The following is a 111458-nucleotide window of genomic DNA, read 5'->3' as shown; positions in this document are numbered from 1 at the left end:
GGAGCAAAGCAGGCCCTTGGCGGGCAGGGCAACCGTAAGCTGCTCGGTGACCAGATGATCGGCGGCGGCAGGCGAAGTGCCAAGCGTCCAGACGGAACCGCTCGGTTGATTGTAGGCAGCACGGCGCCGTCGCAGCTCTTCGCGAACGACGGGCGCGTCTGCGAGTGCCTGATGGGTGGAGAAGCCGCCTGAAAGGGCGATGGCCTTGCGGGCGCCGTCGCGTTCGTTGGCGTAGGCGGCCTTGATGGCGCTGGTTTCGAGCATCGTGCCGTCCGCGTCGACCAGGAACAGCCGGCAATCTCCCAGGCCATGCGTGAACAACGCTTCGCCCTCGACCCGCGCCATCTGGAAGCTGGCGATTGGCAGGTTCCACGGCTTGATCGGCAAGGCGTTGGCCGCTTCATGCACAACATTGGCGACACGCTGGTTGAGTTCGCGCACGACATCGGCAACCGCGCGGCCGTTGCGGACCAGCTCTTCGAACGTGCTTTGGGCAAAACGCGCGAGCCAGGCGGCATCCGAGCCGTGCAGGCCAACGATGCTGGTTCCGCCGAGGCCGGTGGCACCGTCGATGACGAAGGCGCAACTGGCATTGCCGCCGGCGCTGTCTTCATTCGGGCGCGAGGGAGAGCCGGGGGCGGTGATCGAATCGATAATGCGGATATTGGGCATGATTGCAGCTGTCTGGCGCGGGCCGGTGACTGGAGTATGACCGCATGTGCCGCGGCGAAGTGATGGGTTGGTTGAAGTTTGCATAGTCCGTGGCTGATTGGCAGGTCAGGCAACGGAACCTTTGTTGGTCCATGACAGCATCTGTCTGCGTTCCAGATCAAGATGCCGCTTGCGGCCGGCACGGCTGAGCAAATGCGCCGCCTGTGCAAGAATCTTCGTTACTTGAAACCGCGCTCCAGGACGGCCTAGCCTGCGTCGGACGGCTTGGAGCCCAGCCATTCCCACGCCTTTGCCTCGTCGGCGTCGGCGAAGTGCCTGGTTTCGATCGAGGTGAGCGGCGCAAATAGGCCGACCACCGGTCCCATCCAGGCGGGGCCGCCGACAAGCGCGTAGCGCCTGATATGATGCAACGCCTTCATCTTGCCCTTGAACGTCATTGGATCGAACAGGGCCGACCAGTCGAAGCCGTCATAGCCTGTGGCGCGCAGCAGGACGTCGATCTTGTCGTGACCTTCATAGGCGGCGTCGAGCAGGCCGTAGGCGTTTTCGATATCGGCCTGGGTGAAATGGCCGACAATCTCAAAGGCAAAGACCTCTGGGTTGTCGGTGTCGATGCGCCGGAAGGGCGGCGGGGCATCCATGGATTTCATTGGCGTGTCCTCGTTGGTGCGGCAAGTCGCGGCGTCGACACTGGAACACATAAAAGCGCTCTCTGTTCCCGCCCGAGCCGTGATAGGTGGCATGTGTCGCTTTCGATGTGAGTTGCCGATGCCTGCCAAGCTGTCCGTAAACGTCAATGCCATCGCTATGCTGCGCAACCGGCGCGATCTGCCGTGGCCGAGCGTCACCGGCCTGGGCCGCATCGCACTTGCCGCCGGCGCGCACGGGCTGACCGTGCATCCGCGCCCGGACCAGCGCCATATCCGCTTCTCCGACGTGCCTGAAATCAGGGCACTGATCGACGACGAGTTTCCCAAGGCCGAATTCAACATCGAGGGTTATCCGAGCGAGGATTTCCTCCAGTTGGTGGAAAAGCACCAGCCGGAACAGGTGACGCTGGTGCCGGACGATCCGTCGCAGGCAACCTCCGACCACGGCTGGGACTTCGCCGGACAGGCCAGCCTGCTCAAGCCGGTGGTAGCGCGTCTCAAGAAGGGTGGCTTCCGCGTCTCGCTGTTTTCGGATGCCGACCCCGCGGCAATGAGTGCCGCCCGCGATACCGGCGCTGACCGGATCGAGCTGTTCACCGGTCCCTATGGTGCCTGCTTCGATGATTCGGCAAAGGCTGCCAAGGAATTGGAAAAGCTGGCAAAAACCGCTGAGGCGGCACTGGCCGCAGGCCTTGCCGTCAATGCCGGGCATGACCTGGTCGTCGACAATTTGCCGCTGTTGATGAAGCGCATTCCGAAACTGGCGGAAGTGTCGATCGGCCACGGGCTGACGGCCGATGCGCTCGAGCATGGCATGGCCGGCACGATTAGGCGCTATCTCAAGGCCTGCGGGTGGTAACATCTGCGCGCCATGCGTTGCCTGCATGGCCTGAACATTAGCTGCCGCAAAACAGCTGTTGCTTTTGCGACACCGTAAGCGTAGAGCCCCGCGGCTTCACGGAGAGTTGTCCATGGCCGATGCCGGCGCTGACAAGGCGGGAACAAGCGGCCAGGTGGTCCAGACGGACGGCCATTCCCACGACATCAGGATTCTCGTTCTGGGAGCGCTCGGAGTCGTCTTCGGCGACATCGGTACGAGCCCGATCTACGCATTCCGCGAGGCGCTGGTGGCGTCGGCGGGAGGTCAGGTCGCATCACGCGAGGATATTCTCGGCGTGCTCTCGCTCATCATCTGGGCGCTGACCATCATCGTCACCGTCAAATACGTCATGTTCGTGCTTCGGGCACACAACAGGGGCGAGGGCGGTACGCTGTCGCTGATGGCGCTGGCGCGGCGCAGCTTGCCCAAGCGCTCTGGCATCATCCTGGCGCTTGGCATGGTCGGTGCCGCGCTGTTTTATGGCGACGCGGTGATCACGCCGGCAATTTCCGTGCTCTCGGCGGTCGAGGGCATGAATGTCGTCACGCCTGCGTTCCAGCCCTACGTGGTGCCGCTGACACTGGTGATCCTAGCCATACTGTTTTCGGTGCAGCGCTTCGGCACCGGCAGCGTGGCGGTCGTGTTCGGCCCAATCACGCTCGTCTGGTTCCTGGCCATCGGCTACTCCGGCATCGTCCACATCGCAGATGACCCGGAAATCCTGCTGGCGGTGAACCCGATCTACATCGTCCAGTTCCTCGTCAACCAGCCGGAAGTGTCGTTCGTCACCATTGGCGCCATCTTCCTTGCCGTGACCGGCGCCGAGGCGCTTTATGCCGACCTTGGCCATTTCGGCCGCCGGCCGATCGTGCTGGCCTGGCTGTGCATCGTCTTCCCGTGCCTGCTGCTCAATTATGTCGGCCAGGGCGCGTTCGTGCTCAGCCACAACGGCACCGTCGGCCATCCGTTCTTCGAGATGAACGAAGGCTGGATGCTGATCCCGATGGTGGTGCTGGCAACGGCCGCCACCGTCATTGCCAGCCAGGCAGTGATCACCGGCGCCTATTCGCTGACGCGCCAGGCCGTGCAGCTCAACATGCTGCCGCGCCTTGTCATCCAGCACACCTCGGAGACGACGCTGGGCCAGATCTACATGCCGCGCGTCAACATGCTGCTCGCCCTGGTGGTGATGCTTTTGGTCGTCGGCTTCGGCGAGTCGAGCAGCCTGGCTGCTGCCTATGGCATCTCGGTCACCGGCAACATGCTGGTGACGACGTTGCTGCTGTCGGTCGTGATGATGCGCATCTGGCGCTGGCGGGTTGCCGCCGTCGTGGTGGCGACCTTTGTCTTCGGCCTGATCGACATCGGCTTCTTTGCTTCCAACATCGTCAAGGTGTTCGAGGGCGGCTGGGCGTCGCTCGCGGTCGCCTTCACGATCGTGCTGATCATGTGGACCTGGGTGCGCGGCAGCCGCTACCTGTTCGACAAGACGCGCAAGAACGAAATCCCGCTCGACTTTCTTGCCGGCAACCTGATCAAGAAGAAGCCGCATCTGGTGCCTGGCACGGCGGTGTTCCTGACCAGCGACCCCGATAGCGCGCCAACGGCGCTGATGCACAGCCTCAAGCACTACAAGGTGCTGCATGAGCAGAATGTCATCCTGTCGGTGGTGACGGCGCAGCAGCCGATCGTGCCCGACAGCGAGCGCGTCAAGATGGAGCAGGTCAACGAGCTGTTCATGCGGGTGAAGCTGAAGTTCGGCTACATGGAGCAGCCCAACATCCCCAAGGCGCTGGCCATATGCCGCAAGCAGGGCTGGAAGTTCGACATCATGACGACGTCGTTCTTTCTGTCGCGTCGCTCGCTGAAGGCGTCGCCCAATTCCGGCATGCCGGTGTGGCAGGACAGGCTGTTCATTGGCCTGGCGCGCACCGCGGCGGATGCGACCGAATACTTCCAGATCCCGACTGGACGTGTCGTCGAGGTCGGCACGCAGGTTTCGATCTGAGGCCTGCGGCTGTTTCGGCGGGACGAAGTGAAGCGTTGCCAATGCGCCGCCCATTCGTGAACTTCTGTCGCGGATGGATGGGCAGATGACCGGTCGAAAACGTCATGTCGCAATCGCCGGTGCCGGGCCCGCGGGGCTGGCGGCTGCGCTGTATATCGCGCGCGACGGGCACCGGGTCACCGTCTATGAACGCTTCGCCGAGCCTAAGCCGGTGGGTTCGGGGCTGATCCTGCAGCCGACGGGACTCTCGGTGCTCGCCGATCTCGGTCTGTTTGGCGAAATCTCGAAACTTGGCAGCCGGATCGACCGGCTGCACGGCACCGATGCTGAAAGCGGCCGCACGGTGCTCGACGTGCGTTACGACGCGCGGCCGGGCGGGCGCTACGGCGTCGCGGTGCATCGCGCCGCCTTGTTTGGCGTGCTCTATCGGGCAGCTCTGAGCGAAGGCATCGAAATCGTCACCGGAGCCGAACTTGATGCGGTCGAAACCGGCGAGCAAACGCAGCTTGTCGATGCCACTGGGCGGCGCCATGGGGCGTTCGATCTCGTCATCGATGCCAGCGGCGCGCGCTCGACACTGCGCCGCAGCGCCGGCTTCACCGCAGGTTCAAAACAACTCGTCTATGGCGCGTTCTGGGCCTCGCTCGACTGGCGTGGGGCAGGCTTCGACGAGCGAGCACTGACGCAGCGCTATCGCCGCGCCAGCGTGATGATCGGGGTGCTGCCGATCGGCCGTGTCGAACCGAACGGGCGCAAGATGGCGGCGTTCTTCTGGAGCCTGAAGCCGGCCGATGCTGAACGCGTCCAGGGGAAAGGGCTGGCCGCCTGGAAGGCCGAGGTGGCGGCGCTTTGGCCTGAATGCCAGGCCTATCTCGACCAGATCGAGGATTTCGACCAACTGACGCTGGCGCGCTATGGCCATCACACGCTGCCAAATCCGGCGGCGCGGGGCTTCGCCGTCATCGGCGACGCCGCGCATTCGACAAGCCCGCAGCTGGGGCAGGGCGCCAACATGGCTTTGCTCGATGCGGCAGCGCTCGCCCATGCGCTGAGGCAGGCAAGCGATATCGATGAGGCGCTTGCGGCTTACGTCCGCACGCGACGTTGGCACATCAGGCTGTTTCAGATGCTCTCTTTGGCATTCACGCCGTTCTACCAGTCGGACTCGGTGCTGCTGCCGTTGCTGCGCGACCGGCTGGTGGCGACCGTCGCCAAGCTGTCGCCGGCGCCGCAGCTTCTGGCTTCGATCGTTGCCGGCACGCTGATCGATCCTTTCGCGCCGGCCGGCCTCAAGGAGGTCGATTGGACGGAACGTGGCGAAGAAAGGCCTGTCCGGATCCCTGCTTGAGCGGTGCGGCGGTTGTGGCTACGTTGCGTCATCTTCAACCAAGGGGCGTGCGATGCCGGGACTTGTGCTGCGTGGAATTCGAAAGGCGATGGCTGCAATGGCCCTGCTTGCGCTGGGCTGCATGCCGGCGCTGGCGGATGCGACGGTTCCCACCGCCGACATCGAAGGTGCCGCCGACAATGCGCTCGCCAAACGCTACGAAGGCTCGTTCATCGTCTACCACCAGAAGCTCGACTACACTGACTTTACCGTGCCGCTGGCGCCGCTGAAGGCTGATCCCGATGCGGAAAAGCGCGACAAGATGAACAACCGGGTGTTCAAGCCGGAGACGTCGGAAGAGGTCGAGGGCACGCTCACCCGCCTCTTTTACGTATTGCCCGACGGCCGTTCGCCGCTCGAGGTGCTGCGCAACTACCAGGATTTGGTGCAGGCTGCCGGCGGCGAGGTGGTGTTCGAATGCAAGAAGGAAGAATGCGGCGGTGATGCCTCGCGCTCGGCCTCGAGCGGCGGCGGCGAGATGAGCCTGATGATGAACTTCTTCTACGACAGCGACCTTGGCGTGGAGGCATTTTCGAATGGTGCCTGCGTGGCGTCGTCGGGAGTTGCCGACCAGCGCTATTTTACCGCCAAGGTGCCACGTGACGGCGGCGACGCCTTCGTGACGGTGCAGACCTTCCAGTTGCTCGACGATCTCTATTGCAAGGAGCTGAATGCGCGCACCATCGCCATCGTGCATGTGCTGGAGCCCAAGGCGCGCGACAAGAAGATGGTGCTGGTGGAAGCGGCCAAGATGGCTGACTCGCTGTCGACCAGCGGCGGAATTTCGCTCTACGGCATCTTTTTCGACACCGACAAGGCCGACATAAAGCCCGAGTCCGAGCCAACGCTGAAAGAGATCGCCAAGCTGTTGGGCGACAATCCGGCGCTTGCGGTGGCAGTGGTCGGGCACACCGACAACCAGGGCAAGTTCGACTACAATATCGACCTGTCCAATCGCCGCGCGGCCGCGGTGAAAGCAGCACTTGTTTCGCAGTTCGGCGTCGACGGCGGACGTCTGACGGCGGCGGGTGCCGGCATGATGGCGCCGGTCGCCAGCAACGACAATGACGAAGGCCGGGCCAAGAACCGGCGCGTGGCTCTGGTCAAGCTGAATTGATCTTTTTAGGGCAGGGTCGCCGAGGCCGCATGGGCGGCGGCCGATTGAGGGGGATGAATGGGGACCGATGACCAACCGGCGCGCCCAGTGCTGCGTGGCCTGCACCGCGCGTCGGCGCTCTTTGTCGCGCTGTTCGTGCTGTTGCACATGACCAACCATCTCGCCGGCCTAAGAGGGCAGGACACCCACATCGCCTTCATGGCTGAAGCACGGCAGTTCTATCGCCAGCCATTCGTTGAAGTCGTTCTGGTTTGCCTGATATTGTGGCAGGTCGGCAGCGGGCTGGTCATGCTGGTGCGTGGATGGGCCGGACGCAAGGGCGCGGTTGCCTGGCTGCAGGCCGCGACAGGCGCCTATCTCGCGTTTTTCCTGGTCAACCACGTCGGAGCCGTCATCGCCGGACGAACGGTCCTCAGCCTCGATACCGATTTTCGATTTGCCGCTGCTGGCTTCCTTGCACCACCCTGGCACTGGTTCTTCGCGCCATACTATTTTCTCGGCGTGCTGGCGCTTTTCGTGCACGTCGGCTGTGCCGCCTACTGGGGCTTTCTGGCAAGTCGCCCCGTACTGGGGGCGACTTTGCTTGGCGGCTTTGCCGGTGTGGGCGCGCTGTTTGCGACGCTGATTGTGCTGGCGCTGTCCGGCGTGCTGTATCCGGTCGCCATTCCGTCGCACTATCTCGCGACCTATGGGCAATAGGCCGCCGTTTGGCCGGATCAGGGGATGATCCGGCGCTGGCGCAGCTCGCTGAAGGTGCGCATGAACATCTCTTCGGTATCGACGAATTCGTGGAAGCCGAAGCGGCGCGCCTTGCTGCCGTCGGCGAAGAAGTCATAGTCCCAGCCAAAGACGAAGTCGGCGAAACGCCATGACGAGACGTCGCTGTATGGCGTGTCGGCGAGGCCGTGCCGGGCCTTCATCTTGTCCCACAGCGGCTGCTTGTCGGCCATGATCGTATCGAGCGACATCGGCAGGGGCGGGGCTGTGTCGAGGCCGAAGCTCGAGGCGATCTTGGGCCACATCTCGTTCCAGCGGAACAGGTCGCCATTGGTGATGTTGAATGCCTGGTTGGAGCAGCGCTCGTCAGTTGCGGCCCAAACCGTTGCCCGTGCCAGCAAGCCGGCGTCGGTCATCTCGATGATCTTGTCGTAGGCGCCTGGCTTGCCGGGAAAGCGCAGCGGCAGGCCAAGCTCCCTTGATATCGAGGCATAGGCGGCGATCGCGATCGCCAGGTTCATTGGATTGCCCAGGGCCTGGCCGATGACCACCGAAGGACGCAGCGCCGACCAGCTCCAGCTCTTGCCCTTCTGCCTGTCTTCCAGCAGCTCCTGCTGGTCGATGTTGAATTCCGGCGGCATGTGGTTGGCGTCGGTCTCGCGAGCCGGCGTCTTGAACGGCCCGAGATGGGCGCCATAGACCTTGTAGCCCTGCATCAGGCTAATGTGGCGCAGGTTTTGGGCGACCGGCTCGACCGTGTCGACGACGTTGCGCAGCATGGCGACATTAGGCTCGACGAGTTCTGCCCAGCTCGACCGGTCCTGATAGGCGGCATAAAAGATGTGGGTGACGTCAGTCAGGCCGCCGAGCTTTTCCCTGCTGTCCTTGTGATCCAGCAGGTCGACCGCGATGTGGCGGATCTGGCCCTGGTTCGGGTCACCGCGCCGCGACAGTCCGATGATGTTCCAGTTTCCGAGCGTCGCCAGGTGGCTGGCCAGATTGCTGCCGATGACGCCATGGGCGCCGACGATAAGGGCTGTGTTGTGTTTCATGATCCAGATCTCCGTGTGACTGGTGATATGGACGCGGGAGACAGGATGAAATAGATGTCGCATAGGACAATTATTTATGACGTGAAGTCACAATGATGCGGGTGGACGTCAATCGCTTCGGCGAAATGGAAGTGTTTGCCCGGGCGGTGGAGTGCGGCGGGTTTTCGGCGGCGGCACGTGCGCTGTCGATGTCGCCTTCGGCAGTCAGCAAGCTGGTTTCACGGTTGGAAAGCCGGCTTGGCGCACGACTGGTCAATCGCTCGACGCGCCGCCTGCAGCTGACACCGGAAGGCTGCGCCTTTTACGAGCGCAGCGTCGTGATCCTTGCCGATCTCAGGGAAGCGGAGCAGTGCGCGGCAGCCGGCGAAGCGCCACGCGGACGCTTGCGAATCAATGCCAATGTGCCGTTCGGCACGCATTTCCTGTTGCCGCTGCTGCCGCGCTTCCTGGCCCGATATCCTGATATTTCGGTCGACGTTGCCTTGTCCGACACGGTTGTCGACCTGTTGGAGGCGCGAGCCGACGTGGCGATCCGGGCCGGACCGATGAAGAGCTCCAGCCTCGTCGCGCGCAAGCTTGGCGCGACCCGCATGACGATCGTCGGCACGCCAGCCTATTTCGCTGCGCGACCAGTGCCGAGCAACGCCGAAGAGCTGAAAGAGCACAACCTGCTTGGGCCTTCCTATGTCCGCAGCATGCCGGGATGGCCGCTCCTGCAGCACGGCCTCATTGTAGAGGTCATGCCAACCGGCAACGCGCAGGCCAGTGACGGCGAGGCATTGCGCGCGCTGGCGCTGGCCGGGCTCGGCCTTGCGCGGATGGCGGCGTTCCAGGTGCGCGACGACCTGGCGGCCGGCAGACTTGTCGCCGTGCTCGAAGACGCCAATCCCGGCGACCTCGAAGACGTCCACGCCGTCTTTTTGGGCAGCGGCGGCCCAGTGCCGGCACGGGTCAGGGCGCTGCTCGATTTCCTGGTCGAGGCAGTCGACCTCGGTGGTTCCGGGCGTGGCTGAGCGGGCTGTTGACCAGATCCGCGGGGGCTGTGTGCGGCAAGGTTTGAGTTAACGGCATCCGCGCAAAAGAATCTGATTGCAATGGCACCGCCGGTTGCGCTATGAGCCGAACCGTAACGTACGGTACGGTGACTTCAACTTGAGAAGTTCACCGCGCAAACGGACTAGAATGATGCTGCAGGCTGTGACCGAGATGATGGAAGGCGATGGGCCGACGGCGCGTCAGCAGGACGTGCTCGACGCGGTGCTGCGCCTGCTCGTCGAGGAAGGCGACCGCCTGACCATGACCGCCGTTGCGCGCCGCGCCAGCTGCTCCAAGGAAACGCTGTACAAGTGGTTTGGCGACCGAGACGGCCTGTTGACCGCAACCGTGCAGTGGCAGGCCTCGAAGGTGCGGGTGCCGCCGGTCGACCGCAACGGTCTCGACCTTGCCTCGCTGACGTCGAGCCTCGAGCGTTTCGCGTCGGACTGGCTGCGGGTGATCTCGAGCGACACCTCGATCGCGCTCAACCGGGTTGGGGTGGTGCATGCCGGTTCCGAAAAGCGCGATCTTGGCGCCATCGTGCTCGAGCGCGGCCGCTTTGCGCTTGGCCGCAGGCTGAAGCCGGTGCTGGAAGCCGGCCGCGAGGCGGAGCTTCTCGAATTCGACGACGCCGAAACGGCGTTCCGGACCTTTTTCGGGCTGGTTGCCCGGGACGTGCAGATCCGTCTGCTGCTCGGCGACCGGCTGGAATTGACTGAGGCGGGGATCGACGGCGACGCCGTGCGCGCTACGCAGCAGTTTCTTGCTCTTCATGGAGCGAAAACCGGGCCCATGGCCCTCTGAATTACAAACCGGGAAGGAACCTACCAATGCGTGTCTATTACGATCGTGATGCCGATCTCAACCTGATCAAGGGCAAGAAGGTCGCCATCATCGGCTATGGCAGCCAGGGCCGCGCGCACGCGCTGAACCTCAAGGATTCGGGCGCCAAGGAACTGGTCATTGGCCTCAAGGCCGGCTCGGCAACAGCCAAGAAGGTCGAGGCCGACGGCCTCAAGGTGATGACGGTCGCTGAAGCCGCCAAATGGGCCGACCTGATGATGATGGCGACGCCTGACGAACTACAGGCCGACATCTACCGCGACGAGATCGCTCCGCACATCCGTGACGGTGCTGCGATCGCCTTCGCGCACGGCCTCAACGTGCATTTCGGCCTGATCGAGCCGAAGGCAACCGTCGACGTGCTGATGGTCGCGCCGAAGGGCCCGGGCCACACCGTGCGCGGCGAATACCAGAAGGGCGGCGGCGTGCCGTGCCTGGTCGCCGTTCACCAGGACGCATCGGGCAACGCGCTCGACCTCGGCCTGTCTTATGCATGCGGCGTCGGTGGCGGCCGTTCGGGCATCATCGAGACCAACTTCAAGGAAGAGTGCGAAACCGATCTGTTCGGCGAGCAGGTCGTTCTTTGCGGCGGCCTGGTCGAGCTGATTCGCGCCGGCTTCGAGACGCTGGTCGAAGGCGGCTATGCCCCTGAGATGGCCTATTTCGAGTGCCTGCATGAAGTGAAGCTGATCGTCGACCTGATCTATGAAGGCGGCATTGCCAACATGAACTACTCGATCTCGAACACCGCCGAGTGGGGCGAATACGTCTCGGGTCCGCGCATCATCACCGCCGAGACCAAGGCCGAGATGAAGCGCGTGCTGAAGGACATCCAGACCGGCAAGTTCACCTCCGACTGGATGCAGGAATACCGTTCGGGCGCTGCCCGATTCAAGGGTATCCGCCGCATGAACGACGCCCACCAGATCGAAGAAGTCGGCGCCAAGCTGCGTGCGATGATGCCGTGGATCGCCAAGAACCAGCTGGTCGACAAGACCAAGAACTAAGAGCGATCCACAGTGCTTCTTTTGCGCGCCCTCGGGCTCTGCCCTGCTGGCGCGCGGGAGATCGCCAAGAACCATCTGGTCGACAAGACCAAGAACTAAGAAGTCCGTCCCAATTCTACCCTGCCGGCTGCCTGCCGCAGCCTCCTCCGCTTCCGGTGCTCACGGACTTGATGTCCGCTCCGCTCCGGTTCTCGAAGGCCACGCCATCCAGCGCGGCAGGGCGAATTGCCCCGGACTTCTAGGGCGCTCGACGCCAGACCAAAAGGCCGGCGGAGCGATCCGTCGGCTTTTTCATGCAGGGGGTCAGCCGTAATGCCAGTGTGGCTTGGGCTCGGTGCCTTCGAACTGGACGCCGATGCGGTCGGTCTTGCGCCAGCGCACGATGCAGCGATAGGCGATGCCGTCGACGGGCACATAGAGCAAGAACTGGTCGGGAACGCGGCTTTCGAGCGGGATTTTGATCTCAGCGCCGTTCAGATGCATGTTGCGGATGGTGCAGCGGATCTCCGAGTTGGTGATCCCAGTCAGGATCGCCGCGCCCTTGAGGACGCGGTTGCGGCGCTCGCGGCGCAGTTCGTTTTCGGCGATCTCGGCGTTGTCGATCGTCATGCATTCTCAACCCAGAATAGAAAATCCTCCCGGTATTCTTTGTTCTACACATCATGTGTAAACAACAGCTTGTTGCGGCGGAAAGCCGTTGTTTAGCTGTTCATCACATTTGATAGAAAAACGGCGCCACTTGCGTGGCGCCGCTCGCTTCATCTCGGTCCGTCTCAACTGTAGGGCGACCAGCACTGACGGCGCGGGCCGTTGTAGGGCTGGAAGGTGTTGTCCCGGGCCCGGTAGGAGCGGTAGCGGTCGTAGCACCACTGGACGTGCGCCGACCCGCCGCCGCGATAGGCGCGGCGCGGCTGGACATAGCGTGGCTGGTAGTAGCGCGGCTCGTCGTAGCGGTAGGCCGGAATGCCGAAGTTCAGATAGATGCCGCTCCTGAAATGGCGGCGGTGCGGGCGATGGCGCCAGCGCCAGTCGTCACGCCAGCGCTCGCCGCGCCAGTTTTCGCGACGCCAGCCGTCACCGCGCCAGCCATCTCGCCGGCCATCGCGCCGGCCAAAGCATCCGCTTCCTGGTGGACAGAAATGGCTCTGAGCAAGGATGATGTTCTGCGTCGCCTGCGGAGCAATCGACGGCATCTGGCCGATGCCGGCTGGCGAAGCTGAGGCAGCCAGCGGCAGGCCGGTGACAAGACCGAGCGCGACGAGCCCGGAACGTGCAAGGGATGAGAGGTTCATGATCGTCTCCTGATGTCCGAATCCCAAAGGCTCCATGCCCCCAAATTTCGATGGAGATGAGGCATATTCCGCCTTTCAGCCTGAACGGAAAATGAACGCACGCGGTTCCCCGCGGAGTTGTATCTGGGCTCTTGTGTTTGACCCGACATGAAGGCAATGCTCGCGGCATGTCGCTGCGCCTTGCCACCTTCAATGTCGAGAACCTGATGAACAGGTTCGATTATTCCGGCTATCGCAACCAGCTCAACGAGGATCGAACGCTTGCGCTGTTCGAGATCCACAGTGAGGCCGAATACCGGTTGCTTGAGCAGGCGCGCGCCATCGCGCATGCCGACGACATGCGCCAGCTGACAGCACTGGCGATCGCCGAGACCCGCGCCGACATCATCTGCCTGCAGGAAGTCGACAATATCGAGGCGCTGAAGGCGTTCGAATACGGCTATCTGTTCAAGATGGTGGGGCAGGGCTACCAGCACAAATACACAACCTCGGGCAATGATTCGCGCGGCATCGACGTCGCGGTCATGATGCGGGCGGAAACTTCGCATGGCGAACCGATCGAGTTCGTGCGCATGACCAGCCATGCCCATGTCACCTTCGAGGAGTTCGGGCTGCACACGCCCGAGCTTGCGGGGCTTGGCCAGGAGCCGTTCGAGCGCATCTTCCGCCGCGATTGCCTGGAGATCGACGTCAAGATCGGCGGCAAGCCGCTGACCATCTATTCGGTCCACTTCAAGTCGATGGGCTCGCCGCGCAACGGGTTGAATGGCCGCGATGCGACGATGCCGGTCCGTGTCGCCGAGGCCAAGGCTGTCAGGCGCATCATCGAGGACCGCTTCGGCAAGGACCATACCGGCGAGAAGCGCTGGGTGATCTGCGGCGACATGAATGACTACCGCGAGCGGCTGGTGATTTCAGGCGATGCCTACCAGGGACACAGCTTCACCCCGGTCAAGGAGACTGCCTCCTGCCTCGACGTGTTCCTCGCCGACGGCTTTGCCGAAAATGTCGTCGAACGGCGGCCCGAGATGGACCGCTGGACGCTTTACCACACGCGCGGGCCGCTGGAGCGGCATCTGTGCCAGCTCGACTACATCCTGCTGTCGCCGGCACTGGCGCGGACAAACGAGCAGGCGGTGCCCGATATCGTGCGCCGTGGCCAGCCCTGGCGCACCATCTTCCCGCCCGGCCAAGAGGTGGACCGTTATCCGCGCGCCGGCTGGGACCGGCCCAAGGCATCCGACCACTGCCCGGTGGCGGTGACCCTAAGCGTTACCTGAGAGATTTCATTGGCATTCGACATTCCGCGCAACCAGATCCTGCCGGTCGACGTCGTCGACGTGCGCCTCGATCCCGCCCCGCATCCGTTCGAGCGTGACAATGCCGAGGCGATCGCGGCCAACTGGGACGCTGAAAAGGCGCTGAAGCCGGCCATGTTCGACGGCAAGGTGGTGCTGCTGTCGGAGCTTGCCTATGCCGAGAACCGCCTGACGGGTCGCTGCCATGCCGTGCGCTTCTCGACCTTCATGCTGTGGCGCAAGCTCAAGCCCATCACCAGCGCCGAACATTCTTTCGCCCATGCCATGCTGATCTCCAGCGACAATGCCTTGGTGGCGATCCGTATGGGCGCGCATACGGTCAATGCCGGCAAGGTCTATTTCGCCGCCGGCTCGTTCGAGCCGGAGGACTTTCGCGATGGCCTCGTCGACCTCGACTACAACATGGCGCGCGAGGTGCGCGAGGAGACCGGGCTCGAACTTGGCGAGGCGCGCCGCGAAGAACGCTGCTATGCGCTGTCGGGCGAAACCGGCACGGCGATCGTGCGCTGCTACCATCTGGCCGAGACAGCCGACGAGGTGGCGGCACGCATCGAGCGCTTCGTGGCGGCCGAACCGGAGCCTGAGATCGAAGGGCCTGTCATCATCCGCGGCCTGTACGATCTGCCTGACAACCTGATGCCGCATATGCGCCCGCTGGCGGAATGGCATTTTTCAGGCAGCTGAAGTCTCCGGCCCTCGCTGTCCAAACGCCCAGTCGATGCCCTTGCCAGCTGCATGACGCTAGGTCACAAGTTGGCGCAGTATCTTGCGGCACATCTCTGGGGGATTCGATGGCCAGCTTTCGTTCGCGTGCACGCATTTTATCCGGCGCGGTCGCGCTGGCTCTGTTCCAGAGCAGCGCTGCCGGCGCGCTCGACAGCACGCCTGCCGCCAAGGTTGTCGTGACGCCGCTGGCGTCGACGACGGTGACGGCGAACGGGCAGCCGATCGTCTTGCCGCAGAACAACGTGCAGGTGCTGGTGTCGTCATTCGAGATTCCACCTGGGGCGTCTCTGCCGGTGCACATGCACCCGTTGGCGCGCTACGCCTATGTGCTCGAGGGCCAGTTGCAGGTGACCAACGCCGAGACCGGCAAGAGCACCAGCTACAACAAGGGCGATTTCATCGTCGAGATGATCGGCGCGTGGCATCAGGGAGCAAATGTCGGTGCCGAGCCGGTCAAGCTGCTGGTTATCGATCAGGTCGAGGAAGGCACGGCAAACACGCTGCTGAAGAAGTAGCTTCGGTTATTCGTGCCTGAGCGCCTCGATCGGGTCGAGGCGCGCCCCGCGCAGGGCCGGGAAGAAGCCGAACACCATGCCGATCAGCGCCGAGAAGCCGACGGCAAGCAGCACCACCGCGAGGCTTGGCGCAAACGGGATCGACAGCGCCAGCGAGGCGGCACCGGCGAGCGCAAGGCCGATGGCGATGCCGATCAGCCCGCCAAGCAGCGACAGCACCGTTGCCTCGACCAGGAACTGGATGAGGATGTGCTTCTCATGCGCGCCGATGGCAAGGCGGATGCCGATCTCGCGCGTGCGCTCGGTGACCGAGACCAGCATGATGTTCATGATGCCGATGCCGCCGACGAGCAGGCTGACGCCAGCGACCGCACCCAGCATGCCGGTCATCGTGGCCGTGGCGCTGGCCATCGCGTCGGCGATCTGGGTCATGTCGCGGACCGAAAAATCGTCCTCGCGGTCGGCGGTCACTCTGCGTGTGTCGCGCATGATGTCTTCGATACGTGTCTGGACGACCTGGGTGGGCGTGGCATCGTCGGCGGCGACATAGATCGTTTCGATGTCGCGGCTGCCGGCGATACGCCGCTGGAAGGCCGAAAGCGGCATCAAGACGACATTGTCCTGGTCCTGGCCGAAGCCGGAGTAACCCTTGGCCTCCAGCAAGCCGACGACCTTGCAGCTGACGCGGCCGATGCGGACGGCAGCTCCGTCGGGATCGCCCGAGCCGAAGAACTGCTGGCGCACCGTTTCGCCGATCAGGCAGACATTGATGCCGCCGCGCACCTCGGACTCGCTGAACGGCCGGCCCGAGGCGAGCTTCCAGTCGCGGGCGTCGAGATAGGCGTTGTCGGTGCCGGTGATCGACGAGGTCAGGCTTTCGGTACCGAAGACGACACGAACCTGTTTCTGCGAGGCAGGGGAGACGGCGCGCACGCCTTCGAGATGTGCTGTCAGGGCGGCGACTTCCTTTTCGCCAAGCTGCCGGATCGTCTGCTGTGGCCCTGAGCCGGGCGCGGCGGGGCGGCCGGCGCGGACGATCAACAGATTGCTGCCGAGCTGCGAGATGTCGGCCTTGACCTTCTCGGTGGTGCCGCTGCCGATCGTCAGCATGGCAATGACGGCGGCAACGCCGATGACGATGCCGAGCAACGTCAGGAACGAACGCAGCGCATTGCGGCGAACGGAACGAAGCGCGAGGCGGACGGTTTCCCAGATCATCGCTATGCCGCCTCCAGTTTCTTGGTGTCGGAAGCGATGTGCCCGTCGCGAAAGGCGATGGTGCGGCCGGCATAGGCGGCGATGTCGGCTTCGTGGGTGACCATGACGATGGTGAGACCCGCATCCTGATTGAGGCTGGTCAGCAATTGCATGATCTCGTGGCTGCGGGCGGTGTCGAGATTGCCGGTCGGCTCGTCGGCGACAAGAAGGGTGGGACGGGTGACGATGGCGCGCGCAATCGCCACGCGCTGCTGCTGGCCGCCGGACAGTTCGGCGGGCGTATGGTGCTCGCGGCCTTCGAGGCCAACCTCGGCGAGCGCCTTCATGGCAAGCGTACGCCGCTCATGGGCTGCGACACCGCGATAGATCAGCGGCAGCTCGACATTCTCCGCTGCCGTGGTGCGCGGCAGCAAATTGTAGCCCTGGAAGACGAAGCCGATATAGAGATTGCGCAGCACCGCGCGCCGGTTGCGGTCGAGCCGGCCGGCGTCGGTGCCCATGAAGCCGTAGTGGCCCGAAGTCGGCGTATCGAGGCAGCCGACGATGTTCATCGCCGTCGACTTGCCGGAGCCCGATGGGCCCATGATGGCGACGAATTCGCCCTCGTCGATCGCAAGGTCGATACCGGCCAGTGCGCGCACCTCGGCCTCGCCATGGCCATAGGTCTTCCAGACCTTGTCGAAGGCGATGAGCGGGGCGAGGCTCATGACCGCGCTCAATTGCTCTTGGCCGGGGATGCGGCAATGACGACCGCGTCGCCTGCCGCAAGCCCGGAGACGATCTCCGTGCGGTCGCCGTCGGTGGAGCCGGTCTTGACCCTGACAGTAACCGGCGCGCCGTTCTTGAGCACGTAGAGCGTGCGCAAGCCGTCAGTCGGTGTGGAGGCCGGGCGGCTGCGGTCGGTCTGGCCGCGGTTGGGGCGGCCAAGGAACAGATTCTGCAGGCTGAAACCACTGCTGCGGGCGACAGGCACTGGGCGGTAGCGGAAGGCGGTGGCTGGCACGGTGAGCACGCCCTTGGCCTCGCGGGTGACGATCGACACCGTCGCCGTCATGCCCGGACGCAGCAGCAGCTCGTCATTGGCGACTTCGAGCCAGGCATTATAGGTGACCACCCCGTCCGTCGTGACCGAGGCATAGGCGATGTCACGGATGGTGGCGTCGAAACTGCGGTCGGGAAAGGCATCGACCGTGAAGCGGGCGTTCTGGCCCCTCGCCACCGAACCAATGTCGGCTTCGTCGACCGCCGCCTTGAGCTCCATCTGGGACAAGTCAGCGGCGAGCACGAAGAGCACGGGTGCCTGCATGGAGGACGCCACCGTCTGGCCCGGATTGACCGAGCGTGTCAGCACGACGCCGTCGATGGGGGCATAGATGGTGCTCTTGGCAAGGTCGGCCTGCTGCAGCTTGAGGTCGGCCTGAGATATGGCGAGGTTGGCTTCGGCCATGTCGAGTGCGCTCTGGGCGCGGTCGCGCTCGGCGGTAGCGGCTTCGAATGCCTGGGTGGTGGCCATGCCGCGCTTCGCCAGCTCCTGGGCGCGGGCGAGTGCCTGGGCATTCTGCGACAGCGTGGTGCGTGTATCCTCGACCTTGGCGGCGGCGGCCTTAGCCGACGCCTGGGCGCGCTCGATCTGGGCCGAAAGCCGCGTCGTATCGAGCGAGGCGAGCACGTCGCCCTTCTTGACCTGCTGGTTCTCGACCACCGCGACCGAGCGGACGACGCCCGACAGTTCGCTCGAAATGTCGACCTGGGTGAGGGGCTGCAGATTGCCTGTCGCCGACACTTCGACGGTCAGGTCGCCGATCTCGGCCGCTTGCGTGGTGTAGACCAGCTTCTCGGAAGGAGTTGCGAACCAGGAGTAGCCCGCATAGGCGCCAGCCGCAGCGACCAGCGCGACCAGCAGCCAGCGCCAGCCACGGCGGCGCGTGGCGCGGCCGTTGCCGTCAAGGCCAAGGGCTGCCTCTATCGATGGCGTGCTCGCCTGTTGCGGGCGATTTGTCAGCTGGTCCAAGCCAGACCCTTTCGATGGTCCCAGAAAATCCGCCTAGAGCCTGCTCTAAGCTGGTTCGATCGAGCATGATCTTGTCTGAAACCGGGATGCCAGTTTGACGATCATGCTCTAAAATCACAGATCGGCTGAGTGGTCCCGAAATTCAAATTAAATTTCGCTCATGTTGCCGGCGCAGAAGGAGCAAACATGACGAGCGGACGCAAGTTTTTTGTCTATGACGTCTTCACCGAAAACAGGCTTGCTGGCAACCCACTCGCCGTGGTCGTCGACGCCAAGGGGCTTGATACGGCGCAGATGCAGGCCATCGCCAGGGAGTTCAACCTGTCGGAGACCTCCTTCGTGCTGCCGCCGGAAAGCCCGAAGCACAAGGCGCGGGTGCGCATATTCACGCCTGACTACGAGATGCCGTTTGCCGGCCACCCGACTGTCGGCACGGCGATTGCGCTGACCGAGATGGCACAAGGCAATGATCTTGCCGGCATTTTTGTCCTCGAAGAAAATATCGGCCTGGTACGCTGCGCCGTGAACAAAGTCGGCGACAGCCTGTTTGCCGAATTCGACCTGCCGAAACTGCCCGAACCGATGCCGCTGGCCGCCAGCACCGATGCGGTTGCCGCAGCCCTTGGACTTGCGCCACACGAGATCGGCTTTGAAAACCATCATGTGTCGCTGTGGTCTGCGGGCGTGCCCTACATCACCGTGCCGGTGGCCGACACAAAGGTTGCGGCGAGGATTCGGTTCGACAACGAGGCCTGGTTCACCTTTTCGCCGCGCAAGAACGATTCGGCGGTTGCCAGCGCCTATGTCTATTGCCGCGAGACGGTGGGGCACGAAAACGCTTTCCACGCGAGGATGATCGTTCCCGGCAGCCCATCCTACGAAGATCCGGCGACAGGTTCGGCGGCAGCCGCTTTTGCGGGGGCGATCATGGAGTTCGACAGGCCGACCGATGGGGCGCAGCGATTCTGGATCGAACAGGGCATCGAGATGGGCCGACCTTCCAGGATCAGGCTTGAGCTTGAGATCTCGGGCGGCAAGCTGGCTTCGGCTCGTATCGGCGGACACGCGGTGAGGGTGGCCGAGGGCGTTCTGCTGGTTTGACCCAGCTATTTTTGCCGACTGAAAGAAAAAGCGGCCGGTGGGGTGGACAGGCGAAAATGCCTTGGCTATATGCCGGCCACGGTCGGTTTACCGGTCGCGAGTGGGTGCGTAGCTCAGTTGGTAGAGCAGCTGACTCTTAATCAGCGGGTCACAGGTTCGATCCCTGTCGCACCCACCACTTCTTTCCCCTAACCGACGAATACTGAACGCTGCGAATGTCGTTGCGCGGGCGGATGGTCGATCTCCTTGCCCGGATACAACGCCGCCAGGCTTTGCACAGGCAATCGCGTACCACTGCCGATTGCCGCATCTTTCTTGGCGATCATGGGTGGACAGCAACGGATGGTGTGGCTATATGCGGCCACGGTCGGTTCACCGGTCGCGAGTGGGTGCGTAGCTCAGTTGGTAGAGCAGCTGACTCTTAATCAGCGGGTCACAGGTTCGATCCCTGTCGCACCCACCATTCTTCGCCAAGATTTCAGACCGCTGTGACTGTTGCTTCAACTGGGTTGAAGCCGCTTGGAGTCCGATTTTCGGTCGGCCCTGCACTGCCTCAGATCCGGAACGACCAGAACAGGCAGGCAAGCGTGGCCAGGCCGAAGAGGGCGAAGAACAGGCTGCGCAGGAGCACGTTGCGGCGAAGTTCGTTCATCGCCAGGTGGCAGCCGACGATGGCGGCGACAAACAGGAAGCGCCAGTCGAGCAGCACCCAGGGGGCGCTTGCCTGACCGAAAGCCCATCGGGCAGCCAAGCAGCCGACGATGGTGGCGAACAGGGCGATGACGACCCAATGGATCGTATCGGCGGCATTGAGCAGGACGACGCTCGCCGCCTTGAGCGGCAGGATCATCATCAGCATGGCGGCGAAGAAGTAGATCGCCGCCAGGGGCATGAAGGTGTCGGCGCTGGCGATGCCGTCGAGGCGCTTCACGCCGATGACGCCGAAGGGATAGCCATGGCGCGCGACAGCAAGGCTGAGCGCCATCAGCGCGGCGGCCAGTACGGCAACGAGGGCAAATGAGGCGGCGGCCTTGTTCATGGCGGTCCCTGAAGGAAGCGAATCGGACAGTGTTTGGCCTAGCCTGCCAAATCTGGCGTTACCAATGCGCAAACGCCTGCCCGAATGCTGCCCGATTGCCTTGGCATTCCATGGGTTGAAGGGACTCTATGGTCCACGCGCTGGAGAGGCGCGATGGATCGTTTTTCGCCGCCGCGCATTGTAGGGGCGGTGGGGACACATATTCGGGAGTTATTGGTGATGATGAAACTCATCTTGAGTCTTGCACTATTGGTGCCGCTGGCAGCCTGCTCGCAGACCGAACAGGGTGCCGCCATTGGCGGTCTTGGCGGCGCGGCGATCGGCAGTGCCGTTGCCGCACCCGGAAACCGGGCGGAAGGTGCGCTCGTCGGTGGCGCCGTCGGTGCCGTTGCCGGCGCCCTGATCGGCCGGGCGAACGAGCCCAACCGCTGCCGCTATCGCGACCGCTACGGCCGGACCTATCTCGCCGAGTGCCCGCGCGGATATTACTAAGCCGGCTACAACAATTCATGCTGTCCCGAAGGCGCCTAGGGCACCTTCGGGACATTTTTTGTTGGGTAGCAAAAGCGCCGCGCCGAGCTTGATAGCAGGCGGCGGCGGGCTGAGTTCGCCAATTATCTTATTGTAATTTCTAGGTATTTTCTCGGTCGTACGCTGCGGCGATGTTCTTGATGGGGTGTCTGTGGATGCTCTGACGGACATCGGGACTGCGCCCCCAAGAGGGAAAAAATGCTCAGCTCCGCAAGCCTCGGGCAAAGCCGTTCCACAATCTCGCCAAAATTAGCAATCGACAAAGTCTATTAATTTTATAGACTAACGGCATGATGGAGATTGCGATGGCACAGACCCAGTATCTCTCGAACAGCCGCGTCGGCGAGACGGCAGCTGCGGCAGGCAAGCCTGCCAGCATAGCGCAGATCGCGTCCTACCTGTTCTTCACGGTGTCGTTCGGCTTCACTGCGGCCGTCGTTGTCGGCCTGGTCCACTAGGCTGTCTCTAAAATGGCGCCCGGAGGCGGGCGCGCAATGCCTTCTCAACCCAACTGAAGAAGGTTTTCCCAAGTAGCGCGTGAACCGGCGCGGGCGGCGCCAATAACTGTTCCTGACAAGATGAAGGAGTTTGCGATGCAGACCGACTTCACCCATTGCCCGGGCGGCGTTGCCGACAAGGACGAACTTCACTCTTCCTTCTTTTCTGATACGGCAATCGCCGTGCAGAGGCTGCGCCAGCTCGAAAGTGCGGGCTTCAGCCGCGTGCTCATCGACGACATGGGCGGCCTGCTTGCCAATATGGATTTGGCGTCGCTTGCGCTGCGCAGCACGCAGTCGATCGGTGTCCTGGTGTCCCATTGGCCTGGAATCGTGGCCCCCGTGGTCGCGGCAAGGCAGTTTGCGGCGTTCGACCAGATCGGTTCCGGCCGGCTGGCGTTGCGGGTGCCACCAAGTCGCGACCTGCGCGAGACCAATGACGACTGCGGCCTGGTTGCCACGCTGGGGCGCACGGACGAATATCTGATGCTGCTCAAGCGGCTGTGGAGCAATACGCAGCCCTTCGATTATGAAGGCCTGTTCTACCGCATCCATGGCGGTTTCGTGCCGATGAAGGCGACTGAGGGGGCTGCCATTCCGTTGCAGCTTGGCGGATTGTCGGGCAGCGCACTCAAGATCGCGGGCCGCCACGCCGACCGGTTCGAGCTGCCGGTGGGCGGTTTTGATGACACGCTGCGGCTGATCGAGCGGGTGAGGGTGGCGGCCGAGCCGTTCGGCCGGGCCGAGCGCATCCGCTTCTCGTTGCCGGTACATGTCGGCGCATGCGGACAGCAGGCATGGCAGCTCACTGGCGAGCCGCAGCATGTCGTTTCGGTGCTGGCAGGCTTTGTCGAACTCGGCGTGAGCGATTTCATCGTTCACGGCCTCGACGATGCCGATGCGGTCGAAACCTTCGGGCGTCAGGTCATACCGTCACTGCGCAAGGCATTTCGCCGCCATGAGCCGACGCTGGCGCGGCAACGCAACCGGCCGGTGGTGCTGCGTCGAGTCGTCTGATCGATACGCTCAGGCGTGATGCAAGGCATCGGTCAGGACGTCGTCATTGGCGGCGTCGCGGACCTGGGCAAGGCTGCGGTTGTCGAGCACGCCGGCGATGGCCTGGCGGACCTCGAGCATCATGTGCCTGATCTGGCAGGTGGCCTCGTCGCAGTCGTCGCAGGGCTGGTACTGAGTGCGGCTGGCGCAAGGAATGGGCGCTAGCGGCCCATCGAGCACACGTACGACATGACCAATCTTGATCTCCGCGGCAGGCTTGGCCAGGCGGTAGCCGCCGTCCTTGCCCTTGCGGCTCTGGACGAAACCGGCATTGCGGAGCTCGCCTAGGATCGCGTCGAGGAACTTCTTCGGAATCTTGTTGGCGGTCGCGATGTCGCCGACGAAGGCGAGCTGGCCGGCGGGCAGTTGGGATAGGTGGACGAGGGCCTTGAGGCCGTATTTGCCTTTTTTAGTCAGCATGGTGAACGCGTGTCATCGGCTTCGGCTGCTTGTCGCAGCGTGAGGTTGCTTGCCGAGGATAACGATTCGTCCCCATCGCATTCCGGCCTTCACCAGAGATAAATTCCGCAGACTTGATATACAAGCCGAAACGCGTTGATTTTCCGTAAGTTTTGCGGGTTTTGACCCCAAACGGGGCAGAATCAGCCCGCTGCGTAGACCCTGGCACGTTCGATGGTGATGACGCCCTGTTCGCGGGCGTTGACCCGGGTCTCGGGCGCGACATCGAGTTCGACGGCGTCGCCCGTTGCCGTCATGGCCAGAATGCGCCGTCCGGCCGGCCGGTCGATGACCCGGGCGACGGTTGCGGGAATGCCGGCACCGCTGCTGCTCCAACCGAGATCGCTCGGGCGCAGGAAGATTTCGACCGGGCCGTCGGCGAAGCCGGGGGCAGGGATCTCTGCTTCGCCGAGGCGTGCGACACCGTCGGAAACGGCAGCAGAAATGCGGTTTGTGTCGCCGAGAAAGTTCATGACGAAGGCGGAAGCCGGGTTGCGGCAGACCTCTTCGGGCGTGCCCTGCTGGACGATCTGGCCCTTGTCGAGGATGACGACACGATCAGCGAGGTCGAGGGCTTCTTCCTGGTCGTGGGTGACGAACAAGGTGGTGATGCCGAGCTCCTGGTGGATCTCGCGCAGCCAGCGGCGCAGGTCGCGGCGCACATTGGCGTCAAGCGCGCCGAACGGTTCGTCGAGCAGCAGCACCTTGGGATCGACGGCGAGCGCACGCGCAAGGGCAACGCGCTGGCGTTGGCCGCCGGAGATCTGGCCCGGGAAACGCTCTGCCAGGCCGTCGAGCTGGACGAGGCGCAAAAGATCGGCGACGCGGGCATCGATGGTGGCCTTGTCACGACGGGTCTTCGATACCTTCATGCCAAAGGCGATGTTTTCGGCGACCGTCATGTGCGGGAACAGTGCGTAGTGCTGGAAGACGAAGCCGACGCCGCGGTCACGCACCGGAATGTCGGTGGCATCCTCTTCGCCGAAATAGATATGGCCGGCATCGGCATATTCGAGGCCGGCGACCATGCGCAGGATGGTGGTCTTGCCCGAGCCGGAGGGCCCGAGCAGGGCGACCAACTCACCGCTTTCGATCTCGAGCGAGACGCCGTGGACGGCGCGGAAGGTCTCGAAGGTCTTCACGACATTGTCGAGGCGGATTTTCATGACGAAACCTCAGCGGAAGCGGTTTTGGCAGCAGCCACGGGCGCTGCAAGTGCGGGGCGGCGACGGGCGCGGCCGGCGCCATGGCGCTCGAGCAGCACCTTGGCGACAAGGGTGACGACGGCGAGCAGCGCCAGGATGGAGGCGGCGGCGAAGGCACCTGATGTCTGATAGTCGTGGTAGAGCAGTTCGATATGCAGCGGCAGCGTGTTGGTCTGGCCGCGGATGTTACCCGAGACCACGGAGACGGCGCCGAATTCGCCCATAACGCGCGCGTTGCACAGCACCACACCGTAGAGCAGCGCCCAGCGGATGTTGGGCAATGTGACGAAGAAGAAGGTGCGCCATCCGGAGGCGCCGAGCGATGTCGCGGCCTCCTCCAGATCGCGGCCTTGCGCCTGCATCAGCGGGATCAGTTCGCGGGCGACGAAGGGGGCGGTGACGAACATCGAGGCGAGCACGATGCCGGGCAGGGCGAACAGGATCTTGATGTCGGCGGATTCGAGCGCCGGGCCAAACAGGCCCTGCAGGCCATAGACGAAGAGATAGGCGACGCCGGCGACGATGGGCGAGATCGAGAACGGGATTTCGATGACGACCAGCAGGAAGCGACGGCCCCAGAAGTCGAATTTGGTGATCGCCCAGGCGGCGGCAACACCGAAGGCGGTGTTGATGGGGACGGCGATCAGCGCGGTGATGACCGTCAGCCCAATAGCATGCAGGGTATCGGGGTGGGCAATCGCTTCGGCATAGACCTTGAGGCCTTGCGAGAACGCCTGGTAGCCGATGATAACAAGTGGCGCGATGATGACGATGGCGACCAGGGTCAGCACGACGCCGATCAGGGCGCGGCGGAAGGCGGGAGCGTCGCCGACGCGGGGCGGGCGGCCTTTGACGGGAGCACTCATCTCAGCCCCTCGCCGTGTAGCGCAGGGCACGGGCCTGCAAGATGTTGGTGACGGCGAGCATCAGGAAGGCGGTGATCAGCAGCACCGAGGCGATCGCCGCGGCGGCCTGGTAGTCGTATTCCTCGAGCCGTATGAAGGCGAGGAGTGCCGTGATCTCAGTCGACATCGGCTGGTTGCCGGCGATGAAGATGATGGCGCCGAATTCGCCGAGGCTGCGGGCGAAGGAAAGCGAAAGGCCGGCTAGAAGGGCAGGCGTCAGCAACGGCAGGATGACGCGCAGGAAGATCGAGCGGTCGCTGCCGCCAAGCGTCTGCGCTGCCTCCTCAAGTGCGGGGTCGAGGTCTTCGAGCACGGGTTGGACGGTGCGAACGATGAAGGGCAGGCTGGTGAAGGCCATGGCGACCATGATGCCGAGCGGGGTGTAGGCGACCTTGATGCCGGCATGGGCCAGCACCGAGCCGAACCAGCCGTTCTCGGCAAACAGCGTCGTCAGCGCGATGCCGGCGACGGCCGTCGGCAAGGCGAAGGGCAGGTCGACGAGCGCGTCGATGAAGCGGCGGCCGGGGAAGCGATAGCGCACCAGAACCCAGGCCAACGCCATGCCGAAGACGAGATTGAAGACAGTGGCTCCGAGTGCGGAAAGCGCTGTCACGCGGTAGCTGGCGACTGCACGCGGCGAAGAGACGATGCGCCAATAATCCTCGAAACCGAGGCTGGCCGCCTTGAAGACAAGCGCGCCGAGCGGCAGCACGACGATGATCGAGACGTAGACGAGGGTTATCCCCAGTGCCAGGGGAAACCCCGGCAGAATGCGGCGCGCCACTGAAATGCCTTCCCGGATACAACAATGCGGAAAGCCGGCATGGCCGGCTTTCCGATTCTCAACAGCAATGGCTACAGCGCCGCGCGTCCCCTTTGGACGCGCAAAGGACGCTGTAAGATTTTGAGTTGTGCATGATCCTTTTCCGAAAATCGATACCGATTTTCGGGGTTACGCACTGAGGTCAACGCTCGCCGTAAATCTCTTCAAGCAGGCCGCCGGAACCGAAGTGCTCCTTCTGGACCTTGTCCCAACCGCCGAAGACGTCTTCCACGGTGACAAGGCGAACCTCGGGGAACTGGTCCTTGAACTCGGCGGCGATCGCAGGCTCATGGACGCGATTGCCGTGCTGGGCGGCGATGCGCTGGCCTTCAGCCGTGTAGAGGAAGTCGAGATAGGATTTTGCCAGATCGCGCGAGCCGCGCTTGTCGACGACCTTGTCGACGATGGCGACCGGGAATTCGGCGAGCAGGCTGACCGAGGGGATGACGCTCTCGACCTTGTCGGAACCGTATTCCTTGGCGATCGAACGGGTCTCGGCCTCGAAGGTGATCAGCACGTCGCCGATGTTGCGCTCGACGAAGGTGGTGGTGGCAGCGCGGCCACCGGTGTCGAACACCGGCACGTTGTCAAAGAGCTTGGTGACGAACTCCTTCACCTTGGCCTCGTCGCCCTTGAACGCCTCTTTGGCGTAGGCGGTTGCAGCAAGATAGGTGTAGCGGGCATTGCCCGAGGTTTTGGGGTTTGGGAAGATTACCTTGACGTCGTCGCGGACCAGATCGGACCAGTCCTTGATGCCCTTGGGGTTGCCGGCGCGGACGAGGAAGGACGGCAGCGAGTAGAAGGGCGAAGCCTGGTTGGCGAAATCCTTCTTCCAGTCGTCTGATACAAAGCCGTTCTTGACCAGGAATTCGATGTCGGTGACCTGGTTGAAGGTGACGACGTCGGCCTCGAGGCCCTCGACGATGGCGCGCGCCTGCTTGGAGGTGCCGGCATGCGACTGGTCGACCGATAGGCCCGGGTTCTTGGCAAGGAAGGCGGCGTTTTCAGCGGCGAATAACTCACGAGCAACGTCGTAGGACGCGTTGAGCAGCTTGTCGGCGGCGGACGCCTGCAACGGACCGGCGAGGAGCGCGGCGAGGGCGACGCCAACGAGAAGGAAACGTTTCATGGGGGCATTCTCCTGAGACAAGCGGCAAATGGCTAAACTTTGCCGCAAGATAGCCGGGGGCCTGTCTCAGGTGGAGGCAGTGGCGGGTTGCCTCTGCGCTTGTGTGAAGAATTTTCTTCTTTCCTGCAGTCAATTGAAGAAATCGAATTCCTAATTCTAGATTCTAGAAAGGCTGCAGGCGGAATGGCCGACTATTTGTCGGTGACTCCGGCCTCGGCGAAGCTTGCCATCCTGGCGTGGCATTCCAGCGCCGAACGCACAAGATTGACGGCCAGGCAGGCGCCGGATCCTTCACCCAACCGCATGCCCATGTCGAGCAGCGGCGCAAGCTGCAGCGCTTCGAGCAGCTGCCGGTGGCCGGCTTCGGCGGAGACATGGGCCGAGAGCGTGTGCGCCAGGCCTTCGGGGTGGAGTTTCGCCAGTGGCGCTGCTGCTGCCGTGACGACGAAGCCATCGAGCAGGACGGGCACGTTGTGGTGGCGCGCGGCGAGGGTGGCGCCGAGGATGGCGGCGAGTTCGCGGCCGCCAAGATTGGCGGCGACGGCCAGCGGGTCGGCGAGCGTCGCCTGATGACGGGCAAGGCCAGCGTCGATGGCGGCGAACTTGCGGGCAAGCCCGGAATCGTCGACGCCAGTGCCACGCCCGGCCCACTGGCGGCCGTTGCCGCCGAACAGGCCTGCGGCGATGGCAGCAGCCGGGGTGGTGTTGCCGATGCCCATTTCGCCGAAGCAGACGAGGTCGAGATCCGGCGTTACCGCGTCATAACCAGTCGAGACGGCGGCGAGGAAATCGGCCTTATCCATGGCAGCTGTCTGGGTGAAGTCGCCAGTGGGGCGGTCAAGTTCGAGCGGGATGACGGCGAGTTCTGCGCCGGCAAGGCGGGCGAGCTGGTTGATGGCAGCGCCGCCGCCGGCGAAATTGGCGACCATCTGCACCGTCACTTCGGACGGGTAGGCCGACACGCCCTGGGCCGTGACGCCATGGTTGCCGGCAAAGACGACGACCTTGACCTTGTCGAGCCTGGGCATGTCGCGGCCCTGCCAGCGCGCCAGCCAGGCGGCGATGGTTTCGAGCTTACCGAGGCTGCCGCGCGGCTTGGTCAGCGTGTCCTGGCGGCGGGCGACGGCGTCGGCGGCGGCATCGCTTCCGGCCGAAAGATCGAGACAGGCGGCGCGCAATTCATCGAGCGATTTGAAGGCCATGGCTGCGAAAACTCCAAGATTGAATCAAGTCAGGATGGCGGAAGCGGCGAAAAGCAAAATGATTTCGGCGAGCTGCTGGATGGCGCCTATGGTGTCGCCGCTCTGGCCGCCGATCTGGGCGAGGCAGAGTTTTCGAAAGGCGACAAACAGCAGGGCAAGGCAGATGGCGGCGACCACCGCGCCCTTGAGGCCGAGCAGCAACAGGGCCAGCGCGCCGATGGCAAGGGCCGTCAGGACAACGCTGTCGGACAAGGTGCCGACGCCAACCGACAGACCGTCGAGCCGCGCCTGCGGCAGCATCTGCATGAAGATGGGGATCAGTGCGCGCGAGGCTGCGTGGGCGACGACGAGGCCGACAAAAACGGGGCCGGGCGTGGCAAGTGCGTCAATGGCGCCCCAACGCGCAAGGATCGACAGTGCCAACGCACAGGCGCCGTAGGTGCCGATGCGGCTGTCGCGCATGATCTCGAGCTTGCGTTCGCGCGTGCGGCCGCCACCAAAGCCGTCCGCCGTGTCCGACAGGCCGTCTTCATGCAGGCAGCCCGACACCAGCATGCCTGCCGTCAAGGTGAGGGCTGCAGCAAGGCTGGGCGCAAGGCCGAGCAGCGTGGCCACGGCGTAGGCGAGCCATGCCAAGAGCGCCACGACGAGGCCGATCAGCGGAGCCGTCCAGATCGCGTCGGCGAGTGAACGGCCCTTGACCTCGAAATGTGGCAAAGGCAGGCGGGTAAAGAACACCAGGCCGATGCGCAGGTCGTCGAAGATGGTTGCCGGCGTGGTCATCTCAGGCCCTGGCGATCGCGTGGAAGAACGTGCCGGTGACATGGCCGCGCCGGCCGCCGAACGTGCCAAGCGGATTGCCTTGGCCATCGGCGATGTCGCCGAGGGGGGTATCCTCGCCCTTCGTGACGGTCTGGGCGTAATGGAATTCGTGGCCACGGATGGCACTGCCGGCTTCACCCAGCGGGCAAGCAGCAGCAAGGCGCGCCTGACGGTAGCCGAGGTTCATCTTGCGTTTGGCGAAACTGGTGGCGTGGCCAAGCAGGCCGAGCATGGCGTGCGTGACGCCCTCGGCATCCTCGATGGTCTCGCCCAGCACCATGAAGCCACCGCACTCGCCGTGGACCGGCCTGGTTTCGGCGAAACGGCGAGTGCCCGACAGGAAGTTGGAAGCGGCGGCAAGGCGAGCGGGATGCAGCTCGGGATAGCCGCCCGGCAGCCAGCAGACGTCGCAGGAAGCATCGGGGGCCTGGTCGGCGAGCGGCGAGAACGGCACGAGCTCCGCACCCATGGTGCGCCAACGAGCGGCGACATGCGGGTAGAGGAAGGTGAAGGCGGCGTCCCGGGCGAGCGCTATGCGCTGGCCGGGTGGCGGCAGGGCGAAAGACTGGTCGCCCGCCTCGGGCGCCAGCGGTGTCGCAAGCGCGATGATCGCGTCGAGGTCGAGCGAGCGTTCGACCATGTCGGCGAGCCTGTCGATATGGGCGATCAGGTCGGCGTGCTCTTCGGCCTGGACGAGGCCGAGATGGCGTTCGGGGATCGACAAGGTCGGGTCGCGCAGGATGCCGCCGACGACTGGCAGGCCGAGCGCCTCGATGGCGTCACCGGCGAGCTTGCGGTGGCGGTCGCTGCCGAGGCGGTTGAGCACGGCGCCGGCGATGCGGACATCGGCATCGTAGGTGGCGAAACCCTTGGCGATGGCGGCAGCCGTCTGCGACTGGCCGGAAACGTCGAGCACGAGCAATACCGGCAGGCCGTAGAGCCGGGCCAGATCGGCGGCTGCGCCCGAGCGGCCATGCGGCGCCGGGATGCCGTCGAACAGGCCCATCGCGCTTTCGATGATGACAATGTCGGTGTCGGCTGCGGCATCGGCCGCGAGTTGGTTGAGCAGCGAGGGAGCCATCGCCCAGCTGTCTAGATTGACGCCGGGCAGGCCGGTAGCGGCCTTGTGGAAGCCGGGATCGATGTAGTCGGGGCCGGATTTCGCGCCGCGAACGTTCAGGCCACGGCGGGCAAGTGCGCGCAACAGGCCGATGGTGACGCTGGTCTTGCCCGAACCGGAGCGCGGTGCGCCGATAATCAGCCCACGCGCCGTCATTTTTGCCCCAGAAGGTCGGCGCGCAGCGCAACGATGCCGCCGACGACGATGAGGGAAGGCGAAACGACCTTTTCGCGCTCCGCTGTAGTGACCAGCGTGCCGAGGGTGGCGGTGACCGTACGCTCCTCGGGTGTCGAGGCGTTTTCGACGAAGGCGGCCGGCGTATCAGCCGACAGGCCGCCTGCCATCAGTTCGGCCACTGTCTCAGTCATGTGGGTCAGGCCCATATAGATGACGATGGGCTGGCCGGTGCGGGCAAGCGCTGCCCAGTCGGGGCGGTCGTCGCTGACAGCGGCAAAGCCTGTCGCCAGGATGATCGCGCCGTTGACGCCGCGCATGGTGGCCGGAATCCCAGCCGAAGACAGGCCACCGAAGGCCGAGGTGATGCCCGACAGCACACGCCAGGGGATGTTCTCGCGCGTCAGCACCAGCGCTTCCTCGGCCCCGCGGCCGAAGACGAAGGGATGGCCGCCCTTGAGGCGCACGACCTTGCGGCCCTCGCGCGCCAGCTTGACCAGGAGCGCATTGATGTCGCCCTGCGGGATCGACAGCCGGCCGCCGCGCTTGCCGACGAAGAACTTTTCCGCCTGCTCGGCAACGGCAACGATTTCGGGCGAAACCAGTGCGTCATGTACCAGCGCATCGGCCTGGGAAAGCGCTGACAGCACGTCGAGCGTCAGCAGGCCGGGATCGCCGGGGCCGGCGCCGGCCAGCCAGACATGGCCGGGTTGGAGCTCGTGCTGCCTGTAGTTCAGGCGCGAGATGGCCTTTTCGAGACTCATGCGTGTCGCTTTCGCCGATGACGCACTGGCTTTGCCAGCCTATAGATCGCGTCATGAATGAAGAAGATCGTCCGCTCAAGCGCGGCTGGACCACCGGTGCCTGCGCCACCGCCGCCACCAAGGCGGCGAGCTTGGCATTGAAGACGGGAGCGTTTCCCGACCCAGTGGAAATCACCTTGCCGGGCGGTCAGAACGTGGCCTTTGCGCTGGCAAGGAACGAGCGCGACGACGGCTGGGCGATGGCCGGCATCGTCAAGGATGCCGGCGATGATCCAGATGTCACGCATGGCGCGCTGGTGATGAGTACGGTGCGGCCGGGCGCTGCCGGCAGCGGTCTTGTGTTCAAGGCGGGCAAGGGCGTGGGCACGGTGACGCGGCCAGGCCTGCCGATCCCACCGGGGGAAGCTTCGATCAACCCGGTGCCGCGCAAGATGATCGCTGGCGTGGTGGCCGAGGTGCTCGGCGAGGGCGCCGATGTCGAGGTCGAGATTTCCGTCGCAGGCGGCGAGGAGATGGCGCTCAAGACGCTCAACCCGCGTCTCGGCATCCTCGGTGGCGTCTCCATCCTGGGCACGACGGGCATCGTCATTCCCTATTCCTGCTCGGCCTGGATTCACTCGATCCATCGCGGCGTCGACGTGGCGCGGGCGATGGGCTTCGACCATGTCGCGGGCTCGACCGGCAACGCTTCCGAGATGGCTGTGCAGAAACTCCATGGCTTGCACGAGGTGCAGTTGATCGACATGGGCGACTTCGTCGGTGGCATGCTGAAATACATCCGCGCCCACCCGGTGCCCAAGGTGACGATCGCCGGCGGCGTCGCCAAGATGACCAAACTCGCCCAAGGCCTGCTCGACCTGCATTCGAGCCGCGGTTCGGCCGATCTCGACGGCCTGGCTGCGGTTGCGGTCGAGGCTGGGGCGGACGCCGGGCTCGAAGCCCGCATCAAGGGCGCCAACACGGTGGCCGAAGCCTTCATCGAGGCCAACAAGGCCGGCATCGCTATTGGTGACGCTGTCGCAAGCGCTGCCTGGCGCCAGGCGGCCGCGGTGTTCGATAGCCCCGACATCGCGATCGAGATCATCGTCTTCAACCGCGACGGAGCGCTGATGGGGCACGCGCCCTTCGCGCCAAGTCATAGCCCGTCGCGGCCCCTGAAGCGGCGCTGATAATAGGCGTCGTAGAGCGAGCTTTCGCGGAAATCCTCTGCCGCCAGCGACTGGCCGACGAAGACGATGGCGGTGCGCTCGATCGGGTCCTTCGCCAGCTCTGCCGCGATGGTCGACAGCGTGCCCCTGACGATGCGCTCGTCCGGCCAAGAGGCGCGGAACACCACCGCGACCGGGCACTCCGGGCCGTAATGCGGGGTAAGCTCTGCTACAACCTGGTCGATGGCGTGGATGGACAGGTGGACGGCAAGCGTTGCGCCGGTGCGGCCGAAGCCGGCGAGGGTTTCGCCCGGCGGCATCTTCGATGCGCGGCCGGAGGTGCGGGTCAGCACCAGGCTCTGGGCGACTTCGGGAATCGTCAGCTCGCGCTTCAGTGCGGCTGCGGCTGCGGCAAAGGAAGGGACGCCGGGGGTCAGCGTATAGGGGATGCCGTGCTTGTCCAGCCGTCGCATCTGCTCGGCAACGGCGCTCCATATAGACAGATCGCCCGAATGCAGGCGCGCGACGTCGTGGCCAGCCTTGTGGGCAGCGACATATTCGGCCTCGATCTCGTCGAGCGACATCGGGGCGGTGTCGACCAGCCGGGCATCCGAGGGGCAGTACGTCAGGAGTTCCGGCGCGACGATGGAACCGGCATAAAGGCAGACCGGGCAGGAGCCGAGCAGGCGGCTGCCGCGCACGGTGATGAGGTCTGCCGCGCCTGGGCCGGCGCCGATGAAATGAACGGTCAAGCTGTGGCTCCAGAAGTGGCGATGGCGCAGGTGGCGGGGCCGACGATCGTGCGCGGACCGAGCAGGGTGGCATTGGTGCCGGCGGCGGCAAGAGCGGCGGCTTCGGACACCGAGGGTGTGCCGGCGGCTTGCTGCGAGGCCTGCGAATGGCTGAGCGTGCGGGACGCAACGGCGGCCAGTGCCGCATCGTCGACGACGAGCAAGGGCAGGTCGAGCTGGCGGGCGGCGGACAGGATGCCGGGCTCGTCGCGCTTCAACGTTGCGGTGGCCAGCGCCGTCAGTGCGGTGACCGCGAGGCCGTGCGCTTCGAGCGCGGTTTCGATTGCCGAAAGAATGTCTTCGTGCGCCGCGCCTTTGCGGCAGCCAATGCCTGCGACCATCATGGCTTGGCCCAGCTCCACTGCGTGACCGGCATCGCCGGCCGCCAGCCGGTCATCGAGCCAACAGAGGCGGCGCGGGAGACTTGAAGGCGCAGCATTTCGCCGCCGAGCGCTGCATGGCGGGCGAGCAGCAGCGCTTCCATTTCAAGCGTGACGGCGTTGGCGACGAGGCGCCCGCCGGGACGGAGTGCTGCGATCGCCGCGTCGAAAACGCCTGTTTCCGAACCGCCGCCGCCGACGAAGATCACGTCGGGCGTCGGCAGGCCGGCGAGCGCATCAGGTGCCGCGCCGCTGACAACCGTCAAGCCGGGCACGCCGCAGGCATTGGCGTTGCGCGCGATGCGCTCGGCTCGATCGGCATTGTGCTCGATGGCTATGGCGCGCAAAGAGTGGTGGCACAGCATCCATTCTATCGAGATCGAGCCGGAGCCGGCGCCGATGTCCCACAATAGCTCGCCTCGGCGCGGGGCGAGGGTGGACAGTGTGACCGCGCGGATCTCGCGCTTGGTGATCTGGCCGTCATGCTCGAACAGGTCATCGGCGAGACCGGAGACCAGCGGCAGGACCCGAGCCTGCGGACTTGATTCAAGCTCGAGCGCCAGGACGTTGAGCGGATTGATGTTTTCGAGGTCGAAGCTTTCGGCAGTGGCGGTGCGGAGGCGCTCGGATGCGCCGCCGAGCGCTTCGAGTACCGTCAGGCACGAGGCGCCGAAACCGCTGTCGACAACGAGCCTGGCGATGCTGGCGGGAGCCTCGCCATCCGACGTCAGCGCGATGATGCGCGCGCCGGGCTGCAGCAGCGGGCGGATCAGGTCGATGGCGTGGCCGTGTAGCGACACCGTCTCGACGTCTTGCAACGCCCAGCCCAACCGCGAGGCGGCAAGGGAGAAAGCGGACGGGACCGGAAGAACGCGCATTTCCGCCGGCGGCACGACCCGGGCGAGGGTGACGCCGACGCCATGCAAGAAAGGATCGCCCGAGGCGAGTACGCAGACATTTTCGCCACGCAAGGCAACCACCTCGCGCATCTCGCTGTCGAAGGGCGTGGGCCAGGGGCGGGCTGCGCCCCGGACAAGTTCAGCCGCCAGCGCCAGATGACGCTTGCCGCCGAAGACGTGGGCAGCGGCCGATATCGCGCGCTTGGCCTCGTCGCCGAGACCCGCTACACCGTCCTCGCCGATGCCGACGACGGTCAGCCATTTTTGCGTCGGTGCGTTGAACTCAGCAGGCATGATGACCCACCGCATTCTGATTTTGGGCGGCACCACCGAAGCGCGGCAGCTGGCGGCAAAGCTTGCCGCGCGCGGCGATCTCGACATCACGCTGTCGTTGGCCGGCCGAACCGAAAACCCGGTCGAGCAGCCTGTGCCGGTGCGAACTGGTGGCTTCGGTGGCGCGCAGGGGCTGGCCGATTGGCTGGCCGGGCACAAGAGCGACCTTCTGATCGACGCCACACATCCTTATGCGGCGCGCATATCTGCCAATGCGGCGGAGGCGGCGCGGATTTCCGGCGTTCCGATCCTTGCCTTGCGCCGACCCGGCTGGGAGCCGGTCGAAGGCGATCGTTGGACGCTGGTGGACGATGCCGAAGACGCGGTCGCCGCGCTGGGCACTGAGCCGCGCCGCGTGTTCCTGGCACTTGGCCGGCAGGAGGTGGCGGTGTTTGCGGCCGCACCCCATCATGCCTATGTCATCCGCAGCGTCGACCCGATCGAACCGCCGCTCAGTGTGCCCGATGCATCTTATGTCCTGGCGCGCGGGCCGTTTGCCGAAGCGGACGAGCGGGCGCTGCTCGAGGCGCAAAGGATCGACGTCATCGTCGCCAAGAACAGCGGCGGGCAAGCGACCTATGGCAAGATCGCTGCGGCGCGGGAGCTCGGCATCGAGATGATCCTGTTTCGCCGGCCGCAGCTGCCCGACGTGCCGTCCGCACCGAGCGTTGCTGCGCTGGCCGAGATGGTCGATCATTTCGCCGCTCCGCTGGAAAAGCGCGGCGTGTAGACCAGCGGCGGCTTGCCGTCGCGCTCGATCAGGCGCGTTTCCGGCGAGCCGATGACGACGCAGGTCGCCATGTCGGCTTTCTGCGCATCGGCATCACCAAGCAAGACGATTTCGATGCGTTCGTCGGGCCGGCCGGCGGCGCGGCCGAAGATGACCGGCGTTGTCGCTGGCAGCTGGGCACGCAGTGTCTCCAAAGCGCTGCCCAGCTGCCAGGGCCGCGCCTTGCTGATCGGGTTATAGAGCGAGATGACGAAGCCTGCCTGGGCGGCTGCCAAGAGCCGACGCTCGACAAGATCCCACGGCTTCAGATTGTCCGACAGGTTGATGGCGCAGAAATCGTGGCCAAGCGGGGCGCCGACGCGGGCCGCGACGGCGAGCATGGCGGTGACGCCTGGAATGACAGCAAGATCGATGTCGCGCCATTCTTTCGGGCCGGCTTCGATGGCTTCGCAGACGGCAGCAGCCATGGCGAACACGCCGGGATCGCCGCCGGAGACCATGGCGACGCGATGGCCGCTTGCCGCCATTTCAAGGGCCGCGTTGGAGCGCGAGATTTCCTCGCGGTTGTCGGAAGCGACGCGGGTCTGGTCGGGGCGTAGCTCGAGCCTGTCGAGATAAGGCTTGTAGCCGTAGAAGTGGCTCGCCTCTGATACAGCGCGGCTGGCCTCGGGCGTGACCTGGTCAGGATTGCCGGGCCCAAGGCCGATGACGACGAGGCGGCCGCTCACGTTTCCGCTCCCGGCTTGCCGGCCCAGCCGGGCACCAGCACGATGGCGAAATAGGGGGCGATGTCGTCTGATTTGTCGACGAGCTGCATATGCCGCGTCGTCGGCATGGTGCCGCGCTCGACATAGATGGCGCGGCCGAGCTTGCCGGTAGCTTCCAGCGCCTTGCGGATCTTGGGCAGGTTGCGGCCGACCTTCATGATGACCGCAGCATCGGTGTCAGCGAGGCGGCGGGTGAGCTCGAATTCGCTCATCGTGCCCGGCAGCACCGACAGCACATCATCACCCTGGACGATCGGCACGCCCGTTTGCGACCAGCAGCCTGACATGGCGGTAACGCCGGGGATGACCTCGGTCGGGTAAAGATGCGACAGGCGCACATGCAGATGCATGTAGGAGCCGTAGAACAGCGGGTCGCCCTCCGACAGGATCGCAACCGTACGGCCCTGGTCGAGATGGGCGGCCACTGCTTGCGCTGAATCCTCGTAGAAGCCTGTGATGGCAGCTCGGTAGTCGTCGTGATCCTTGTCGATTTCGATCGTGACGGGATAGACGAGCGGCAGCTCGATGACGCCGTCGTGGAAATGCGCGTCGGTGATGGTGCGGGCGTTGCCGTTGGCGCCGCGCTTGGAGAAATGCGCGATCACGTCGGCCTCGGCCAGCGCGCGCACGGCCTTGACGGTCAACAGCTCGGGGTCACCCGGGCCAGTGCCGACACCGATCAAGCGGCCCTTTGCAGCAGCGCTCATACGCCCGGCCTCGCCAGCGAATTGAGGGCTGCCGCCGTCATGGCGCTACCGCCGAGACGGCCACGCACGATGGCATAGGGCACGCCATAGGAGTTTTCGGCCAGCGCATCCTTGGATTCGGCCGCACCGACGAAGCCGACCGGCATGCCTATGATGGCGGCGGGTTTTGGCGCGCCGTCACGCAGCTTTTCCAGCAGGTAGAACAATGCCGTCGGGGCGTTGCCGATGGCGACGACCGAGCCGGCGAGCTTGTCGGCCCATAGGTCGATCGCAGCGGCGGAGCGGGTGTTGCCGATCTCCCTGGCGATCTCTGCCGTGCGCGGGTCGCGCAGCGTGCAGATTACCTCGTTGTCAGCGGGCAGGCGGGCGCGGGTGACGCCGCGCGACACCATCTCCGCATCGCAGAAGATCGGCGCGCCGGCCTGCAGTGCTGTGCGCGCGGCGGAGACGAAATCTTCGGAGAAGACGAAATTCTGTGCAGCCTCGACCAGGCCGCAGGCGTGGATCATGCGCACGGCGACATCGGCCTCATCCTCGGAAAAGCGCGAAAGGTCCGCTTCCGAGCGGATGATGGCGAAGGAGCGCTCGTAGATGGCCGTGCCATCATGGATGTAGTCGTAGGCGGCCATGTTCATTCCTGTGCCAGAGCTTGCGCGAGGCGTTTTGTACCCAGCCTTGCGAGGCAAGCGGCGGCATTTTCGTCCGGCTTGCGCTCTTGGGCGAGCAATTTCGTCAGGCGGCCCATGCCGCGCGCGGCTTCATATCCTGCGGTGTAGGCGGCCGGAAGGCCCTTCGCCGTTCCGCCGACGACAAATACAGCACCCTTTTCGTCACCGACGATGGTCAGCGTCGACGGGCCGGGATGGGCGCAGCCCTTGGCGCAGCCGGAGACGTGGAGCGTGAGCTCCGGGTCGAGGCTTTCGCCGAGGTCTGTCGCGATGTCGGTGGCGACGTCCCGCGCAGCGATCATCCCCGAAGAGCAGGCCGGCGCGCCGGGGCAGGCGGCGATGCGGATGCGGGGATCGGCGGGCGAGGTGATCAGGCTGAGGGACTTGGCGGTGGCGGTGAGCGTGGCGGCGGAGGCGCGGTCGAGCCCAATGACAAGAAGGCTGCGGACGGGCGCAGGGCGGATACCGGTGGCGCCGGCGGCTGTCGCTGCCTGGCAGAAGGCGATCAGGGTTACGGCGTCGAGGCTGCCGAAGGGAAGAGCGATGCCGAGTGCGATTCGGGAATCGGTGAGCGGGAGGATTCCGACGAGGGATGAATCGGTTGGGGTGGAGTGCTCAGACGTCGATTCATCTGCATTGCCGGGACTTTCAACGGCTAATTCGCGATCCTTCGCGCCCCACTCTGTCCTGCCGGACATCTCTGCCGCAAGGGGGGAGATCAGGCTGTCATCGCTGCCTCCGCCCATAGGAGACGCTGCATGATCAGCGCTACCGCCGGAGCTGCCAATCTCGCTACCTGTGGGGGAGATGTCCGGCAGGACAGAGGGGGGCGTGCCGGAGCGAGACGTTTCATATGCTTCAACGACAGCTCTTGTGACCTGCGGGCCAAGGTCACGCGCGCGACCTTGCCGGCCGAGTGCCGCAATTGCCTGGAGAATGTCAAGCGTGACCGCGCATGCGGCGTCGGTATCGAATTCACCGACCAAACGCGCCGAGCTCTCGTCTCCGGCCACCGACAAGCGCCAGCGCTCGGCATCCTTTGCCACCATTCGGACATCGCCGATGATCGCGCCGAGTCCGATCTGGCCACGCCCATCGACGACAACGGACACCTTCGGCCCCAACCGAGGCGCGAGCCCAGCCCGCTCGATCGCTGTCCGGATCGCTGCGGCCAGTGGCGAGGGGTCGGCAATCTCCGTCGGGTCGATGCCGGCGAGCGGGCTCGTGTCGACGGGTACGCCCGTACGCGCCGCGATGCCGAGCGCGTCGATTTCCTCGGCCAGCAGGCAGGCGCTTTCCGCCGTCAGGCCTCTGATCTGGATGCTGCCGCGTGCGGTGACCTCGACAATGCCGTTGCCGTGTCTAGCTGCGGATTCGCAGAGTCCGATCAAGGTGTTGGGCGCGATTTCTCCAGCGAGCGGATTGAGCCGCACCAACAGGCCGTCGCCGGTTTGCATGGGTGCCGACAGCGCCGGGCAGGCGCCGCGGCGGGAGAAGCCGCTCATGCCGGGACCTCCTTCGCCGATGCCTCGTCGATGAGGGCGGCGAGATCGTCGTCGATGGAGTTGCGCAGGGGATGCCACAGCCCACGCCGGCGCGCGGTGGCAAAGCGCTCGGCGATGAATCTTGCCGCCGCAGGGTTCTCGCGCAGCATGAAGGCGCGTACGTCGTCATTGCCGACATAGGCGTCGTGAACGGCCTCGATGAGGGCGCCCGGAATGGCGTTGGTGGTTTCGGCGAAGCCGATCAGGCGGTCGACAGTCTCGGCGAACTCGGATGCGCCGCGCGGGCCGTGGCGCATCTGGCCGGCGATGAAGCGGGCGTTGGTGGCGCGCGCCCGGACGACGCGGCCGACAGCCTCGGTGACCGAGCGCGGGCGCGGCTTGTGCGGGTCCGACGTGTCGAGGACGATGACGTCGGCATTCTTGCCCAGTGTCGCGAGTGCGGCCGTGAAACCGCCGATGAAGGCGACGTCGGCGGAGCCTTCGAGGATGTCGCGGCCGGGGTCGTCGCCGGTGTGGACCAGCAGGTCGGCCTCGGCGATGCGGTCGGCAAAGGCACCGGGCGCGGAGACGCCTTCGCCTTCCGCGCCGCCATAGGCGTGGGAGGCGGCGTCGATATAGGCGCGGCCCAGTTCCTCGCGGGCCTGCCAGTCGCCAGTGGAAAGCAGGTCCTCGAGGCCGGCACCATAGGTGCCGGGCGAGGAACCGAAGATGCGTGGCTCGACCTTGCCGGAAGCACGGGTGGTCGCGGCGAGGGGATTTTCGTGATCGTCCTCGTCGCGGGTGGCGACGGCACGCGCTGCGGCGTCGATCAGCGCGATCTGGGTCGGGAACATGTCGCGGAACAGGCCCGAAATGCGCCAGGTAACGTCGACGCGCGGACGGCCGAGTGCCGCTGGCGGCAGAACTTCGATGCCGGTGACGCGGCCAGTAGCGGCATCCCATTGCGGCCGGCAGCCCATCAGCGCCAGCCCCTGCGCGATCTCCTCGCCGCCGGTACGTAGCGAGGCGCTGCCCCAGAGGTCGATGACCAGCGCACGTGGCCAGTCGCCATGGCCTTGCAGATAGGTGCGCATGATTTCGTCGGATGCTGCCTTGCCGAGGTCGAACGCCGTCGGCGTCGGCATGGTGCGGGGATCTGAGGTGAACAGGTTGCGCCCGGTTGGCAGGACATCGGTGCGGCCACGCGCAGGGGCGCCCGAAGGGCCGGCCTTGACGTGGCGGCCGTCGAGGGCGGCGATCAGGTTTTTACGCTCGGCCTCGGCGCTGGCGCGGCGGGCATCGTCAGGCTCATCGGCCTCGGCGCGGCCATAGACATGCAGGCCGTCCTTGATGGCGAAATCCTTGAGGTCGCAGAGCCAGGCGTCGATGCGGCGAAGAGCCTCGTCTGGAGCGTCAGTTTTGGCAACGCCGGCCTCGGTGGCAAGGCCGGTCTGGGCAGCGGTCTCGACGATGAGCTTTGCCAGCCGGTCACGACGACGGCGGTCGAGCCCGTCGGCCTGGGCGTACTCGTCGACCAGCCGCTCGAGCTTGTGATGGTTCTCGTCCAGGCCTGCGGCGGCGAGCGGCGGCGGCAGATGGCCGAGCGTGACAGCGGAGATCCGGCGTTTGGCCTGGGCCGCCTCGCCGGGATTGGAGACGATGAAGGGATAGACCACCGGCAGCGAACCGGTGACGATTTCGGGGAAGCAGGTCTGGCTCAGCGCAACCGTCTTGCCCGGCAGCCATTCGAGCGTGCCATGCGCCCCGACATGGACGATGGCATGGACGCCGAGCGATTTCTGCAGCCACAGGCCGAAGGCCAGCAGCGCGTGGCGCGGCGGCAGCGTCGGGTCGTGATAGTCGGCGCGGCGATCGGCAGATCGGCCTCGGTCGGGAGCAAGGGCGACGGTGATGTTGCCGAAGGTTGCGGCGCGGAAAGGGAAGGATTGCGTGCCGCGAGCAGCATCGGGCGCTCCCCACGCTGCCTGGACCGCGTTCCTTGCCTCCGTCGGTAGGGTTGTGGCAAGCGCGACATAGTCCTCAAGCGCCAGCCCGTGCCCGCCTGTCTCGATCAGGTCGAGCAGCGCGCGCGGCGATTCGGGAATCGATTCAACGCCGTAGCCGGCGCCCTTGAGGTCGTGCAGCATGGCGAGCACGCTGTTGGGCACGTCGAGGCCGACGGCGTAGCCGGTGCGGCCGGGCGCGCTGGGGTAGTCGGGAATGAGGATAACGAGCTTGCGGGCTTTGGGCGGCGTCTGGCGCAGCCTGAGATGGGCGGCGATGCGACGGGCGACCTGCTCGACGCGATCGGGCTCGGGCCGGTTGGCAAAGGCGCGGAAACCGAGGGCCGGATCGACCTCGCTTTCGGCCTTGAAGGAGATGGCGCCGGCGAGGATGCGGCCGTCGAGCTCTGGCATCACCACGTGCATGGCGAGGTCGGCGGGTGCCAGGCCACGCGGGCTGCCTTCCCAGGCTTCGCGGCGGGTGGTGGCGACGATGACCTGGAAGACGGGAACGCCAGCGCGGTCGAACAGCGTTTCCGCGCCCGGTTCGGCGCCTGCGGCGAAGGCGGTGGCGGTGACGATGGCTGCGGGATTCATCTGGGCCAGGGCTGCCTCAACGAGGGCAAGCGAGTCCTTGTCCTTGAGGCTGGAGACGAAGATGGGGGCAGGGCACAGGCCTTGTGCCTTCAGCGCTTCGACCAGCGCGTCGATGGGCGCGACGTCGGCGGCGAGAAGCATCGAGCGGTAGAAGAGGATGGGGACCAGCGGGATATTTTCAGGGGGGTGTGAAGGATCGCAGTCCCCTGACTGCTCACAAAAGGCCCTTACGTCGCTGAGAATGCCCCGCTCAGGATCATAAAACCCCGCCTTCGGCACCACCACCGGCGCGATGGCCGCCGCATTGGCACCGGCTAGTCCAGCCAGCCGGGCGACCAGCGCCTTCATGTTCTCGGGGCCGCCCTCGCGGAAGTAGCCGAGCAGGGCGTCGAGTTCAACGCGGGGCAGCGTCGAGGCTTCGATCAGCCGCAAATCCTCATCATGGCTTTCGCCCGGCAGCAACGCCAGAGCGATACCCTTTTCGCGCGCCGCCGACGCCAGTTGGTCGCAGCCATAGCGCCACCAGTCGTAGCCGCCGAGGATGCGAACGAGAATGACCTTGGCGTGGGTCGCGACGCTGTCGATCCACAGATCGACCGACATCGGATGGCGGAGGTCGCGCAGGCTGGCTAGCCGCATCGATGGCAGGTTTTCCGCGTCCGCCTTCCAGGCGTTGGCAAGGCCGGCAAGGTCGCTGTCGGTGAAGGACAGCGCCACCACATCCGCAGGCTTCTGCCTGAGGTCGACGGGCTCGATCAGGTCATCGAGCGAGGCGGATGTGGTGGTGAGGATGTGCATCCAGGCTGTCCGGTTCAGCCAACCAGTATGCGCTCGATTGCCGGGCGGTCGAGACCCTTGAGGCCGATGACGACGAGGCGCGAACGGCGGTCGTCCGCAGCGGTCCATGCGCGGTCGTAATAGTGGTTGACGCGAGGGCCGACAGCCTGGACGAGCAGACGCATTGGCTTGCCACCGACGTCGACGAAGCCTTTCACGCGCAACACGTTTTCTTCCTCGGCGGCCGTTGCGACGCGCTTTGCCAGTTCGTCCGGATTGGCGATCGACGGGATCTCGATGACGAAGGTGTCGAAGTCGTCGTGCTCGTGGTCGAATGCGCCGTCATGGTGGGTCTTGCGGTTTTCGATGTCGTCCTCGACAGCGAGGCCGAGGCCGAGCAGCACCGACGGGTCGACCTTGCCGTGCGCCGACGGCACGATCTTGACGGCGCGCGCCAGGTGTTCGCGGACAATGGCGGTGGCGCGGGCATGGCCGGCCTCATCAAGCAGGTCGGACTTGGACAGGATGATGAGGTCGGCGCAGGCGACCTGATCCTCGAACACTTCCTCGACCGGGTCGTCATGGTCGAGCGAATCATCTGCGCTGCGCTGGGCGGCAAGCGCCTCCATGTCGGAAGCGACCTTGCCGGCGGCAAGGGCGGGGCCGTCGACCACGGCGATCACGCCGTCGACAGTCACGCGGCTCTTGACGCTCGGCCATTGGAACGCCTGGACCAGCGGCTTCGGTAGAGCGAGCCCGGAAGTCTCGATCAGGATGTGGTCGACCTTGGGCGTGAGCGACAGAATCTGATCGAGGGCTGGGACAAAATCGTCGGCAACGGTGCAGCAGATGCAGCCATTGGCCAGTTCGACGATGTTTTCTTCCGGGCAGGCGTCAACGCCGCAGCCCTTGAGGATCTCGCCGTCGATGCCGACATCGCCGAACTCGTTGACGATGATGGCAAGGCGCTTGCCCTTGGAATTTTCGAGAATGTTGCGGAGCAAGGTGGTCTTGCCGGCGCCGAGAAAGCCGGTGACGACGGTGCAGGGAACGCGTTCGACGGAGGCGGTCATTTGTCTTCCTTGATGAGTGCAAGTGGTGGGATGCGCGCGACGAGGCCGCGCTTGAGACTGTCGGGGCGGCCTCGCCAGGGGACGAGGCCGTCAGTCGAGGTGGCGAAGAGCCTGGCGCCGGTGACGAGGTCTTCGCCCGACGACGTGTTGAGATCGCCGAATACATAACTCCACGAACCGTCGCGGATCAGCGCGGCACTCAGGCGGCGCTTGCAGTTGCCGAGGCACTCGACGCTGTGCACGGCGATATCGCCGTTGGCGGCGAGGCGGGTGTTCTCGGCAAGCTGGGCGCCGGCGCGCGGATGGGCGTCCGAACCGGTTTCGTCGCGGCAGGAAGAGCAAACGAGGATTGTCACGTCGCAGGCAAGCACGCCCGAGGCATCGCAGGATGCGTCGGATGATGCGACCGTAAGGTTGTCGTCGAAGTCCAAATCCAGGCTCCTTGCCCGGGGCACCCGCCAGGCGATCGGATCAATGTCTGCGACGGTAGGTCTCCTGGCTTGCGGATCGTCGCCTTCGCCCGCCTTCCCGGGGAAATCCCCAGTGGTCTTCGGGCTTGGCTCTTCGCTCACAGTTGCGGGGACAGCCGCGGATTTGACGCCAACGGCGCGCACCGCATTCCCTCTTAGCCTCCGCCATTGCGGGCGGAGGACCGTCTGTGGGCGATTTAGGCTTTCGCGAGGGGTGGAGTCAACGTGATGGAGCGACCCGCAATGTCGCTCAGATCAGGCCCGAGGTCGCCGGCAGGCGTCACCTCTATGCGTTCGAGGCCGAGCCAGTCGCGCATCTGCTTCAACTCTTCATAGAGTTCGGCTGCGGTTTCAGGCGGCGCGCAAGGCTCGGCATAGGCGGCGTGGACACGCAATACACCCGCTGGCCGGTCGGCTTTCAGGTCGATGCGGGCGACGATGCGCTCGCCGAGCAGGAAAGGCAGGACATAGTAGCCATACTGGCGCTTCTCCGCCGGGGTGTAGATCTCGATGCGATAGCGGAAGTCGAACAGTTGCTCGGCGCGGGTGCGCTCGAACACCAGCGGGTCGAAAGGCGCGAGCAGGGCGCGTGCGTGCACCTTGCGCGGGATTCGCGCCTCGGCGTGAAGATAGGCCTGCCGGTTCCAACCTTCGACGCGGACCGGAATCAGTTCTCCCGTCTCGACCAGCTCTTCGAGGCGGCCCTTGATGTCGGCAGGCGACAGGCGGAAGTAGTCGCGCAGGCAGTTGGCGGTGGCCACGCCATGGGCGCGGGCGGAAATGCGTAGCAATTCGCGATGCGCATCGGCCGGAGCCGGGACGGGAAGGGCGTGGATGTCGGAAGGCAGGACGCGTTCGGGCAGATCATAGAGGCGTTCGAAGCCGCGGCGCGAATGGGTGGTAATGCGGCCCGCCCAGAACAGCCATTCGAAGGCATGCTTCTCCTGGCTCCAGCCCCACCAGCCGCCGGAACCCTTGGCGCCCTCGATGTCGGAAGCGGCGATCGGTCCGCGGTCGACCACATGGCGGAATATCTCTTCAATATAGGGCCTGTTGGCACGTCCGAACTTGGCAAGCCCGCCATACATCCCGTCCTCGGCCCGCGCCATGCGCCAGCGCATCAGCGGGTAGGTTTCGAGCGGCAGCAGCGAAGCCTCGTGCGCCCAGTATTCGAACAGCATCCGTTTCTTCGGCTGCATGGCATCGTCGAGCAGCGCCATGGGGTAGGGGCCGAGCCGCGAATAGAGTGGCATGTAGTGAGCGCGCACGACGGCGCTGACCGAGTCGATCTGGAGCAGGCCGATGCGGCCGAGCACGCGCTGCAAGTGACGTCGCGTGATCGCGCCCGTGGGGCGCGCGTCGGCAAATCCCTGGGCCGCCAATGCGATGCGGCGGGCGGTGGCGAGTGAGAGTTTTTCCTTCATTGCGGCAAGCTATCGCAGTCCCTCCAGGTGTGACGCAAGGGCACGAGAATCGGTCTTTGCTGCAAATGCTAGCAGAACCGCGGTTCCGGTCTTGTCAGGAGTGTAAAGTTGAGTAAAAGGCGAAGGAAATCAAACACGAGCCACACGCGCAGGATTTTGGTCCAGCAGTGGGCTTTGCCACGTTTTGGCCAAGGTTGGACTTGCTTCGACCGACCGGCTGCGCTAACCGTCGCCGCATTGCAGCACGACCGTTTCGTCCGGCTCGGCGAGAATCTGTCGCGCTTCCGGAAACGGACCCCGTGCTGTAAATCTGGGTGGATAGGCCACCAACGGAATTCGCAGCATGAACGCTCTCCTGAGTTCGTATCTGCCCATCGTCATTTTTATCGGTGTGGCGCTTATTGTCGGCATTGCGCTTATCGTGGCGCCTTTCCTTGTCGCCTACCGCAATCCGGATCCGGAAAAGCTTTCAGCCTATGAGTGCGGCTTCAACTCGTTTGACGACGCCCGCATGAAGTTCGACATCCGCTTCTATCTGGTCTCCATCCTGTTCATCATCTTTGATCTCGAAGTGGCGTTCCTGTTCCCCTGGGCGGTGTCCTTCGGCGAGATCGGCATGCTCGGCTTCTGGTCGATGATGATCTTCCTGGCCGTGCTGACCATCGGCTTTGTCTATGAGTGGAAAAAGGGAGCGCTGGAATGGGATTGAACGACGCCTCCGGCACCCTGGTCGCACCGAAGCCGAAAGGCATCATCGATCCGAACACCGGCAAGCTCATCGGTTCCGACGACGCCTTCTTCGGCGATCTGAACAGTGAGTTGTCCGACAAGGGTTTCCTCGTCACCTCGTCGGAAGCGCTGATCACCTGGGCGCGCACCGGCTCGCTGATGTGGATGACCTTCGGTCTGGCCTGCTGCGCCGTCGAGATGATGCACATCTCGATGCCGCGCTATGACGCCGAACGCTTCGGCATCGCGCCGCGCGCTTCACCACGCCAGTCCGACGTGATGATCGTCGCCGGCACGCTGACCAACAAGATGGCGCCCGCGCTGCGCAAGGTCTACGACCAGATGCCGGAGCCGCGCTACGTCATCTCGATGGGCTCTTGCGCCAATGGTGGCGGCTACTACCACTATTCCTATTCGGTGGTACGCGGCTGCGATCGCGTCGTGCCTGTCGACATCTACGTGCCCGGCTGTCCTCCGACCGCCGAAGCACTTCTCTACGGCATCCTTCTTCTGCAGAAGAAGATCCGCCGCACCGGCACGATCGAGCGGTGATCCCAGATGAGTGAAGCCCTGAACGACCTCGCCGCGTATATTGCGGAAAAGCTCGATGCGGACATCGAAGAAAGCGTCGTCGCCTATGGCGAACTGACGCTGACGGTGAAGGCTGCCGATATCGTCGATGTGATGACCTTCCTGCGCAGCGACGTGCAGTGCCAGTTCATCTCGTTCATCGATGCCGCCGGCGTCGACTATCCGCAGCGCCGCAAGCGCTTCGACGTCGTCTATCACCTGATGTCGCCGCGCCAGAACCTGCGGATTCGCGTCAAGGTCAGCACTGACGAGGACACGCCGGTTCCGTCGATCACCTCGGTCTATCCCGGTGCCGACTGGTTCGAGCGCGAGGCCTATGACATGTATGGCATCCTGTTTTCGGGCCATCCCGACCTGCGCCGCCTTCTGACGGATTACGGCTTCGAAGGGCATCCGCTGCGCAAGGACTTCCCGCTCACCGGCTTCGTCGAAGTTCGCTACGACGACGAGCAGAAGCGCGTCGTCTACGAGCCGGTCGAGCTCAAGCAGGAATTCCGCAATTTCGACTTTTTGTCTCCCTGGGAAGGCACCGATTACGTGCTGCCGGGCGACGAAAAAGCCAAGACGAATTGAGGCGCCGAAATGGCTGAAACCTCCGTCCGCAACTTCAACATCAACTTCGGCCCGCAACATCCGGCGGCGCACGGCGTTTTGCGCCTGGTGCTCGAGCTCGACGGCGAAGTCGTCGACCGCGTCGATCCGCATATCGGTCTGCTGCACCGCGGCACCGAAAAGCTGATCGAGCAGAAGACCTATCTGCAAGCCGTGCCCTATTTCGACCGGCTCGACTATGTCGCGCCGATGAACCAGGAACATGCGTTTGCGCTTGCCGTCGAGCGTCTGCTCGGCCTCGAAGTGCCGAAGCGCGGTCAGATCATCCGCGTGCTGTTCTCCGAGATCGGCCGCATCCTGTCGCATCTGCTCAACGTCACGACGCAGGCGATGGACGTTGGCGCGCTGACCCCGCCGCTGTGGGGCTTCGAAGAGCGCGAAAAGCTGATGGTGTTTTATGAGCGTGCCTGCGGTGCGCGCATGCACGCCGCCTATTTCCGGCCGGGCGGCGTCCACCAGGACCTGCCGCAGAAGCTGGTCGAAGACATTGGCAAGTGGATCGATCCGTTCCTGCAGACGGTGAAGAACCTCGACGACCTGCTCACCCCCAACCGCATCTTCAAGCAGCGTAACGTCGACATCGGCGTGGTCTCGCTCGACGACGCCTGGGCCTGGGGTTTCTCGGGCGTGATGGTGCGCGGTTCGGGCGCTGCCTGGGACCTGCGCAAGAGCCAGCCCTACGAGTGCTATTCCGAAATGGAATTCGACATTCCGATCGGCAAGAACGGCGACTGCTACGACCGCTACCTGATCCGCATGGAAGAGATGCGCCAGTCGGCGAGCATCATGCGCCAGTGCGTCGACCTGCTGCTCGGCAAGGAAAGTGTCGGTCCTGTCTCGAACATGGACGGCAAGGTGGTTCCGCCGAAGCGCCAGGCGATGAAGCGTTCGATGGAATCCTTGATCCATCACTTCAAGCTCTACACCGAAGGCTACCGTGTGCCGGCCGGCGAGGTTTATGCGGCCGTCGAAGCGCCCAAGGGCGAATTCGGCGTCTTCCTCGTCTCCGACGGCACCAACAAGCCATACCGCTGCAAGCTGCGCGCGCCAGGTTTCGCCCATCTCCAAGCGATGGATTTCCTGTGCCGCGGCCACATGCTGGCGGATATCTCAGCCGTTCTCGGCTCCCTCGACATCGTGTTTGGTGAGGTCGACCGCTAAATGTCAGTCCGCCGTCTCGCAGAAGCCAGCGTCCAGCCAGCGTCATTCGCCTTCAACAAGGCGATGACCGCGCAGGCGAAAACCTGGATCAAGAAGTACCCCAAGGGCCGCGAACAGTCGGCCGTCATCCCGCTGCTGATGCTGGCGCAGGAACAGGACGGCTGGGTGACGAAGGCGGCAATCGAACATGTCGCCGACATGCTTGATATGCCTTACATCCGCGCGCTCGAAGTCGCGACTTTCTACACCCAGTTCCAGCTCAAGCCGGTCGGCACGCGCGCCCATGTTCAGGTGTGCGGCACCACGCCCTGCATGCTGCGCGGCTCGGAAGAGCTGATGGACGTGTGCCGCTCGAAGATCCATCACGACCAGTTCCACACCAACGAGGCGGGCACGCTGTCGTGGGAAGAGGTCGAGTGCCTTGGCGCCTGCGTCAATGCACCGATGGTCATGATCTTCAAGGACACCTACGAGGACCTGACGCCGGAGCGTCTGGCCGAGATCATCGATCAGTTCGATGCCGGCAAGGGCGACAAGGTCAAGACCGGCCCGCAGACTGGCCGCGTGTTCGCTGCGCCGCTGACCGGCTTCACTTCGCTCAAGGAAGAGAAGGGCGTGCTCAAGACGACCCGCGACAAGGAAGCCAAGGCCGCCTCCAAGGCTGCCAAGGCAGCTGTCGTCGAGGCAGTCGTGCCGCCGTCCAACGCCGCCAAGCCCAAGACCGACGCGATAGAGACCAGCCCGGCCGTGAATACGCCGTCGAAGGTCAAGGCAGCGCCCGCCGCCGAAAAAGCAGCGAGCGTCGCTGCTCCCAAGGCTGCAGCAGTGGCCAAGCCGTCGCTCGAAGACAAGAATCGTCCGGCCGGCATCGCCAAGCCGGCTGCCGTCGACGACCTCAAGCTGATCTCGGGCGTCGGCCCGAAGATCGAGGGCACGCTGCACGAACTCGGCATCTTCACCTTCGGCCAGGTCGCTTCCTGGAAGAAGGCCGAGCGCGAGTGGGTCGACGGTTACCTGAATTTCAAGGGCCGCATCGAGCGCGACGACTGGGTCAAGCAGGCCAAGGCGCTCGCCAAGGGTGGCGTGGCTGAATACATCCGCGTCTTCGGCAAGAAGCCGGTCTGAGGAGCAAGAACATGCTTGAAGACAAGGACCGCATCTTCACCAACATCTATGGCCGCTTCGACCAGTCGCTGGCCGGTGCGATGTCGCGTGGCGCCTGGGACGGCACTGCCGGCATCATCGAGAAGGGTCGCGAGTGGATCATCAACGAGATGAAGGCGTCGGGCCTGCGCGGCCGCGGCGGCGCCGGCTTCCCGACGGGTCTCAAGTGGTCGTTCATGCCCAAGAGCAACCCGGATGGCCGTCCGTCCTATCTCGTCGTCAATGCCGATGAGTCCGAACCGGGCACCTGCAAGGATCGTGATATCCTGCGCCATGACCCGCACACGCTGGTCGAGGGCTGCCTGCTCGCCGGTTTCGCCATGGGTGCCGTTGCCGCCTACATTTATGTGCGCGGCGAGTTCATCCGTGAGCGCGAAGCGCTGCAGCGCGCCATCGACGAGGCTTATGATGCCAAGCTGATCGGCAAGAACAACAAGAACGGCTACGACTTCGAGATCTACGTCCATCACGGTGCCGGCGCCTATATCTGCGGCGAAGAAACCGCGCTGCTCGAAAGCCTGGAAGGCAAGAAGGGCCAGCCGCGCCTCAAGCCGCCGTTCCCGGCCAATGTCGGCCTCTATGGCTGCCCGACGACGGTCAACAACGTCGAGTCGATCGCTGTCGCGCCGACCATCTTGCGTCGTGGGGCCGCCTGGTTCTCCGGCATCGGCCGCCCGAACAATGTCGGCACCAAGCTGTTCATGCTGGTTGGCCATGTGAATACGCCTTGCACGGTCGAAGAGGCCATGGGCATCACCTTCCGCGAGCTGGTCGAAAAGCACGGCGGCGGTATCCGCGGCGGCTGGGACAACCTCTTGGCTGTCATTCCCGGCGGCGCGTCCTGCCCGGTCGTCAAGGCCGAGGACATCATCGACTGCCCGATGGACTTCGATGGCCTGCGCGAGCGCAAGTCGTCCTTCGGCACGGCTGCCGTGATCGTCATGGACAAGTCGACCGACATCGTGAAGGCGATCGCGCGCCTCAGCTACTTCTTCAAGCACGAGAGCTGCGGCCAGTGCACGCCGTGCCGCGAAGGCACCGGCTGGATGTGGCGCGTCATGGAACGCCTGGTGCGCGGCGAAGCGCACAAGCGCGAGATCGACATGCTGCTCGACGTCACCAAGCAGGTGGAAGGCCACACGATCTGCGCGCTGGGCGATGCGGCCGCATGGCCGATCCAGGGCCTGATCCGCAACTTCCGCCCCGAAATCGAGCGGCGGATCGACGAGTTCTCGCGCAATTCGCACCGCGCCGAGCCGGTGCTGGTGGCGGCTGAATAAGGGTTTAAGTCAGAAAGTGCGGGCCAAAGGTCCGAAATAGGAAACGACGAGGCAGAGGCGAACGGCGAAGGCGACAAGGAGCTACCAATGTCGACATTTCCCATTCCCGAAAGTGCAGTGCCTGAGATGGAACGTTTGGAGCAGATGAACAGGGACTTCGTGGCAATGCTGCCCAAGGAGTTTGCCGGTAGGGCGAACCTCATGGTGCATCCTGCCGCAGGCTTCGCTGCTGCTTCAGCGCTTGGTGTCGGTCTCGCCAGTCACGCGCTTGGCGTCTGGATCGGTGCCGTGTCAGGCGCATCCGAAGCCGCGCAGCGCCTGTTTTCGCCCGACTTCGGCGATTTCACCGGCGCGACGCACATCAAGGTGGCCGGTGCGACGGCCAAGCGTGGGGAGGCGGAGACCGCCTCGCTGATCGCCGAGGTGAAAACCCTGGCGCGCAAGCTGGAGAAGGCCGAGGTGAAGCCGGTGGTCGCCGATGCGACCGATCCGATGGTTGTAGAGGCTGCTGTCGTTGAAGAAGCGCCGGTGGGGCTTCAGCCTGAGGATTTCAGGCAGCCTGCATCGATTGAAAGGCCTGAGACGCCTGACGATCTCAAGGCCATTTCGGGCATCGGCCCGAAGCTGGAGCAGGTGCTGAACGGTCTTGGCATCTGGACTTATGGCCAGATCGCCGGCTGGACGGCCGAAGAGGTGGCCTGGGCGGACGACTATCTCGGCTTCAAGGGTCGGATCGGCCGTGATGACTGGATAGGGCAGGCAGCAATGCTTGCTGGCGGCACGACTGCCGCTTGAATTGTGGATTTCGGGGCGCAGCGCAGGCCGCGCCCCCTTGCAGGACGGAATGCGGATCATCCGCGGGATTTGAGGCGCTATGGCAAAGCTTAAGGTCGACGGGAAAGAGATTTCGGTACCCGACCACTATACGCTGCTGCAGGCTGCGGAAGAGGCAGGCGCGGAAGTGCCGCGCTTCTGCTTCCATGAGCGGCTGTCGATCGCCGGCAACTGCCGCATGTGCCTTGTCGAGGTAAAGGGCGGACCGCCCAAGCCGGCGGCATCCTGTGCCATGGGCGTACGCGACCTGCGTCCCGGCCCGAACGGCGAGACGCCCGAAATCTTCACCAACACGCCGATGGTCAAGAAGGCCCGCGAAGGCGTGATGGAATTCCTGCTCATCAACCATCCGCTCGACTGCCCGATCTGCGACCAGGGCGGCGAATGCGACCTGCAGGACCAGGCGATGGCCTTTGGCCTCGACGGTTCGCGCTACAATGAAAACAAGCGCGCGGTCGAAGACAAGAACATCGGCCCGCTGGTCAAGACGATCATGACGCGCTGCATTCACTGCACGCGCTGCGTCCGCTTCACCACTGAAGTGGCCGGCATTTCCGAGCTCGGCCTGATCGGCCGTGGCGAGGACGCCGAGATCACCACCTATCTCGAGCAGGCAATGACCTCCGAGCTGCAGGGCAACGTCATCGACCTGTGCCCGGTCGGCGCGCTGACCTCAAAGCCCTACGCCTTCCAGGCACGTCCGTGGGAGCTGACCAAGACTGAATCCATCGACGTGATGGATGCAGTCGGTTCGGCCATCCGCGTCGATACGCGTGGCCGCGAAGTGATGCGCATCATGCCGCGCATCAACGAGCAGGTGAATGAGGAGTGGATTTCCGACAAGACCCGCTTCATCTGGGACGGCCTGCGCACGCAGCGCCTCGACCGGCCTTATGTCCGCAAGGGCGGCAAGCTGTTGCCCGCGAGCTGGCCAGAGGCGTTCTCGGCGATCAAGGACGCTATCGCCAAGTCCTCGGCCGAGCGCATCGGCGCGATCGCCGGCGATCTCGCCACCGTCGAGGAGATGTACGCGCTCAAGCAACTGATCGCCTCGCTCGGCTCGAACAATATCGACTGCCGCCAGGATGGTGCTGCACTCGATCCGTCGCTCGGCCGCGCCAGCTACATCTTCAACCCGACCATCGAAGGCATCGAACAGGCCGACGCCATCCTGATCATCGGCGCCAACCCGCGCTTCGAGGCTTCGGTGCTCAACGCCCGCATCCGCAAGCACTGGCGCGCCGCCAATGTGCCGGTTGCCGTCATCGGCGAGATCGGCGACACGCGTTACGACTACGAACAGCTCGGCTCGGGCCCGGATACGCTCAAGGATCTGGCCGATGGCAATGGCAAGTTCTTCCAGGTGCTCAAGAAGGCTTCGCACCCGTTGATCATCGTCGGCCAGGGTGCGATCGCGCGCTCCGATGGTGCCGCCGTGCTCGGCCAGGCCGCGAAGCTCGCGACATCGGTCAAGGCAAGCCGCCCGGACTGGAACGGCTTTGCCGTGCTGCACACTGCCGCTGCCCGCGTTGGCGGCCTCGATGTCGGCTTCGTGCCGGGCAAGGGCGGCAAGAACGTTGCCGGCATGCTCGCTGACAGCGACCTGCTGTTCCTGCTCGGCGCTGACGAACTCGACCTGACCAAGGCCGCGAACGCATTCGTTGTCTACTTCGGCACGCATGGCGACACTGGTGCGCACCGCGCCGACGTCATCCTGCCGGCTGCCGCCTACACTGAAAAGTCGGGCACCTACGTCAACACCGAGGGCCGCGTGCAGCAGACCAGCCGTGCCGGCTTCGCACCGGGCGAGGCCAAGGAAGACTGGGCGATCCTCAGGGCGCTGTCCGACGTGCTCGGCCACAAACTGCCGTTCGATTCGCTGCAGCAGCTGCGTTCTAAGCTCTATGCGGATTTCCCGCATCTCCGCCGCATCGACGAGATCGACGCCGGCGACCACGATGACATCGCCAAGGTCGCCAAGCTCGGCGGCCGGCTGAACAAGGGTGCCTTCACCTCTGTCGTGAAGGATTTCTATCTCACCAACCCGATCGCACGCGCGTCGGCGGTGATGGCCGAATGTTCGGCATTGGCCAAGAACGGCTTCAAGCAGGCGGCGGAGTAAGGGCTGTCATGGATACCTTTTTCTCCTTCTACGTCCTGCCGGCGTTGATCATCCTGCTGAAGTCGGTCGTCCTGATCGTCGTTCTGCTGATCTTCGTCGCCTACATTCTCTACGCCGACCGCAAGATCTGGGCGGCTGTGCAGCTGCGCCGCGGCCCGAACGTCGTCGGCCCCTGGGGCCTGCTGCAGGCCTTCGCCGATCTTTTGAAGTTCGTCTTCAAGGAGCCGATCATCCCGTCGGGCTCCAACAAGGGCGTGTTCCTGCTCGCCCCCGTCGTCTCAGCGGTGCTGGCGATCTCGGCATGGGCGGTGATCCCGGTCAGCGAAGGCTGGGCGATCGCCAACGTCAATGTCGGCATCCTCTATGTCTTCGCCATCTCCTCGCTCGAGGTCTATGGCGTGATCATGGGCGGCTGGGCCTCGAACTCGAAGTATCCGTTCCTCGGCGCGCTGCGTTCGGCGGCCCAGATGGTGTCTTATGAAGTCTCGATCGGCTTCGTCATCGTCTGTGTGCTGCTCACCGTCGGTTCGCTGAACCTCACCGACATCGTGCTTTCGCAGGGCGACGGCATCGGTACGCGCCTTGGCCTGCCGAACACCTTCCTCGACTGGAACTGGCTCGTCCTGTTTCCGATGTTCGTGATCTTCTTCATTTCGGCACTGGCCGAGACCAACCGTCCACCCTTCGACCTCGTCGAGGCCGAGTCGGAACTCGTCGCTGGTCACATGATCGAATATTCGTCGACGCCGTTCCTGCTGTTCTTCCTCGGTGAGTATGTCGCCATCGTTTTGATGTGCGCGCTGACGACGATCCTGTTCCTCGGCGGATGGCTGCCACCATTCGACTTCGCACCCTTCACCTGGGTTCCCGGCGTGATCTGGTTCGTGCTCAAGGTTTGCATGGTGTTCTTCATGTTCGCCATGGTGAAGTCTTTCGTGCCGCGTTACCGCTACGACCAGTTGATGCGCCTGGGCTGGAAAGTGTTCCTGCCGATCTCGCTGGCGATGGTCGTGATCACCGCCGCCGTCCTCAAGCTCACCGGAGCCGCATGATGTCCGCTCTCGCACAAGCCGCCAAATCGCTGCTGTTGCAGGACTTCGTCGGCGCCTTCTTCCTGTCGATGCGCCAGTTCTTCGCGCCCAAGGCGACGCTGAACTATCCGCACGAAAAAGGTCCGGTCAGCCCGCGCTTCCGCGGCGAGCATGCGCTCCGCCGTTATCCCAACGGCGAAGAGCGCTGCATCGCCTGCAAACTGTGCGAGGCGATCTGCCCGGCGCAGGCCATCACCATCGAGGCCGGCCCGCGTCGCAACGACGGCACCCGCCGCACGGTGCGCTACGACATCGACATGGTGAAGTGCATCTATTGCGGCTTCTGCCAGGAGGCCTGCCCGGTCGACGCCATCGTCGAGGGGCCGAACTTCGAATTCGCGACGGAAACGCGCGAGGAGCTGTACTACGACAAGGACAAGCTGCTTGCGAACGGCGACCGGTGGGAGCGCGAGATCGCGCGCAACATCGCTATGGATTCGCCGTATCGCTAAGGCTTGAACAATGGACGGGCCAAGTCGGCTCGTCTAAGGAACGCGCGTCCTGCTTCGGAGGCGGAGCGAGGACGTGAACAGGGCAGGGCGCACAGGCGCGCTGTCCGAAAGGAAACCCGGGGGAACCCATGCTCAACGGACTTGAAGCGGTATTTTTCTACCTCTTCGCCTTCATCGCGGTGGCGTCGGCCTTCATGGTCATTTCGGCGCGCAACCCGGTTCACTCGGTGCTCTACCTGATCCTGACGTTTTTCAACGCGGCGGGCCTGTTCCTTTTGACCGGCGCCGAGTTCCTGGCGATGATCCTGCTCGTCGTTTATGTCGGCGCGGTGGCGGTGCTATTCCTGTTCGTCGTCATGATGCTCGACGTCGACTTCGCCGAACTGAAGTCGGGCGCGCTGCAATATGCGCCGATCGGCGCGCTTGTCGGCCTGATCCTCGCCGCCGAGCTGATTGTCGTGACCGGCGGCTACGCCTTCGCGCCGAAGCTCGCGACAGCGGTCGCGCAGCCGACGCCCGATATCGCCACGCGCCACAACACGGCTGCACTCGGTGACATCCTCTACACAGACTACATCTACTTCTTCCAGATCGCCGGCCTCGTGCTTCTGGTCGCCATGATCGGCGCCATCGTCTTGACGCTGCGCCACAAGCCGAACGTCAAGCGCCAGGACATCTCTGCCCAGGTTGCCCGCACGCCGGCCACCGCGATCGAGGTCAAGAAGGTCGAGACGGGCAAGGGAATCTGACCATGGTTGTCGGCATCGCGCACTATCTGACGCTTTCGGCGGTCCTGTTCACGCTCGGCGTGTTCGGCATCTTCCTGAACCGCAAGAACGTCATCGTCATCCTGATGTCGGTCGAGCTGATCCTGCTCGCGGTCAACATCAACTTCGTGGCGTTCTCGGCTGAGCTCGGCGATCTCGTCGGCCAGGTTTTCGCGCTGTTCGTACTCACCGTTGCCGCCGCCGAAGCGGCGATCGGACTTGCAATCCTCGTCGTCTTCTTCCGCAACCGTGGCTCGATCGCGGTCGAAGACGTGAACATGATGAAGGGCTGATCGGCCAATGATGTACCACTTCATCGTCTTTCTTCCGCTTGTCGGCTTCCTGATCGCCGGCCTGTTTGGCCGTTCGATCGGAGCGAAAGCATCCGAATACATCACCTCCGGCCTGCTGGTGGTGTCGGCCGTGCTGTCCTGGGTCGCCTTCGCGACCGTGGCGCTCGGCGATGTCGAGGTCTTCACCGTACCGGTGCTGCGCTTCCTCGACGTCGGCGGAATCCAGGCCGACTGGGCGCTGCGCATCGACACGCTGACCACCGTCATGCTGGTCGTGGTCAACACGGTTTCGGCGCTGGTTCACATCTACTCGATCGGCTACATGCACCACGATCCGCATCGGCCGCGCTTCTTTGGCTACCTGTCGCTGTTCACATTCGCCATGCTGATGCTGGTGACGTCGGACAACCTCGTGCAGATGTTCTTCGGCTGGGAAGGGGTGGGCCTCGCGTCCTACCTGCTGATCGGCTTCTGGTACAAGAAGCCGTCGGCGAATGCTGCCGCGATCAAGGCCTTCGTCGTCAACCGCGTCGGCGACTTCGGCTTCCTGCTCGGCATCTTCGGCCTGTACGTCCTGTTCGGCTCGGTCGAATTCAGCACCATCTTCGCAACTGCTGCTTCCTACCTGCCGGCTGAGGGTCCCGCTGAACATAGCGATACCGTGCTGAACTTCCTCGGCTACGCTCTCGACAAGCACAATGCGCTGACCATCGTGTGCCTGCTGCTGTTCATGGGCGCCATGGGCAAGTCGGCGCAAGTGCCGCTGCACACCTGGTTGCCGGACGCCATGGAAGGCCCGACGCCCGTCTCGGCGCTGATCCACGCGGCGACAATGGTCACCGCCGGCGTGTTCATGCTGGCGCGCCTGTCGCCGGTGTTCGAGTTGTCACACACGGCACTCACCGTGGTTACCTTCGTCGGTGCGTTCACCGCCTTTTTCGCCGCGACCGTCGGCCTGGTGCAGAACGACATCAAGCGCGTCATCGCCTATTCGACCTGCTCGCAGCTCGGCTACATGTTCGTGGCACTCGGCATGGGCTTCTATTCAGCCGCGATCTTCCACCTGTTCACGCATGCCTTCTTCAAGGCGTTGCTGTTCCTGGGCTCGGGTTCGGTGATCCATGCCGTCTCCGACGAGCAGGACATGCGCAAGATGGGCGGACTCAGGAAGCTGATCCCGACCACCTACTGGATGATGGTCATCGGCACGCTGGCGCTGACCGGCGTCGGTATCCCGGCGACGATCATCGGCACGGCCGGCTTCTTCTCCAAGGACGCCATCATCGAAGGCGCGTTCGTCGGCCACAATGCGGTCGCCGGCTTTGCCTTCGCGATGCTGGTCATAGCCGCCTGCTTCACCAGCTTCTACTCGTGGCGCCTGATCTTCATGACCTTCCACGGCAAGCCGCGCGCCACCGCCGACGTCATGCATCATGTGCATGAATCGCCGCCGGTGATGCTGGTGCCGCTGTTCATCCTGGCTGTCGGCGCGCTGTTTGCCGGCGTGATCTTCCACGACCAGTTCATCGGCGAGGCCTACAACGAGTTCTGGAAGGGCGCGCTGTTCACGCTCGACACCAACCACATCCTGCATGATTTCCACAGCGTGCCGATGTGGGTGAAGCTGGCTCCGTTCGCAGCGATGATCGGCGGGTTCGCTATGGCCTACCTGTTCTACATCCGCTCGCCGGAGATGCCGAAGGTCCTGGCCGAGCGCCACCGCGGCCTCTACGCCTTCCTGCTCAACAAGTGGTACTTCGACGAGTTGTACGACTTCCTGTTCGTGCGCCCGGCCAAGTGGCTCGGCCGCTTCCTGTGGAAGAAGGGCGACGGCTGGCTGATCGACGGCTTTGGTGCCGACGGCATCTCGGCACGCGTCGTTGACGTCACCAACCGCGTTGTCAAGCTGCAGACCGGTTACCTCTACCATTACGCATTCGCCATGCTGATCGGCGTGGCGGCCCTCGTTACCTGGATGATGCTCGGGAGCTCCTTCTGATGTCTGGCGTTCCCATTCTATCGCTGGTCACCTTTCTGCCGCTGGTCGGCGCGCTCCTGATCCTTCTGATCAGGGACGATGGTGACGCTGCGCGCCGCAATATCCGCAATGTTGCGCTGCTGACGACGGTGTTCACCTTCGCGGTGTCGCTGCTGATCTGGATCTATTTCGACAATGCGGAAGCCGGCTTCCAGTTCGTCGAGAAGGCGGCCTGGCTCGACTCCGGCATTTCCTATCACATGGGCGTGGACGGCATTTCGATGCTGTTCGTCATCCTGACGACCTTCCTGATGCCGCTGTGCATCCTGGCGAGCTGGGAGTCGGTGGAAAAGCGCGTCAAGGAATACATGATCGCGTTCCTGATCCTGGAAACGCTGATGATCGGCGTGTTCTGCGCACTTGATATCGTGCTGTTCTACGTATTCTTCGAAGCTGGCCTGATCCCGATGTTCATCATCATCGGTGTGTGGGGTGGCAAGCGCCGCGTCTATGCCAGCTTCAAGTTCTTCCTGTTCACGCTGCTCGGCTCGGTGCTGATGCTGCTGGCCATCATGGCGATGTTCTGGCAGGCCGGCACGACCGACATTCCGACGCTTCTGGCGCACGACTTCCCGGCCAACATGCAGACATGGCTATGGCTCGCCTTCTTCGCCTCGTTTGCGGTGAAGATGCCGATGTGGCCGGTGCACACCTGGCTTCCGGATGCGCACGTCGAAGCGCCGACTGCGGGCTCGGTCATCCTGGCCGGCATCCTGCTGAAGATGGGTGGTTACGGCTTCCTGCGCTTTTCGCTGCCGATGTTCCCGCTGGCGTCCGAGTTCTTTGCGCCGCTGGTGTTCGCCATGTCGGTCATCGCCATCGTCTACACCTCGCTGGTGGCGCTGATGCAGGAAGACATCAAGAAGCTGATCGCCTACTCGTCGGTCGCCCACATGGGCTACGTCACCATGGGCATCTTTGCGATGAACGAGGCGGGCGTGCAGGGCGCTATCTTCCAGATGCTCAGCCACGGCCTCGTCTCGGGCGCGCTGTTCCTGTGCGTCGGCGTCGTCTATGATCGCATGCACACCCGCGAGATCGCGGCCTATGGCGGCCTCGTCAACAACATGCCGAAATACGCCGTGGCCTTCCTGATCTTCACAATGGCCAATGTCGGTCTTCCCGGCACATCGGGCTTCGTCGGCGAGTTCCTGACGCTGTTCGGCATCTTCCAGGTCAACACCTGGGTGGCGCTGATCGCGGCGAGCGGCGTGATCCTGTCGGCGGCCTATGCGCTGTGGCTGTACCGCCGCGTGGTGTTTGGCGCGCTGACCAAGGAAAGCCTGAAGGGTCTGTTCGACCTGTCGGGCCGTGAGAAGGTGGTGCTCTATCCGCTGGTCATCCTGGTCATCTTCTACGGCGTCTATCCGGCGCCGGTGTTCGACGCCACGACTGCTTCGGTCAAGGCGCTGATCAACAACGTAACCGTATCGATCGACGCCGCGCAGACCGCGGCGGCGAACTGACAGGGGTTTTGCGAACCATGACGCCCGAACTCCTTTCGAGCCTCTCGCTCTCCATGCCGGAGCTGATCATCGCCGTCGGCGCGCTGGCGCTGCTGATGATCGGCGTGTTCTCCGGCGAGCGCGCCAACTCGACCGTGACCGGTCTGGCCGTCGCGCTGCTGGTGGCGGCCGGTGCCTGGATGCTGGTGTTCGGCCATGACGGTGCGGGCTACGGTACGGCCTTCGTGTCCGATCCCTTCGCACGCTTCATGAAGTTCCTGACGCTGCTTGGCGCGGCGGTGACGCTGATCATGTCGGTTGGCTTCGCCAAGGCCGAGAAGTTCGACAAGTTCGAGTTTCCGGTGCTGGTGCTGCTGGCAACGCTCGGCATGCTGCTGATGATCTCGGCCAATGACATGCTGGCGCTCTATCTCGGCCTCGAGCTGCAGTCGCTGGCGCTTTACGTCATTGCCGCGATCAACCGCGACAATGTGCGCTCGACCGAAGCGGGCCTGAAGTATTTCGTTCTCGGCGCGCTGTCGTCGGGAATGCTGCTCTATGGTATCAGCCTCGTTTACGGTTACACCGGTCACACCTCGTTCGACGCGATTGCCACGGCGCTGGCCGGTGGTGAGCGTCAGCTCGGCCTGGTGTTCGGCCTGGTGTTCGTGCTGGCCGGCCTGTGCTTCAAGATTTCGGCGGTGCCGTTCCACATGTGGACGCCCGACGTCTATGAAGGTGCGCCGACGCCGGTGACGGCGTTCTTCGCCGCAGCTCCCAAGATGGCTGCGATGGCGTTGATCGTGCGCGTTACCATGGGTGCATTCGAGCCGATCGGCACCGACTGGCAGCAGATCATCGTCTTCGTCTCCATCGCTTCGATGGCGCTCGGCGCCTTCGCCGCGATCGGCCAGAAAAACATCAAACGCCTGATGGCATATTCGTCGATCGGCCACATGGGCTACGCGCTTGTCGGCCTCGCCGCCAACAGCGAGGCCGGCGTCCGCGGCGTGGTCATCTACATGCTGATCTACCTGGTGATGACGCTCGGCACCTTCGCCTTCATCCTGGCGATGCGCCGCAAGGACGGCAATGTCGAGCAGATCTCCGATCTCGCCGGCCTGTCTTCGACCAATCCTGTCATGGCGACGATCCTGACCATCCTGATGTTCTCGTTGGCCGGTATCCCGCCGCTCGCGGGCTTCTGGGGGAAGTGGTACGTCTTCCTCGCTGCGATCAACGCCAATCTCTACGCACTCGCGATCATTGGCGTGCTGGCTTCGGTGGTGGGTGCCTTCTACTACCTGCGCATCATCAAGATCATGTGGTTCGATGAACCGGTCGGCGGTTTCCAGCCGATGGCCGGCGAGCTTCGCCTGGTTCTCGGCCTGTCCGGTGCGTTCGTGCTGTTTTACGTGCTGATTGGCGGCCCGATCGGGCAGATGGCGGAAGCTGCTGCCAAGACCTTCTTCTGACGGTATGGGATTCCAGCTCGCACCGACAGCAACTGCCGACGGTTTCCGCCTCGAAGCCCATGACGCGGTAGGTTCGACCAATGCGCTGGCGCTGGAACGGGGCATCGCCGGCGACCCGGGCAAGCTCTGGGTCGTTTCGAAGAAACAGGAGAGCGGGCGTGGCCGACGTGGCCGCGCCTGGGTGACGCCGGAAGGCAATCTCGCCGCGACCCTGCTCAAGGTTCTCGACCACGACCTGCAACATGCGGCGACGCTTGGCTTCGTTGCCGGGCTTGCGCTGGCCGATGCGCTCGATGCAGTCGCGCCGAATGCGCGGTTTTCGGTCGGCGTCGACGGTGGCAGCGGGCAGGGCGTCAAGCGTTTCGAGCTGAAGTGGCCGAACGACGTTTTGGCTTCCGGCGCCAAGCTTGCCGGCATCCTGCTTGAATCGACGTTGCTTGGCCAAGGGCGGCTGGCGATTGCCATCGGCATCGGCGTCAACGTCGTTGCGCATCCGACCGACGTGCCTTATCCCGCGACCTCGCTTGCTAGCCTGGGGGCTGGTGTCGATGCCGAGACGTTGTTTCTGGCGCTCTCCGATGCGTGGAGCGAAAACGAACGCGTCTGGGCCGGCGGTAGGGGACTGGCATCGATCCGCAAACGCTGGCTTGCACGCGCGGCCGGCCTCGGCAGCGAAGTCGCCGTGCGGATTGAGGGAAATGTGGTACGCGGCGTCTTCGAGACCATCGACGAGGATTGCCGCTTCGTGATCCGTGACGCAAAAGGTGAAACGGTAAAGATCGCCGCTGGCGACGTGCATTTTGGCGCGGTCGCCTCGGCCGGCGCGGCCTGATTGGCCTGAAAGGATTTCTGGTATGGCGAAAGCGGAAAACGCCGAGCTCGTATTCGTCCCGCTAGGCGGTGTCGGCGAGATCGGCATGAACTTCGCTCTCTACGGCTTCGGCCCGGCGAACAAGCGCGAGTGGATCATCATCGATGTCGGCGTGACGTTCCCCGATGCGACGCTGCCCGGTGTCGACCTTGTGCTGCCCGACACGCGCTTCATTGAGGAGGAACTGCAAAACCTCCGCGGCATCATCATCACGCACGCGCATGAAGATCACTATGGTGCGCTGCATGACACCTGGCCGAAGCTCAAGGCACCGGTGTGGATGACGCCGTTCGCCGCAGGTCTTCTGGAAGCCAAGCGCCAGTCGGAGCAGGGCGCGCCGAAGATTCCGGTGACCGTCTATCGCGCCGGCGAGAAATTCACTGTCGGGCCGTTCGAGATCGAAGCGATCGCGGTCAGCCATTCGATCCCCGAGCCGGTGTCACTGGCGATCACCTCGCCCGCCGGCACGGTGATCCACACGGGCGACTGGAAGATCGACCCGGCGCCCGAGATCGGCCCGATGACCGACGAGGCACGCTTCCGCGCCTATGGCGACAAGGGCGTGCTGGCACTTGTCTGCGATTCCACCAATGCGCTGCGCGAAGGCGACTCGCCGTCCGAGCAGCAGGTTGGGCAGGGACTGCGCAAGGTCATCGAGGAAGCCAAGGGCCGCGTTGCGGTCACCACCTTCTCGTCCAATGTCGGCCGTATCCGCTCGATCGCGGAAGCCGCGCGCGACGCCGGCCGCCAGGTTCTGGTGATGGGCCGCTCGCTCAAGCGCGTCATCGATGTGTCGAGCGAGCTCGGCTACATGGACGGGCTGCCGGAATTCGTCTCCGAAGAGGACTACGGCTACATTCCGCGCGAAAACCTTGTCGTCATCTGCACCGGCAGCCAGGGCGAGCCGCGTGCGGCACTGGCGAAGCTGGCGCGCGACGAGATGAAGTCGGTGGCGCTGTCGCCTGGCGACACCGTCGTGTTTTCCTCGCGCACCATTCCCGGCAACGAAAAGGCGATCCTCGAGATCAAGAACCTGCTCATCGACCAGGGTATCAAGATCATCGAGGACGGCGACGCGCTGGTCCATGTTTCTGGTCATCCGCGCCGCTCGGAACTCAAGCGCATGTATGAGTGGGTTCGCCCGCGCATTGGCGTGCCGGTGCATGGCGAGGCGGCCCATCTCGTCGGCCAGGGCTCGCTGATGTCGCTATCGGGCATTCCCGAAGTGGCGCAGATCCGCGACGGCGACATGCTCAGGCTGTGGCCGGGAGCCGCCGAGATCATCGACCAGGTGCCGTTCGGCCGCGTCTACAAGGATGGCAAGCTGATCGGCTCCGACGAGGCGATGGGCATCCGCGACCGGCGCAAGCTGTCGTTTGCCGGCCATGTTGCCGTCAATGTCGTGCTCGACGACAAGTACGAGCTTGCCGGCGACCCGGATCTGGTGGCGATCGGCGTGGCCGAAACCGACGCCGGCGGCGAGGATCTCGAAGAGCTTATGCTCGATGCGGCAATCGGCGCCGTGGACTCGATACCCCGTGCGCGCCGAAAAGACCTCGACCTGGTGCAGGAAGCCGTGCGTCGCGCAGTGCGCGGTGCCGCCAACGAAGCCTGGGGCAAGAAACCGCTGGTGACGGTGTTCGTCACCCGCTGAAGACAGGACTGACGATGCTCGGACGTCTCAACCATGTTGCGATCGCCGTGCCGGATCTGGCAGCGGCGAGCGCTGTCTATCGCGACACGCTCGGCGCCAAGGTTGGTGCGCCGCAGGCGCTGCCCGAGCATGGCGTGACGGTGGTGTTCATCGACGTCGGCAACACCAAGATCGAGTTGCTCGAGCCCTTGGGCGAGGGCTCGCCGATTGCGGCGTTCCTGGCGAAGAGCCCGTCGGGCGGTATGCACCATGTCTGCTATGAGGTTGACGACATCCTGGCGGCGCGCGACCATCTCAAGGCTAATGGCGCGCGCGTGCTCGGTGACGGCAACCCGAAGATCGGGGCACATGGCAAGCCGGTGCTGTTTCTACACCCCAAGGATTTCCAGGGCACGCTGGTAGAACTGGAGCAGGTATGACCTGGGTATCACTCGCTGCGATGTATTTCGTCTTCTGGTGGCTGACTTTGTTTGCCATCCTGCCCTTTGGGCTGAAGACCCAGGATGAAGACCGTGACGTGACGCTCGGCACCGAGGCGAGCGCGCCGCGAGGGCCGCACATGCTGCGTGCGATGCTGTGGACGACGGTGGTTACAGCAGTGGTGATCGGGGCGTTCTATTTCGTCACCAAGGGGCTGGGCTACAGCTTCGACGACTTCCCGCAGTTCATTCCCGAGATCAATTGACGCATTCCACGGGGTAGGGCCAGCGAGTAAGAAATGCGGTTAGTGTTGCTTCTTAGCGAAGCGGCATAAGCCGATGATTGCCCAAAAAAAATGCAAGGCACGAAGCCTTGCAATTTAAACGCGTCCGATCTGCTTTCCGTTGCCGGCGGCAGCGAGTTATCGCGCCTAGATCGCATCCTCCCAAGACTTTGACCGCGCAGGAGAGCGAATTTTTCTCCGCCCTCTCGGTTATCGGGGCACATTAGACCAAGCGGAAATGAATTGTCACGCGGAATTTTGCTTCCAGGCGGGCAATCCTGTGCTGCATTGCACAATTGATTGGCAGGCGCCGTCGATCCGCCACAAAGGTCATTCTGACGCTGCGTCGAAACGGCATGCGCGGGTTTTCATTCCGCCTTGAAATGGCTATGAAGCCCGTTCAAGCAAGCCTCCTTGTCATGCCGATTCCGGCATCACCGTTTTCATGGAACATTCGATGCTTCTGTCGCGCTATTTCCTTCCTATCCTGAAAGAAAATCCCCGCGAGGCGGACATCATTTCCCACCGGCTGATGCTGCGCGCGGGCATGATCAGGCAGCAGGCGGCCGGCAGCTTCTCGTGGCTGCCGCTGGGCAAGCGTGTACTCGACAAGATCTGCCGCATCGTGCGCGAGGAACAGGACCGGGCAGGGGCGCTCGAAATCCTGATGCCGACCATCCAGTCAGCCGACCTGTGGCGCGAAAGCGGCCGCTATGACGACTACGGCAAGGAGATGCTGCGCATCAAGGACCGGCACGAGCGCGACATGCTGTTCGGCCCGACCAATGAAGAGATGGTGACGGAAATCTTCCGCTCCTACGTCAAGTCGTACAAGGACCTGCCGCTCAACCTCTATCACATCCAGTGGAAGTTCCGCGACGAGGTACGCCCGCGCTTCGGCGTGATGCGTTCGCGCGAGTTCCTGATGAAGGACGCCTACTCTTTCGACCTCGACTTCGAGGGCGCCAAGGCCGCCTACAACAGGATGTTCGTTTCCTACCTGCGCACCTTCACACGGATGGGGCTGCAGGCGATCCCGATGCGCGCCGATACCGGCCCGATCGGCGGCGACCTCAGCCACGAATTCATCATCCTGGCTGAAACCGGCGAAAGCCAGGTGTTCTGCCACCGCAACTATCTCGCTTTGCCGGTGCCGGGTGCAGCGACCGACTTCGCCAATGACGGCGAGATGGACGGGATCGTCAAGCAGTGGACGACGCCTTATGCGGCGACCGAAGAGATGCATGACGAGGCCGCCTGGGCCGCAGTGCCCGAAGCCGACAAGGTTTCGGCGCGCGGCATCGAGGTCGGGCACATCTTCCACTTCGGCGAGAAGTACTCCAAGCCGATGGGTGCCAAGGTCATGGGCCCCGATGGCAAGGAGCATTTCGTGTCGATGGGCTCCTATGGCATCGGCCCGAGCCGCCTGATTGCTGCGATCATCGAGGCCAGCCATGACGAGAACGGCATCATCTGGCCGGAAGCGGTGGCGCCGTTCGACATCGGCCTGATCAACATGAAGGTCGGCGACGCCGAGTGCGACCGCGTCTGCGACGAGCTTTACAAGGCGTTCGAGGCAGCCGGCAAGGACGTGCTCTATGACGACACCGACCAGCGCGCCGGCGGCAAGTTCGCCACCGCCGACCTGATCGGCCTGCCCTGGCAGGTGATCGTCGGCCCGCGCGGCGCTGCCGCAGGCGAGGTCGAGATCAAGAACCGCAAGTCCGGCGAACGCCTGACGCTGCCGGTGGCTGAAGCTCTGGCCAAGCTGGGCGCCAAGGCATGAACCAGGCGGTGACGGCGAAACCGGCGGGCGCTGGCCCTTTTTCGGTGTTCGAGCGCATGGTGGCGTGGCGCTACCTGCGTTCGAAGCGCAAGGAGACGGTGATTTCCGTCATCGCTTCGATCTCTTTCCTCGGCATCATGCTGGGCGTCGCCACGCTGATCGTGGTGATGGCCGTCATGAACGGCTTTCGCGCCGAGCTCCTGACCCGCATTCTCGGCGTCAACGGCCATCTCGTCGTAACTGCAACCGATACGCCGCTTGAGGACTATGCCGCCGTCGCCGATCGCATCAACGGTGTCTCTGGCGTCAAATACGCGATCCCGCTGGTCGAGGGTCAGGTGCTGGCCCAGGGCAATGTCGGCGCGGGCGCCGGCGCGTTGGTGCGCGGCATCAGGGGCAGCGACCTCGGCAAGGTGACGCTGGTCGCCAACAACATCAAGCAGGGCTCGATCGTCGGCTTCGACACTGGTGACGGCGTCGTCATCGGCAAGCGCATGGCCGAAAACATGGGCCTGGTGCTGGGCGATTCCATCCGGTTGATTTCGCCCGACGGCGATGTGACCCCGATGGGCACGACACCGCGCGCCAAGGCCTATCCGGTCACCGGCATCTTTGAGGTCGGCATGTCGGAATACGACAGTTCGATCATCTTCATGCCGCTCGCCGAGTCGCAGCTCTATTTCAATTCGGAAGGCAAGGTCGGCTCGATCGAGATCTATGTCGACAATCCCGACGATGTCGATGCGCTGAAGACCAAGGTCGAGGAAGCGGCACAGCGGCCGATCTTCCTGACCGACTGGCGCCAGCGCAACCAGACCTTCTTCTCGGCCTTGCAGGTCGAGCGTAACGTCATGTTCATGATCCTGACGCTGATCGTGCTGGTGGCCGCGCTCAACATCATCTCCGGCCTGATCATGCTGGTGAAGGACAAAGGCCACGACATCGCGATCCTGCGCACGATGGGGGCGACACGAGGCGCTGTCATGCGCATCTTCCTGATGACCGGTGCTGCCATCGGCATGACCGGTACCATTGCGGGTGTGCTGCTCGGCGTGGTCATCTGCCTCAATGTCGAGCGCATCAGGCAGTTCTTCTCCTGGCTGTCGGGTACCGTGCTGTTCAACCCCGAACTCTATTTCCTGTCCCAATTGCCGGCCAAGATGGACGTCAGCGAGACTGTCTCTGTCGTGCTGATGGCATTGGTGCTGTCATTTTTGGCGACGTTGTTTCCGGCATGGCGGGCGGCTGCGCTCGATCCGGTCGAAGCCCTGAGGTATGAATGATGGGCATCGAGCACGTTATCGAGCTCAAGGGCGTCGAGCGTCACTATGAGCAGGGCTCGCGCAAGCTGACGATCCTCAACAACGCCAACTTCTCGCTCAAGGCCGGCGAGATGGTGGCGCTGGTGGCTCCGTCAGGCGCCGGCAAGTCGACACTGCTGCACACTGCTGGGCTGCTCGAGCGCCCCGATGCTGGAGACGTGTTCCTGAACGGGCGCGCCTGCGGGCGGCTGTCGGACGATGAGCGCACTGCCATCCGGCGCAACGACGTCGGATTCGTCTACCAGTTCCATCACCTGCTGCCCGAATTCTCCGCCTTGGAGAATGTGATGATGCCGCAGTTGGTGAAGGGACTTACGCCGGCCCAGGCGAGCGAGCGGGCAGAACAGCTGCTCGACTACATGAAGATCGGCAAACGCGCCCAGCACCGCCCCTCAGAGCTGTCGGGCGGCGAACAGCAGCGCGTGGCGATCGCCCGCGCCGTGGCCAATGCGCCGCTGGTACTGCTGGCTGACGAGCCTACCGGCAATCTCGACCCGGTGACGGCGAGTTATGTCTTCGACGCGCTCTCGGCACTGGTGCGCCAATCGGGCCTGGCTGCACTGATTGCCACCCACAACCACGAGCTTGCCGGACGCATGGACCGCCGCGTCACGCTCGCCGAGGGCAAGATCGTGCCCATGTAAGGGCTGCCTTTCTTCCATCAACGGCGTTTTGAGGTGGGCTTCTGTCCGCATCACATCTCCTGCGGTCATTGCAGGTCGCGGTTTGCTGCCCATCTCGTAAGGCACGTCGAACGCCACAATGAGCAGGGCTCGAGCAAGCCGACGAGCCGACCGGCAATCTCGATCCGGTGACCGCGAGTTACGTCTTCGACGCGCTTTCAACACTGGTGCGGCAGCCGAGCTTACCGGCGCTGATCGCACCCACAACTACGAGCTGGCGTGACGCATGGACCGTCCCGTCACGCTCGCCGAGGGCAAGATCGTCCCGCTGCGCTAATTCAGGTGGGGAGGGAGGTTCGGCCTTGAGTTGGCCAAATCTACGCTTGGTCGCTATCCATATTGCCTGGTCGGGTGCTGTCGCCTCTTCGTTAACGGGCGAAGGCCTGCGCTCGCCTGCATAAACCCTTCATTTACTGTCGAATCGGTTGCGGCGAGTGGCTGTGCTCGAATGCAATGGTGCGCGTTGACATCTGAACAGAAATAGAACAAATGGAGAACATATTAAAAACAGGAGCGACAGATGACCGAGCTGGTACAGGATGTCATTTCGATGGTCTGCATGAGCACCTTCCTCGTCACCATGGCGATGTGGATCGGCGCGCTCTGATTTGAGCGCCTGTTGGGACATTCTAGCCGATGGCATTCCCAACCATGAAACAGTGAGGCACCGGGTTTTCCCGATGCCGGCGTGAGGCGGAAGACAGTGCGCCGTAATGCGCGCGGTGATTGGCGCGATTAACTGGAAGAAGGGCGTGCCTTTGGGTGCGCCAGGAAGATGGCCTCAGGCCGTTTTCCGAACCGGGACTAGGGCGATGTCCGCCGGCCCGAAGATCTCCTCGAAGGCCCCCTTGAGCGCGACGTCGAGGTCGTCCATCGTTATCGGCAAGCCGAGGTCGACGAGGCTGGTGACGCCGTGGTCGGTGACGCCGCAAGGCACGATGCCGGAGAAGTGGCCGAGTTCCGGCTCGACGTTGATGGCGATGCCATGGAAGCTGACCCAACGGCGCAGGCGGATGCCGATGGCAGCGATCTTGTCTTCGGCAGGCGAGCCGTCGGGCAGGGCCGGACGGTCCGGCCGCACCACCCAGACGCCGACGCGGTCCTCGCGGCGTTCGCCTTTCACGTTGAAGGCGGCGAGTGCCGAAATGATCCAGGCCTCGAGAGCGGCAACGAAGGCGCGCACGTCTTCGCGCCGACGCTTGAGGTCGAGCATGACATAAGCCACGCGTTGGCCGGGGCCGTGATAGGTGTATTCGCCGCCACGGCCGGTCTTGAAGACGGGAAAGCGGTCAGGCTCGACGAGATCCTGTTCCTGGGCGCTGGTGCCGGCGGTGTAGATTGGTGGGTGCTCGACGAGCCAGACCATCTCGCCTGACGTGCCTTGGCGAATCGCGTCGGCGCGCTCTTCCATGAAGGCCAGCGCCTGGTCATAGGGGGTGAGACCGGGTTCGATTCGCCATTCGACCGGTGCTGAGCCGGGAAGGGCGAGAAACGACGTGGCGATCAGGCTGCGTTCGGTCATTCTGGGGTCCGTTCGTCGACCTGATATGGCGGCTTGGCGATGAAACGTCCAGAGGCAGTGCCCGCAAAGCCGGCGATTGGTGCCTGCCGCAGGCGACTTCCCCTGGGGTATGCAAGAATGATGGACGAATATCGCACAGGGCGCTTGTTTCCCCGGAAACGATTTGCTACATGCCGCGAGCCGGTTCGGACCGGCCCTTCGTGACAGTGCGGTCGTGGCGGAATTGGTAGACGCGCAGCGTTGAGGTCGCTGTGGGGCAACCCGTGGAAGTTCGAGTCTTCTCGACCGCACCAGTCACTTTTCAGATGACTACCAAGCATCTGAGGAAGTTGTGTCAGCAGGGCTGGACAGCTTGAGCCTCGCCGGAGCAGGCGGTATTTTCCTAGACTTTACAGAAGATTGTGCAGCTTTGCTGCAGTTGATCGCCATGCCTGCGACCGGAATGCTTGCGGCGCTGCGCATTCTGAAGCGCGCGTAAGGGACACTGGCACTTTGTGGTGTTGCCTTCCCCAAAAGCGGTTCCGGCGTTCAAGTGTCGAATTCAGGTTGGAGCGGCGATGGTTTTGCCGCTTTGACGCGGTGGCCCGGAGCCATCGAATGGGGCCCCGGGCAGGTCCTGGGAGGACGTTCTTTTTAGCGCCCACGCCAGGCGAGCAGGCGCATGGCGTTGGCGGTGACCAGCACCGTCGCGCCGGTGTCGGCGAGGATCGCCGGCCACAGACCGGTGATGCCCATGATGGTCGTTACAAGGAACACAGCCTTGAGGCCGAGCGCGATGGTGATGTTCAGGGCGATGTTGCCCATCACCGACTTGGACAAGGCGATCATGTCTGGAATGTCGCTGACACGGCCGTGCAGGATCGCGGCGTCGGCGGTTTCGAGCGCAACATCGGTGCCGCCGCCCATGGCGATGCCGAAATCGGCCGCGGCCAGGGCAGGGGCGTCGTTGATGCCGTCACCGACCTTGGCGACGATCTGGCCTTGCTTTTGCAGTTCGCGGACGATGCGCTGCTTGTCGTCGGGCATCAGGCCGGCGCGGACGTTGATGCCGAGGCCCTTGCCGATAGCCCTTGCGGTGGCCTCGTTGTCGCCGGTCAGCATGACGGTGGCGATGCCATCGGCCTTGAGGGTGGCCAATGCCGCGATGGCATCGGCGCGCGGTTCGTCGCGCATGGCAAGGATGCCGGCGACCTTGTTGTCGACCAGCAGCACCGAGACTGTCTTGCCGTCGGCGTTGAAGGCGGCGATCTGGCCCTTCAATTCGGCTGACAGCCCGGCCATTTCGTCGGCAGCGCCGGGCGAGGCGAGGAACACGTCTTCGCCGCCGACCTTTGCGGTGACGCCCTTGCCGGCAATGGCCTTGGCGACATTGGCCGGAGGGATCGGCACACCGTCCGTTTTGGCGCGTCCGAGGATGGCGAGCGCCAGCGGGTGGCTGGAGCCCGTCTCCAAGGCCGCGGCCAGCGATAAGACTTTGGCTTCGGGACGGCCGACACCGATGATGTCGGTGACCTTGGGCTTGCCCTCGGTCAGCGTGCCGGTCTTGTCGAGCGCGACCATGGTGACGCGGCGCATGCCTTCGAGCACGGCACCGCCCTTGAGCAGCAGGCCGCGGCGGGCGCCGGCGGACAGGCCTGCGGCAATCGCTGCGGGCGTCGAGATGACTAGCGCGCACGGGCAGCCGATCAACAGGATGGCGAGGCCCTTGTAGATCCATTCTTCCCACGAACCGCCGGCAACGAGCGGCGGCAGCATGGCGACGACCGCGCCGACGACAAGGACGGCCGGGGTGTAGTAGCGCGAGAAACGGTCGATGAAGCGTTCGGTCGGCGCCTTGCTCTCCTGCGCCTCCTCGACCAGCTTGATGACGCGGGCAATGGTGTTGTCGGCGGCGGCTGCGGTGACACGGACCCTGAGCACCGCGTCGGTATTGATGGTGCCGGCAAAGACATCGTCGCCTGTAGTCTTCGACTTGGGCACGCTCTCCCCGGTCACAGGGGCTTCGTCGAGCGTGCTGGAGCCGTCGATGATGACACCGTCGGCGGCGACGCGGTCGCCGGGACGGACCAGCATGATCGCGCCGACTTGTAGCGCGTCGGCTGCAATTTCGCGGGTCGCACCGCTTTCCTCGACCAGTGCTGTCTTGGGGACGAGGTCGGCAAGGCCGCGAATGCTGGCGCGCGCACGGCGGGCGGCGACGCCTTCGAGCAGTTCGCCGATGAGAAACAGCAGCACGACCATCGTTGCTTCTTCAGTCGCGCCGATGAACACGGCTCCAACGGCAGCGATGGTCATCAAAGTCTCGATGGAGAACGGCGTGCCTGATATGGCACCGGCATAAGCGCGGCGGGCGACGGGCACCAGCCCGACCGCAAGCGCTGCTAGAAACGCCCAATGACCGACCTGGGGGATCAATTGGCCGATGGCGTAGGCGGCGACAAGTGCTGCGCCGCAGGCGATGGTCAGCTTAGCCTTGCGCGATCGCCACCACGGGCCGTCGTCGAGATCGAAGTGGTCGTGGTCGTGGCCGGCGCCTGCGGCATTCGCTGCCGGTGCGCCATGGTCGTGTCCGGCATGGTCGCCATGATCGTGGCCGGAATGATCGTGATCTGCATGGTCGTGACCGGCGTGGTCGCCACGGCTGTGGTTGCGGCCGGCGTGATCGTGGCTGCAGTTCGGACCGTGTTCGTGGGCATGCGCCTTCGGCTCCGCGGTCCGTGCGGCGCCCAGTTCGGCAACCGAATAACCAAGCGCCTTCACCTGCTTCGAGATGGCGGCGGAGGGGGCGGGACCCTGGTGGGTGACGATCATCGTGCCGGCCGACACCGAAATGCCGACCTCGGTGATGCCGGGCAGGCGGCTGACCGCGTTTTCGATCTTGGTCGCGCAAGATGCGCAGTCCATGCCGCCAACGCGGAAACGTGTCTTGCCGTGGCTGGCATCGTTCATTTCAGGTCCTTTCAATCCACTATGAAGCAATGCTAGAATCTCTAGCCACTAGAGGATCAAGAGGATTTTTCGATGAATCTGCCGATTGGTGAACTGGCGCGGCGCACGGGCGTGAAAGTGCCGACGATCCGCTTCTACGAACAGATCGGCCTGATTGCCGCGCCGCCGCGCACTGAGGGCAACCAGCGCCGCTATGGCAAGGCCGAGATCGACCGGCTGAATTTCATCCGCCATGCCCGTGAACTTGGCTTCGAGGTCGACCACATCAGGGAATTGCTTGTCATGTCGCAGGAGCCGCAGGCTTCCTGCCACCAGGCTGATAGCATCGCCAAGTCGCATTTGCGCGAGGTCGACCGGCGCATCGAGCGGCTCCAGGCGCTGCGCGGCGAGCTTTCGCGCATGATCGACGAATGCGGCCATGGCCGTATCTGCGACTGCCGCATCATCGAAGTGCTGGCCGATCACCGCCAATGCGCGAGCGAGCATGTGGCCTGATTGAAACAGGCTCGAACCGCCTGATCGAAGCCTGCGCGCCGGGCCGTATTTCATTTGATACTCCGGCCCTTTGCGGGCTAGGGATAACCCACCTCGAATCCCGAAATCCGCAACCGGGAAGCGCCGATGGAAGCCCGACACGACCATAGCCACGGCGCCGACGCCGCTGACGCTGTCCGCGCCGAAATCTACGGCGATGACGGGGTGATCCTTGCGCCGTTCCTGGCCCATATCGGGGCGGCTATCGCCGACCGCGATACGCTGACACTGAAGCGCGACGTCTCGGTGCTGCACCAGTCCGAACTCGGCGACCTGCTGGAAGCGCTGCTGCCGGAGCAGCGGCTGGCGCTTGTCGAACTGATGGGCTCGGACTTCGACTTTTCGGCGCTGACCGAGGTCGACGAGGCGATCCGCCTCGACATCGTCGACAATCTGCCCAACGAGCAGATTGCCCAGGCCGTCCAGGAGCTCGATTCCGACGACGCGGTCTACATTCTGGAGGATCTCGATACCGAGGACCAGGACGAGATCCTGGCGCAACTGCCGTTCACCGAGCGCATCAGGCTACGCCGTTCGCTCGACTATCCCGAGGAATCGGCCGGCCGGCGCATGCAGACCGAGTTCGTCGCGGTGCCGCCGTTCTGGACCATCGGTCAGACAATCGATTACCTGCGCGATGACAAGGACCTGCCGGACCGCTTCAGTCAGGTCTTCGTCATCGACCCGACCTTCAAGCTGCTCGGCGCTGTCGACCTCGACCAGATCCTGCGCACCAAGCGGGCGGTCAAGATCGAAGAGGTGATGCACGAGACGCGCCACGCCATTCCGGCAACGATGGACCAGGAAGAGGCGGCGCGCGAGTTCGAGCAATACGATCTTTTGTCCGCTGCCGTCGTCGACGAGAACGAGCGCCTCGTCGGCGTGCTGACCATCGACGATGTCGTCGACGTCATCCAGCAGGAAGCCGAGGAAGATCTGCTGCGCATGGGCGGCGTCGGCGACGAAGAGCTGTCCGACACGGTCGCAGCAACGTCGCGCTCGCGCGTGCCCTGGCTGCTGGTCAATCTAGGTACCGCCTTCATCTCGGCATCCGTCATCAGCCAGTTCGGCGCGACGATCGAGGAGATGGTGGCGCTGGCAGCACTGATGCCGATCGTCGCCTCGCTCGGCGGCAACGCCGGCACGCAGACGATGACGGTGACGGTGCGCGCGCTCGCCACCCGCGATCTCGACATCTACAATGCCGGCCGCGTCATTCGCCGCGAGGTGATGGTGGGCCTGCTTAATGGCGCGGTCATTGCGACCATACTGGGACTTGTCGCTGGCCTGTGGTTCCACAATCCGGATCTCGGCTTCGTCATTGCCGCGGCGATGGTTCTCAACATGCTGGCCGCCGCACTCGGCGGAATCCTGATCCCGCTGCTGCTCGACAAGTTCGGCGCCGACCCGGCGATCTCGTCATCGATCTTCACGACGATGATCACCGACGTCATCGGTTTCCTTGCTTTCCTCAGCCTCGCCACCTGGTGGCTGCATCTCGGCGGCGCCCCGGGATAGTTGTGCTCGATTGACTTTTACGTAAATCGCGTGCCAGACTCCGCGAGGGATCGGCGACGGTCCCTTGGCTGCGCGGATCCAGTCGCGCGGCATGATCGCCTCGGCTAGTGCCCGGCATGAATTTGAGGCGGGGCGAGAGCGTCCGCCGGGTGGAGAGACGATGCGGGAATATTACTCGATTACCGAACTGACCCGCGAATTCGACATTTCGACGCGGACGCTGCGCTTCTACGAGGACGAGGGACTGGTTCAGCCCGTGCGCCGTGGCCGTACCCGTCTGTTCCGGCCGTCCGACCGGCATCTCATTCGCCAGATCATGCGCGGCAAGCGGCTCGGCTTCTCGATCAACGAGATCCGCGAGATCATCCAGATGTATCGCGAGCCGCCGGGCGAGGTCGGTCAACTCAAGTTGATGATCAAGCGCATCGAGGAAAAGCGCGAGGATTTGCGCCAGAAGCGGCGCGACCTCGAAGAGACCCTGGCCGAACTGGACCAGGCCGAAGAGTCCTGTGTCGAGCGCCTGGTCGAACTCGGCGTCAACACCTGAGCCGCAGGCTGCGGTCACTCAGATCCAGCGCCGGACCCTCTTTGAATAATCGATGTATTTCTTGCCGAAGCGGGCCTGCAGGTGCTTTTCCTCGGGAACAATGGCGAGCTTTTGCGTGGCGAAAGCGGCAACGACCGCAAGCGCAATGAACCAGATGTTGGCAGTGATCAAGCCGATGGCGATCATCAGCAGCGTGTTGGCGAAATAGATCGGGTTGCGGGTGAAGGAGAAGGCGCCCGAGGTGACCAGATGTTCGGACGGCCTGTCGGGGCGGATAGTGGTCTTGGCACGCTTCAACGTACGCATGGCTGAGTAATAGATCGCAGCGACGCCTGCGACCGCCAGCCAGCCGGCGGCGTAGAGCAGGTCCGACAGCGGCTCGGTGATCCACGGCAAAGGAAAGAGCAGGCCGAGAACCGCTGCCACCACGATCGCCAAGAGGTAGAGGATCGGCGGCCATGGCACCCTGTTGGGGGCGGCGTTGAGGTCGGTCATTGCGCTCCTCCTGGCGTAGTCTGGCTGTCCGTGTTGGCCGTGCACATCGCAGCGGTCTGGGCGACATGCGCCCTGAGCTCGGGGCTCTGGTCGGCGGCATAGAGCCGGTCGAACGAATCATCTTTCTGCAGTTCGTCGAGCATGCAGACACAGTAGCGCGAGCAGAAATCGGTGTCGCGGCTCTGCTCGCAGGAAACCTGGCAGGATTTGAGGAAGGTGACCTCGCGGGTTTCGACGGGAGCTGGAAAGACCTGGGCGAACAGCCAGACCAACGAGATCATCACCGGCTGGTGGATGAGATAGAATGCAAGGCTGTGGCGACCGAAGAAGGACAGCGGCCGCGACCAGGCGCCGGGCTGCAGCCGCGCCATTTTTTCGAACAGGCCTGCCTTGAGCGCAAGTCCGGCGACACCGATGCCGGTCAGTACGGCGCCGAAGAACGGAAACAGCGGCACGAAATCGTTGGAACGCGGGTTGGCGGTGGAAAGGCCGATCCAGAACAGTGCCGGGTGATTGAAGGCTTCCGAGCGCAAATAGCTGGGGGCTGTAACGACAAGGGCGGCGGCGACCAGCGTCAAAACCGGCGGGACGCGCAGGAAAGCGAGGCCAAGCACGCTGGCGAGGGCGATGTGGTGCAGGATGCCGAAGAAGATGAAGGTATCGGGCGTGGCGAACCAGGTTGCGGCGGTGATCGCGAATGCTGCTGCCGCCACCATGGCGAGGCGCCTGAAATATCCCGGCCAGCGGATGCCCTTGGCATGCGCCAGCACCAGGCTGACGCCGACCAGAAACAGGAAGCTTGAAGCGATGCAGCGGGCGAACAGCTTCCAGTTGCCATAGGCGGTCATGCCTGGGTCGGCATAACCGAAGAACTCGAGGTCCCAGGCGAAGTGGTAGATCGCCATGGCGATCAGGGCCACGCCGCGGGCGATGTCGATGACCGATACGCGCCGCGATGGGGCTTGAACGTGTTCAGGGCTCGGTTGCATCGTCATGTTGTTCGCTTCTGCGTTTTCGGGTGTTGCAGCGCCCATGCAGCACTATCATGGTTGAAGCGGGGCGGAAGAGAGCAGAACTGTCTGTCGTGCACAGGGTTAAGCAATTGATGGGGCGGGCATGATCGGACGAAAGATGTCGCTGACCGAAGAGCTGGTCGCGCGCTGCCATCGCGAGGTTGCCGATACCGGCCCCGACCCCGACGCGATGCATCTCGACGACGCCGACTATGCGGCGATGATCGACGAAACGCTTGCCGCGCGTCCTGGCAATGGACCACTTTGGCTGTTCGCCTATGGCTCACTGATCTGGAAGCCCGAGGTCGAACACACCGATGAAAGGGTGGCACTGGCGCGCGGCTGGCACCGGTCGTTCTGCATCAGCATGAACCGCTGGCGCGCAACGAAAGAGCAGCCGGGGCTGATGATGGGCATGGATCGTGGCGGCCAGTGCAAGGGCCTGGCGCTCCGGCTGATGGACGGGGATCGCCGCGAGCAGTTGGACAAGCTGTTTCGCCGCGAGATGACGCTGAAACCCTCCACCTACAAGCCGCGCTGGCTGAATCTCGCCACCGACGAAGGTCCGCTGACCGCGCTGGCCTTCGTCATCAACCGCGAAGGCCGCGCCTATGCCGGCGGGCTCGGCGAGGACGAGGTGGCGGAGCGGCTGGCGACAACCTGCGGCCATTGGGGCTCGGCGGCTGATTACCTCTACAATGTGGTCAAGAACCTTGAAGAGCGGGCCATCCACGACCGGCATCTGTGGCGGCTTCAGCATCTTGTGGCCGAGCGAATCGTCGCCCGCGGCTGATCGCCAAACGCCGCATTCGCGCCGTCTGGCGTCGGAATTTGGTTTGCCGCCCAGTGCATTTGTTTCTATAGTTGCGGCGTCGTCGGTTCCGTTACGGAATCAAGAGGGAATGCGGTAAGGGCCCTAGAGGTCCGAAGCCGTGGCTGCCCCCGCAACTGTGTGCGGTTAGCTCTCCCCAAATGCCACTGAAGCTTGCTTCGGGAAGGCGGGGAAGGGTGCCGATCCGCAAGCCAGGAGACCTGCCGGCGACAGGCACTTATCTCTGTGCCCTCGGGTGGAGGGCGAAAGGACTTACGATGAACACTGTTTCTGCTCTCGGCACCGACGTCTCTTCGCAGTCGCGTACCATGCAGCTGGCGCTTGCCGGGCTGCTCGGCCTTTTCGTTGTTGGCTTCCTCGGGTTCTCGCACATGGAAGTGGTGCACAATGCTGCCCACGACTATCGCCACTCGATGGCTTTCCCCTGCCACTAACCAAGGCGATCCAATCATGTCGATCTTCAGAAACGTCGTGTTCATCGCGGCGATCAGCGGCCTATTGGCCGGCGTGGTCCTTGCCGCCCTTCAAACCTATGCAACCGTTCCGCTGATCCTCAAGGCGGAAACCTATGAAAATGCCGGCGGCCACGAGCATGTTGCAGCACCGACTGCCGGGACCGAGGCAACCGCGCCTGCGGCCGGCACCGAGGCACCCGCGGCACAGGCCGCGGCGCCAGTCGAAGAAGAAGCCGAGGCCTGGGCTCCGGCCGACGGCGCCGAGCGTTTTGCCTATTCGGCTCTCGCCAACATCGTCAGTGGCGTTGCGTTCGCACTGATCCTGGTTGCCGTCTCCGAATTCGCAGGCGGTATCGCCAACTGGCGCCAAGGCGTGTTCTGGGGGTTTGCTGGCTTCGCCGTCTTCACCCTTGCTCCCGGGCTTGGCCTTCCACCGGAACTGCCGGCGATGCCGGCAGCCGACCTTGGCGCACGCCAGATCTGGTGGACACTGACCGTCGTCGCCACTGCGGCTGGGCTTGCGCTGATCGCCTTCAAGCAGTCGCTACCGCTGGCGATCCTCGGTGTGGCCCTGATCGTTGCGCCGCATATCGTCGGTGCACCGCAGCCAGAAAGCCATGAGTCGCCGATCCCGGCCGACCTGCACCACAGCTTCGTCGTCGCGGTCACCATCACCAACTTGGTGTTTTGGGTGGTGCTGGGCGCGGTGGCAGGCTTCGTGCGCAATCGCTTCATGAGCGAGCCCGCACCGTCGCTGAACGGCCGCCTTGCCTGAGACGCTGACCTTCCTGCTCGGTGGTGCGCGCTCTGGTAAGAGCGCACATGCCGAGCGGCTCATCACCCAATTTCCCGCGCCGTGGACCTACATCGCCACGGCGCAGGCCTATGACGACGAGATGCGCGAGCGCATCGCGATCCATCGCGGCCGCCGCGGCGAAGGCTGGCGGACACTCGATGCGCCGCTGGATCTGGTCGGCGCGCTTGGCAGCGTGCCCGATGGCGAACCGGTGCTGGTCGACTGCCTGACGCTCTGGCTCACCAACCATATGCTGGCCGATCACGACGTCGAGGCGGAAGGTTCCGCGCTCGTTACGCTTCTGGCGCGGCCGCGGGGGCCGTGGTTCGTGGTTTCCAACGAGGTTGGGCTCGGCATAGTACCCGACAATGCGCTGGCCCGCCGCTTCCGCGACGATGCGGGCAGGCTCAATCAGAAGGTGGCAGCGGTGGCCGGCGAGGTGCTGTTTTTGGTCGCCGGCCTGCCGATGAAGGTGAAGTGATGAAGACGATCGACGAGCAGGAAGCCGAGCGCCACCGCGCCAAGATGGCCAAGCGCAAGGCAGTGCAGGATGCCGAGGTGGCGGGCAAGACCATCGTCGAGAAGGGCCTGCTGATCGTCAATACCGGCCCCGGCAAGGGCAAGTCGACGGCGGCCTTTGGGCTGGCGCTGCGCATGCTCGGCTACGGTCACAAGGTAGGCGTTGTGCAATTCATCAAGGGCGCCTGGCATTCGGGCGAGCAGGACGCGTTCGCGACCTTTGGCGACCGCGTTGTCTGGCACACGATGGGCGAGGGCTTCACCTGGGAAACGCAGGACATCAAGCGCGATATCGCAGCGGCCGAAGCCGCGTGGGCGAAGGCGCAGGAGCTGCTGGCCGACCCGAGCATCTCGCTGGTCGTGCTCGACGAACTCAACATTGCGCTGCGCTACGATTACCTCAACCTTGATGCGGTGGTTGCCGCGCTCAAAGGCCGGCGCGAGGGGCTGCATGTCGTGGTCACAGGCCGCAACGCCAAGGCAGCGCTGGTCGAGGCAGCCGATCTCGTGACCGAGATGGGCGCGACCAAGCACCATTTTGCTTCTGGGGTGAAGGCGCAGAAGGGCATCGAGTTCTGAGCGCCCGTGGCGGTCAGAACCAGCAGACGACAGCGATCAGCCCGAGAGTGCCGACCATCAGCGCATCGGCGGTCCAGTAGAGTCGGAGTGCTGCGCGGATGTCGGCCGCAGTGGCTTCACGGCGGCCGCCATCGCCCATGAAGGCGTCGTCGACCATGACGCCGCCATAGGCGCGTGGGCCGGCCAAAGCGAGGCCCAGGGCGCCGGCCATCGCTGCTTCAGGCCAGCCGGCATTGGGTGATCGGTGTTTTTTCGCATCGCGCCAGACTGCCTGCCAGGCGCGCTGTGGATCGGTACCAGGGACAAGGAAGGCGGCGAGCACGATAGCGAGTGCCGTCAGCCGCGATGCTGGCAGGTTGATCAGGTCGTCGAAACGCGCGGCTGCCCAGCCGAATGCTTCATGTCGCCTGGTACGGTGACCGATCATCGAATCGGCGGTATTGGCGGCCTTGTAGGCGGCACCGCCGGCGAAGCCGAGGACGGCGAGCCAGAAAGCTAGCGCAGTGATGCCGTCGGAGAAATTCTCGGCCAGGCTTTCGATGGCGGCGCGGCTGACGCCTGCCTCATCGAGACTTTCAGGGTCGCGGCCGACGATCTGGGATACTGTCTTGCGGCCGGCAACGATGCCGCCGCTGTCGAGTGCATCGGCGACCGCCTTGACATGGCTGCCGAGGCTGCGCTGGGCGACGAGGCTGGAAGCGGCGATTGCCGTGAGAAGCATGCCGAAGGGGACAAGCCCGAACAGGCGCTCGACGGTAAAGGCGATCGCTGCCGGCACGGCGACGATGACGGCAAGCGCGATCACGCCCAGAAAGCGGCGCCTGGCGTCGGTATCGGTGGCGCGGTTGAGGCTGGTGTCGAGAAAGGATATCAGCTTGCCGATCCAGATCACCGGGTGGCCGATGGCACGCACCAGCCGGTCCGGGTAACCGAGACCGAGTTCGAACAGAAGCGACAGGAAGGCGAGCGGAAAAAACATGACGCTTCTTGCAGGACGGAGGACAGGGACCGTGGACCACGGCGGCAGCCTGGATCGGGCGAGGGCGCTGTTTCCGGGAGCGCCCGAGCCATTCGTCGACCTGTCGACCGGGATTAATCCAAACTCCTATCCGCTTTTCGAGCTGCCTGCCACCGCCTTGTCACGCCTGCCGGAGCCGAGCCGGGCGCGCGACCTCGCAGCGGTTGCCGCCACTGCTTATGGCGCGCTTTCGGCCGCCCATGTGGTGCCGGCGCCGGGCACGCAGATTCTGCTGCCACGTATTGCCTCGCTGGTGCGGCCCGGCCACGCCTTCGTGCTCGGGCCGACCTATCAAGAACATGCCCGCGCCGCTGCGATCGCCGGTCATCAGGTGGCCGAGACGCGCGATTTCGGGCAGCTTTTCGACGCCGACCTTGCCGTCGTGGTCAATCCGAACAACCCTGACGGCCGTGTCGTGCAGCGCAAGGACCTGCTTGAACTGGCCGCCGGCCTGCGCGCCCGCGGCGGGCTTCTGGTCGTCGACGAGGCGTTCATGGATGTCGGCCCGCAGGCGCAGAGCCTTGCCGGCGACGTCGAGCAGGGTGGCCTTGTGGTGCTGCGCTCTTTCGGCAAGTTCTACGGGCTGGCCGGAATCCGTCTCGGCTTCGCCCTGGCCCACCCAGATATCGCCGGTCGACTGGAAGAGGAGCTGGGGCCCTGGTCGGTGGCCGTGCCATCGCTCGAATATGGCATCAAGGCGCTGTCGGATGCTGACTGGCAGCGTGAGATGCGAACGACGCTGGCGCATGCCGCCCATCGTCTCGACCAGGCCTTTGCCCGCGCCGGCGTGATCGTCACCGGTGGAACGTCGCTGTTTCGCCATGTCGACATTCCTGATGCCGCCGGCTTGTTCAAGGCGCTGGGGCGTGAGGGTATCCTTGTACGCAGCTTCGCCGACCGGCCGACGCAGTTGCGTTGCGGCTTGCCAGGGCACGAGGTCGAATGGCGCCGTCTGGACGTGGCGCTGGGCGACTGGGCGCAGGAACGCCAACCCGTCGGCGAGGGAGCCGTGTCTTGATCTACGTCAGCCCGCTTTCCAGGATTGAAGAGACGGTTGTCAGCGTCGGTGCCGAGCGGCTGATCTCGCTGCTGTCAGTTGGCACCGAGATGACACGGCCCGTGGCCATCCACGCCGAAAACCACCTGCTGATGAACATGCACGACATATCAACCGCGCAGGACGGCATGATGTTGCCGGGCGAGGCGCATGTACGGCAACTACTGGATTTCGCCCGTGCCTGGCACCGGTCGCGGCCGCTGGCGATCAATTGCTGGGCCGGCGTCAGCCGCTCTACTGCCACGGCCTACATTATCGCCGCGGCACTCGATCCGTCGCGCGACGAGACGGAGCTTGCCCTGCTGTTGCGGAGGCTTTCACCAACGGCGACGCCCAATTCACGGCTGATTACGGTGGCAGACCAGATTCTAGGACGCAACGGGCGCATGGTGACGGCGATCGCGGCCATCGGCCGCGGTGCCGACTGTTTCGAGGGCGTGCCGTTCGGGTTGGAGGTTTAGATCGACGCGGATTCAGCCTGGCCGGTCATGCGTCCTTCGAGGCTCGCCCGCTGGTGGTTGAACGCAACGGTGCAGGTTGTGCGCGCTCGCATCTCAGGATGAGGCCGGTCGTGCGGTGCCCTTCTCCCCCGTTGAGCCGCTGTTCTCGATGGGCGCCTCGAAGGACGCACCATCTCTATGCCAGCCATTCCGCCAACTTCGCCTTGCGGATGTCCTGCAGCAGGCGAACCAACCCCTTGGCTTGATGCGTAGCCGTCAGTCGCCCTTTCTCGGCGGTGGCGGCGAGCGCATTGCCGACCACGCCATGCGGGTTGAGATCGCTCGCGATCCACGAAAAGCCATGTGGGCCATGTGAGCGAAGCAGGTCGAATTCGGCCTCGCTGCGCTCGAAGCTGGAGGCAAAGTCCTGGGCCCTGGCCATCTCGACCAGTTCAGGGCGGAAATGCAGCATCAGTGAGGTCTCGACATCGCCGCCATGGATGCCGAGCTGGATCTCGCGGGGAAGGTAGAGGCCGTCGGGCGTGCCGAAGCGGCCCCAACTCGAGCGCACCGACAGCGCGTCGAAGCGCACCCGCAGTTCGCGCGAGACGATGCCCATCACCTCCTCATTGCCGCCATGCGAAGTGACGAACACGAACTTGCGGATGCCGGTCCGGGCAATCGACGAGCCTAGCTCGGTCCAGGCGTCGATCAGCATGTTGGCCGGCAGGCTGAGCGTGCCGAGTGCATGGACGTGCTCGTCGGACTTGCCGACCGCCTGGATCGGCAGGACGCGGGCGTCGAGATCGGCAGGCAGGCGGGGAAAGACCTCGGCCAGCATGCCTTCCATGATGGTCAGGTCTGTCGACACAGGCAAATGCGGGCCGTGCTGTTCGACGGCCGCGACGGGGATCACGGCAATCGTCGCTTCCGGATCGAGACCGGTGAAATCGGCGGCCTTGAAGTCGCCCCACCAGACACGTCGCTGCTTTTTCGTCACTGCCCGGCCTCGCCGCATGAAATTCGCCTCCGACTGAATATGTCAGCGCGGGCGATTTTGTAAGGGGCGGCTACATGCGCACGCGTTGGGCCTTGGGATCGTACATCGGCTTCAGCGAGGCTTCGGTGGCAAATCGTTCGCCGGCGATCTCGATCTCGTAGCGGGAGCCGAGCACGTCTGCCTCGGTCTCGTTGGCGCAAGGCACATAACCGAGCCCGATGGCGCCACCGAGATGGTGGCCGTAATTGCCCGATGTGATCGTGCCGACGATCCTGCCATCACGGACGATGGCCTCGTTGTGGAACAGCAGCGGCTCGGGATCGATCAGCTGGAACTGGAACAGCCGGCGGGCAAGACCCGTCTCGCGCTTGCGCAGCACCGCGTCGCGGCCGATGAAGTCGCCCTTGCCTGATTTCACCGCAAAGCCGAGCCCGGCTTCCAACACATGATCCTCGTCGGTGATGTCGTGGCCGAAATGCCGAAAAGCCTTTTCGATGCGGCAGGAATCGAGCGTGTGAAGGCCACAGAGTTTCAGGCCCAGATCGGCTCCGGCTTCTTCGATTGCCTCGAATACATGCGCCGCCTGGTCGGTCGACACATAGAGCTCCCAGCCGAGTTCGCCGACATAGGTGACGCGATGGGCGCGGGCGAGGCCCATCCCGATCTCTATCTCCTGCCAGCTGCCGAATGGATTGTTTTCATTGGAGAAATCGTTGGGGCTGATCTTCTGGATCAGCTCGCGCGACTGCGGTCCCATCAGGCAGAGCACGCTTTCGGAAGCCGTCACATCGGTGATGACGACGAACTCGTCCGCCAGATGCTTGCGGAACCAGGCGAGGTCGCGCTGCAGCGTGGCGCCGGGGACGACTGCGAGGAAGGCCGTTGGCGAAAGGCGCGTGACCGTCAGGTCGCTCTCGATGCCGCCTCGCGCGTTGAGCATCTGGGTGTAGACGATTTTTCCAGGCTCGACGTCGATGTCGTTGGCGCAGAGGCGTTGGAGATAGGCCAGCGCGTCGCGACCCTCGATGCGGATCTTGCCGAACGACGTCATGTCGAACAGGCCGACGCCGTTGCGAACGGCGAGATGTTCTTCGCACTGGTTGTCGAACCAGTTCTGGCGCTTCCAGGAATATTTGTATTCGCGCTCCTGGTCCTCTTTCGCAAACCAGTTGGCGCGCTCCCAGCCGGCAACTTCGCCGAAGACCGCACCGCGCGCCTTCAGATGCTCGTGCAGGGGCGAACGCCTGATGTTCCGCGACGTCGCCATCTGGCGGTAGGGGAAATGGTCGGCATAAAGCAGGCCGAGCGTTTCGGAGACGCGCTCCTTGAGGTAGCGCCGGTTCTTCTGGAATGGCTGGGCGCGGCGGATGTCGACCTCCCAGAGGTCGAACGGCGCCTCGCCATCATGGATCCATTGCGCCAGCGCCATGCCGGCACCGCCTGAGGAAACGATGCCGATGGAGTTGTAGCCGGCCGCGACCCAGTAGCCACCGACTTCATGCGCTTCGCCGAGATAATAGCGGTCGTCGGGGGTGAAGCTTTCGGGGCCGTTGAAGAAGGTGTGGATGCCGGCGGTTTCCAGCATCGGCATGCGGTTGACGCCCATTTCGAGGATCGGCGCGAAATGATCCATGTCCTCGGGCAACTGGTCGAAGCAGAAATCCTCCGGGATGCCGTCCATGCCCCAAGGCTTGGCCACCGGCTCAAAGGCGCCGAGCATCATCTTGCCGGCGTCTTCCTTGTAGTAGGCGCACTCGTCGGGAACGCGCAGCACCGGCAGGCGGCCAAGGCCGGGGATGGCTTCGGTGACGAGGTAGAAGTGCTCGCAGGCGTGAAGTGGGACGGTGACGCCGTTCCGGGCGCCAAGCTCGCGCGCCCACATGCCGGCGCAGTTGACGACGATGTCAGTCTCGATGGTTCCCTGTTCGCCGCCTTGTGCCCATGACACGCCGGAGACGCGGCCATTCCTTGTATGGACCTTCGACACCTTGACGTTCTCGACGATCCTGGCGCCGCGCTGCCTGGCGCCCTTGGCCAGCGCCATGGCGATGTTGGCCGGATCGCACTGTCCGTCGAGCGGCAGATGCACGGCCCCGACCACGTCGGCGACATTGAGATGCGGGTACATCTGCTTGACTTCGTCAGGGGAAATCTCACGCACGTTGACATTGAAGGCGCGCGCGAGCGACGCCTGGCGGTAGATCTCGTGCTTGCGCTCCTCGGTCAGCGCGACGGTGATCGAGCCGACCTGGCGCATGCCGGTGGCGACGCCGGTCTCTTCCTCGAGCTTGACGTAGAGGTCGGCCGAATATTTCGCCAGCCGGGTCATGTTCTGCGAGGCGCGCAACTGCCCGATCAACCCCGCCGCGTGCCATGTCGTGCCTGATGTGAGCTGCTTGCGCTCCAGAAGCACGATGTCGGTCCAACCGAGCTTCGCTAGGTGATAGGCGACGGAGCAGCCGGACACACCGCCACCAATGATGACGGCGCGGGCACGGGCGGGGATTTCGGTCATGCGGCAGACCTCTCATAGCTGTTGGCGAAACGCCTCAGGCGGCCGGCTGCCTCCCTCAGCACGTCGTCGGGCTGGCACAGGCTGATGCGGATGTGACCGGTGGCGGCATCGCCGAAGCTCTTGCCCGGCATAACGGCGACCTTTTCCGCCTCGAGCAGGTCCCAGGCGAATTTCTCGCAGTCGGGCTCGATGGCGCTGACGTCGAGCATGACATACATGCCGCCTTCCGAGCCGCGCACGGTGACGTTGTTCAGCCCGCGCATCTGATCGACGAACAGGGAGCGGCGGCCGGCGTAGATAGCGGCGATCTGCGCGACGCCGAAGTCGTTCTCCAGCGCCTCGATCGCCGCGCGGCTGACGAAATCGGTCAGGCCGTAGGTGGTGACGAGGTTGAGATTGATGACCAGCGAGACGAGATCGGCGGGAGCAGTGAGCCAGCCGATGCGCCAGCCGGTCATGCCGTGGCTCTTGGACATCGAGTTGATGATGAGGGTGCGCTCGGCCATGCCGGGCAGGGCCCGCGGCGACACATGCTCGCCGCCGCCGAGTGTCCAGTAGACCTCGTCGGAGAGGAGCCAGAGGTCGCGACGAATGCAAAGCTCGGCGATGCCCTCCAGGCATTTCCTGGAATAGACGGCACCGGTCGGGTTGTTCGGCGTGTTGATGAGTATCGAGCGCGTGTTGGGCTTCAGCGCCTTCTCGATTTCTTCGGCACGCGGCTGGAAGCCATCCGATGCGTGGGCCTCGACGACGGTGTAGCCGGCGCCGGCGGCACGGAAGGTGCCGGGGTAGGTGGCGTAATAGGGCGCCACGACCACGGCGTGGTCGCCCGGATCATGCGTTGCCTGGACCGCGGCGTAGAGCGCCGCCTGGCCCCCCGGCGTGGCGATGATTTCGGAAAGTGCGGTGTCGACGCCGGTGCAGCGCGTGGAGATCCTGGCCATGGCGGCACGCAGGCGCGGCAGGCCGGGCAGTTGCGTGTAGTGGTGGTAGCCGGCGCGCACAGCGTCGACGCAGGCCTCGACCGTCTCCGACGGCGTATCGAAATCGTGGTCGCCGACCGACAGCATGATGATGTCTTCCCCGGCCTGCTTGCGTGTCATGGCGGCGAAATGCACTTCCCAGCCGTCCTTGCCTGATGGGACGATGCCGGAGATGCGGGCGGATGGTTTCGGCATCTCAGGCTCCTGCATCCTGCAAGGCCGCCAGACGGGCGAGCGTCAGCCTGCTCGTGCCGTCGAGCCGGGGTGTCAGCGCGCCATAGCCGGGAACCGAAGGATGCGGGGTGCTGCTGGCATGGTTGTGGGTGGCGGTGATGACCAGCACCTGCGCGCCAGCGGCTTCCGCCGCGCGAATGCCTGCCGGCGCATCCTCGAACACCAGGCAATCCTCCGCCTTGTGGCCGAGCCGCTGAGCACCGAGCAGGAAGCAGTCGGGGGCAGGCTTGCCGTTGGCGACATCCTCGCCGGTGACCATGATTGGTGGCACGGGCAAGCCGGCGGCCTCGAGCCTGCGCAGCGCCAGCCGGCGCGGCGCCGAGGTGACGATCGCCCAGCGTTCGACCGGCAGGGCGTTGAGGAAGTGTGCTGCGCCGAGGATGGGTTCAATTCCCTCGATGTCGTCGAATTCGGCCTGGGTCAGCTCCTCGATCTCGGTCATCAGGTCGATGCCGGGAAGGTTCAGTCTGGAAATGGTTTCGAACGCCCGCACGCCATGGATGGTGGGCAGGAAAGTTTCCACGTCGAGGCCATGCTTGATCGCCCAGGCTGTCCAGACGCGTTCGGTCGACGCGATCGAGCTCAGTATGGTGCCGTCCATGTCGAACATGAAGGCGCCAAAGCCTCGATCGGAAAAGGGAGGTGTCATTAGGAGCGTAGCCTTTCGTTTTCGGGATCCCATAAGGGTCTATCCTGCTGGACCGTGGCGCTGAAGCGCTCCCCGAAAATCTCGACTTCGATGGTGACGCCCGGCACGGCCAGATCGGCACGCAGCATGCCCAGCGCGATCGATTTGTCCACCCTGTGGCCCCAGCCTCCTGACGTGGTCTCACCGACAATTGCGCCATTGTGCCAGATCGTCGACATGTAGGGCGCATCGCATGCGCCGGGATTGTCGATGACAAGCGTGGCGAAACGCTTCTTTGTGCCCTGCTGCTTCTCTTTGAGCAGCGCCGTCTTGCCGCGGAAGTCGGCCTTGTCCCATTTGACGAAGCGTTCGAGCCCGCCCTGAAGAATGGTGTAGTCGGTCGACAGATCGCCCTTCCAGGCACGGTAGCCTTTTTCCAGCCGTAGCGCGTCGAGCGCGAACATGCCGAAGGGTTTTAGCCCGTGCCTCTGGCCGGCGGCCCAGATGGCGTCGAAGACAGCGGCGGTGTCGGCAACCCTGGTGTGGATTTCCCAGCCGAGCTCGCCGGCGAAGGAGACGCGCACCAGCTTGGCCCAGCGCCCGGCGATGGTCGTTTCCTGATGCGTCAGCCAGGGTTTGGACAGGTCCGCCTCGCAGACCTCGAACAGGATTTTTCGCGAATTGGGGCCGGCGAGGATCTGGGTCGAATATTCCTCGGTGCGGTCGATGAGCTTGAAGGTGGCGTCGGCAGGCATGTGTGACTTCAGCCATTCGAAGTCGTGCCATTGGGCGACGGCGGCGGTTATCAGCGTCATCAGGTCTTCGGAATGGCGGACAACCGACATCTCGGTGACGATGCGGCCGTGATCGTCGGCGAAATAGCACAGCCCGATGCGGCCGACCTTGGGCACCGTGCCGGTGACCTGCGCCTCAAGCCATGCGGCGGCACCCGGGCCGTCGAGGTTGAAACGCGAGAAGCCGGGCAGGTCGAGGATGCCGGCGGCATCGCGGACGGCAAGGCATTCCTCGCGGATGCGTTTCTCCCAGGGGCCGGAACGGACGAAGGTCTGGGTCGATGCTTCCGAGGTGTCGTCGCCGGGGTTTGCATACCAGGTGGCGCGCTCCCAGCCATTATAGGCGTTGAACTGCGCGCCGAGGGCGGCGATCCGGTCGTGGACCGGCGAGAGCTTGCGGTTACGCGCCGCCGGCCAGGCGTGGCGCGGGAAATGGATGGCGTATTCATGGGCGTAGACCTCCATGCCCTTGGCGACTGCATAGTCGGCCGCTGAGGCAAACGACGTGAAACGGCGCGGGTCGCAGGACCACATGTCCCATTCGGTCTCGCCCCGGGTGACCCATTCGGCCAGCACCTTGCCGGCGCCGCCGGCCTGGGCGATGCCGAAGGTGAAGACGCAGGCCTCGAAGGCGTTGGGCACGCCGGGCATCGGGCCGATCAGCGGGTTGCCGTCGGGGGCGTAGGGGATCGGTCCGTTGATGACCTTGGATAGGCCGGCGGTGCCGAGGATCGGCACGCGGCGGACGGCGTCGTCGAGATACCATTCCAGCCTCTCGAGATCGTCGGGGTAGAGCTGGAAGGAGAAATCATCAGGCATCTGGTCGTCGGGCGTTGCCCAATGGGCGCGGCAGTTGCGCTCATAGGGGCCGAGATTCATGCCGTTCTTCTCCTGGCGGAGATAGTAGGAGGTGTCGACGTCGCGCAGCAGCGGCAGCTTTTGGCCTGCTTCCCGCGACCATGCGGCGAGTTCGGGGATTTCGTCGAACAGGATGTACTGGTGGCTCATCACCATCATCGGCACGTCGCGGCCGAACATCTTTCCCACTTCGGCGGCGCGATAGCCGGCCGCATTCACCACCTTTTCGCAGCGGATCTCGCCCTTTTCGGTCGAAACGACCCATTCGTCCTTGTCGCGGCGGACGGAAATGACAGGGCAGAAGCGGATGATCTTCGCGCCCATGTCGCGCGCGCCCTTGGCCAGCGCCTGGGTCAGCTGCGCCGGGTCGATGTCGCCGTCACTGGGATCGTAGAGCGCGCCCTTCAAGTCGTGTGTCTCGATGAAGGGATAGCGGCGTTTGATCTCGTCGAGGCCGATGACGTCGATGTCCATGCCTTGGTAGCGGCCCATGCCCTTGGCGCGCTGGAACTCCTGCATGCGCTCGCTGGTATGAGCGAGGCGGATCGAACCGGTGACGTGATAGTTCATCGGGTAGTCGACCTCGGCCGCCAGCCCGCGATAAAGCTCTGTCGAATAGCGCTGCATGTTCATCAGCGACCATGACGACGAGAAAGTCGGCACGTTGCCGGCTGCATGCCAGGTCGAGCCGGAGGTCAGCTCGTTCTTTTCGAGCAGCACGCAGTCGGTCCAGCCCGCTTTAGCAAGGTGATAGAGCGAGGAGACGCCGACCGCGCCTCCGCCGATGATCACCACGCGCGCCGTGCTCGGCAACTCAGCCATGTTTTCCTCCCAAAAACGCGATCAGTAGACCGGTGGCGCCACGACCCAGATGACCACCGCCGGCACCGAGCCGGGGTTGCGCCATCGGAACGGCTTGTGGTCGAAGCGGAAACTGTCGCCTTCGCCCAGGCTGTGCCAGGTGCCGTCGATCTCGATGTCGAAGCCGCCGGAGACGACATAACCGGCCTCTTCGGTGGGGCGCGTCACCGGCTTGGCCATGCCGGCGCCGGGCGCGAAGATCGAGCGCAGCATCTCGAAGCTGCCGCCAAGGTCGGGCGACAAAAGCTCTTCGACCAGGCCGGATTCGCTGCTGCCGAGCGTGCGCCGGCGCCCCGAGCGGACCACGACGCCGCGTTCGACCTCGTTGGTCGCTTCATGCGCGAAAAACAGGCTGATCGGCACGCCGAACAGTTCGGCAAAGGCCCTGAGGTCGCCGATCGACGGCGTCGACAGCCCGCGCTCGACCTGGCTGACCCAGCCGACAGAGCGGCCAAGCTTGAGGGCGATCTCGGCCAGCGTCAGCCTGCGCGACTTGCGTAGCGCGCGCAGATCATTGGCGAGCACATCGCTGGCGACGTCGCCTTCATTGCGCAGCGTGACTGTTGCATTGGGACTCAAATGTGGCCTCGTGAAATTTTACCGTAGAATTTCATGAGATGGTATCGCGGTGAAAAATTCAAGCCCATTTTCATGGTCGAGCAAGTTTCTCTTGCGAGACTCCGGGAGAGAGTGCAAAGGCTCGGTTTCGGACGGGCGGTGAGGGGCGATCCGATAATAGCGATGCCATAGGGACAGCTGATGCTGGCACCGGACCAAAAACCGCAGCACTACGATGAGACCGATATCGTTGACGAGGCAATCATCTCGCGCCGCTCGGTGCGTGCTTTCTTGCCGACGCCCGTCGAGGACAGTGTTATCCGCGACATCCTCGACGTTGCCGCGCGCGCGCCTTCGGGCACCAACATGCAGCCATGGAAGGTCTATGTGACCTCGGGCGAGACGCTGCGCGGCATCGGCGACGCCATCCTGAATTCCGGCGTGCGCGCCGAAAAGGCGGTCTGGGACGAGTACAAATATTACCCGGACCAGTTCTTCGAGCCCTATCTGGGACGCCGGCGCGCCAACGGATTCGGCCTCTACGGCGTGCTTGGCATTGGCCGTCGCGACGTCGACCGCATGCGCGCCCAGCACGACCGCAACTTCGTGTTCTTCGACGCACCCGTCGGCATGATCTTCACCATCGACCGCAGGCTCAACCAGGGCTCCTGGATCGATTACGGCATGTTCTTGCAGAACATCATGATCGCGGCACGGGCAAGGGGATTGCACACCTGCCCGCAGGCGGCGTTCGCACCTTACCACCGCCAGATCAGGCCGGTGCTTGGCATTCCGGAAGAAGAGGTCGTGGTCTGCGGCATGGCGCTCGGCCACGAAGACACGTCGAAGCCGGAGAGCACGTTTCGCACCGATCGCGCACCGCTCGACGAGTGGGTGCAGTTCCTGAAATAGGCCCGACAATGCCGGCGCCGCCAACAGCGCCGGCAGGGATCGGTCAGGCCGTCGGTCCGCTGACCCCGAAGTCGAGATTGGTGGGGCGAGCCAAGTGGCTTCGGCGCTGCGGGGTTGGTCTGACGGTCTTGTCGACGCTTTCCATGCGCAGTGATCGCGCCGCGACGCGGCCATACCCCTGCAGGAGCAGTCCATAATGGATGCTCGCGGCTTCAGCCGGCACATCGAGTACGATGCTGCGCTCCAGCCAATCGGTCGAGCCCCTGAGCGCGCCGGTCTCTTCCCGCGTCATCATGTTGTCGAACTGCAGGACCTCGCCTTCGGACTTGTCGACACGCATCCAGATCGACCCGGCGTCGGCATCCCCCGCCCTCAATGTTGCCGAAAGCCTGATGCGGCCACGATAGTTGCCATGACGCGGTAGCTTCACATGCCGATATGCGCCTGCCATTCAGGCAGCAATGACTTTAATTCATCGGCTCATCTTCGGTTACGGCAAGCACGGTCAGCTTTCGAACAGGCCTGAAATCGTCTCGCGCAGCCATTGATGCGCCGCGTCGCCGTCGCGCCGATTATGCCAGATCTGCTCGAACGCGAAGGACGGGATTGCGAAGGGCGGATCGAAGGCGGCGAGGCCGCTTGCTGCTGGCACTGCCGGGTGCAGGCGGCGCGCGATGGTGAGCACCAGATCGGTTCCGGCGATCAGCCCGGGGGCGACGCCCCAATGCGGCAGCACCAGTGCGATGCGCCGTTTGTGCCCGGCGGCGGCCAATGCCACGTCGATCTCGCTTTCGAGGTCGGCGCGCAGCGCAACGAGCGCATGGGGCCGTTGGAGATAGGCGGCAATGTCCATTCCAGCCGCTTTGCCCAGCAAAGTGGCGTCGGCCAGGCAGGCATAGTCCTCCTCGAACAGCCGCTGCCGCCGGACGGCTTTGTCGAGCGCATGGAAAACGCCGATCGCTATGTCGACCTCGCCGTCCATGACCTGTGCCGCCATGGCTTCGCGGCCGGCCTGGCTGACCTGGAGATCGACGCCTGGCGCGCGCTGGCGCAAAAGCGGCAGCAGGCGCGGCAAAACGACGGTGGCGCCATAGTCGGACATTGCGAGGCGGAAGCTGCGGCGTGCCGTAGCCGGATCGAAGCCGCTCGGGGCGAGCAGATCGTGCATGCGTTCCAGCGCCTCGGCGAGCTGCGGCGCAATCTCCAGCGCGCGTACGGTCGGCTGTAGCGCGCCACCGTGCCGGACCAGCAGCGGATCGTCCAGAAGTTGGCGGAGACGGCCAAGCGCATGGCTGACCGCCGGCTGGCTCTTGTTCAGCCGGACGGCAGCGCGCGAGACATGGCGTTCCGCCAGAAGCGCGTCGAGCACGACGAGCAGGTTGAGGTCGATGCCAGCTAGTTTATTCATGTGGTGCATAGTGCAGGTGTGAATTGTGAATTTCCATATGAGTTTTGGATACCCTACTGCCTCGGCAAACAAGGAGACACTCCATGCCGAATTTCGGTTCATCCCTGCTCGCCGCGGCACTGGTTGCAGGTGCGGCCATCCCGTTTCAGGCCGGCGCGAATGCCATGCTCGGGCGGCTGCTCGGCCATCCGCTCTGGGCCACGATGGTCTCGCTGGCCGTCAGCGTTGCCTTGGCAGTTCCTGTCATGCTGGCGTTCAAGGTGCCCATGCCTGCCTTCGCGGCCGCAGCCGCGACAGGTCCCTGGTGGGTCTGGATCGGCGGCGCCGCGGGCGTGGTCTATGTCACGGCGGCGCTGTTGCTGGCGCCGAAGATGGGGGCAGCGAGCTTCATAGTCGCCGTCATAGGCGGGCAGATGATGGCCTCGCTCGTCATCGACCATTTCGGGCTGATGGGCTTTGTCCAGCGCCCGGCCAGCATGGCCAGGGTTGCCGGTCTCGTGCTGATCGTCGCCGGGCTCGTCGTCACCCAGTGGGCAAGTGCTGCGAAGGCAGGCTAGGCTCGACCCAGGGAGAGAGACCATGAAACAGAACGTCGTCCTGCGCGTGGCGCGGCCCACCAACGACCTCGAGGCAATCCTTCGCTTCTACCGCGACGGGCTCGGGCTCGACGAACTCGCCCGCTTCGAGAACCATGACGGTTTCGATGGCGTGATGCTCGGCAAGCCTGATGAGGCGCACCATTTCGAGTTCACCCGCGCCGATGGCCACGATGCTGGCAGGGCGCCGACGCAAGACAATCTCGTCGTGTTCTACTTGCCCGACACCGACGACTGGCAGGCTGCGATCGCGCGCATGAAGGCACATGGCTATCAGCCAGTGCTGTCCTTCAATCCCTACTGGGACAGGCGGGGCGTGACCTTTGAGGATGAGGACGGCTATCGCATCGTGCTGCAGAATGCCGCCTGGGGCGTGCAGTCTGCCGAGGTTACCTGACCTCGTAGCCGACTTCGTCTGAAGCATGGCACAGCATCTTCCAGAACGAACGGGCGAAGGAGCGGAAGACGTAGAGGTCGAAGCTGTCGGGGCCGCTGCGCTGGATCTGGGTGAAGACGTCGTGATGTGTGGTCGAAATGCCGGAGCCGACTGAAAAGGCAGGCAACGAGAAGTCGACGGCAAAAAGCTTTGCCAGGACCCATTCGGACCTTGGACCGGCAATTCGGATCGCCGTGCGTCCATGCGACAGGTCAGTGACCGTGCCGGTTGCCGCGGCGACCTTGCCGGCAAAGGTTGTGGCAAGACCCTCTGAAGCGTCTGATACCAGGAATTTTCCGGGAGCGAAGCCGAAGGCGGCGTAGCGGTCGGACGAGGCGCCGGCGCCTGCGCCATCGGCCAGCTTGAGGCCGGTGACGGAGCCGATGGCAGCCATCAGCTTCTTTTCCTCGCCCGGCCAGGCGGCCAACTGGACGATCGAGCCGGGTGCGATCTCGGACAGAGTCACACCGACGCCGTCGACGAAATTGCCGTGCGAGCCGGGCCGGAAGATCGGTTCGAGCGGTGAAAGCTGCTCACCCATGCATGCGTTTCCCTTCGGGATCGAAGAAGTGGTGGCTGACGATCTCGACCGGGCCGAAGCGGTTGCGCAACGGGTCGGAGATGTGGGCGCGCTTGCCATAGCGCGCCTTGCCGCCTGATACCAACGCCAGTGCTATGTACTTGCCGAGCGCCGGCGAGAAGCAGGCGGCGGTGATGTGGCCGAGCGATCCGTGCGGATTGGCGGCGTCAACCTCCTCGACGATGTGAGCGCCACCGCTGAGCGGTCGGTTGTCGAGTGAGATCAGGCCGACGAGTTCGAGCCTGCCCGAGGCGGAAAGTCCTTCGCGGTCCATCATGGCCGAGCCGATGAAAGGCTTTTTCTTCGACAGCATCCAGCCGAGATGCAGGTCGCGCGCCGAGGTGCGGCCGTCGATCTCGGCGCCGGTGACGTGGCCCTTCTCGATGCGCATCGTGCCGAGCGCCTCGAGCCCGTAGGACACCATGTCGAAAGGCCTGCCGGCCTCGATCAGCGCTTCCCAGACATGGGTGCCGTGGCCGGCGCCGGAATAGACCTCGAAGGCCATCTCGCCGGAGAAGGACAGGCGGCAGATCATGACGGGCGCACCCGAAATCTCGCCATGGACAATGCCCATGAAAGGCAGCGCCTCGTTGTCGACCTTGGTGCCGGTGACACATGACGCCAGGATTTCCCGCGCCTTGGGACCGCCGATCGCAGCGCCCGCCCACTGGTCGGTGACCGAGGTCAGGTGCACCTTGAGGTCCGGCCAGACGACATCGAGGAAATATTCGAGATGTTGCATGACCTTGCCGGCATTAGCCGTGGTCGTGGTCATCAGGAAATCGTGTTCGCCGAGCCGCCAGGTGGTGCCGTCGTCGAACACCAGGCCATCCTCGCGCAGCATCAGGCCGTAGCGCGCCTTGCCGACCGGCAAGGTCGAAAAGACGTTGGAATAGACGCGGTCGAGGAACTCGGCGGCGTCCGGCCCCTGGACGGCGATCTTGCCGAGCGTCGAGACGTCGACAATGCCGGCGGTCTCGCGGGTTGCCTGCGCTTCCCTGACATAGGCCTGCTCGATCGTCTCGCCCGGGCCGCCATAGATCATTGGGCGGAACCACAGGCCGGCCGAATACATCGTCGCGCCGTTTTCCAGGTGCCAGTCGTGCATCGGCGTGAGACGCTCCGGCTTGAGGTCGCCGAAACGTTCGGCGGCCAGCGCACCGACGGAGACAGGTGCGTAGGGTGGGCGGAAGCGTGTCGTGCCGACCTCGGGGATCGGCTTGCCCAGGGCCTCTGCCATGATGGCGAGGCCGGGTACGTTGGAGCCCTTGCCCTGGTCGGTAGCCATGCCGAGTGTGGTGTAGCGCTTGAGGTGCTCGACCGAGACGAAGCCTTCGAGGTGAGCGAGGCGGACATCGTCCGCTGTCACGTCATGCTGGAAGTCGACAAAGGCCTTGCCCTTGGCCTTGATCTCGAAGACCGGCGCGGGATTGGGATCAAGCGGCGCGGGCTCGATGTCGGGCAAGGCGGTGGTTTCGAGCGCCGGCTGGCCTGCGGCGTTGCGCCCGGCGGCGAAACCCTCGGAGATTGCTTCGGCCGTCGAGAAGTTGCCGTTGAAGGCGCCGGCGCCGATCCAGCCCTTGCCGGTCTCGGGCGGCAGGAAGGCCTGCAGGTCGTCGCTCCAGACCGGCCGCGCGCCCGCCTGGCTGGCGAGGTGGATTGTCGGTGACCAGCCGCCCGAAACGATCAGGCAGTCTGCGCCGATATCGCGGGCGTTGCCCGTCGACACACCTGACGTGGCGGAGAACGGGGCCAGCTTGACGCCGGACAGCTTCTTGCCGCCTTCGGTGCTGATCACCGCATGGCCGGTCAAAAGTTCCGCGCCGGCATCATTGGCAAGCTTGCGGCAGGCAGCGGAAACATCCTGGCGCAGGTCGGCGATGGCGATGATCCTCGCACCGGCCTTGGCCAAAGCCGCCATGGCGCGATAGGCGCTGTCATTGTTGGCCAAAACGGCGATCTTTTCGCCCGGCAGCACGCCATACTGGTTGGCATAGCGCATCGCGGCACTGGCCATCATCACGCCCGGTCGGTCGTTGCCGGGGAAAACCAGCGGCCGTTCGAAGGCACCGGTGGCGAGCACGACCTTCCTTGCCCGGATGGTCCAGTGGCGGTGGCGCGGCGCACCCTTGGCGGGCGTGTCCTTGTGGTCGCTGACACGTTCGACGGCGGCCAGCGTGTTGCCGTCATAATAGCCCCAGACGGTGGTGCGCTTGAGCAGGCGGACATTGTCATGGGTCTTGAGTTCGCCGACGACGTCGGATGCCCAGGTTGCGGCGGGCTCGCCGTCGATCGTCTCGCCCGACCAGTTGGCCGAGCCGCCGAAGCATGGATCGAGCTCGGCCAGGATGACCTGAGCGCCCGATTGGGCAGCCTCGTGGGCGGCGGCAAGGCCGGCGGGCCCGGAGCCGACGACAAGCACGTCGCAGAAGGCGTTCATGCGCTCATAACGCGACGGATCGGGCGCGTGGCCGGCGCGGCCGAGGCCGGCGGCGCGGCGGATGATCTTTTCGCAGAGCATCCAGAAGCGGGTGCCCTTGAGCGGGCCGATCACCGGACCCATGAAGGTCTTGTAGTAGAAGCCGGCGGAGATGAACTTGCCGCCGAGCTGGTTGACGGCGCTGACGTCGTAGGCGAGCGAGGGAAAGCGGTTCTGGCTGACGGCGGTGAGGCCGTCATGGATCTCGACCATCGTGGCGGGAATGTTCGGCTCGCGCACCTCGCCACGCAAAACCGTCACCAGGGCGTTTGGCTCATCGACGCCTGATGTCAGCACCCCGCGCGGACGGTGGTACTTGAACGAGCGGCCGAACAACGAAACCCCGTTGGCAAGCAGCGCCGAAGCCAGCGTGTCGCCCTGGTGGCCGGTATAGGCCGTGCCGTCGAAGGTGAAGCGGATGGTGCGCAGCCTGTTGACGCGGCCGCCCGATGGTGTGCGGCGCGGGCTCATGCCTTGGCTCCATGGTTGCGTCGGCTGTGCGTCGGTGTCCCATGTTCGCGTGCAAAGCGCACGCTTGAGATTTCATGGGTGAGCGTGTCGCGGACGACAGCGAGATGGACGCGGCAGCCGCCGGCGTGCTGCCAGATCTCGTTGTGAATGCCAGCCGGGTTCAGCCGATCATAGACATAGGCGTTCCACGCCTCGGAATCGGTCGAAGCCGGATCGGGGCGGGTGCGGTTGCCGTCGCCCTGGTAGGCGAATTCGGAGACGTCGCGCGGGCCGCAATAGGGGCAGGTGATCAACATGACATCAGGCCCCTAATGCATCCGTGGCGTCGGACCCTGGCCCTTGTCGTCGATGACGGTGCCACGGCTGAAACGGTCGAGCGTGAAGGGCGCGTTGAACTCATGCGGTGCGTCCTTGGCGATGGTGTGGGCAAAGCAGAAGCCGGAGGCAGGCGTTGCCTTGAAGCCGCCGTAGCACCAGCCGCAATTGAGATACATGCCGGGCAAGGGGCCGGTGGTGATAATCGGCGAGCCATCCATCGACATGTCGCAGACCCCGCCCCATGAGCGCAGCACGCGCACGGGTGCCAGCGAAGGGAACAGCGCCAGCATCTCGCTCATCACTTCCTCGACGATGGGCAGGCTGCCGCGTTGGGCGTAGGAATTGTAGCCGTCGAGGTCGCCGCCATAGACGAGACCGCCCTTGTCGGACTGGCCGACATAGAAGTGGCCCATGCCGAAGGTCAGCACGGTGTCGAGGAACGGCTTCAGCGATTCCGACACGAAAGCCTGCAGGACATGGCTCTCGATCGGCATGCGGTCGATGCCGGCAAGCTGCATCACCCGCCCGGTGCTGCCGGCGACGGCGACGGCAACCTTCTTGGCGCGGATATCGCCGCGACTGGTCGAGACGCCGGTGACCCGGTCGCCGTCGCGCAGGAAACCGGTGACTTCGCAATTTTCGATGATGTCGACACCGCGGCGGTCAGCACCACGGGCATAGCCCCAGGCGACCGCGTCGTGGCGGGCGGTGCCGGCGCGTTCCTGCATCAGCCCGCCATAGATCGGGAATCGCGCCTGTTGCGACATATCGAGCCCGGGAACACGGCGGCCGATCTCGACTGGTGTCATCAGTTCGGCATCGACGCCAAGGTGGCGCATGGCATTGCCCTTGCGGGCGAGATCGTCGAGCTGGCCGGGCGTGTGGGCGAGGTTCAGCACGCCGCGCTGCGAGAACATGACGTTGTAGTTGAGGTCATGGGAGAGGTTCTCCCACATCTTCATCGAGTGTTCGTAGAAGCGCGTGTTCTGCGGCAACAGGTAGTTGGAGCGGACGGCGGTGGTGTTGCGGCCGACATTGCCGGAGCCGAGATAGCCCTTTTCCAGCACGGCAACATTTGTGATGCCGAACTCCTTGGCGAGGTAATAGGCCGTCGACAGTCCGTGGCCGCCACCGCCGATGATGATGACATCATAAGAGGCCTTGGGGCTCGGCTTGCGCCATGCCGGCTTCCAGTCACGGTTGCCGCTGAGCGCGTTCTTGAGAAGCGAAAAGGCCGAATATTCCGCCATACTTCATGTCATCCTTCAGGCTGCGCGGGGACACTACAGGCAGCTTCGCTTCGATCAAGCCAATATTCCGCCATTGTTTTTCGTCAGGCCGACTTTCCCATGGGCCAGTGCGCATCGGCTTGCCCGGCAGGATGCGCGTCTTTATCAATAGCTTGCCTTTTCATTCGGCAATCAGGCCGTGAGTCGCTGACAAATCATGCTTTTTTCTACAGCCCGGCGCATTGCTGCCACCCTGTTCATCTTCATGGCCGTGCTTGTGGCGCAGGCCGCAGCGCAGGATGTCGGCAAAGCGCCGGCAGGTGTCGTCTCAGACCAGCAGGAGGTCATCTCCAGCCTTGCCGCCAAGACCGACGCGCTGCAGAAGAAAATGGAGCTGAGTGCCGAAGACGATGCCGGTCTCGTCGAAATCCGCCTGCAGCTCGAGCAACTGTCGCGTGAACTGCTGCAAAGCGGCGTCGCTTTCCGTCCACGACTGACGGAGATCAACACCCGGCTGGAGCAGCTTGGCAAGCCGCCGCCCGAGGGCCAGCCGGCCGAGCCCGCTGTCGTGACCAGCGAGCGCGAGAAGCTGAACGCGGAGAAAACCGAAATCAATGCCGTGCTCGGCGTTGCCGAGAACCTGTCGATCCGCATCGACAAGCTGATCAGCCAGATTACCGAGATACGCCGTGACCTGTTCCAGAATCTGCTGACCAAGCGCTACCAGATCAATTTCGCTCTGGGATCGGAGGTCGTCGACGCCTTCAAGACGGAGATGAATGACCTTTATCGCACAGTCGCATCGTGGGTTCGTTTCGTTTCCAGCTTCAAGCTCCAGTCGATGCTCGCGGCCACGTTCTTCGCACTAGGCGCGGCAGCGGTCATCATCATCGGCGGCCGGCGCATGTTCGGGCGGATGTTCGAGCCCGACGGCAGGGTAGAGGAGCCGTCCTACCTCAGCAGGCTTTCGGTCGCCTTCTGGTCGACCTTCATGCAGTCGACGGCGCTGGTCGTGTTCCTTGGCGTCACCTACTACCTGTTCGACTATTTCGAGGTGCTGCGCGGCGACATCGGCGCGATGCTGTGGTCGCTGTTCTACGTCATTGCCATCGTCTTTTTCGTGTCGCGCCTTGGCATGGCCGTGCTGTCGCCCAGGCTACCCAAATGGCGGCTGATCCCGGTCGAAAGCGGCGCGGCGCGCTGGCTGATGCTGCTGATCACGGCGACCGCCTTCTTCACCGGCCTCGATTATTTCCTGAGCTCGGTCTACCGGGTGATGGGATCGCCGCTGGCGTTGACCGTCGGCGAGGCGCTGACTTCGACGGTGGTGATCGGCGTGCTGGTGATCCTGATCGGCTTGGTCAAGCCGTTCGTTGACGAAGAAGGCCATCCGAAGCCGTGGCCGCGCCTCTTCCGCTACATCGTGCTTACCCTTGGCGGCGTCACGATCGCTGCGGCGCTGCTGGGCTACATCGGGCTTGCGCGTTTCGTGTCGCAGCAGATCGTCATTACCGGCACGATCCTGGCGACCATGTATATCGGCTTCCTGTCGTCACAGGCGATCAACGAGGAAGATGCATTCATCAAGACGACGGTTGGCCGGCGCATCAAGCGGATGTTCACTCTCGACGATGCGACGCTCGACCAGCTTGGCCTCGTCGCCAGCATGGTCATCAACCTGATCGTTTTGATCGTCGGCGTGCCGCTGATCCTGTTTACCTGGGGATTCCAGCCCGGCGACATGATCACCTGGCTCTACCGTATCGGCTCAGGCTTCCAGATCGGCAGCCTCACCTTCTCGCCCGCCGGCCTTTTGTCGGGCGTCATGGTGTTTGCCGTCGGTTATTTCGTGACGCGCTGGTTCCAGGGCTGGCTCGACGGCTCGGTCATGGCGCGCGGCAAGGTCGACGCCGGCGTGCGCAATTCGATCCGTCTCGCCGTCGGCTATGCCGGCGTGGCGATCGCCGGACTGATCGCGGTTTCGGCTGCCGGCATCGACCTTTCCAACCTCGCGCTCGTTGCCGGTGCGCTTTCCCTCGGTATCGGTTTCGGCTTGCAGAATGTGGTGTCGAACTTTGTTTCGGGCCTGATCCTTCTTGCCGAGCGGCCGTTCAAGGTCGGCGACTGGATCGTCGCGGGTGCCGTGTCGGGCACGGTCAAGAAGATCAGCGTGCGCGCCACCGAGATCGAAACCTTCCAGCGCCAGTCGGTGATCCTGCCCAATTCGGACCTGATCAACAGCGCGGTCGGCAACTGGACCCACCGCAATAAGCTCGGACGCGTCGACATAAAGATCGGCGTTGCCTACGATTCAGACGCCAAGCGGGCCCACGAGATCATGCTCGACATCGTGCGATCGCATCCGATGGTGCTGAAGAACCCGGAGCCTTTCGTGCTCTTCGCCAATTTCGGCCCGGCGGCACTGGAGTTCGAGATGCGGTTCTTCCTGGCCGACCTCCTCGGCAGCAACACCGTCCAGAACGATGTCCGCTTCGCCGTGCTTGAAGCGTTCGAACGCGAGAACATCGCCATCCCTTCGACGGCCCGTGCGCATGACGTCAAGCCGGCCGAAAAATGGCCTGCCGACGACGAACAGGTCGAGGCTCAGGTGGCTGAACTCGAGGAAGCGCGCAGCAAGCGCGCGGCTCAAGCCGCGGCCGGCCGCAAGCCTGGAAGGTCCAAAAAGCCCGATCCGGAATGACGGCAAGGCCCATTGGCCAATTATGGCATGAACAAGGCATTCAGTTGCCGTTCAGCTTCAAACTCATATAAGCTCCCATGCAAACGGCGAAAATGCCTTGCAGAGATGAACAGGGGCGGTGGAAACACCGAGTGCTAATGAAAAGGTTTCTTGTCGCCGCAGGCGTGCTGGTCCTGGCAATGTCGGGTGCTGCGCATGCTGCAAGCGCGGTAAACCTCGATGCCGAACCGCGGACCCTGATCGTCACGGAAGGTGGTTCCAAGACGGAGCTTTCCCTTGCCGCCGGCGAAACGGTCGAGTTCTGTTCGAGTGGCTGCTTCGTGACCTTGCCCAATGGCGACCGCGAAGCGCTGACCGGTGGTGAAACAGTAGAGATTTCGGGCGGCGTCGCCCGCATCAAGTAAAGCTGGCCAACGCGCTGGCTAATGATCGAAAAGGCCGGGCATCTGCTCGGCCTTTTCTGCATTCTGCTAACGTCTGCTTAAGCATGACTAGCGAAATGACTGGTGCTCGTTTAGCATTCGGCCTCGACCTTAACCATCCGGAACCCGGTCCCTCGTTATAGCGGCAAGGGGTCCGGAAGGTTCACGCCGTCCGGCAAGGGGCAGGGCAGGCAGTTTGATGGATGCGCGTTCAGACAACAAGGCTGTACCACTGGCGGTCGATCTCGACGGCACGCTGATCGCCAGCGATTTGTTGTGGGAGGGACTGTTCGCCCTTCTCAAGAAGAATCCGCTCACCATCTTCATGGTGCCGTTCTGGCTGCTCAAGGGGCCCGCGCGTCTCAAGCAGGCAATTGCGGCAGCGGTCGACATCGACCCGGCAACCTTGCCTTACCGGCCGGAAGTGCTGAAACGCCTGCGCGAAGAGCAGGCCAATGGCCGCAAGCTCGTCCTTGCCACCGGCACGCCACGCAAGTTTGCCGAAGCCATTGCACGCCATCTCGGCCTGTTCGACGCGGTACTCGCCAGCGACGGCGGTGAAAACCTGACTGCCGAACGCAAGCGCAAGGCGCTGGTGGAAGCCTATGGCGACGGCGGCTTCGACTATGCTGGCAACAGCCGCCACGACCTCAAGGTGTTCGATGCGGCGCGCGATGCGATCGTCGTTGCGCCCGATCGCGCCGCCGCGCGCTGGCAGGCGAGGCACCAGTCCGAACTGATCGAGACGCCGAAGTCCGACCTGCGCACCGTGCGCAAGATGTTGCGCGTCCACCAGTGGCTCAAGAACGTGCTGATCGCCGTGCCGCTGGTGCTGGCGCACAAATATTTCAATACCGAGATGCTGGTGCCAGCGATCCTGGCGTTCATCTCGTTCAGCGCTGCCGCTTCGGCCATTTACATCGTCAACGATTTCTTCGACCTGGCGCTGGATCGGGCGCATCCGACCAAGCGCGAACGGCCGTTCGCCAGCGGCAGGCTGTCAATCCCGTTCGGACTGGCGTCGGTCGCGATCCTACTCGTCATCAGCCTTGCCACGGCAGCCTTCACGACAATCGAATTCGCCGGCGTGTTGCTGGTCTATCTCGTGGCAACAACCGCCTATTCGCTTTCGGTCAAGCGCATGCTGCTGCTCGACGTGCTGACGCTTGCGGGGCTCTATACGCTGCGCATCCTGGCCGGTGCTGCCGCCACCGGCGTGGACGTGTCGTTCTGGCTGCTCGCTTTTTCGATCTTCTTCTTCCTGTCGCTGGCGCTGGTGAAGCGCTATGTCGAGCTACGCTCCTCCAGCCTCAGTGTTGGCGAGCGTATCGCCGGGCGCGGCTACCGCATCGAGGACCAGGAAGTCGTCGCCCAGGCCGGCATGGCTTCGGCGTTTTCCTCGGCGCTGGTCCTGGCGCTCTACATCGACAGCAGCGCGGTGCGTGAGCTCTACGAACACCCCTGGATGGTATGGCCGCTGGCACCGATCGTGCTCTATCTCACCATGCGCATCTGGATCCTGGCGCGCCGCGACGAACTGCATGACGACCCGGTCGTCTTCATCATCCGCGACTGGCGCAGCCAGATCGTCGTTTTCGCCGGCGCGGTGCTGCTCGTGGTGGCGGGACTGTGAGCGTGGGACTGGCTGACTACCAGAGCTTTGGCCGCGCCAATGCGGGCGCAAGCCAGGTCGTCGACATCGCCGAGGCAACAAGGCTGATGTCCGGCGGGACGGCACGTGCCGGGTCGCTTCTCGCCTATGGCAATGGCCGCAGCTATGGCGACAGTTGCCAGAACAGCGCCGGTGCCGTCGTCGACATGCGGCCACGCAAGCGCGTCGTTTCGTTCAATGCCGAGACCGGCCTGATCGAAGCCGAGGCCGGCGTGATGCTGGCTGACATCATCGCCTATGCCGCCCCACATGGGTTTTTCCCGGCAGTTGTTCCAGGCACTCAATTCGTCACGCTCGGCGGCGCCATCGCCAATGACGTGCATGGCAAGAACCACCACCGTCGCGGCAGTTTTGGCTGTCATGTCGAGCGCCTGACACTGCTGCGCTCTGACGGGCGCACCTATGCCTGCTCGGCGGCGGAGAATGCCCGGCTGTTCTGGGCGACCATCGGCGGCATGGGGCTGACCGGCATCATCCTGTCCGCTGCCATCCGCCTGATGCGGGTGGCGTCGCTCGACATCGCCGAGACGGTCAAGCCGTTCGGCAATCTCGGCGAATATTTCGATCTCGCCGAGGCCGCCGACCGCGACAATGAATATGCGGTGGCCTGGATCGACCAGATGGCCGGCGGCAAGCACACCGGGCGCGGTTTGCTGCTTTCGGGCAATCATGCGGCCTATGGCACGCGGACGGCAGAGCGCGGCACAGCAACACTGTCGGTGCCGTTCCAGCCGCCGCTGACCTTGCTCAACCGGCCGTTCCTGAAGCTCTTCAACGCCGCCTATGGCTGGCGGCGCGGCCGCCTGACGGAAAGTCAGGCGGGCTACCAGAAGTTCTTCTTTCCGCTCGACGGTGTCGCCGACTGGAACCGGCTCTACGGTCCGGCCGGTCTGTACCAGCACCAGAGCGTCGTGCCTGAGGCTGTAGCCCGCGAGACCATTCCGGCGTTGCTGGCGGCGGCGCGATGCGCCGGGCAGGGCTCGTTCCTGACGGTGCTCAAGCGCTTTGGCAGCCAGCGCTCGCCGGCACTGCTGTCCTTCGCGCGCCCCGGCTACACGCTGACGTTGGATTTTCCGAACCGTGGCCGGCGTACGCTGGAACTGCTTGCCGAACTCGACCGGATCACCATTGCGGCGGGGGGCGCGGTCAATCCCTACAAGGACGCGCGCATGTCGGCCGAGACATTCGCCGCTTCGTTCCCGGACTGGCAGCGGCTCGAAGCGATGCGCGATCCGGCATTCATGTCCGATTTCTGGGCACGCACCGCCGGCCGGCTGGGTGGGCGCAATGGCGAGACGGCGCAAGCGGCCGAATAGGCTAACGGCGCTTGTTAGAGAAGCGCGGAAAAGTTCAAATTGCTTGGAAAGCTTCACAGAATATCAGGAGCTTTTCGATAGGTTGTGCGAAGGACGGAGAAAGCAATGAAATATATTATCTTCATCCTTTTCACAGTGATGACCAATGCGGCGGCACAGTTGATGCTCAAGCAAGGTATGATGTCGCTTGGACCAATTTCTTTCGAGGGCACCAATCCGCTGATCAAGATCCTGCAGATCGTCTTCAGCCCCTGGGTCTTCGCGGGCCTACTGACCTTCGTCATCTCGATGGCATCGCATCTCTATGTGCTGTCGAAGGTCGAACTCAGCTTCGCCTATCCCTTCCTCAGCCTGGCCTATGTCGCGGTCGCGGTGTTTGCCTATTACGTCTTCCATGAAGACCTGAATGCCTGGCGCATCGCCGGCATCGCCTTCATTTGCGTCGGCACAGTGCTGATCGCCCAGAGCGGCCGCGACCATGGCGAAGTTGTCGCCGCGGTCTCTACCGAACCCACCAAGACAAGCGAGCTTTTGCGATGAGACACATCATTTTCGGAGGCGACGGCTTCGTCGGTCGTCATCTTGCGCCCAAACTGATTGCCGACGGCGAAGAGGTTGTCGTTGCCGATATCGTCAAGAGCGACCTGGCGCATTACCGCAACGTACGCTTTGTCCACTGCGACGTGACCGACCCGGCCTCGATCGCCGCTGTCAGCATCAAGGCCGACGACATGGTCTACAACCTCTCGGCCAAGATGCTGTCGCCGCTGCAGGTTCGGGCCAAGCGCCACGACTTCTTCTTCCCGGTGAACTATTTCGGCACCGAAAACATCATCAAGGCGATGGATCACGCCGCGGCGCCGAAGCTGGTCCACTACACCACCGACATGATCTACGGCCACACCGTGACCCATCCGATGACCGAAGAGCATCCAGTGGCGCCGCTGGGCGAGTATGGTTGGTCGAAGCAGAAGACCGAGGAACTGGCCGCCGATTGGCGCGAGCGCGGCATGAACATCTCGCTGTTTCGCCCGCGCCTGATCATCGGGCCCGGCCGCCTCGGTATCCTGGAAAAGCTGTTCAGGCTGATCGACTGGAATCTTCCTGTGCCGATGATCGGCTCGGGCAAAAACCCCTATCAGTTCATCTCGGTGTTCGACTGCGCCGAAGCGGCGCGGTTGGCCTGGAAAGCGGGCGTTCCGAACGAGGCCTACAATCTTGGTTCGCTCAACCCGCCGCCGGTGCGCAAGCTGCTCGGCGACCTGGTCAAGCATGCCGGTTCGAAGTCGATCCTGGTGCCGACGCCGGGCTGGGCGGTCAAGCGTACGCTCGACCTGCTCGACCTGATGAACATGCCGATCATGGATCCGGAGCAATATCTGATCGCCGACGAGGAGTGCGTGCTCGACGTCTCCAAAGGCGAGCGCCAGCTCGGCTGGATCCCGCAATACCGCGACGAGGACATGCTCATCGCCGCCTACGAGGAATATCGCGCCAAAAAGGACGGCGTCACGACGTCCACACAGCACGCGCCGGCCGAATAGAGGATATGAACATGACGCTCGTCACCAAGCCGGACACGGCCCATTCGCATGCTGTCACTGTTGCACCGGCAATGACCTCGGCAAAGCTCGCCAAGCCGAACCTGATGTCGGTCGAGCAGGCCAAGGGCCTCGACGTCGCCAAGATGACCGACCTGTTCAAGGCGCATCTCAACCCCGGCCAGCTGCATTTCATGAAGCTGCTCGGCTTCCACAAGATCAAGATCGAGCGTGCCGAGGGCATGCACTACATCGACCAGAACGGCCGCAAGATCCTCGATTTCTTCGGCGGTTTCGGCTCGTTGGCACTCGGCCACAACCATCCGCGCGTGCTTGAGGCGCGCAAAAAGTTCCAGGACGAGAAGCGCCACGAGATCGGCATCGCCTTCATGTCGCAATACGCCTCGGCGCTGGCCTACAATCTGGCGCAGATCTCGCCCGGCGATCTCGACATGGTGTTTTTCGGCTCATCGGGTTCGGAAGCGATGGAAGCCGCGGTCAAGCTCGCCGAGCGTGCTGCGGGCCCGGCGCGTCCCAAGATCGTCTATGCCGAGAACTCGTTCCACGGCAAGACCAAGGGCGTGCTCTCGGTCACCGACGGTGCGCTTTATCGCGGCGAGTTCAAGCTCACCGAAAACACCGTGCGTGTGCCGTTCGGCGACATCAACGCCATCGAAAACGCTTTCCGGTCCGATCCGGCGATCGGCGCCATCGTGCTCGAAACGATCCAGGGTGGCGGCGGCATCAACAAGGCGCCGGCCGCATTCTGGCACAAGCTGCGCGCGCTGTGCGACCAGTATGGCGTGATCTGGGTTGCCGACGAGGTGCAGTGCGGCGTCGGACGTTCCGGCCGCTTTTATGCCTTCGAGCACTATGATGTCGTGCCCGACATCACCGCGGTCGCCAAGTCGCTGGGCGGCGGCAAGGCGGCGATGGCCGCGATGATCGCCCGCCGCGACGTCTACATGAAGGCCTACGGCACGCCCAAGACGGCGATGATCCATGCCATGGCGACCTTCGGCGGGATCGGCGAGGGCTGCATCACCGCCATCGAGACGCTCAACGTGCTCTATGACGAAGGCCTGATCGAGAATTCGGCCGATACCGGCGCCTATCTGCTGGCGCGGCTGGAGGAACTCCAGGCGAAGTACCCCAAGATCATCAAGGAAGTTCGCGGCCAGGGCCTGATGGTCGGCCTCGAGTTCCACGACTTCTCGCAGACCCTGCCGATGGTGTTGCGCCCGGTGGTCAGCGTGCTCGACGACAAGCTCAAGGGCTCGCTGTCGGGCTTCGTCGGTGCGCTGCTGCTGCGTGATTACGACGTGCTGGTTGCCTTCACCGAATACAACCGCAATGTCGTGCGCCTGTTGCCGCCGCTGACCTGCAGCCGCGCTGACGTCGACGTGCTGATCGCAGCCCTCGACAGCCTGCTTGGCCGCGGCATCGTTTCGATCGTCAAGGACTTCGTCAAAAGCCAGGTCAAGTAAGGGGACATCATCCCCTGTCGCCTCAAAAGCCGGGTCTCGACCCGGCTTTTTTGTTGGCTGGTTGCCGGAGGGCGTTGTCGCTGTCGGCGCGAGGCGGTTGTCCGGCTTTCGCGGGCGAGGCGTGCTCGGATTGCGCGGCGGAGCAACAATCGGGAGGAGCGAATGGTCAAGCCGATCATGAACCTGGACGAGGTCGAGTTCGACGACATCGAGGAGAATGGCATCTACACGTCGAAGAGGACGTCGATAAGCCGTCATATCGGCGCGCAAAACCTAGGCTACAACCTGACCGTCCTGCCGCCGGGCAAGGTTCAATGCCCGTTCCACTGCCACCACGGCGAAGAGGAGATGTTCTTCATCCTGGAAGGTGAGGGCGAGCTTCGCTTCGGCGATAAGCGCTTTCCGATCCGCCAGCATGACGTCATCGCCTGCCCAATTGGCGGAGCTGAAGTGGCCCACCAGATCATCAACACCGGGACGACGACGATGCGTTATCTCGCACTGTCGACGTTGGTGGAGGTCGAGGCTTGCGAATACCCAGATTCCGGCAAGGTGCTGGTGGTCACCGGCAAGCAGGGCGTTCCGAGGCTCCGCAAGATGTTCCTGGCCGAGAACACGGCTGACTTCTACGACCGCGAGAGGAACTGAGCCTTTCCGCTTTGGGGGCGAAGCCTACTTGTCCAGCGCGGCGGAGAACCGGGGGTGGACGAAGGCGTCGTAGCAGGCATCGAGCTCGATGCGGCGATGCTGGGTCAAGGCGCTCTTGTACATATCGTAGAGCGCGGCATTGGCCGTTGTCGGCGGGCAGGTCGGCACGAGAACAAGATCGGTGTCGGCCACCGCCGCCTCTTCGGTCGAGCCGGGATCGGGCACAGCACGCATCGGATCGGCGCCGATGGCGATGTGCAGCGGCGCGGAGCGATCCAGCAGCCAGGGGAACGGGTTGACGAAGTTCAGCGACATCAGCGTGTTGAAGTGGATGCCCTTGTCGGCCTCCAGCTTGCGGATGGAATCGACCGCCGTGTCGACATTGGTCAGATAGGTGATCTGGAAGTCGAAATCGGAATAAAGCAGCGGCGTCGGTAACTCGCCGGCGTTGGTGAGGTCGGTGTAGAGCGAGCGGTGCTCGGGATAGAACTTCAGCATGTGGTCGACACGCACGGCGACTTCGCTACGCATATTGACCGCACCGAGCGTGCCCAGATTGCGCTGCTCGAAGGGCAGGTTCTTGAGCGCGCCGACATAGGCGCGGGCGGCGCGTTCGACGACGAACAGCGCCGGCGGCAACACGACAGCAGCTGCCAGTGCCAGCACCGACAGCAGCACCATCGGCCTGGAAAGCAGCTTGGACGCCTTGAGCAGGATGGCGACGACGAGCGGCGCCAGGAAGATGAAAGCCTGGCTGCCGGTGTTCTGTGTCTCGAACAGCACGCCAGCAAACAGGACAGCGAGCAGCCAGAGGCCGTTGTGGTCAAGGAACCCTGAAACCGCTGTCGCAAGCGAGGTCTTGCGGTCGGCGGAAAAGCGCTCGAGCAACTTGCGCCGGTCGGGCCAGAGCAGAACCAGGGCGAGCGAGGACGTGGCGAGCACGACGCCGAAATTGATCGAGGTGGACTGGAGGAAACGCGGCAGCAGCGTGCCGCCGTTCATCATCACCAGCTTGAGGATGTCGGTGATGTAGTGGCTGACCAGGCCGCTGGCGACTTCGATGACGGCAAGGACAGCGGCGAAGATGACCAGTGCCTCCAGCGCGTAGCGAAACTTCACCCGTCCGGCGAAGAACGCATAGGCGGCGATAACGCCGCCGGCGACGAAACCGGTGACCTTGAGGAAGAACAGCGCGGTCATGGTGAGTGAAATCAGGGCAACCAGCAGGTAGCGGTTGCGCACAAACATCAGCGCCGCCACCAGTACATACAGCACCTGGCAGACCTGGCGGTTATAGATGCCGAAGGCGTCGGATCCGGGGAAGGGATAGAATTCGCGCGTGTTGAAGGGCAGCAGCGCAAACAGCAGGAACGGCACCAACAGCGCAAACGCGATGCCGCGCGAGCGCTGGCCGACGTCCCAAAGGACCAGCGCCATCAGGGGCGCGGTGACGGCGAGCAGCGACCAGTGCGCCACGAGTGCCGGCTGTGCGTTGGGAAACAGCGTCACCCAGCCGGCAAACAGGTAGTAGCCGAGCGGGCCGACGGGGGTGAAGAAGTCGTTGATCGGTACCTGGCGGTCGAATATGCGGTTCGCCGCATCGTAATAGATCAACACGTCCCAATACATCGGGCCGATCGGCACGACGACGGGCAGCGCCAGCAAGGTGCAAACGAGCAGAAATGCGACAGCCAAAAGAAAAAGCGGGCTTTTTGTTTTGGCCTTGAGGCGCGAGCTCAGGGATGCAGCAGGCGGAGTGAAAGTGGTGTTCATCTTCGGCACCTGCAGCAAGCTCAATCGATATGACGTTGTTGTATTCAACTACAGGTAAATGGCGACGAAAGCGTTAAGCGGGCCGATATCGCCATGCTTGCGGCCGAGGCTGCAGCCTGTGGGCCGGCTTGATGAAGGCGCGTCGGTGGCAGGAGAAGAACGGG

General features: G+C 64.0%; 108 protein-coding genes, 3 tRNA genes, 1 pseudogene and 2 riboswitches (1 of these 114 cut by a window edge). Of the genes and pseudogenes, 64 read left to right on the top strand and 48 right to left on the bottom strand.

Annotated features, from left to right (window positions below; genetic code table 11):
- Window positions 1-672, bottom strand: partial view of a protein phosphatase 2C domain-containing protein gene (locus IHE39_RS21485; protein ID WP_192567898.1) — the 5' portion only. Its footprint begins 201 nt before the window's first position; only the first 672 of its 873 coding nucleotides appear in the window; the start codon lies at window positions 670-672; the stop codon falls past the left edge of the window.
- 245 nt (window positions 673-917) lie between these two features.
- Window positions 918-1322: a SpoIIAA family protein gene (locus tag IHE39_RS21480; protein WP_192567897.1), complete on the bottom strand. Its 405-nt coding sequence runs from the start codon at window positions 1320-1322 to the stop codon at window positions 918-920.
- A 118-nt stretch (window positions 1323-1440) separates the two neighbouring features.
- On the opposite strand from IHE39_RS21480, the gene IHE39_RS21475 reads away from it, so the two are divergent.
- The 5 genes from IHE39_RS21475 (at window position 1441) to IHE39_RS21455 (ending at window position 7413) form a co-directional block, all read left to right on the top strand.
- A complete protein-coding gene (locus IHE39_RS21475; RefSeq protein WP_192567896.1) occupies window positions 1441-2181 on the top strand; it encodes a pyridoxine 5'-phosphate synthase in 741 nt (246 codons plus the stop codon).
- A 112-nt stretch (window positions 2182-2293) separates the two neighbouring features.
- Window positions 2294-4210 (top strand): potassium transporter Kup, encoded by a 1917-nt coding sequence (locus IHE39_RS21470; RefSeq protein WP_184767199.1) that lies wholly within the window; start codon window positions 2294-2296, stop codon window positions 4208-4210.
- Between the two features lie 85 nt (window positions 4211-4295).
- Window positions 4296-5558: an FAD-dependent oxidoreductase gene (locus tag IHE39_RS21465; RefSeq protein WP_192567895.1), complete on the top strand. Its 1263-nt coding sequence runs from the start codon at window positions 4296-4298 to the stop codon at window positions 5556-5558.
- Between the two features lie 88 nt (window positions 5559-5646).
- Window positions 5647-6714, top strand: a complete 1068-nt coding sequence (locus tag IHE39_RS21460) for an OmpA family protein (RefSeq protein ID WP_246485593.1) — start codon at window positions 5647-5649, stop codon at window positions 6712-6714.
- 57 nt (window positions 6715-6771) lie between these two features.
- Window positions 6772-7413, top strand: coding sequence for a hypothetical protein (locus tag IHE39_RS21455; protein WP_192567894.1), 642 nt, complete (start codon window positions 6772-6774; stop codon window positions 7411-7413).
- A 17-nt stretch (window positions 7414-7430) separates the two neighbouring features.
- Here the strand turns inward: IHE39_RS21455 and IHE39_RS21450 are convergent, their stop codons facing one another.
- A complete protein-coding gene (locus IHE39_RS21450; protein WP_192567893.1) occupies window positions 7431-8483 on the bottom strand; it encodes an SDR family oxidoreductase in 1053 nt (350 codons plus the stop codon).
- 92 nt (window positions 8484-8575) lie between these two features.
- Here IHE39_RS21450 and IHE39_RS21445 point away from each other — a divergent pair, with 92 nt between their 5' ends.
- From IHE39_RS21445 to ilvC, 3 genes are all read left to right on the top strand, one after another.
- The gene (locus IHE39_RS21445) at window positions 8576-9496 is read left to right on the top strand and encodes a LysR family transcriptional regulator (protein ID WP_192567892.1); all 921 of its coding nucleotides are present in this window, start codon (window positions 8576-8578) and stop codon (window positions 9494-9496) included.
- 172 nt (window positions 9497-9668) lie between these two features.
- Window positions 9669-10322 (top strand): TetR/AcrR family transcriptional regulator, encoded by a 654-nt coding sequence (locus tag IHE39_RS21440; RefSeq protein ID WP_192567978.1) that lies wholly within the window; start codon window positions 9669-9671, stop codon window positions 10320-10322.
- 26 nt (window positions 10323-10348) lie between these two features.
- Window positions 10349-11368 carry a ketol-acid reductoisomerase gene (gene ilvC, locus IHE39_RS21435; RefSeq protein WP_184767204.1) on the top strand — a complete coding sequence of 340 codons (1020 nt, stop codon included), beginning with the start codon at window positions 10349-10351 and terminating at the stop codon, window positions 11366-11368.
- A 303-nt stretch (window positions 11369-11671) separates the two neighbouring features.
- On the opposite strand, the gene IHE39_RS21430 is transcribed toward ilvC, so the two are convergent.
- Window positions 11672-11977, bottom strand: a complete 306-nt coding sequence (locus tag IHE39_RS21430; RefSeq protein ID WP_184767205.1) for a PilZ domain-containing protein — start codon at window positions 11975-11977, stop codon at window positions 11672-11674.
- A 164-nt stretch (window positions 11978-12141) separates the two neighbouring features.
- Window positions 12142-12660, bottom strand: a complete 519-nt coding sequence (locus tag IHE39_RS21425) for a BA14K family protein (RefSeq protein ID WP_192567891.1) — start codon at window positions 12658-12660, stop codon at window positions 12142-12144.
- 167 nt (window positions 12661-12827) lie between these two features.
- Between IHE39_RS21425 and IHE39_RS21420 the strand changes: the two genes are divergently transcribed.
- The 3 genes from IHE39_RS21420 (at window position 12828) to IHE39_RS21410 (ending at window position 15220) form a co-directional block, all read left to right on the top strand.
- Window positions 12828-13940 carry an endonuclease/exonuclease/phosphatase family protein gene (locus IHE39_RS21420; protein ID WP_192567890.1) on the top strand — a complete coding sequence of 371 codons (1113 nt, stop codon included), beginning with the start codon at window positions 12828-12830 and terminating at the stop codon, window positions 13938-13940.
- A gap of 9 nt (window positions 13941-13949) precedes the next feature.
- Complete coding sequence (locus tag IHE39_RS21415; protein WP_192567889.1) at window positions 13950-14663, top strand: NUDIX hydrolase; 714 nt, start codon at window positions 13950-13952, stop codon at window positions 14661-14663.
- A gap of 107 nt (window positions 14664-14770) precedes the next feature.
- Window positions 14771-15220: a cupin domain-containing protein gene (locus IHE39_RS21410; RefSeq protein WP_192567888.1), complete on the top strand. Its 450-nt coding sequence runs from the start codon at window positions 14771-14773 to the stop codon at window positions 15218-15220.
- 6 nt (window positions 15221-15226) lie between these two features.
- Here IHE39_RS21410 and IHE39_RS21405 read toward each other — a convergent pair whose 3' ends face one another.
- Genes IHE39_RS21405 through IHE39_RS21395 form a run of 3 tightly spaced genes read right to left on the bottom strand, consistent with a single transcriptional unit; the run spans window position 15227 to window position 18449 of the window.
- A complete protein-coding gene (locus tag IHE39_RS21405; RefSeq protein ID WP_192567887.1) occupies window positions 15227-16438 on the bottom strand; it encodes an ABC transporter permease in 1212 nt (403 codons plus the stop codon).
- A 2-nt stretch (window positions 16439-16440) separates the two neighbouring features.
- On the bottom strand, window positions 16441-17145 hold the full coding sequence (locus IHE39_RS21400; RefSeq protein ID WP_192567886.1) for an ABC transporter ATP-binding protein: 705 nt from the start codon (window positions 17143-17145) through the stop codon (window positions 16441-16443).
- An 8-nt stretch (window positions 17146-17153) separates the two neighbouring features.
- Window positions 17154-18449 carry an efflux RND transporter periplasmic adaptor subunit gene (locus tag IHE39_RS21395; RefSeq protein WP_192567885.1) on the bottom strand — a complete coding sequence of 432 codons (1296 nt, stop codon included), beginning with the start codon at window positions 18447-18449 and terminating at the stop codon, window positions 17154-17156.
- Between the two features lie 186 nt (window positions 18450-18635).
- Here IHE39_RS21395 and IHE39_RS21390 point away from each other — a divergent pair, with 186 nt between their 5' ends.
- The gene (locus tag IHE39_RS21390) at window positions 18636-19550 is read left to right on the top strand and encodes a PhzF family phenazine biosynthesis protein (protein ID WP_192567884.1); all 915 of its coding nucleotides are present in this window, start codon (window positions 18636-18638) and stop codon (window positions 19548-19550) included.
- A gap of 102 nt (window positions 19551-19652) precedes the next feature.
- Window positions 19653-19728 (top strand) — tRNA-Lys (locus tag IHE39_RS21385).
- Between the two features lie 10 nt (window positions 19729-19738).
- Here the strand turns inward: IHE39_RS21385 and IHE39_RS21380 are convergent.
- The gene (locus IHE39_RS21380) at window positions 19739-19876 is read right to left on the bottom strand and encodes a hypothetical protein (protein WP_184767214.1); all 138 of its coding nucleotides are present in this window, start codon (window positions 19874-19876) and stop codon (window positions 19739-19741) included.
- Window positions 19877-19937: 61 nt separating this feature from the next.
- Between IHE39_RS21380 and IHE39_RS21375 the strand changes: the two genes are divergently transcribed.
- Window positions 19938-20013, top strand: a tRNA-Lys gene (locus IHE39_RS21375).
- A 90-nt stretch (window positions 20014-20103) separates the two neighbouring features.
- Here IHE39_RS21375 and IHE39_RS21370 read toward each other — a convergent pair.
- Window positions 20104-20589, bottom strand: a complete 486-nt coding sequence (locus IHE39_RS21370; RefSeq protein ID WP_184767215.1) for a hypothetical protein — start codon at window positions 20587-20589, stop codon at window positions 20104-20106.
- 219 nt (window positions 20590-20808) lie between these two features.
- Between IHE39_RS21370 and IHE39_RS21365 the strand changes: the two genes are divergently transcribed.
- The 3 genes from IHE39_RS21365 to IHE39_RS21355 all read left to right on the top strand — a co-directional run bounded on the left by IHE39_RS21365 (window position 20809) and on the right by IHE39_RS21355 (window position 22634).
- Window positions 20809-21081, top strand: a complete 273-nt coding sequence (locus IHE39_RS21365) for a YMGG-like glycine zipper-containing protein (protein ID WP_184767216.1) — start codon at window positions 20809-20811, stop codon at window positions 21079-21081.
- 344 nt (window positions 21082-21425) lie between these two features.
- Complete coding sequence (locus tag IHE39_RS21360; RefSeq protein WP_184767217.1) at window positions 21426-21578, top strand: hypothetical protein; 153 nt, start codon at window positions 21426-21428, stop codon at window positions 21576-21578.
- A gap of 120 nt (window positions 21579-21698) precedes the next feature.
- A complete protein-coding gene (locus IHE39_RS21355) occupies window positions 21699-22634 on the top strand; it encodes an LLM class flavin-dependent oxidoreductase (protein WP_343070119.1) in 936 nt (311 codons plus the stop codon).
- Window positions 22635-22643: 9 nt separating this feature from the next.
- Here IHE39_RS21355 and IHE39_RS21350 read toward each other — a convergent pair whose 3' ends face one another.
- The 9 genes from IHE39_RS21350 to cobA form a co-directional block, all read right to left on the bottom strand.
- On the bottom strand, window positions 22644-23093 hold the full coding sequence (locus tag IHE39_RS21350; RefSeq protein WP_184767219.1) for an RrF2 family transcriptional regulator: 450 nt from the start codon (window positions 23091-23093) through the stop codon (window positions 22644-22646).
- A 182-nt stretch (window positions 23094-23275) separates the two neighbouring features.
- Window positions 23276-24298: a sulfate/molybdate ABC transporter ATP-binding protein gene (locus IHE39_RS21345; protein WP_192567882.1), complete on the bottom strand. Its 1023-nt coding sequence runs from the start codon at window positions 24296-24298 to the stop codon at window positions 23276-23278.
- Entirely contained in the window at window positions 24295-25203 is a 909-nt protein-coding gene (cysW, locus tag IHE39_RS21340) for a sulfate ABC transporter permease subunit CysW (RefSeq protein ID WP_192567881.1), read from the bottom strand. The genes IHE39_RS21345 and cysW overlap by 4 nt, the downstream gene beginning before the upstream one ends.
- Window position 25204: 1 nt before the next feature.
- Entirely contained in the window at window positions 25205-26026 is an 822-nt protein-coding gene (cysT, locus tag IHE39_RS21335) for a sulfate ABC transporter permease subunit CysT (RefSeq protein ID WP_192567880.1), read from the bottom strand.
- A gap of 181 nt (window positions 26027-26207) precedes the next feature.
- The gene (cysP, locus tag IHE39_RS21330; RefSeq protein ID WP_184767223.1) at window positions 26208-27194 is read right to left on the bottom strand and encodes a thiosulfate ABC transporter substrate-binding protein CysP; all 987 of its coding nucleotides are present in this window, start codon (window positions 27192-27194) and stop codon (window positions 26208-26210) included.
- 191 nt (window positions 27195-27385) lie between these two features.
- The gene (gene cobT, locus IHE39_RS21325; protein ID WP_184767224.1) at window positions 27386-28396 is read right to left on the bottom strand and encodes a nicotinate-nucleotide--dimethylbenzimidazole phosphoribosyltransferase; all 1011 of its coding nucleotides are present in this window, start codon (window positions 28394-28396) and stop codon (window positions 27386-27388) included.
- A 24-nt stretch (window positions 28397-28420) separates the two neighbouring features.
- Window positions 28421-29179 carry an adenosylcobinamide-GDP ribazoletransferase gene (locus IHE39_RS21320; protein ID WP_192567879.1) on the bottom strand — a complete coding sequence of 253 codons (759 nt, stop codon included), beginning with the start codon at window positions 29177-29179 and terminating at the stop codon, window positions 28421-28423.
- 1 nt (window position 29180) lies between these two features.
- Window positions 29181-30494 (bottom strand): cobyrinic acid a,c-diamide synthase CobB, encoded by a 1314-nt coding sequence (locus IHE39_RS21315; RefSeq protein WP_192567878.1) that lies wholly within the window; start codon window positions 30492-30494, stop codon window positions 29181-29183.
- Window positions 30491-31276 (bottom strand): uroporphyrinogen-III C-methyltransferase, encoded by a 786-nt coding sequence (cobA, locus tag IHE39_RS21310; protein ID WP_192567877.1) that lies wholly within the window; start codon window positions 31274-31276, stop codon window positions 30491-30493. The genes IHE39_RS21315 and cobA overlap by 4 nt, the downstream gene beginning before the upstream one ends.
- 53 nt (window positions 31277-31329) lie before the next feature.
- On the opposite strand from cobA, the gene IHE39_RS21305 reads away from it, so the two are divergent.
- Complete coding sequence (locus IHE39_RS21305; protein ID WP_246485592.1) at window positions 31330-32445, top strand: cobalt-precorrin-5B (C(1))-methyltransferase; 1116 nt, start codon at window positions 31330-31332, stop codon at window positions 32443-32445.
- Here the strand turns inward: IHE39_RS21305 and cobM are convergent.
- The 3 genes from cobM to cbiE are packed head-to-tail and all read right to left on the bottom strand — an operon-like array spanning window position 32412 to window position 34788.
- A complete protein-coding gene (gene cobM / locus IHE39_RS21300) occupies window positions 32412-33176 on the bottom strand; it encodes a precorrin-4 C(11)-methyltransferase (RefSeq protein ID WP_184767228.1) in 765 nt (254 codons plus the stop codon). The genes IHE39_RS21305 and cobM overlap by 34 nt on opposite strands.
- Window positions 33173-33559 carry a cobalamin biosynthesis protein gene (locus tag IHE39_RS21295; RefSeq protein ID WP_184767229.1) on the bottom strand — a complete coding sequence of 129 codons (387 nt, stop codon included), beginning with the start codon at window positions 33557-33559 and terminating at the stop codon, window positions 33173-33175. The genes cobM and IHE39_RS21295 overlap by 4 nt, the downstream gene beginning before the upstream one ends.
- Window positions 33556-34788 (bottom strand): precorrin-6y C5,15-methyltransferase (decarboxylating) subunit CbiE, encoded by a 1233-nt coding sequence (gene cbiE / locus IHE39_RS21290; protein ID WP_192567876.1) that lies wholly within the window; start codon window positions 34786-34788, stop codon window positions 33556-33558. The genes IHE39_RS21295 and cbiE overlap by 4 nt, the downstream gene beginning before the upstream one ends.
- 1 nt (window position 34789) lies before the next feature.
- Here cbiE and IHE39_RS21285 point away from each other — a divergent pair, with 1 nt between their 5' ends.
- On the top strand, window positions 34790-35557 hold the full coding sequence (locus IHE39_RS21285) for a cobalt-precorrin-6A reductase (protein ID WP_184767231.1): 768 nt from the start codon (window positions 34790-34792) through the stop codon (window positions 35555-35557).
- Here the strand turns inward: IHE39_RS21285 and IHE39_RS21280 are convergent.
- From IHE39_RS21280 to IHE39_RS21245, 8 genes are all read right to left on the bottom strand, one after another.
- On the bottom strand, window positions 35521-36285 hold the full coding sequence (locus IHE39_RS21280) for a precorrin-3B C(17)-methyltransferase (RefSeq protein WP_192567875.1): 765 nt from the start codon (window positions 36283-36285) through the stop codon (window positions 35521-35523). The genes IHE39_RS21285 and IHE39_RS21280 overlap by 37 nt on opposite strands.
- Window positions 36282-37031, bottom strand: coding sequence for a precorrin-2 C(20)-methyltransferase (locus tag IHE39_RS21275; protein ID WP_192567874.1), 750 nt, complete (start codon window positions 37029-37031; stop codon window positions 36282-36284). Before IHE39_RS21275 ends, IHE39_RS21280 begins: the two co-directional genes overlap by 4 nt.
- The gene (locus tag IHE39_RS21270) at window positions 37028-37660 is read right to left on the bottom strand and encodes a precorrin-8X methylmutase (protein ID WP_184767234.1); all 633 of its coding nucleotides are present in this window, start codon (window positions 37658-37660) and stop codon (window positions 37028-37030) included. The genes IHE39_RS21275 and IHE39_RS21270 overlap by 4 nt, the downstream gene beginning before the upstream one ends.
- 2 nt (window positions 37661-37662) lie before the next feature.
- Entirely contained in the window at window positions 37663-39204 is a 1542-nt protein-coding gene (gene cobG, locus IHE39_RS21265) for a precorrin-3B synthase (RefSeq protein WP_192567873.1), read from the bottom strand.
- Entirely contained in the window at window positions 39201-42581 is a 3381-nt protein-coding gene (gene cobN, locus IHE39_RS21260; RefSeq protein ID WP_192567872.1) for a cobaltochelatase subunit CobN, read from the bottom strand. The genes cobG and cobN overlap by 4 nt, the downstream gene beginning before the upstream one ends.
- Window positions 42582-42595: 14 nt before the next feature.
- Window positions 42596-43633, bottom strand: coding sequence for a cobalamin biosynthesis protein CobW (gene cobW / locus IHE39_RS21255; protein WP_192567871.1), 1038 nt, complete (start codon window positions 43631-43633; stop codon window positions 42596-42598).
- Window positions 43630-44004: a DUF1636 family protein gene (locus IHE39_RS21250; RefSeq protein WP_184767858.1), complete on the bottom strand. Its 375-nt coding sequence runs from the start codon at window positions 44002-44004 to the stop codon at window positions 43630-43632. Before IHE39_RS21250 ends, cobW begins: the two co-directional genes overlap by 4 nt.
- Before the next feature lie 97 nt (window positions 44005-44101).
- Window positions 44102-44305, bottom strand: a riboswitch (cobalamin riboswitch).
- Window positions 44301-45527 (bottom strand): winged helix-turn-helix domain-containing protein, encoded by a 1227-nt coding sequence (locus IHE39_RS21245; RefSeq protein ID WP_192567870.1) that lies wholly within the window; start codon window positions 45525-45527, stop codon window positions 44301-44303. It overlaps the preceding riboswitch by 5 nt.
- A 343-nt stretch (window positions 45528-45870) precedes the next feature.
- Between IHE39_RS21245 and IHE39_RS21240 the strand changes: the two genes are divergently transcribed.
- The 23 genes and pseudogenes from IHE39_RS21240 to IHE39_RS21130 form a co-directional block, all read left to right on the top strand.
- Window positions 45871-46236 carry an NADH-quinone oxidoreductase subunit A gene (locus tag IHE39_RS21240; RefSeq protein WP_115731525.1) on the top strand — a complete coding sequence of 122 codons (366 nt, stop codon included), beginning with the start codon at window positions 45871-45873 and terminating at the stop codon, window positions 46234-46236.
- The gene (locus IHE39_RS21235; RefSeq protein ID WP_192567869.1) at window positions 46227-46808 is read left to right on the top strand and encodes a NuoB/complex I 20 kDa subunit family protein; all 582 of its coding nucleotides are present in this window, start codon (window positions 46227-46229) and stop codon (window positions 46806-46808) included. The genes IHE39_RS21240 and IHE39_RS21235 overlap by 10 nt, the downstream gene beginning before the upstream one ends.
- 6 nt (window positions 46809-46814) lie before the next feature.
- Window positions 46815-47420, top strand: coding sequence for an NADH-quinone oxidoreductase subunit C (locus IHE39_RS21230; protein ID WP_184767240.1), 606 nt, complete (start codon window positions 46815-46817; stop codon window positions 47418-47420).
- Between the two features lie 9 nt (window positions 47421-47429).
- Window positions 47430-48620: an NADH-quinone oxidoreductase subunit D gene (locus tag IHE39_RS21225; RefSeq protein ID WP_184767241.1), complete on the top strand. Its 1191-nt coding sequence runs from the start codon at window positions 47430-47432 to the stop codon at window positions 48618-48620.
- Window positions 48621-49745, top strand: a complete 1125-nt coding sequence (locus IHE39_RS21220) for an NADH-quinone oxidoreductase subunit E (protein WP_184767242.1) — start codon at window positions 48621-48623, stop codon at window positions 49743-49745.
- A gap of 11 nt (window positions 49746-49756) precedes the next feature.
- Window positions 49757-51064, top strand: coding sequence for an NADH-quinone oxidoreductase subunit NuoF (nuoF, locus tag IHE39_RS21215; protein WP_192567868.1), 1308 nt, complete (start codon window positions 49757-49759; stop codon window positions 51062-51064).
- Window positions 51065-51151: 87 nt separating this feature from the next.
- On the top strand, window positions 51152-51859 hold the full coding sequence (locus IHE39_RS21210; RefSeq protein ID WP_246485590.1) for a helix-hairpin-helix domain-containing protein: 708 nt from the start codon (window positions 51152-51154) through the stop codon (window positions 51857-51859).
- Window positions 51860-51938: 79 nt separating this feature from the next.
- Entirely contained in the window at window positions 51939-54020 is a 2082-nt protein-coding gene (nuoG, locus tag IHE39_RS21205) for an NADH-quinone oxidoreductase subunit NuoG (protein WP_192567867.1), read from the top strand.
- A gap of 8 nt (window positions 54021-54028) precedes the next feature.
- Window positions 54029-55072, top strand: coding sequence for an NADH-quinone oxidoreductase subunit NuoH (gene nuoH / locus IHE39_RS21200; RefSeq protein WP_067960748.1), 1044 nt, complete (start codon window positions 54029-54031; stop codon window positions 55070-55072).
- Window positions 55072-55563: an NADH-quinone oxidoreductase subunit NuoI gene (gene nuoI / locus IHE39_RS21195; protein WP_055970601.1), complete on the top strand. Its 492-nt coding sequence runs from the start codon at window positions 55072-55074 to the stop codon at window positions 55561-55563. The genes nuoH and nuoI overlap by 1 nt, the downstream gene beginning before the upstream one ends.
- Window positions 55564-55691: 128 nt before the next feature.
- Complete coding sequence (locus IHE39_RS21190) at window positions 55692-56312, top strand: NADH-quinone oxidoreductase subunit J (protein ID WP_067960751.1); 621 nt, start codon at window positions 55692-55694, stop codon at window positions 56310-56312.
- Window positions 56313-56314: 2 nt separating this feature from the next.
- Window positions 56315-56623: an NADH-quinone oxidoreductase subunit NuoK gene (gene nuoK, locus IHE39_RS21185; RefSeq protein WP_184767247.1), complete on the top strand. Its 309-nt coding sequence runs from the start codon at window positions 56315-56317 to the stop codon at window positions 56621-56623.
- A 10-nt stretch (window positions 56624-56633) separates the two neighbouring features.
- Window positions 56634-58622, top strand: a complete 1989-nt coding sequence (gene nuoL / locus IHE39_RS21180) for an NADH-quinone oxidoreductase subunit L (protein WP_192567975.1) — start codon at window positions 56634-56636, stop codon at window positions 58620-58622.
- Entirely contained in the window at window positions 58622-60127 is a 1506-nt protein-coding gene (locus IHE39_RS21175) for an NADH-quinone oxidoreductase subunit M (RefSeq protein ID WP_184767248.1), read from the top strand. The genes nuoL and IHE39_RS21175 overlap by 1 nt, the downstream gene beginning before the upstream one ends.
- 17 nt (window positions 60128-60144) lie before the next feature.
- Window positions 60145-61581: an NADH-quinone oxidoreductase subunit NuoN gene (gene nuoN / locus IHE39_RS21170; RefSeq protein WP_184767249.1), complete on the top strand. Its 1437-nt coding sequence runs from the start codon at window positions 60145-60147 to the stop codon at window positions 61579-61581.
- 4 nt (window positions 61582-61585) lie between these two features.
- Window positions 61586-62413 carry a biotin--[acetyl-CoA-carboxylase] ligase gene (locus IHE39_RS21165; protein WP_192567866.1) on the top strand — a complete coding sequence of 276 codons (828 nt, stop codon included), beginning with the start codon at window positions 61586-61588 and terminating at the stop codon, window positions 62411-62413.
- A 22-nt stretch (window positions 62414-62435) separates the two neighbouring features.
- Window positions 62436-64106: a ribonuclease J gene (locus IHE39_RS21160; protein ID WP_184767251.1), complete on the top strand. Its 1671-nt coding sequence runs from the start codon at window positions 62436-62438 to the stop codon at window positions 64104-64106.
- 14 nt (window positions 64107-64120) lie between these two features.
- A complete protein-coding gene (gene mce, locus IHE39_RS21155) occupies window positions 64121-64525 on the top strand; it encodes a methylmalonyl-CoA epimerase (RefSeq protein WP_192567865.1) in 405 nt (134 codons plus the stop codon).
- Complete coding sequence (locus IHE39_RS21150; RefSeq protein WP_115731537.1) at window positions 64522-64791, top strand: DUF1467 family protein; 270 nt, start codon at window positions 64522-64524, stop codon at window positions 64789-64791. The genes mce and IHE39_RS21150 overlap by 4 nt, the downstream gene beginning before the upstream one ends.
- 475 nt (window positions 64792-65266) lie before the next feature.
- Window positions 65267-66595, top strand: a complete 1329-nt coding sequence (gene proS, locus IHE39_RS21145; RefSeq protein ID WP_184767253.1) for a proline--tRNA ligase — start codon at window positions 65267-65269, stop codon at window positions 66593-66595.
- Complete coding sequence (locus tag IHE39_RS21140; RefSeq protein WP_184767254.1) at window positions 66592-67878, top strand: lipoprotein-releasing ABC transporter permease subunit; 1287 nt, start codon at window positions 66592-66594, stop codon at window positions 67876-67878. The genes proS and IHE39_RS21140 overlap by 4 nt, the downstream gene beginning before the upstream one ends.
- Window positions 67878-68561, top strand: coding sequence for an ABC transporter ATP-binding protein (locus IHE39_RS21135; protein ID WP_184767860.1), 684 nt, complete (start codon window positions 67878-67880; stop codon window positions 68559-68561). Before IHE39_RS21140 ends, IHE39_RS21135 begins: the two co-directional genes overlap by 1 nt.
- A 137-nt stretch (window positions 68562-68698) precedes the next feature.
- A pseudogene (locus IHE39_RS21130) lies at window positions 68699-68823 on the top strand (ABC transporter); the annotation flags it as partial.
- A gap of 558 nt (window positions 68824-69381) precedes the next feature.
- Here the strand turns inward: IHE39_RS21130 and lipB are convergent.
- Window positions 69382-70122, bottom strand: a complete 741-nt coding sequence (gene lipB / locus IHE39_RS21125) for a lipoyl(octanoyl) transferase LipB (protein WP_192567864.1) — start codon at window positions 70120-70122, stop codon at window positions 69382-69384.
- Between the two features lie 208 nt (window positions 70123-70330).
- On the opposite strand from lipB, the gene IHE39_RS21120 reads away from it, so the two are divergent.
- Window positions 70331-70415: transfer RNA gene (locus IHE39_RS21120), tRNA-Leu, on the top strand.
- A 340-nt stretch (window positions 70416-70755) separates the two neighbouring features.
- On the opposite strand, the gene IHE39_RS21115 is transcribed toward IHE39_RS21120, so the two are convergent.
- Window positions 70756-73071, bottom strand: a complete 2316-nt coding sequence (locus IHE39_RS21115) for a heavy metal translocating P-type ATPase (protein ID WP_192567863.1) — start codon at window positions 73069-73071, stop codon at window positions 70756-70758.
- A gap of 72 nt (window positions 73072-73143) precedes the next feature.
- On the opposite strand from IHE39_RS21115, the gene IHE39_RS21110 reads away from it, so the two are divergent.
- From IHE39_RS21110 to IHE39_RS21100, 3 genes are all read left to right on the top strand, one after another.
- The gene (locus tag IHE39_RS21110) at window positions 73144-73566 is read left to right on the top strand and encodes a MerR family transcriptional regulator (protein WP_192567862.1); all 423 of its coding nucleotides are present in this window, start codon (window positions 73144-73146) and stop codon (window positions 73564-73566) included.
- Between the two features lie 126 nt (window positions 73567-73692).
- The gene (gene mgtE, locus IHE39_RS21105) at window positions 73693-75123 is read left to right on the top strand and encodes a magnesium transporter (protein WP_192567861.1); all 1431 of its coding nucleotides are present in this window, start codon (window positions 73693-73695) and stop codon (window positions 75121-75123) included.
- A gap of 160 nt (window positions 75124-75283) precedes the next feature.
- Window positions 75284-75670, top strand: coding sequence for a MerR family transcriptional regulator (locus IHE39_RS21100; protein WP_055969316.1), 387 nt, complete (start codon window positions 75284-75286; stop codon window positions 75668-75670).
- Between the two features lie 18 nt (window positions 75671-75688).
- Here the strand turns inward: IHE39_RS21100 and IHE39_RS21095 are convergent, their stop codons facing one another.
- Both IHE39_RS21095 and IHE39_RS21090 read right to left on the bottom strand, forming a co-directional pair.
- The gene (locus IHE39_RS21095) at window positions 75689-76165 is read right to left on the bottom strand and encodes a methyltransferase family protein (protein WP_184767271.1); all 477 of its coding nucleotides are present in this window, start codon (window positions 76163-76165) and stop codon (window positions 75689-75691) included.
- Window positions 76162-77160 (bottom strand): acetyltransferase domain-containing protein, encoded by a 999-nt coding sequence (locus tag IHE39_RS21090; RefSeq protein WP_192567860.1) that lies wholly within the window; start codon window positions 77158-77160, stop codon window positions 76162-76164. Before IHE39_RS21090 ends, IHE39_RS21095 begins: the two co-directional genes overlap by 4 nt.
- A 121-nt stretch (window positions 77161-77281) precedes the next feature.
- On the opposite strand from IHE39_RS21090, the gene IHE39_RS21085 reads away from it, so the two are divergent.
- The 5 genes from IHE39_RS21085 (at window position 77282) to cobO (ending at window position 80359) form a co-directional block, all read left to right on the top strand.
- Window positions 77282-77971 (top strand): gamma-glutamylcyclotransferase, encoded by a 690-nt coding sequence (locus IHE39_RS21085; RefSeq protein WP_192567859.1) that lies wholly within the window; start codon window positions 77282-77284, stop codon window positions 77969-77971.
- 66 nt (window positions 77972-78037) lie between these two features.
- A riboswitch (cobalamin riboswitch) is annotated at window positions 78038-78232 on the top strand.
- Window positions 78233-78267: 35 nt separating this feature from the next.
- Window positions 78268-78444 (top strand): CbtB domain-containing protein, encoded by a 177-nt coding sequence (locus IHE39_RS21080; protein ID WP_184767274.1) that lies wholly within the window; start codon window positions 78268-78270, stop codon window positions 78442-78444.
- 16 nt (window positions 78445-78460) lie between these two features.
- On the top strand, window positions 78461-79240 hold the full coding sequence (locus IHE39_RS21075; RefSeq protein ID WP_192567858.1) for a CbtA family protein: 780 nt from the start codon (window positions 78461-78463) through the stop codon (window positions 79238-79240).
- On the top strand, window positions 79233-79742 hold the full coding sequence (gene cobU / locus IHE39_RS21070; protein WP_192567857.1) for a bifunctional adenosylcobinamide kinase/adenosylcobinamide-phosphate guanylyltransferase: 510 nt from the start codon (window positions 79233-79235) through the stop codon (window positions 79740-79742). The genes IHE39_RS21075 and cobU overlap by 8 nt, the downstream gene beginning before the upstream one ends.
- Complete coding sequence (cobO, locus tag IHE39_RS21065; RefSeq protein WP_184767277.1) at window positions 79742-80359, top strand: cob(I)yrinic acid a,c-diamide adenosyltransferase; 618 nt, start codon at window positions 79742-79744, stop codon at window positions 80357-80359. The genes cobU and cobO overlap by 1 nt, the downstream gene beginning before the upstream one ends.
- 13 nt (window positions 80360-80372) lie before the next feature.
- Here the strand turns inward: cobO and cbiB are convergent, their stop codons facing one another.
- Complete coding sequence (cbiB, locus tag IHE39_RS21060) at window positions 80373-81338, bottom strand: adenosylcobinamide-phosphate synthase CbiB (protein ID WP_192567856.1); 966 nt, start codon at window positions 81336-81338, stop codon at window positions 80373-80375.
- On the opposite strand from cbiB, the gene cobD reads away from it, so the two are divergent.
- Entirely contained in the window at window positions 81337-82395 is a 1059-nt protein-coding gene (gene cobD / locus IHE39_RS21055; protein WP_192567855.1) for a threonine-phosphate decarboxylase CobD, read from the top strand. The genes cbiB and cobD overlap by 2 nt on opposite strands.
- Window positions 82392-82895 (top strand): tyrosine phosphatase family protein, encoded by a 504-nt coding sequence (locus IHE39_RS21050; RefSeq protein ID WP_192567854.1) that lies wholly within the window; start codon window positions 82392-82394, stop codon window positions 82893-82895. Before cobD ends, IHE39_RS21050 begins: the two co-directional genes overlap by 4 nt.
- 175 nt (window positions 82896-83070) lie before the next feature.
- Here the strand turns inward: IHE39_RS21050 and IHE39_RS21045 are convergent, their stop codons facing one another.
- The 6 genes from IHE39_RS21045 to IHE39_RS21020 form a co-directional block, all read right to left on the bottom strand.
- Window positions 83071-83874 (bottom strand): creatininase family protein, encoded by an 804-nt coding sequence (locus IHE39_RS21045; protein WP_192567853.1) that lies wholly within the window; start codon window positions 83872-83874, stop codon window positions 83071-83073.
- 70 nt (window positions 83875-83944) lie between these two features.
- Entirely contained in the window at window positions 83945-86389 is a 2445-nt protein-coding gene (locus tag IHE39_RS21040; protein ID WP_192567852.1) for a GcvT family protein, read from the bottom strand.
- Window positions 86386-87567, bottom strand: a complete 1182-nt coding sequence (locus tag IHE39_RS21035) for a pyridoxal phosphate-dependent aminotransferase (protein ID WP_184767283.1) — start codon at window positions 87565-87567, stop codon at window positions 86386-86388. The genes IHE39_RS21040 and IHE39_RS21035 overlap by 4 nt, the downstream gene beginning before the upstream one ends.
- Before the next feature lies 1 nt (window position 87568).
- A complete protein-coding gene (locus IHE39_RS21030; RefSeq protein WP_192567851.1) occupies window positions 87569-88255 on the bottom strand; it encodes an HAD-IA family hydrolase in 687 nt (228 codons plus the stop codon).
- Window positions 88255-90708, bottom strand: coding sequence for a GcvT family protein (locus tag IHE39_RS21025; RefSeq protein WP_192567850.1), 2454 nt, complete (start codon window positions 90706-90708; stop codon window positions 88255-88257). The genes IHE39_RS21030 and IHE39_RS21025 overlap by 1 nt, the downstream gene beginning before the upstream one ends.
- Before the next feature lie 21 nt (window positions 90709-90729).
- Window positions 90730-91272 (bottom strand): cupin domain-containing protein, encoded by a 543-nt coding sequence (locus IHE39_RS21020; RefSeq protein WP_192567974.1) that lies wholly within the window; start codon window positions 91270-91272, stop codon window positions 90730-90732.
- Window positions 91273-91506: 234 nt separating this feature from the next.
- On the opposite strand from IHE39_RS21020, the gene IHE39_RS21015 reads away from it, so the two are divergent.
- Window positions 91507-92217 carry a nitroreductase gene (locus IHE39_RS21015; RefSeq protein ID WP_184767286.1) on the top strand — a complete coding sequence of 237 codons (711 nt, stop codon included), beginning with the start codon at window positions 91507-91509 and terminating at the stop codon, window positions 92215-92217.
- 43 nt (window positions 92218-92260) lie between these two features.
- Here IHE39_RS21015 and IHE39_RS21010 read toward each other — a convergent pair whose 3' ends face one another.
- Window positions 92261-92647 carry a hypothetical protein gene (locus IHE39_RS21010; protein WP_184767287.1) on the bottom strand — a complete coding sequence of 129 codons (387 nt, stop codon included), beginning with the start codon at window positions 92645-92647 and terminating at the stop codon, window positions 92261-92263.
- A 75-nt stretch (window positions 92648-92722) separates the two neighbouring features.
- On the bottom strand, window positions 92723-93625 hold the full coding sequence (locus tag IHE39_RS21005) for a LysR substrate-binding domain-containing protein (RefSeq protein WP_192567849.1): 903 nt from the start codon (window positions 93623-93625) through the stop codon (window positions 92723-92725).
- A gap of 83 nt (window positions 93626-93708) precedes the next feature.
- Here IHE39_RS21005 and IHE39_RS21000 point away from each other — a divergent pair, with 83 nt between their 5' ends.
- Window positions 93709-94182 (top strand): DMT family transporter, encoded by a 474-nt coding sequence (locus IHE39_RS21000; protein WP_184767289.1) that lies wholly within the window; start codon window positions 93709-93711, stop codon window positions 94180-94182.
- Window positions 94183-94204: 22 nt separating this feature from the next.
- Window positions 94205-94618, top strand: coding sequence for a VOC family protein (locus tag IHE39_RS20995; RefSeq protein ID WP_184767290.1), 414 nt, complete (start codon window positions 94205-94207; stop codon window positions 94616-94618).
- Here the strand turns inward: IHE39_RS20995 and soxG are convergent.
- From soxG to IHE39_RS20975, 4 genes are read right to left on the bottom strand one after another with little or no spacing between them, the layout of a single operon-like run.
- Window positions 94611-95198, bottom strand: coding sequence for a sarcosine oxidase subunit gamma family protein (gene soxG, locus IHE39_RS20990; RefSeq protein WP_192567848.1), 588 nt, complete (start codon window positions 95196-95198; stop codon window positions 94611-94613). The two genes, IHE39_RS20995 and soxG, sit on opposite strands and share 8 nt — an antisense overlap.
- The gene (locus tag IHE39_RS20985; RefSeq protein WP_192567847.1) at window positions 95191-98187 is read right to left on the bottom strand and encodes a sarcosine oxidase subunit alpha; all 2997 of its coding nucleotides are present in this window, start codon (window positions 98185-98187) and stop codon (window positions 95191-95193) included. Before IHE39_RS20985 ends, soxG begins: the two co-directional genes overlap by 8 nt.
- The gene (locus IHE39_RS20980) at window positions 98184-98483 is read right to left on the bottom strand and encodes a sarcosine oxidase subunit delta (RefSeq protein ID WP_192567846.1); all 300 of its coding nucleotides are present in this window, start codon (window positions 98481-98483) and stop codon (window positions 98184-98186) included. Before IHE39_RS20980 ends, IHE39_RS20985 begins: the two co-directional genes overlap by 4 nt.
- Window positions 98484-98495: 12 nt before the next feature.
- Window positions 98496-99755 (bottom strand): sarcosine oxidase subunit beta family protein, encoded by a 1260-nt coding sequence (locus IHE39_RS20975; protein ID WP_192567845.1) that lies wholly within the window; start codon window positions 99753-99755, stop codon window positions 98496-98498.
- Between the two features lie 196 nt (window positions 99756-99951).
- On the opposite strand from IHE39_RS20975, the gene IHE39_RS20970 reads away from it, so the two are divergent.
- The 8 genes from IHE39_RS20970 (at window position 99952) to IHE39_RS20935 (ending at window position 109521) form a co-directional block, all read left to right on the top strand.
- Window positions 99952-102435: a mechanosensitive ion channel domain-containing protein gene (locus IHE39_RS20970; protein WP_192567844.1), complete on the top strand. Its 2484-nt coding sequence runs from the start codon at window positions 99952-99954 to the stop codon at window positions 102433-102435.
- A 137-nt stretch (window positions 102436-102572) separates the two neighbouring features.
- Complete coding sequence (locus tag IHE39_RS20965; protein WP_184767296.1) at window positions 102573-102839, top strand: hypothetical protein; 267 nt, start codon at window positions 102573-102575, stop codon at window positions 102837-102839.
- A 217-nt stretch (window positions 102840-103056) separates the two neighbouring features.
- On the top strand, window positions 103057-104490 hold the full coding sequence (locus IHE39_RS20960) for a UbiA family prenyltransferase (RefSeq protein WP_192567843.1): 1434 nt from the start codon (window positions 103057-103059) through the stop codon (window positions 104488-104490).
- A gap of 2 nt (window positions 104491-104492) precedes the next feature.
- Window positions 104493-105845: an FAD-binding oxidoreductase gene (locus tag IHE39_RS20955; protein ID WP_434781329.1), complete on the top strand. Its 1353-nt coding sequence runs from the start codon at window positions 104493-104495 to the stop codon at window positions 105843-105845.
- Window positions 105846-105950: 105 nt separating this feature from the next.
- Window positions 105951-106385, top strand: a complete 435-nt coding sequence (locus tag IHE39_RS20950; RefSeq protein WP_192567842.1) for an EamA family transporter — start codon at window positions 105951-105953, stop codon at window positions 106383-106385.
- A complete protein-coding gene (locus IHE39_RS20945; RefSeq protein WP_184767299.1) occupies window positions 106382-107389 on the top strand; it encodes an NAD-dependent epimerase/dehydratase family protein in 1008 nt (335 codons plus the stop codon). The genes IHE39_RS20950 and IHE39_RS20945 overlap by 4 nt, the downstream gene beginning before the upstream one ends.
- A 71-nt stretch (window positions 107390-107460) precedes the next feature.
- Window positions 107461-108873 carry an aspartate aminotransferase family protein gene (locus tag IHE39_RS20940; protein ID WP_246485600.1) on the top strand — a complete coding sequence of 471 codons (1413 nt, stop codon included), beginning with the start codon at window positions 107461-107463 and terminating at the stop codon, window positions 108871-108873.
- Window positions 108874-109035: 162 nt separating this feature from the next.
- On the top strand, window positions 109036-109521 hold the full coding sequence (locus tag IHE39_RS20935; RefSeq protein ID WP_184767301.1) for a cupin domain-containing protein: 486 nt from the start codon (window positions 109036-109038) through the stop codon (window positions 109519-109521).
- Window positions 109522-109545: 24 nt separating this feature from the next.
- On the opposite strand, the gene IHE39_RS20930 is transcribed toward IHE39_RS20935, so the two are convergent.
- Window positions 109546-111294: a glycosyltransferase family protein gene (locus IHE39_RS20930; RefSeq protein WP_192567840.1), complete on the bottom strand. Its 1749-nt coding sequence runs from the start codon at window positions 111292-111294 to the stop codon at window positions 109546-109548.
- Window positions 111295-111458: the final 164 nt, after the last annotated feature.

Source organism: Aminobacter carboxidus (assembly GCF_014863355.1).
GTDB lineage: Bacteria > Pseudomonadota > Alphaproteobacteria > Rhizobiales > Rhizobiaceae > Aminobacter > Aminobacter carboxidus.
The sequence above is the reverse complement of the archived record's forward strand: the minus strand, read 5'-3'. Positions and strand labels throughout refer to the sequence as shown.

Excerpts from the sequence above, each read along its gene's own strand:
- IHE39_RS20985 (WP_192567847.1), bottom strand. The coding sequence starts at position 98,187 with ATGAGCCCGCGCCGCACACCATCGGGCGGCCGCGTCAACAGGCTGCGC.
- IHE39_RS21080 (WP_184767274.1), top strand. The coding sequence starts at position 78,268 with ATGAACACTGTTTCTGCTCTCGGCACCGACGTCTCTTCGCAGTCGCGT.
- IHE39_RS21090 (WP_192567860.1), bottom strand. The coding sequence starts at position 77,160 with ATGACGATGCAACCGAGCCCTGAACACGTTCAAGCCCCATCGCGGCGC.
- IHE39_RS21245 (WP_192567870.1), bottom strand. The coding sequence starts at position 45,527 with ATGAAGGAAAAACTCTCACTCGCCACCGCCCGCCGCATCGCATTGGCG.
- IHE39_RS21480 (WP_192567897.1), bottom strand. The coding sequence starts at position 1,322 with ATGAAATCCATGGATGCCCCGCCGCCCTTCCGGCGCATCGACACCGAC.
- IHE39_RS20950 (WP_192567842.1), top strand. The coding sequence starts at position 105,951 with ATGAAATATATTATCTTCATCCTTTTCACAGTGATGACCAATGCGGCG.
- cysW (WP_192567881.1), bottom strand. The coding sequence starts at position 25,203 with ATGAGTGCTCCCGTCAAAGGCCGCCCGCCCCGCGTCGGCGACGCTCCC.
- IHE39_RS21230 (WP_184767240.1), top strand. The coding sequence starts at position 46,815 with ATGAGTGAAGCCCTGAACGACCTCGCCGCGTATATTGCGGAAAAGCTC.
- nuoG (WP_192567867.1), top strand. The coding sequence starts at position 51,939 with ATGGCAAAGCTTAAGGTCGACGGGAAAGAGATTTCGGTACCCGACCAC.
- IHE39_RS20935 (WP_184767301.1), top strand. The coding sequence starts at position 109,036 with ATGGTCAAGCCGATCATGAACCTGGACGAGGTCGAGTTCGACGACATC.
- cobN (WP_192567872.1), bottom strand. The coding sequence starts at position 42,581 with ATGCACATCCTCACCACCACATCCGCCTCGCTCGATGACCTGATCGAG.
- IHE39_RS21165 (WP_192567866.1), top strand. The coding sequence starts at position 61,586 with ATGGGATTCCAGCTCGCACCGACAGCAACTGCCGACGGTTTCCGCCTC.
- IHE39_RS21270 (WP_184767234.1), bottom strand. The coding sequence starts at position 37,660 with ATGGCCGCCTACGACTACATCCATGATGGCACGGCCATCTACGAGCGC.
- IHE39_RS21025 (WP_192567850.1), bottom strand. The coding sequence starts at position 90,708 with ATGGCTGAGTTGCCGAGCACGGCGCGCGTGGTGATCATCGGCGGAGGC.
- IHE39_RS21430 (WP_184767205.1), bottom strand. The coding sequence starts at position 11,977 with ATGACGATCGACAACGCCGAGATCGCCGAAAACGAACTGCGCCGCGAG.
- nuoN (WP_184767249.1), top strand. The coding sequence starts at position 60,145 with ATGACGCCCGAACTCCTTTCGAGCCTCTCGCTCTCCATGCCGGAGCTG.
- IHE39_RS21140 (WP_184767254.1), top strand. The coding sequence starts at position 66,592 with ATGAACCAGGCGGTGACGGCGAAACCGGCGGGCGCTGGCCCTTTTTCG.
- IHE39_RS20930 (WP_192567840.1), bottom strand. The coding sequence starts at position 111,294 with ATGAACACCACTTTCACTCCGCCTGCTGCATCCCTGAGCTCGCGCCTC.
- IHE39_RS21100 (WP_055969316.1), top strand. The coding sequence starts at position 75,284 with ATGCGGGAATATTACTCGATTACCGAACTGACCCGCGAATTCGACATT.
- IHE39_RS21420 (WP_192567890.1), top strand. The coding sequence starts at position 12,828 with ATGTCGCTGCGCCTTGCCACCTTCAATGTCGAGAACCTGATGAACAGG.
- mgtE (WP_192567861.1), top strand. The coding sequence starts at position 73,693 with ATGGAAGCCCGACACGACCATAGCCACGGCGCCGACGCCGCTGACGCT.
- IHE39_RS21110 (WP_192567862.1), top strand. The coding sequence starts at position 73,144 with ATGAATCTGCCGATTGGTGAACTGGCGCGGCGCACGGGCGTGAAAGTG.
- nuoK (WP_184767247.1), top strand. The coding sequence starts at position 56,315 with ATGGTTGTCGGCATCGCGCACTATCTGACGCTTTCGGCGGTCCTGTTC.
- nuoI (WP_055970601.1), top strand. The coding sequence starts at position 55,072 with ATGTCCGCTCTCGCACAAGCCGCCAAATCGCTGCTGTTGCAGGACTTC.
- IHE39_RS21160 (WP_184767251.1), top strand. The coding sequence starts at position 62,436 with ATGGCGAAAGCGGAAAACGCCGAGCTCGTATTCGTCCCGCTAGGCGGT.
- cysP (WP_184767223.1), bottom strand. The coding sequence starts at position 27,194 with ATGAAACGTTTCCTTCTCGTTGGCGTCGCCCTCGCCGCGCTCCTCGCC.
- IHE39_RS21450 (WP_192567893.1), bottom strand. The coding sequence starts at position 8,483 with ATGAAACACAACACAGCCCTTATCGTCGGCGCCCATGGCGTCATCGGC.
- IHE39_RS21150 (WP_115731537.1), top strand. The coding sequence starts at position 64,522 with ATGACCTGGGTATCACTCGCTGCGATGTATTTCGTCTTCTGGTGGCTG.
- IHE39_RS20940 (WP_246485600.1), top strand. The coding sequence starts at position 107,461 with ATGACCTCGGCAAAGCTCGCCAAGCCGAACCTGATGTCGGTCGAGCAG.
- cobO (WP_184767277.1), top strand. The coding sequence starts at position 79,742 with ATGAAGACGATCGACGAGCAGGAAGCCGAGCGCCACCGCGCCAAGATG.
- IHE39_RS21410 (WP_192567888.1), top strand. The coding sequence starts at position 14,771 with ATGGCCAGCTTTCGTTCGCGTGCACGCATTTTATCCGGCGCGGTCGCG.
- IHE39_RS21365 (WP_184767216.1), top strand. The coding sequence starts at position 20,809 with ATGATGAAACTCATCTTGAGTCTTGCACTATTGGTGCCGCTGGCAGCC.
- nuoF (WP_192567868.1), top strand. The coding sequence starts at position 49,757 with ATGCTTGAAGACAAGGACCGCATCTTCACCAACATCTATGGCCGCTTC.
- IHE39_RS20975 (WP_192567845.1), bottom strand. The coding sequence starts at position 99,755 with ATGGCGGAATATTCGGCCTTTTCGCTTCTCAAGAACGCGCTCAGCGGC.
- IHE39_RS21285 (WP_184767231.1), top strand. The coding sequence starts at position 34,790 with ATGACCCACCGCATTCTGATTTTGGGCGGCACCACCGAAGCGCGGCAG.
- IHE39_RS21460 (WP_246485593.1), top strand. The coding sequence starts at position 5,647 with ATGGCTGCAATGGCCCTGCTTGCGCTGGGCTGCATGCCGGCGCTGGCG.
- cobA (WP_192567877.1), bottom strand. The coding sequence starts at position 31,276 with ATGAGTCTCGAAAAGGCCATCTCGCGCCTGAACTACAGGCAGCACGAG.
- IHE39_RS21000 (WP_184767289.1), top strand. The coding sequence starts at position 93,709 with ATGCCGAATTTCGGTTCATCCCTGCTCGCCGCGGCACTGGTTGCAGGT.
- IHE39_RS21085 (WP_192567859.1), top strand. The coding sequence starts at position 77,282 with ATGATCGGACGAAAGATGTCGCTGACCGAAGAGCTGGTCGCGCGCTGC.
- ilvC (WP_184767204.1), top strand. The coding sequence starts at position 10,349 with ATGCGTGTCTATTACGATCGTGATGCCGATCTCAACCTGATCAAGGGC.
- IHE39_RS21115 (WP_192567863.1), bottom strand. The coding sequence starts at position 73,071 with ATGAACGATGCCAGCCACGGCAAGACACGTTTCCGCGTTGGCGGCATG.
- IHE39_RS21370 (WP_184767215.1), bottom strand. The coding sequence starts at position 20,589 with ATGAACAAGGCCGCCGCCTCATTTGCCCTCGTTGCCGTACTGGCCGCC.
- IHE39_RS21015 (WP_184767286.1), top strand. The coding sequence starts at position 91,507 with ATGCTGGCACCGGACCAAAAACCGCAGCACTACGATGAGACCGATATC.
- IHE39_RS21315 (WP_192567878.1), bottom strand. The coding sequence starts at position 30,494 with ATGACGGCGCGTGGGCTGATTATCGGCGCACCGCGCTCCGGTTCGGGC.
- IHE39_RS21355 (WP_343070119.1), top strand. The coding sequence starts at position 21,699 with ATGAAGGAGTTTGCGATGCAGACCGACTTCACCCATTGCCCGGGCGGC.
- IHE39_RS20970 (WP_192567844.1), top strand. The coding sequence starts at position 99,952 with ATGCTTTTTTCTACAGCCCGGCGCATTGCTGCCACCCTGTTCATCTTC.
- IHE39_RS21400 (WP_192567886.1), bottom strand. The coding sequence starts at position 17,145 with ATGAGCCTCGCCCCGCTCATCGCCTTCGACAAGGTCTGGAAGACCTAT.
- IHE39_RS20945 (WP_184767299.1), top strand. The coding sequence starts at position 106,382 with ATGAGACACATCATTTTCGGAGGCGACGGCTTCGTCGGTCGTCATCTT.
- IHE39_RS21455 (WP_192567894.1), top strand. The coding sequence starts at position 6,772 with ATGGGGACCGATGACCAACCGGCGCGCCCAGTGCTGCGTGGCCTGCAC.
- IHE39_RS20960 (WP_192567843.1), top strand. The coding sequence starts at position 103,057 with ATGGATGCGCGTTCAGACAACAAGGCTGTACCACTGGCGGTCGATCTC.
- IHE39_RS21275 (WP_192567874.1), bottom strand. The coding sequence starts at position 37,031 with ATGAGCGCTGCTGCAAAGGGCCGCTTGATCGGTGTCGGCACTGGCCCG.
- IHE39_RS21440 (WP_192567978.1), top strand. The coding sequence starts at position 9,669 with ATGCTGCAGGCTGTGACCGAGATGATGGAAGGCGATGGGCCGACGGCG.
- IHE39_RS21360 (WP_184767217.1), top strand. The coding sequence starts at position 21,426 with ATGGCACAGACCCAGTATCTCTCGAACAGCCGCGTCGGCGAGACGGCA.
- proS (WP_184767253.1), top strand. The coding sequence starts at position 65,267 with ATGCTTCTGTCGCGCTATTTCCTTCCTATCCTGAAAGAAAATCCCCGC.
- IHE39_RS21135 (WP_184767860.1), top strand. The coding sequence starts at position 67,878 with ATGGGCATCGAGCACGTTATCGAGCTCAAGGGCGTCGAGCGTCACTAT.
- IHE39_RS21235 (WP_192567869.1), top strand. The coding sequence starts at position 46,227 with ATGGGATTGAACGACGCCTCCGGCACCCTGGTCGCACCGAAGCCGAAA.
- IHE39_RS21030 (WP_192567851.1), bottom strand. The coding sequence starts at position 88,255 with ATGACACCTCCCTTTTCCGATCGAGGCTTTGGCGCCTTCATGTTCGAC.
- IHE39_RS21345 (WP_192567882.1), bottom strand. The coding sequence starts at position 24,298 with ATGAAAATCCGCCTCGACAATGTCGTGAAGACCTTCGAGACCTTCCGC.
- IHE39_RS21095 (WP_184767271.1), bottom strand. The coding sequence starts at position 76,165 with ATGACCGACCTCAACGCCGCCCCCAACAGGGTGCCATGGCCGCCGATC.
- nuoH (WP_067960748.1), top strand. The coding sequence starts at position 54,029 with ATGGATACCTTTTTCTCCTTCTACGTCCTGCCGGCGTTGATCATCCTG.
- lipB (WP_192567864.1), bottom strand. The coding sequence starts at position 70,122 with ATGACCGAACGCAGCCTGATCGCCACGTCGTTTCTCGCCCTTCCCGGC.
- IHE39_RS21295 (WP_184767229.1), bottom strand. The coding sequence starts at position 33,559 with ATGATGGTCGCAGGCATTGGCTGCCGCAAAGGCGCGGCGCACGAAGAC.
- cobD (WP_192567855.1), top strand. The coding sequence starts at position 81,337 with ATGACGCTTCTTGCAGGACGGAGGACAGGGACCGTGGACCACGGCGGC.
- cobG (WP_192567873.1), bottom strand. The coding sequence starts at position 39,204 with ATGAGCGGCTTCTCCCGCCGCGGCGCCTGCCCGGCGCTGTCGGCACCC.
- IHE39_RS21445 (WP_192567892.1), top strand. The coding sequence starts at position 8,576 with ATGATGCGGGTGGACGTCAATCGCTTCGGCGAAATGGAAGTGTTTGCC.
- IHE39_RS21175 (WP_184767248.1), top strand. The coding sequence starts at position 58,622 with ATGTCTGGCGTTCCCATTCTATCGCTGGTCACCTTTCTGCCGCTGGTC.
- IHE39_RS21475 (WP_192567896.1), top strand. The coding sequence starts at position 1,441 with ATGCCTGCCAAGCTGTCCGTAAACGTCAATGCCATCGCTATGCTGCGC.
- IHE39_RS21190 (WP_067960751.1), top strand. The coding sequence starts at position 55,692 with ATGCTCAACGGACTTGAAGCGGTATTTTTCTACCTCTTCGCCTTCATC.
- soxG (WP_192567848.1), bottom strand. The coding sequence starts at position 95,198 with ATGGGTGAGCAGCTTTCACCGCTCGAACCGATCTTCCGGCCCGGCTCG.
- cobT (WP_184767224.1), bottom strand. The coding sequence starts at position 28,396 with ATGGCCTTCAAATCGCTCGATGAATTGCGCGCCGCCTGTCTCGATCTT.
- IHE39_RS21350 (WP_184767219.1), bottom strand. The coding sequence starts at position 23,093 with ATGCTGACTAAAAAAGGCAAATACGGCCTCAAGGCCCTCGTCCACCTA.
- cbiB (WP_192567856.1), bottom strand. The coding sequence starts at position 81,338 with ATGTTTTTTCCGCTCGCCTTCCTGTCGCTTCTGTTCGAACTCGGTCTC.
- IHE39_RS21380 (WP_184767214.1), bottom strand. The coding sequence starts at position 19,876 with ATGATCGCCAAGAAAGATGCGGCAATCGGCAGTGGTACGCGATTGCCT.
- mce (WP_192567865.1), top strand. The coding sequence starts at position 64,121 with ATGCTCGGACGTCTCAACCATGTTGCGATCGCCGTGCCGGATCTGGCA.
- IHE39_RS21470 (WP_184767199.1), top strand. The coding sequence starts at position 2,294 with ATGGCCGATGCCGGCGCTGACAAGGCGGGAACAAGCGGCCAGGTGGTC.
- IHE39_RS21220 (WP_184767242.1), top strand. The coding sequence starts at position 48,621 with ATGTCAGTCCGCCGTCTCGCAGAAGCCAGCGTCCAGCCAGCGTCATTC.
- IHE39_RS21210 (WP_246485590.1), top strand. The coding sequence starts at position 51,152 with ATGTCGACATTTCCCATTCCCGAAAGTGCAGTGCCTGAGATGGAACGT.
- IHE39_RS21465 (WP_192567895.1), top strand. The coding sequence starts at position 4,296 with ATGACCGGTCGAAAACGTCATGTCGCAATCGCCGGTGCCGGGCCCGCG.
- IHE39_RS21405 (WP_192567887.1), bottom strand. The coding sequence starts at position 16,438 with ATGATCTGGGAAACCGTCCGCCTCGCGCTTCGTTCCGTTCGCCGCAAT.
- IHE39_RS21320 (WP_192567879.1), bottom strand. The coding sequence starts at position 29,179 with ATGACCACGCCGGCAACCATCTTCGACGACCTGCGCATCGGCCTGGTG.
- IHE39_RS20980 (WP_192567846.1), bottom strand. The coding sequence starts at position 98,483 with ATGTTGATCACCTGCCCCTATTGCGGCCCGCGCGACGTCTCCGAATTC.
- IHE39_RS21005 (WP_192567849.1), bottom strand. The coding sequence starts at position 93,625 with ATGAATAAACTAGCTGGCATCGACCTCAACCTGCTCGTCGTGCTCGAC.
- IHE39_RS20995 (WP_184767290.1), top strand. The coding sequence starts at position 94,205 with ATGAAACAGAACGTCGTCCTGCGCGTGGCGCGGCCCACCAACGACCTC.
- IHE39_RS21040 (WP_192567852.1), bottom strand. The coding sequence starts at position 86,389 with ATGACCGAAATCCCCGCCCGTGCCCGCGCCGTCATCATTGGTGGCGGT.
- IHE39_RS21305 (WP_246485592.1), top strand. The coding sequence starts at position 31,330 with ATGAATGAAGAAGATCGTCCGCTCAAGCGCGGCTGGACCACCGGTGCC.
- IHE39_RS21240 (WP_115731525.1), top strand. The coding sequence starts at position 45,871 with ATGAACGCTCTCCTGAGTTCGTATCTGCCCATCGTCATTTTTATCGGT.
- IHE39_RS21035 (WP_184767283.1), bottom strand. The coding sequence starts at position 87,567 with ATGCCGAAACCATCCGCCCGCATCTCCGGCATCGTCCCATCAGGCAAG.
- cobW (WP_192567871.1), bottom strand. The coding sequence starts at position 43,633 with ATGACCGCCTCCGTCGAACGCGTTCCCTGCACCGTCGTCACCGGCTTT.
- nuoL (WP_192567975.1), top strand. The coding sequence starts at position 56,634 with ATGTACCACTTCATCGTCTTTCTTCCGCTTGTCGGCTTCCTGATCGCC.
- IHE39_RS21390 (WP_192567884.1), top strand. The coding sequence starts at position 18,636 with ATGACGAGCGGACGCAAGTTTTTTGTCTATGACGTCTTCACCGAAAAC.
- cbiE (WP_192567876.1), bottom strand. The coding sequence starts at position 34,788 with ATGCCTGCTGAGTTCAACGCACCGACGCAAAAATGGCTGACCGTCGTC.
- IHE39_RS21425 (WP_192567891.1), bottom strand. The coding sequence starts at position 12,660 with ATGAACCTCTCATCCCTTGCACGTTCCGGGCTCGTCGCGCTCGGTCTT.
- IHE39_RS20965 (WP_184767296.1), top strand. The coding sequence starts at position 102,573 with ATGAAAAGGTTTCTTGTCGCCGCAGGCGTGCTGGTCCTGGCAATGTCG.
- IHE39_RS21075 (WP_192567858.1), top strand. The coding sequence starts at position 78,461 with ATGTCGATCTTCAGAAACGTCGTGTTCATCGCGGCGATCAGCGGCCTA.
- IHE39_RS21225 (WP_184767241.1), top strand. The coding sequence starts at position 47,430 with ATGGCTGAAACCTCCGTCCGCAACTTCAACATCAACTTCGGCCCGCAA.